Below are 115343 nucleotides of genomic sequence, written 5' to 3'. Positions count from 1 at the left end.
ACGACGCAGAGCAGCAGCAACTCGCGGCTCTTGCACGTGAGAGCTCGGCGCACGCCGTCGCGGCCGCCGTCGACCTTCGCGCGGCGGTCCTCGCAGTCTTCAGCGCTGTTGCCGCTCATGCCCCGCTGCCACCTGCGGCCCATCGCCTACGGGATGCCTACGCCCGAGCGATCAGCGCAGCCACGCTCGAGCCGGCGAGTGGCGGGCTGCAGTGGTCATGGGACCGTTCAGCCGACCTGATGGCACCTCTCCATCTGATCGCCGCTTCTGCTGCAGAACTCGCCACCAGCCCCCGACTCACGCGGGTCAAGCAGTGTGACGGCGAGAACTGCTGGGTTCTGTTCATCGACACCAGCAAGAACGCGTCCCGTCGTTGGTGCCAGATGCGGTACTGCGGCAACGTCGGCAAGAGCCATCGCCAGGCCGCCCGACGCCGCCAAGCCCGCGCAGCGGATCGACCTGCTGGGTCGGCACCCTAGCTGAGGTGATTCGCCTCACGGAGCGTCACAGCGATGGGGTCGGCCGGAGTCCTATGGCCGAACCCTTCGACAGAGGAGGCACCGTGCCTGACCACCTCGACGCGGCCATGCTGGCTGACCATCCGCAACCCCGACGGATCCTGCGTGAGGTCGCGCTGATGGCGGCGCTCTTCGGCATCTACAACCTCGGCCGGCTCATCTCCGCGCAGCACGCCGGAGCTGCGTTCCTCAACGCCGACGCCCTCATCCACTTCCAGGCCGGCCTGGGATTGCCGAGTGAAGCCGATGTCCAGTCGCTCGCCTTACGGATCCCCGATCTCATCTCGATCGCCAACCGGTACTACGCCGCCGTGCACTTCCCGCTGACCGCGCTGGTGCTGATCTGGCTACTGGTCAAACGCCCGGCGGAGTACACGAAAGCCCGCTGGTCGCTGGCGCTACTGACCGGATTCGCCTTGATCGGGCATCTGATGTTCCCGCTGGCGCCACCACGGATGCTGCCCGAACTCGGTTGGGTCGACACCGGCGTACTGCTCGGGCAGTCGGTCTACGGACCCGACGCGGAGAGCGGTCTGGCGAACCAGTTCGCGGCGATGCCGAGTCTGCACGTCGGCTGGGCCTTTATGGTCGCGGTCTACCTGATCCGAGCCACCCGGTCCCGCTGGCGCTGGTTGTGGATCGCTCATCCAGTGATCACGTTCGCCGTGGTCGTGGTGACAGCCAACCATTACTGGCTCGACGGCGTGATCGCACTGCTGCTGGCGGTGCCGCTGGTACTGGTCTTCGACAGCCGCCGGGTACGCCGTCAACGCCGCCCGCTGTCACCAGTCACCAAGTCGCCGGAACTCCAGAAGGCGCGGCGGTAGGCGGAGGGTGTGGTGCCGAGGACCTTGGTGAAGTGCTGACGCAGGCCGTTGCCCGTACTGAAGCCCGAGCGCTCCGCCACAGCGTCGACCGGCAGGCGGGTGGTCTCCAACAGCTCGCGCGCCCTGTCCAGGCGGCGCCGGGTGAGCCAGCCGATGGGGGTGAGGCCCGTCTCATGGCGGAAGCGGCGGGTGAAGGTCCTGGTGCTCATCCGGGCCTGCTCGGCCAGTTGCGGAATAGTGACCGGCTCATGCAGCCGCTCAAGCGCCCACTCCAGCACCGGGCTCAGGCCCCTGTCCTGGGCCGGTACAGGCAGGTCCGGCGACGCGTACTGCGCCTGGTCGCCCTCCCGCTGCGGTGCGACGACCATCCTGCGACCGACCTCCGCCGCCACGGCTGCGCCGAAGTCACGGCGGACTATGTGCAGGCACAGGTCGATGCCCGCCGCAGTACCGGCGCTGGTGAGGATGTCACCCTCGTCGATGAACAGCGCCCGAGGATTGACGTCGACCCTCGGGTAGCGCCGCTGCAGCTCACTCGCATGCATCCAATGTGTGGCAGCCGTGCGGCCTTCGAGCAGCCCGGCGGCGGCCAGGACGAAGGCGCCCGAGCACACTGCGGCCACCCGTGCTCCCCTCTCGTGCGCATCGACCAGGGCCTCCAGCAGCGCCTCAGGCGGGCGGTAGGAGCCGTCCGCGCAAGCGGGCACCACGACCAGATCGGCCGAGCACATCTCCTCCAGCCCGTACGGCGCGCGCAGCGACAGCCCGTTGAGGGACGTCTGCTCCTGGTCGGTGCTCTGGCAGAGTGCGAGGTCGTACCAGTCCGGGGTCAGGTCGCGGCGATCCCGGCCGAAGACCTCACAGGGGACGGCCAGCTCGAACAGTGGACACTCGTCCAGCACAGGAACGACCACGCGGATCCTCGCCATGCCGTGAAGTCTAGTGGCCCAAATCTTGTGGAACACGACTTTTTCGCCACTGGTAGCCAACAACGCGTCCGACGACAGTGGCGGCATGAATCGACAGGGACCGCTCGACGTGGGCGAAGAAGAAGGAGCCAGGCTGCTGACGGCCGCCGTGGACTTGGTGGTGCAGCACGCGAAGGAGGTGGCCGACGGGCCGGTGGCACCGCACGAGCCCGGCACCGCGTGGCTGCGTGAATGGCTTGCAGGTCAGGACTTCGAGGTGGCGAGAGCACCTGGTGAAGCGATGCCCGAGGTGATGGAGGCATTGGGCCGCTGGGGAGTGCACACGACGCATCCCCGCTACTTCGGCCTGTTCAACCCCACTCCCACCTGGTGGGGCGTAGCGGGCGAACTCATCGCTGCCGCAGTCAATCCGCAGCTGGCCGCCTACAGCCACGCGCCCGCCGCGGTCGAGATGGAACGGCACGTACTGCGCTTCATGGCCGGCCGCCTCGGCCTGCCCGCCACTACGGAGGGCGCCTTCACAGTTGGTGGCGCCGAGGCCAACCTGACGGCAGTCGTCGTTGCCCTGACCCGCGCGTTCGCCACCTACCCGGAGCAGGGACTGTCCGGCCTGCCCGGACGACCTGTGCTGTATGCCTCCGCCGAGAGTCACCTGGCCTGGCTCAAGATCGCGCACATGACAGGACTGGGCCGCGACGCCGTACGGCTGGTGCCCTCCGACAGTGCACACCGCATGGACCTGGCCAGGTTGCACGAGATGCACGCGGCAGACGTGGCGGCCGGCCTTCGCCCCTTCCTGCTGGTCGGTACGGCGGGTACTACGGCCGGAGGTGCGCTCGACCCTCTGCCCGAGCTGGCGGCGAGGGCGCGGGAGTGGGAACTGCATTTCCATGTAGACGCGGCGTGGGCAGGCGCGGTCGCCCTGTCCGACACGCTGCGACCGCTGCTGACAGGGATCGAGGCGGCCGACAGCGTCACGATCGACGCGCACAAATGGCTGTCGGCGCCGATGGGCGCGGGGATGTTCCTCACCCAGCATCCGGCCGCACTCTTGCAGAGCTTTCACGCAACGACCTCGTACATGCCCGCCGAGACCGAAGATGCGCCCGACCCCTACGCCACCAGCGTGCAGTGGTCACGGCGCTTCGCCGGCCTCAAGGTCTTCCTGGCATTGGCGATAGCGGGCAGGCCGGCCTACGCCGAACAGCTCGAGCGGGACGTCCACCTCGGCGAGCTGCTCGCGCGCCGTCTCTCCGAGGACGGCTGGTCGCGGATCAATGACACCCCTCTACCCGTCATTTGCGTGGCGGCTCCCGAGGCCGAGACGGGAGGCCATGAGAGCAGCGCCGGCTGGCACGCCGCCGTCGCCGATCACGTGGTCAGCAGCGGCGCAGCGTGGCTCAGCACGGTTCTGCTCGCAGGGCGTCCCGCCCTCCGCCTGTGCATCACCAGCCATCGAACCAGCCCCGCCGACATCGAGGCGGTGGTGACCGCACTCGCCGAAGCCCGCAAGATGACACCAATACCTACGGCGAAAGGGCATGGGCGATGAAGGTACTGCTGGCCGGGGCGACCGGCGCGATCGGGCTTCCGTTGCTGTCGGCGCTGGCCGCGTCGGGGCACGAGGTGGTTGCCGTCATCCGCGACCCTGCCAAGCGGCGGCTCGTCACCGATCGTGGGGCGACCGCCGTCATCGCCGACGTACTCGATCGCGATGCGCTGCTGCGCGCGGTCGACGGGCAGGCCGCCGACGTGGTCATGCACCAGGCCACGGCGCTGCGCAAGCCTTCGCGCAAGCTGGGCCCCGACGACCCGACCATCGCCTTGCGCGAACGGGGGACCGCGCATCTTCTCGATGCCGCGCGGGCCGTCGGCGCGCGCCGCTTCGTCACCCAGTCGCTGATCACCGGATACGGGTACCTCGACCACGGCGACCGGATCCTGACCGAGGACGACGAGTTCGGCGTGCACGCCGGTACCGTCGCCGATCTGGTCACCGACTCCAGCCTGGCGACCGAGAGGCAGGTGTTCGCCGCCGACGGCATCGAGGGCATCGCCTTGCGCTACGGCATGTTCTACGGCCCGAACGCGTTCAGCGATCTGTTCGCCGATGCGATGCGCAAGCGGGCGCCGATCCTGCCGCGCGGCAAGACCGGCACCACCTCCTTCATCCACGTGGACGACGCCGCGGCGGCCGCGGTCGCGGCGATGGAACACGGTCGCGGGGGAGAGGCGTACAACATCGTGGACGACCAGCCGATGAGCTGGCGTGACTTCATCACGACGGTCGCGCGCGTACACGGTACGCCGCGCCCGGTCGTGACGCCGAGATGGCTGATCAGACTGGCCGTCCCGTACCTGGGCTGCTTGCTGATCGACACCACGCTGCGGATCTCGCACGCCAAGGCCACCCGCAACCTGGGCTGGGCGCCGGTGCACGCGAGCGTGACCGACGGGTTGACGGCTCGCTGAGAACCGGCCGTTCGTAGTACCGCCGCTGATCGAGTGTGACGCTCGCCTCCCTCCGCGATGTCACATCCGGCGACGACCCGCAAGTCCTATGGGCAACGGGCGAGCGCACTCGGGCGCCGTCGGACGGACGTGAGGACGACTGAAGTGCTGGAGAGAATGGCGGGTCTGCTGTTGCGCCGCCGGCGCCGGGTGATTCTGCTAGCGGTCGCTGTGGCACTGCTCGGTGGTGCGATGAGCGGAACCCTGTTCGACCGGATGAAGGGTGGCGGTTTCGACAACCCGGACGCGGACTCCGGTGTCGCGGCCGCCACCTTGCGGGACCACTTCGGTCAAGGGCAGTCGAACCTGGTCCTGCTGGTCGAGGCTCCCGGGTCGGTGGACGACCCGGCGGTCGCGGCGGCCGGCAAGGCATTGACCGATCGACTGGCCAACGAGGATCAGGTCAAGGCGGTCACGTCGTACTGGACCTCGGGGCGGTCGGCGCAGCTGCGGAGTACCGAGGGGAACAAGGCGCTGGTCCTGGCCACCGTCACCGGTGACGACACTGCGGTCGACCGGCGGCTGGACACGCTGGTACCGGACTTCGAGGGAGAGCGCGACGGTCTCGAGGTACGGGTCGGCGGGTACGCCATGCTCAACCACGAGATGGTGGACCAGAGCGCGCACGACGCCACGATCGGCGAGGCGCTGGCCTTTCCGGTCGCGCTGGTGGCGCTGGTCCTGGTGTTCGGCAGTCTCGTCGCCGCGGCGCTGCCACTCGTCGTCGCGCTGATCACGCTGCTGACCACGCTCGGCGTGATGTGGGCGTTGACGACGGTGATCGACCTCTCGGTGCTCGCCGTCAACGTCGTCACGCTGCTCGGACTGGGGCTGGCGATCGACTACAGCCTGCTGATCGTCAACCGGTTCAGGGAAGAACTGCTGGCCGGCCATGAGGTCGCCGAAGCACTGCGAAACACCCTGCGGTCGGCCGGACGTACGGTGGCGTTCTCCGCGGTGACAGTGGCGATCGCGGTGTCGACGATGCTCTGGTTCCCGCTGCTCGCGCTTCGCTCGATGGCGTACGCCGGGATCGTGGTCGCGCTGCTCTCGGCCATCACCTCGCTCACCGTGTTGCCTGCGCTGCTGGCGATCTCGGGCCGGCGCGTTCTCGGTCGACGCGGGGCCGGTGCCGGTGGAAGTGCTAGGCAGGCCCGGCCGGTGGCGGCCGGATTCTGGCACCGGACCGCGGTACTGGTGATGCGTCGCCCGCTTCCCGTCGCCACCGTGATCACCGCCGTACTGCTGCTGCTCGGCACCCCGTTCCTCGACCTCAAGCTGAGCACTCCGGACGAGCGGTCGATGCCGGAGTCCGCGAGCTCGCGGCAGGTGGCCGACGTACTGCGAGAGAGCTTCGGTTCCGGCGAGCAGAACGCGCTGACCGTCGTGATGCCCGCCGCAACCGGCGACCTGAGCCGGTACGCCGCGGAGCTGTCGAAACAACCGAATGTCGACCGGGTCGACGGCCCCACCGGCAGCTACAGCTCCGGCACGCAGGTCGCTTCGGCCGGCCCGACCCACGCCGGATTCCGCGCGGACAACGCCGCGTACCTGTCCGTGGTGCCGTCGACCGACGACGAGCGGGCACTCGACGCGCTGGTCGAGGACACGCGAGCTGTGCCGGCTCCGGCGACGGCGTACGTCGGCGGAATCGCCGCCCTCGGTCATGACACGACAGCGACGCTGCGCGACCGGTTGCCGGTTGCCGCCGCAGTACTCGCGGTGGCCATCATTGTGCTGCTCTTCCTGCTCACTGGCAGCGTTTTCGTGCCGCTGCTGGCGGTGGTGCTCAGTGTGCTGAGCCTGTCTGCCACGTTCGGCGCGCTCGTCTGGATCTTCCAGCAGGGGCACCTGGTCGACCTGCTCGGCGGGTTCGTCGTGACCGGCTCGCTGGCGTCGACCGTGCCCGTCATGCTCTTCTGCGTGGCCTTCGGCCTGGCGATGGACTACCAGGTCTTCTTACTCGCACGGATCAAGGAGGAACGCGATCGCGGCAGTGACGGGATCACCGCAGTCGCCGTAGGCCTCGAGAAAGTGGGCCGGATCGTGACGGCCGCCGCCGTGCTCATCTCGCTGGTGTTCCTCGGCTTCCTCGTCTCCGACATCACCTTCATGAAGGCGTTCGGGGTCGGCCTGCCACTGGCGGTACTGGTCGACGCGACGTTGATCCGGGGCGCACTGCTGCCGGCAGCGATGCGACTCGGCGGCCGCGCCACCTGGTGGGCTCCGCGGCCGCTACGGCGTCTGCACGCGAGGTTCGGACTCCACGAAGGTGAGGCGGAGCCGGTGAGGGCGGCATGACGGACGAGCGGGCGGCCGTCTTCGCCGCGAACCACAACCTGCTGTTCGCGGCGGCGTACGACATCCTCGGTAGCGTCACGGACGCCGAGGACGTCGTACAGGAGGCGTGGTTGCGCTGGGAGAAAGTCGACCTCGCGGCGATCGACCACCCACGCGCGTACCTGATGCGCATCGTCGTGCACCGGGCGGTCGACGAGCTCCGCAAGGTGCGCAGGCTGCGGGAGGAGTACGTCGGCCCGTGGTTGCCGGAGCCGCTGTGGAGCGAAGACACCGCCGACACCCTGGAGGAACGCCGCGGCGGCGTCGCGCTCGGCCTGCTCGTCGTCCTGGAGACGCTGTCGCCCCTCGAACGGGCCGCCTTCGTCCTCAAGGAGGCCTTCGACTTCGAGTACGACGAGATCGCCGGGATTCTCGACCGGACGCCCGCCGCGGTACGCCAACTCGTCCACCGGGCGCGGGGGCACGTCCACGCGAGACGCCCCCGCTTCACTGCCGACCGTCGCGACGCCCTGGTGGCTGCGGAGCGGTTCGTGAACGCGGCCGTCGGAGGCAGCCTGACCGACCTGCTCGACGTACTGGCCCCCGACGTCACCCTGTGGAACGACGGAGGCGGCCGCGCCCGCGCCGCCCTGCGACCGATCCACGGCGCCACCAAAGTCGCCCGCCTACTGGCCGCGGTCGGCCCCCAGTACGCGGGCTGCGAGATCCGCTGGTCCCTCCCCGGCGGCACCCCAACAGCCCTGATCTTCACCGGTGATCAGGTGGTAGCGGTCCTCACCGTCGAAGCGGACTCCTCGGGCGGCCGAGTACGCGCCATCTACGGCATGGCGAACCCCGACAAGCTCACCCACCTGTCACAGCTCACCTGACGAATCACAACTTTTGTGGTGTAGACCGCATCGAGCTCATGAGGAAACTTCAGGAGAGAAGAGGACAACTCAGATGAGCTTGAAACGAGTCTCCGCGCTGATCGCGGCGGCCTTGGTTGCCGGTGCGGTCGCGACTCCGGCGAGTGCTGCCCCGACGGTCGCGGCCTGGGCGTCGGCCGACCCGTGCGCTATGTACGTCGGGGCGTTCGATGCGGCCGGAAACAGCGGTGGGGTGGAGGTGGTGGCGACCAAGCCGCCGACGGGGAAGCCGGGCTCCAAGGTCAAGGTTTTCCCGGTTAAGGAGAGCGCGGTCTGGTACGTCAGCGCGCTCACCGGCTCGTCCTGGTCGTACGGCAAGGTGATCAGCGGAACCGGCCTGTACGCCGCGCAGATCAGCTGGGACGGTGTCGAGCCGGAGCCGGAGGTCACGTCGCGACGGCTCGGTGGCGGCTGGGACCGGTTCACGCAGATCGAGGAGTCCCAAACCGGGTATCTCCAGCGGACCCGCTATTTCTACGGCCTGCGTGACGACGGCGTGCTGTTCCGCTGGAACCTCGACGGTTTCAAGGCGCTCGGCTCGTACCCGGGCTTCGGCGCGGTCAAGACGATGACGATGATCAGCGGGACGGGCACCTACGACACGCTCCTCGCCACGACCCGCGGCGGCGCGCTCTACACCATCCGGATTCCGACGACGTCACCGATGAAGCCCATCGTGAAGCAGGTCCGGGCCCAGGGCTGGGGGAGCTTCGACTCGCTGGTCGCCGTCAAGTGCGGCAGGCAGAGCACGCTGCTCACCGCCGTGGACCACGACACCGACGCCGCCTACCTGTACGCCGTAGGCCACGCCACCGGCCTCACAACCCCCATCCAGAACCTGGGCAAGATCCCCACCCCCTTCCCAGGCGTCACGCACCACGCTGTCGCCGGCGAGACCGACGACCTGTTCGGCGAATAGCCCCAAATAGCACGAGCCCCGGCAACCCTGGTGGTCGCTGGGGCTCGCTACCGGCGGGCAGGGCCGGTGCTGTCGCGGATTACGAGGGTGGTGCGGAGGAGTTGGGCCGAGTTGATCGGGGGTGCGCCTTCGGCGATGGCTCGGAGGAGGAGGTTGGTCGCTTGTTGAGCCATCTCCCGGCTGGGGATCGCCACGGCGGTCAGTGCCGGATGGGTCAGGGCGACAGGGGCGGTGTCGTCGAAGCCGATCACCGACACGTCGCCGAGCACCGAGCGGCCGGACTCTTTCACCGCCTCGAGCACCCCCAGCGCCAGCAAGTCACCCAGGTCGGAACGGTGCCGCAGAACCTCAGCGGCGTACGGACTGTCTCGACGGGCGGTAAGGCGCTGGACAACCCTGATCGCAGTACCGTGAACGGCACTCAGCTGATCACCTGGACCAACCACGGCGACCTCAACCAGAAGTGGACATTCGCTCAGCAGGCCGACGGCTCGTACACGCTCAAGAACAACTCGTCCGGCCTCTGCGCCGACGTCAGCGGCGGCGCGACCACCGCCGGTACGGCGATCATCCAGTGGACCTGCACCAACGGCCCCAACCAGCGCTGGACCGCCACCAAACTTGCCAACGGCACCTACACCCTCACTGCCGTCAGCAGCGGCCTGCTACTGACCACCGCCTCCACCACGGACGGCGCCAAGGCCACGCAGCAACCCAACACCGGCTCCGCCCTCCGGCAATGGTCGATCAGCTAGCCACTCACCGCCTTCTGCCAACGACGTGCAGCCATGGGTAGCGCCAGCCAAGCATGTGGTGATCCTGATGCAGGAGAACCGCCTTCTACCACCCCCGCAGCTCGCGGCTTGACCTGGAGTGCGCTCCAGCAACGAGGCTGGAGCCATGAACACTCCCACGATGGCCCTCGGGACGATGTACTTCGGTACCAGGGTGGACGAACGGACCGCTTTCTCGATCCTCGACCGGTACGCCGAACTGGGCGGGGCCTTCATCGACACCTCCAACAACTACAGCTTCTGGACCTCCGAGACGGGGTTCGGCGGCCAGAGCGAGGCGTTGCTGGGCCGCTGGCTGGCGTCCAACCCCGGGGTCCGCGTCCGCCTCAGTACCAAAGTAGGCGCCCAGCCCACACGGGTCGGCGGGTTCCCCGATCACCTCGAAGGACTGGGCGAGGACGTCGTACGGGCTGCTCTGGCGAAGAGTTTGGAGCGGCTCGGCGTGGACGGTGTGGACCTGTACTGGGCGCACGTCGAAGACCCAACCGTTCCGGTGGAGGACCTGGTCGAGACGTTCGGCGGCCTGGTCCGTGACGGCCTGACTGCTCGCTGGGGCGTGTCGAACCACCCGTCCTGGCTGCTCGAACGGATCCGGGCCACCGCCGAACACGCCGGCCTGCCGCAGCCAACCGCGTACCAGGAGCGCTACTCGTACCTTCAGCCCGCCGGCGGCATGGCCGTGGAGGGCCAGCCGATCCCATTGGGCATGCTGTCACCGGACGGCCTCGACTTCCTGCGACGCAACCCGTCCTTCGACGGCTGGGTCTACACCGCCACCCTCCAGGGCCGGTACGACCGCACCGACCGCCCACTCGAGACCGAGTACCGCCACCCCGGTACCGACCGACGGATAGCGGCCCTGACCCGTGTCGCCACCGCGCGCGGACTCCAACCGGGCCAGGTAGTGCTCGCATGGCTGGCCTCCGGAAGCCCGGCGCTGACCCCGATCGTCGGAGTCAGCAGCGTCGGACAACTCGAGCAGGCCGTGGAGGGCGCGTCCACCACCCTCACCGAGGATGAACTGACAGCACTGGATAGCGCATAGCCGATCTGCGGGGGCCGGACTGCAGCAACGGTCAGCGGACCGGTGTCAGGACGCAGGGGCCGAAGGTGCCGTCTTTCAGGAAGCCCATCTTGTTGCTGAAGGCCCTGGCGGGCTTCCCTGGCACCGTTGCGTTCGAGTCGGATTGCTCGATCACCAAGGTGGCGCCCTTGAAGTCGGCCGGCTTGAGCGTGTACGAGGTGCCGTGCGACCGCTGTCCGTCCCAGTTGTCGGTGCTGCTCCACTGGCCGTCGAACCCGACACCGTGCGGCGAGCGTTCGCAATGCATGCCGCGCGGGAAGTAGACGACCTCGGCTCGCAGCCCGGCCTGGGCGAGCCGGCGTTCGAGTCCGTCGGCATCCTCGGCCCGGTAGATGGTGACGGTGATCTTGCCGTTCCCGGCGTCGGTCACCGCGTACGCCGGTGAGGCGGTCTCTCCGCCACCTACCAGGGGTGCGGCGACCGCGACGCCGGCCACCAGGGCACCGCCCGCCGCGACGGCGACGGCCAGCCGCCGCGAACGCAGTACCGGGCTGGGGTGCCGGACGCCGCCGACTGAGCCGGCCTCGGCTGGGATGCCGACGATTCGCTGGAGGTCGGCCTCGGCGCGGGCGTCGAGCGAGAGTGCCGCGTTGGCGGCGGGATCGTTGGTGCGGAGTATGTCCATCCTCGAAGTACGCGTCATGAGCTGTGTCCTGTTCTCTGAACGGATCCGTCGACGGCCGGCGCCGGCGGGGTGGAAGATTCACGATCAGCACCAACGACGGACTTGAGCCGCCGCCGGGCCCGGTGCAGCCGAACTCCGGCCGCCGTGGTGGAGCATCCGAGCGCAACCGCCAACTCGTGGCCGGAGAGACCTTCCCAGGCATTGAGCAGCAGCACCTGCTGATCCTTGACACCAAGCCGACCAAGCGCCGTGACCACCTCGGCCAGCGCATGCGCCGCCTCCACCTGCTCCGCGGTGCCTCGCATGGCACTATCCGTGGCGGCCTCAGTGGCAAGCCGACGCAACGCCTGCAGTTCACGCTGATCACTGCGATACCGATGCCCGAGCCGATTAGCCGCAACCCGATACAGCCACGGCCTCACATGCTGCGCCGGAATCTCCTCGCGACGTCGCCACGCAATCTCGAACACCTCCGAAACCACGTCCCGAGCCGCCTCCACATCCGCCGACCGACGGACGACGTAGGCCAACACAGCCACGTAGTGCGCCCGGTACAGCTGCTCGAACTGCCCGCCTGGCGTTGTCTGCTTCACACCCTCATATCCCCGCACCAAAGATTCGCTTACACCCCGCCCCCAAGCAACTCACTGACACTTCCGCAGCCTGACAGATTCCGTGCGGCTGGTTCGCCAAGTTCGACCGTGAATGGGACTGGGTACCGGCGGGCCGACGAGCTTTGGAGGTAGTGATGCCTGGTAAGTCCGCGAACGTCAAGAACGAGAAGCAGTACGAAGCTCTCAAGGACAAGGGGATGTCCAAACAGCGTGCCGCGAAGATCGCCAATTCGTCGAAGTCGAGCGAGCGCGGCGGTCAGCAGAGCGGTAAGGGTGGCAGCAGCAAGCAGGGGGGCACGACCGCACAGAAAAAGGAGGCCGGCCGCAAGGGCGGCAAGGCAGCTGCCAAGAAGAGCTGACAGACTTCGGCGGTCAGTGCGGATCTCGATCGACATGCCGGGGGATGAGTGGCATCCCGACGGGTTTTTCTGTGCTAACCCCTTCCGTAGGAGGAGCAGAACCTGAGGTCTGCCCGTGATTGGCCGGCCTGGTCGGTGGGAACCGGCGCGGGTATGGCTACTGACAAGCAGCGGCGGCGGCGCGTAAGAACGTGCGTAAGGCTGTGAAGGCCGCCAAGTCGGAGAAGACGATTTCCGGGATGCCGAAGAAGACGCGGACCGCGCTGGGAAAGCAGGGTGCGGCGGTTGCCCAGCGCAAACGGACCGGCGGATCCGAGCCGAAGACACGGCAAGAGCTCTATCGCGAAGCGCAGAAGCGCGGCTTGCCCGGCCGTTCGAAGATGGGCCGCGACGAACTCGAGCGCGCTCTGCGCCACTAGCTGGTCACCGCGACGGGTCCCGGCCCCAGATCGGCGCTGGCAGTACGGTGCTCGTGTTGGTGTGTCCGAGGAGCAACGCACCGTAACCACATGGATACGGCTCGACGTCTGAGTGCAGAGCGTCGCCTGCACCGTCTCCGGTGCGCCGACAGCATGGTGGCGGGCCGGGGTCGGGTCGACACCCGCACTGCTGTCGGTCGGCGTGCCGCTAGGCAGGTGTCTGTCGCGGCTGCTGCTGCAGGAGGCGCTTCATGACCTCTGGTGATCAGGAAGTGGTCTTCTGGTGGATGGGGATTTGGACGTGGAGGGTGGTTTCGCCGGGGGTTGAGGTGATGGTGATGGAGCCGTTGTGGCGTTCGACGATGATGCGTTGGGCGATGTCCAGGCCGAGGCCGGTGCCTTTGCCGACGTCCTTGGTGGTGTAGAAGGGTTCGAAGGCCCGGGCGGCGACTTCTGGTGGCATTCCCTCGCCGGTGTCGGTGAGCTCGACGACGACCTTGTTGCCTTCGGCAAAGGTGTGGATGCGCAGAGTGCCGGAGCCTTTCATCGCGTCGACGGCGTTGTCGATGAGATTGGTCCAGACCTGGTTGAGCTCACCGGTGTACGCCTCGATCCGCGGGAGGTCGCCGTACTCGCGGACCACCGAGATCCCGTCGCGGAGCTTGTGGCCGAGCATCGTCAGGGTGTTCTCGAGTCCTTGGGTCACGTCGGTTGGCTGCAGGGACGCGCGGTCCATCTGGGAGTACGACCTGACGGCCGCGACCAGGTCCGAAATGCGCCGGGTCGACTCCTTTACCTCGGACAGCAACGTGGTCGCGGCGAACGTGCTCGCTACCCAGTCCAGGCCTGGTTCGAGGTTGTCTGCATCCAGTACTGCGGCCGCCCGCTCGCACCAGGCGACGTCGACCCCGGCCGCGGCCAGCGGCTGGGCGATCACCCAATCACGTTCCACCCCATGACGCCCGAGCCAGGTGGCCATGGCGTTCTCCTGATCCGCGATGTCCAGTGGGTCGAGCCCGGCCGCGGCCGGCTGGATCTCGCGGCGGAGTTTGTCGAGCGCGGTCAGCTGCGGGGCCGAGATCTCCCCTTGGGCCAGCCGGTTCAGGGAGGAGATCAGCGTCTGGCAGACAGCCTCGAGCGCGTCCGCGGCTCGCGTCGCGGCCGCAGCGGGATTGTTGATCTCGTGGGCGAGGCCCGCGGCAAGGGTTCCGAGCGTCACCAGGGACTGGCGTTGCCGCGCGGTCGCCTCGATGGATCGTGCGGTCCCGTAGACCCCGTTGATCAGGTGACCGCCCAAGGGGAACCAGGCGTCGGTGAGCGTACGCAGTACCGGCGCCGGCACCCGCAGTACGCGGCCCTCCTGCACTCCCCGCCCCGACGCGAGATAGACCCCTCGCTCGTCCCAGGCCCTGAACCCACCAGCCCAGCGGCCCGGCACGTCCATCCGGCCGACCACTGTGTCCTCCCTGCCGACGTGCCTCGACAGTTCGATCGCGCCCTCGACCAGCACCCACCAGTGGTCCGCGTGCTCACCCTCGGTGAACAGCTTGATCCCGGGCTCGATCCGTACTTCGTCGCCGCCCTCGAGCAATTCCCCCAACTGCGCGTCGCTCAGCCCGGCGAAAAGGCCGAGTCCGCGGAGATCGTCGACACGCATGGCTCATACCGTCGCCAGATAGCGGTGCACGAGATAGACCGACATAGCGCCCTCCCCGACCGCGGAGGCGACTCGCTTCATCGAGTCGAGTCGTACGTCGCCGGCCGCGAAGACGCCGGGCACACTCGACTCGAGCGCGAAGGGGGCCCGCGGCAACCGCCAGGCCTTGTCGTGGCTGAGCAGCTCTTGGCCTGTCACCACGAACCCCTTGGCGTCGCGCACGACATCCGGGCCGAGCCACTCGGTCCGTGGCGAGGCGCCGACGAAGACGAACAACCAGCTCGTCGGCAGCTCTTCGGAGTGGCCGGTGTCCCGGTCGGCGACGGTGATGGTCTCGAGGTGCCCGTCGCCACGGCAGGCCGCCACCTCACTACGGCGTCGCACCTGGACGTTGGGAGTGGACGCGATCTTGTCGATCAGGTACCGCGACATCGTGGCCTCGAGCGAGGGACCCCGGACGATCAGGACCACCTTCTTGGCGTAGCGCGCCAGGTTGAGCGCGGCCTGGCCCGCCGAGTTGGCTCCGCCGACGAGATAGACGTCGTCGCCCTCGCACTGTCTCGCGTCAGTGGCACTCACGCCGTAGTACACGCCGCAGCCGGTGAGCTCCTCGAGCCCGGGCGCTTCCAACCGGCGGTACGAAACCCCGGTGGCCACGATCACCGCGCGGGCCTCGATCTCGCCCCCGCCCTCGACCAGTACGGCATGCACCGGGCCTCTGGTTTCGAAGCCGACCACCGCGCGAGCAAGCACCATCTCCGCGCCGAACCGCGATACCTGGGCGACCGCCCGCTGGGCGAGATCCGAGCCGGTCAGTCCCTTGGGGAACCCGAGGTAGTTCTCGATCGCCGCGCTCTGCCCGGCCTGTCCACCCGGCGCCTCGCGCTCGACGATGACCGTGCTCAACCCTTCGGATGCCGCGTACACCGCAGCCGCCAGGCCCGCGGGACCACCCCCGACGATGCACACGTCGTACAGGGGCTGCTGCGCAGTGGTACGGAGGCCGAGTGCTCCCGCGAGATCGAGAGTCGACGGTGAGCGGAGGGTGTCGCCATCGGGGATCAGCACCAGCGGCAGGTCCGTCCTTCCCGCTTCGGCGAGTTGCGCCAGCCGTTGAGCCTCGGGATCGCGCTCGACGTCGTACCAGCGATAGGGCACGTAGTTGCGTGCGAGGAAAGTCTTGATCTCGTGGCTACGGTCGGACCACCGGTTGCCGACCACCCGTACGTCGGATGTGTGGTCGGGGTTGGCCTGCCGCCAGTCGTCGAGCAGGTCCTCGATGACCGGATACAGCCGCTCCTCGGGCGGGTCCCACGGCTTGAGCAGGTAGTAGTCGAGGCCGATGTCGTTGATCGCCTTGATCGCGACATCGGTGTCGGCGTACGCCGTGAGTAGCAGGTACTTCGCGCCGGGTGCATGGGCGCCGGCCTGCTCGAGCATCTCGATACCGGTCATCTCCGGCATGCGCTGGTCGGCGGCGATCAGCGCGACCGGCTGGTTCCGCAGCGCGAGTTTCGTCAGTACCGCAAGGGCTTGTGCGCCCGAGTTCGCGCGCACGACGAGGTAGTCGTCGCCGTAACGGTTTCGCAGATCGCGGGCGATCGCGGCGGACACCATGGGATCGTCGTCGACGGTCAGGATCGTCGGTTTGCTCATCTGGGCTTCCCCCCAAGGGTCAGGGTAGCCACGGCGATGACCTTCGAACAGTGCCACGCACTCCCGGCCCGGGCCGGCAGGCTGAACGGTGACCGGCTGCTTGCGAACGGCAACGGATGGTCGCTCCTGTTGCCGCAGGCGACGAAGTTGTAGCGCTTGTGGTGCCAAGACCCCGCGTCGAGAAGGAGCTTCCGGTGGCGCCAAGAGGCCCGGGCTAGTCGTGGGGGCTCAGGGCAACGAAAGGCCCGGCGAGGACTCGGCGCGCATCGGGCAACTCTGCGCGGACGGTCCTGCAACGCATCCAGACTTTGGTGATCGCTGATCCCGACCCGGGGTCACTATGACACTCCAGCCGGGCGGCGGGAGTGTCCGCTGGGTGGTCTGGCCCTTCCGGGTCGGCGAGGAGAGTGCCACGATGCGAGGGTTGGTATACCAGGAGGCGCGTGTCAGTCGATGAGCCTTGCTAGTTACTCGGCGGTGACGGTTACTGCGGTCGCTATGCTGCAGGAGCGCGATGACCTGCGTGGTATCGCTCGCGTTGAGTGGGCGGATCCTCACGGTGGGTTGGAAGACAGCTCGATCGAAGATCTCATCCGATGGCTCGACCAGGGTGCCGGCATCGCCTACGTCGGCGAGCCGGATGGGAGTCGTGGGCCGCGGATCCAGGTCGCCGGCGTGAGTCCGGACCGGTACATCCGGAGCAACCCGGACGACGAATCGGCCGACGCGCTGCTGACGTTGCCGCGGCTCGGTCCCATCGCACTCCCCGATCGAAGGTCCAGGTCCCGCCGGGCCGGTCGCCAACCAGGATGGCGCTGGAGCATCGGAAGGCGGCCCAGAGCGGCGATGTAGCTATACCGTCTTGGGTCAGCGCAGGAGATCCACTACTGCTACTCACCGGACGGAGTGTGGCAACGGCGCAGGGGCAGCGCTGCTACTTGTGGGGCTGCCGGGTTGGTTCGGCTCGGAGGAGGTGGGCGGTGAGGGCTGAGGTGATCGGTTGGCCAGATGAGTGCTCGACGTACAGGAACTGGCCGGCGGGATTGACCTCGAAGAACACGTAGCGGCCGTCGGGGGTGAGTCTCAGGTCGATGGCGCCGTACTCCAGGCCCAGCGTGTGCATGAGCCGGAAGATCGCCGCGGTCACGTCGTCGGGAAGAACGTGTGGTTTGTAGGCGATTCCCGGGTTGAAGCGAATGTCGACGGAGTAGCTCGCATCGTCCAGCGCCGCGGCTGCCGCGAAGAGTTGGTCGCCGATCACGGTGACCCGAAGGTCTGCGATCCCTTTGACCAACTCCTGAAAGAGGACCGGGGTGAGCTGAACGGCGTCGATCGCCGAGATGTCCTCGGGGAGTACCACCCGGGTTTCCCGCCAGGCGCCACGGGTTTGGCGAAACGGTTTCGAGACGACGTTTCCGGCATGGGTCTCCCAGAACGACGTGGCTGCTTCGGGATCGTTGGTGATCAACGTGTCCGGCAGGGTCAGTCCCGCTTCCCGCGCGGTCGCCAGTTGCCAGGGTTTGTGGGCGGCGGCAGTGTCGTTGACCGGATGATTGACCCACAGGCAGGTCGTTGCCTGCCAGATACCGGCCGCCGCCGTGCGGGTTTCACTCAACGCGAAGTGGCGTATCGCGGCGTCGGTGATCTCGGCAGAAATCCGGTACGACTGTGGGCGTCGCCACCAGATTGCGCTGACCTCTGCCAGGTCAAGGATCGCGCCGTCGGAAAAGCGCAGTTCGAAACGCGGGTCGCCGTTCCCGCCGGCGTCCCTGGGGTATCGAGCGGTCAAGGTGATGCGGGAAGGGAACAGCGACAGATCGAGGAGACGGCACCGCGCGCCCTGGTCGCTGAGCGCTTTCAGGACCACTTCGGCATGGCCGTCTCCCGGCGCCGAGCTGACGAGAATCATCGATCTGGTGAATCTTGCCCGCGGCGGCGCCGGTTCGGCAGCTCAGAACGGGAGCGTCTGGTCGACGGGGACATCGAAGAACGCATCCGTCGTCTCGCCGTCTCCCCACACATCCTTGATGAAGGCCGTCTCGACATCGAGGATCGCGGCGCTCATCTCGGCCCGCCGGAGTTGCGCCCGGATGGAAGCAGCCGACGCACGATGCGGGGTGGCCATCACAAACGGCACCCGTCCACCCTCGCCGGACCCCCGGCGGGCCGCGGCGTCGCGGACGGAGGCCGCGTTCAGCGTGATTCTGGTCTGTCCGCCGTCCAGCGGCTCGAATTCCACGACGGCGGCGACATCGAGCTCGAGTGTCCCGGATTCCGGGGAACTGAAGACGAACTTGCTGTCGTCCGCTGACCGTCGCACCTCGCCGGTCAGGATGATCTGTGCCGACCTGTCCGGTGCAAGCGGCGCGTCCTTCAGGTACTCGGCAAACGACCGGCCGGAACTGTCCGTACTCATCGCTCGATCATCTCCCCGTCAACGCGATGACATTCCCCTGAAACTCCAGAGTGCACCGGCACCCAGGGCTTGTCCACGGACGAGAAGACGGTGCCTTCGGCCAACTCGGCTCTCCACGTGCGCTTGCGAAGGCCGTGGTCGGTTGGGCGCCGCTGGTCGCAGTCACGGGATCAGCGGCGGACAGGTCGTCAAAGCCGATCCCGTACGTGCGGGCGGTGATCGCATAGTGCCAACCTCGATCATGCCTCTGGTCAGCACTGCTGGCACGGGCTAGTCGGGGCCGGTGAAGCGGGCGGCGATCTCGTCCTTGGCGAAGTCTGCGCCGTGCGAGCCGATTCGCAGTACCACCTCTGCACCGTCGGCAGTCAGCTCGAACGCCTGAGACCAGGCACCTGCCGCCAGCGGCCGCGGTTCGGTCGCACGCGCACCGAACACCGTGCGAACCAGTCGCCGTGCCAGCTCCGGTAACAAATCAGCAGCTTCAGCAGGCATCCCGAGGATGGTAAGGCTGAGTCAGGAAGAAGTCGAACCAGACCCCACCTGAGACCGCTGCGGCGAGTCCGGCTACCCGGATCCCCGTGCTGGCGGCTGCGACCACCACCAGCACGACGACGAGTACCTCGGTGGCGATGCTGAGCTCGTCGTGGAAGGCAGCCAGGAGCGCGCAGGTCGCCAGGGGTGTGGCGACTGCCGCCGTGATGACGGCCGTGCGGTGCCTCGCAACGCCTTCGGTCAGGTTCACCATTGCATTCAATCACCGGGAATCGGGCGTGGCTGTGAGAGTTGTGTGAGAAGTGCGCGAGTGGACGTGAGAGGTCTGCGAGAAGGCTGCTGACAGGTCAGCGGAGGGTGTCGAGTGGTCCCATGAGTTCTCTAGTCGAGGGGTGGGGCCGGTCATGAAGGATGTCGTGTACCTCGCCCTGTGTGTAGTCACGTTCGCGGTTGTCTGGTTCGCGCTGCGAGGGGTGGAGAAGCTGTGAGCGCCGAGAACATCGCCGGACTCGTGGTGGCCGCGGCGCTGGTGCTCTATCTCGTCGCCGCGCTGATCTTCCCCGAGAGGTTCTGATGTCCGACACCGCAGCCGGCCTGCTCCAGGTCGGCCTTCTCGTCGCGCTCCTGGCGGCCGTCTACCGGCCGCTGGGCGGGTACCTGGCCCACGTCTTCACCACGGACAAGGACTCCCGGATCGAGCGCGGCACCTACAAACTGCTGGGCGTCGACTCCAAGGCAGACCAGACCTGGTCGGTGTACGCGCGCTCGGTGCTCGCGTTCTCCTCTGTCGGCATCGTCTTCTTGTACCTGGTGCAGCGGCTGCAGAGTCATCTGCCGTTCTCCAACGGCCTGCCGAACGTGGAGCAGGGGCTGGCCTTCAACACCGCCGCCTCGTTCGTCGCGAACACCAACTGGCAGTCCTACTCGCCCGAGGTGACGATGGGCCACCTGGTCCAGTTCGCCGGCCTCGCGGTCCAGAACTTCGTCTCGGCGGCCGTCGGGATCACCGTCGCGATCGCGCTGATCCGCGGTTTCGCCCGGTCGAAGACGGACCGGCTCGGCAACTTCTGGGTCGATCTGATCCGGACCCTGCTCCGGATCTTGGTGCCGATAGCAATCATCGGCGGCCTGGCGCTGGTCGCGATGGGTGTCGTCCAGAACCTGTCCGGCGGTCATGAGGTCACCTCGGTCGTCGGCCAGACGCAGACGATCCCGGGTGGCGCGGTGGCGAGCCAGGAGGTCATCAAGGAGCTCGGTACCAACGGCGGCGGCTACTACAACGCCAACTCCGCCCATCCGTTCGAGAACCCCAACGGCCTCTCGAACCTGTTCGAGATCTTCATCCTGCTGCTCATCCCGGTCTGTCTCACCCGCACGTTCGGCCTGATGGTCAAGGACAAGCGGCAGGGCTACGCGATCCTCGGCGTGATGACGACCTTGTGGGCCGCGTTCACCTTCGCCGCCACGTTCTTCGAGAACCAGGGCGCCGGTACTGCGACCCAGGCAGCGGGGGCCGCGATGGAGGGCAAGGAGACCCGCTTCGGCGAGTGGGCGTCAGCCCTCTTCGCTTCCTCCACCACCGGTACTTCGACCGGAGCGGTCAACGCCGCGCACGACTCGTTCACCCCGTTGGGTGGCGGTACTGCGCTCTTCCACATGATGCTGGGCGAGGTCAGTCCCGGAGGCACGGGATCAGGTCTTTACGGGATGCTCGTGCTCGCAGTACTGGCTGTGTTCGTGGCTGGTCTGATGGTCGGCCGCACCCCGGAGTACCTGCGGAAGAAGATCACCGCACGGGAGATGAAGCTCGTCTCGCTGTACATCCTGGCGACGCCGACGCTCGTGCTGGTCGGGACCTCGCTGGCGATGGGTCTCGAGACGGCCCGGGCGTCGATCTTCAACACCGGCAGCCCGCACGGCTTCTCCGAAGTGCTGTACGCGTTCACCTCGGCCGGCAACAACAACGGCAGTGCCTTCGGTGGGCTGAGTGCCAACACGCCCTTCTACAACACGATTCTGGGCATCGTGATGCTGCTCGGCCGGTTCTTGCCCATGGTGCTGGTCCTGGCACTGGCCGGATCGTTTGCCCGGCAGCAACCTGTCCCCGTCAACGAAGGCACATTGCCCACTCACAAGGCCTTGTTCGTGGCGCTGCTCGTCGGCGTCGTCTTGATCGTCACCGGCCTGACTTACTTCCCCGCCCTCACTCTCGGACCCCTCGCGGAGGGACTGTGACCACTTTGACCAAGCCGCCCGTACCCCAGGCGGCGGTAACTCCCAAGAAGGCGGCCTCGGGGCTGTTCGATCCGAAGATGCTGTTGACCTCTCTGCCGGACGCTTTGCGCAAGCTCGATCCGCGGGTGATGGTGAAGAACCCGGTGATGTTCGTGGTCGAGGTCGGCGCGGTCGCGTCGACGATCCTCGCCGTCACCGACTCCAGCGTCTTCGTCTGGTGGATCGTGGTCTGGCTGTGGCTGACCGTGATCTTCGCGAACCTGGCCGAGGCGGTTGCCGAAGGCAGGGGCAAGGCCCAGGCCGCGACGCTGCGGCGGGCGAAGACCGAGACCACCGCTCGGAAGCTGTCCCCGGATCGGCTCAGCGAAGAGGAAGTGCCGGCTGCCTCGCTGCAACTCGGGGATCTGGTGGTCGTCGAGGCTGGGCAGATCATTCCCGGTGATGGTGACGTCGTCGAAGGTGTCGCCAGTGTGGACGAGTCGGCGATCACGGGCGAGTCGGCGCCGGTGATCCGGGAGTCCGGCGGTGACCGGAGTGCTGTGACCGGCGGTACGAAGGTGCTGTCGGACCGGATCGTCGTGAAGATCACCACCCGACCGGGGGAGAGCTTCATCGATCGGATGATCGCGCTGGTCGAGGGTGCTTCGCGGCAGAAGACGCCGAACGAGATCGCCCTGAACATCCTGCTCGCGAGCCTGACCATTGTCTTCCTGATGGCGACGGTGACCTTGCCGACTTTCGCGGCCTATGCCAAGGCGGACTTGAGCATTGTCGTTCTGGTCGCGTTGCTGGTCTGCCTGATCCCGACCACGATCGGTGCGTTGCTGTCGGCAATTGGTATCGCGGGCATGGACCGGCTGGTGCAGCGCAACGTCTTGGCGATGTCCGGCCGGGCGGTCGAGGCGGCCGGTGACGTGAACACGCTGCTGCTCGACAAGACCGGCACGATCACCTTGGGCAACCGGCAGGCGGCCGAGTTCATCCCTTTGGCCGGCGTGACCGAGACAGAGCTGGCCGATGCGGCCCAGTTGTCCAGTCTGGCCGACGAGACGCCCGAGGGCCGGTCGATCGTGGTGCTGGCGAAGTCGAAGTACGGGCTGCGGGAGCGGCACACCGGCGAGTTGCCGCAGGCAACGTTCGTGGAGTTCACCGCGCAGACGCGGATGAGCGGTGTCGACGTGGATGGCCGGCAGGTGCGCAAGGGCGCGGCCGGTGCGGTGAACAACTGGATCACCGCGCAGGGCGGTCGGAGCGATGTTGCGCTGGGCGAGGTCGTCGATGGCATCTCGGCTTCCGGTGGTACGCCGCTAGTGGTTGCTGACAGCAACGACGGGATGGCGCGGGCACTGGGTGTCATCCACCTGAAGGACGTGGTCAAGCCCGGCATGCGGGAACGGTTCGACCAGATGCGGGCCATGGGCATCCGGACCGTGATGATCACCGGCGACAACCAGCTCACCGCGAAGGCGATTGCCGAGGAGGCCGGGGTCGACGACTTCCTGGCCGAGGCGACGCCCGAGGACAAGATGGCGTTGATCAAGAAGGAGCAGGAGGGTGGCCGGCTGGTCGCGATGACCGGCGACGGGACCAACGACGCGCCGGCGCTCGCGCAGGCCGACGTCGGGGTCGCGATGAACAGTGGGACGTCGGCAGCGAAGGAGGCCGGCAACATGGTCGACCTCGACTCCAACCCGACCAAGCTGATCGAAATCGTTGAAATCGGCAAGCAGTTGCTGATCACCCGCGGATCGCTGACCACGTTCTCGATCGCGAACGACGTGGCCAAGTACTTCGCGATCCTGCCGGCCCTGTTCGCGACGGCGTACCCGGGCCTGGACAAGCTCAACATCATGCAGCTGCACTCACCGGAATCGGCGATCGTGTCGGCCATCGTGTTCAACGCGCTGGTGATCGTGGCGCTGGTACCGCTGGCGCTGCGCGGAGTGCAGTACAAGCCGTCCTCGGCGTCGGCGATGCTGCGGCGCAACCTGCTGATCTACGGCGTCGGCGGGCTGATCACGCCGTTCGTCGGGATCAAACTCCTCGATCTGCTGATCTCCCTCATCCCCGGAATCCGCTGACCGCCATGACGACCAGAAAGGCTCACAACAATGGCTAGCAATCTCCCCGGCTCCGTTCGGCAGTTCGGGGTGGCGATCCGGGCCATGGCGGTGCTGACCATCGCGCTGGGAATCGTCTACCCGCTGGCGATGACCGGTACGGCGCAGGCGCTGTTCCACGACAACGCGAACGGCTCCATCGTCCAGGTCAACGGCAAGGACGTCGGATCCGACCTGATCGGCCAGGCCTACACGAGGCAGGCGGTCAAGGACGGCAAGCCCGAGGTCGACGCCGACGGCGAACCGGTGATGGTGGCCGACCCGCTGTGGTTCCAGAGCAGGCCGTCCGCGGTCGGCTACGACGCCATGGGCAGCGCGGCATCGCAGTACGGGCCGAACAACGCCGACCTGCTGGCGCTGATCGAGGAACGCCGGAAGACGGTGGCCGCGCTCGAAGGTGTCGACCCGTCCCAGGTGCCGGCGGATGCCATCACGGCCAGCGGCAGCGGACTCGACCCACACATCAGCCCGGCGTACGCCGCGCTGCAGGTCAACCGGGTCGCCCGGGAGCGCGGCCTCGATGTGGCGAAGGTGCGACAGTTGGTCAAGGAGAACACCCAGGGCCGGACGCTGGGGTTCCTCGGTGAACCGCACGTCAACGTGGTGAAGCTCAACAGCGCGCTGGCCGCGCTGAACTGAGCCTGACAGAAACGATCGAGAGCATGAGCAGGAGTGGTCGCGGGCATCTGCGGATCTACCTCGGTGCGGCACCGGGGGTCGGCAAGACGTACAAGATGCTCGGTGAAGGGCAACGAAGAGTTGTCCGTGGTACGGATGTCGTGGTCGGGTTTGTGGAGACGCATGGCCGGGCCCACACCGACGCCATGCTCGACGGTCTCGAGGTGATGCCACGGCGCATCCTCGACCATCGCGGTGCGAGTTTCACCGAGATGGACCTGGATGGGCTGCTGGCGCGCCGTCCCGAGGTTGCCTTGGTCGACGAGTTGGCGCACACGAACGTCCCGGGCAGCCGCAACGAGAAGCGCTGGCAGGACATCGACGAGCTGCTCAGCGCCGGGATCGACGTCATCTCCACGGTGAACATCCAGCACCTGGAGTCGATCAACGACGTCGTCGAGAAGATCACCGGCGTACCGCAGCGCGAGACCGTGCCGGATCGGGTGGTCCGGGCGGCGGACCAGATCGAACTGGTGGACATGACGCCGGAGGCGCTGCGTCGCAGGATGGCCCACGGCAACGTCTACGCGGCGGACAAGATCGATGCTGCCCTAGGCAACTACTTCCGGGTCGGCAACCTGTCGGCTCTGCGTGAGCTCGCGTTGCTTTGGCTTGCCGACCGGGTCGATGCGGGTCTGCAGCAGTACCGCGCGGAGCATGAGATCGACTCGACTTGGGAGGCGCGAGAGCGGGTCGTCGTGGCGCTCACCGGCGGACCGGAAGGCGAGACTCTGATCCGTCGCGCCGCCCGGATCGCGGCTCGCTCGTCCGGCGGGGACCTGCTCGCCGTCCACATCACTCGCTCGGACGGACTCACCGGGGCGAACCCAACCGCTCTGGCCCAACAGCGCAGGCTCGTGGAGAGTCTCGGTGGCAGCTATCACCAGGTTGTCGGTGACGACGTCCCGGACGCGCTCCTGTCCTTCGCCCGCGCGGAGAACGCCACCCAGCTCGTGCTCGGCGGCAGCAGAAGGTCCCGACTTCTCGCGTTGCTCACCGGGCCCGGGATCGGCGCGACCACCATCCGGGACTCAGGCGACATCGACGTCCACATCGTCACTCACTCGGAGATCGGCCGCGGTCGGCTGCCGCGGCGGCAGGGGAGTCTGTCGCGCCGGCGGCTGATGTACGGCTTCGCGCTCGCTGTGCTGCTTCCGCCTTTGCTGGCTGTGATTCTGGACCTGGGTGGCGACACGCTCAACCTGACCAGCAACGTGCTCGCGTTCCTCTTCGCCGTCGTGGTGGTCGCCCTCGTCGGCGGGATGTGGCCGGCGCTGCTGACGGCGGTCGCCGGCACCGTGGTGCTGAACTATTTCTTCACCCCGCCGGTCCGGACCTTCACCATCGCCGAGCCGAACAACGCACTCGCGCTGGCGATCTTCATCCTGGTGGCAACCCTGGTGAGCTCGGTGGTCGACCGGGCGGCCCGGCGTACCAGGCAGGCGGCCCGGTCGACGGCGGAGTCGGAGACCCTGGCCACGCTGGCAGGCACTGTACTGCGAGGCGAGACCGCCCTGCCCGCGTTGCTGGAGCGAGTGCGGGAGGCGTTCGGGATGACGGGCGCGTGCCTGATGGAGCGGGTCGACGACGAGATGACCGAGCTCTGGCGACCGCTCGCTGGAGCCGGTACGCCGACCTGCCGGCGACCGGAGGACGGTGACGCGGAGATCCCGGCCCGTGACGATCTCGTGCTGGTGCTGCAGGGGCGACAGCTCGCCGCGGATGAGCGACGGCTGGTCGGCGCCTTCGCGGCCCACGCCGCGGCGCTGGTCGACCGTGCCCGGTTGAGTGAGGCCGCGGCGGAGGCCAAGCCGTTGGCCGAGGCCGACAAACTCCGTACTGCGTTGCTCCGAGCCGTCGGACACGACTTGCGCTCACCCCTGGCATCGGCCAAGGCGTCGGTGACCAGCCTGCGCAGTACGGATGTCGAGTGGACCGACGAGGAACGGGATGAACTCCTGGAGACTGCGGACGAGTCGCTGGACCGGCTCACTCGGCTGGTGGAGAACCTGCTCGACCTGAGTCGCCTGCAGGCCGGGGTACTGGCGGTCTTCACACGCCCGTTGGCGCTCGACGAGATCATGCCGGGTGCCCTGGCCGAGCTGGGGGATGCGGCCGGTGAGGTCACGGTGGACATTCCACCGACGTTGCCGCTGGTACAGGCCGATCCGGCGTTGCTCGACCGGGTGCTGGTGAATCTGCTCGCCAACGCTCTGCGGTACTCGCCGCCCGGACAGCCACCGCTCGTGACGGCGAGCGCCTTGGGAGACTTCGTGGAGATCAGAGTCGTGGATCGGGGACCGGGCATCCCGCAGCCCGATCGCGATCGGGTGTTCGCGCCGTTCCAGCGGCTGGGGGACACGGACAACACGACGGGAGTTGGACTCGGGCTGGCGTTGGCGCGCGGGCTGACCGAGGCGATGCGGGGGACGGTACAGCCGGAGGACACACCGGGCGGAGGCCTCACGATGGTCGTCTCGATCCCGAAAGCGTCGGGCCGGACCGATGACGATCCTGTGCCTGGTAGCCGGGAGCGGACCTCACGGACGGAGGAAGGCGCGTGACCCGGGTTCTGGTGGTCGATGACGAGCCACAGATCGTTCGTGCCCTGGAGATCAATCTGAAGGCGCGGGGGTACGAGGTGCACACGGCGGATCGGGGCTCGGCCGCGTTGTCGACAGCCGGTCAGTACCCGCCGGATCTGGTCATCCTCGATCTCGGCCTGCCCGACTTCGACGGTGTCGACGTGATCCGTGGACTCCGCGGCTGGACCATGGCGCCGATCCTGGTGCTGTCCGGACGCACCGACAGCACCGACAAGGTCGACGCGCTCGACGCGGGCGCGGACGACTACATGACCAAGCCGTTCGGCATCGACGAGCTGCTGGCCCGGCTCCGCGCAGTACTGCGGCGCAGCAACGCGGTCCCCGACGAGCCGGTCTTCTCGATCGGAGGCCTCCAGATCGACCTGGCCGCCAAGAAGGTGCGCGAGGCTGCCGGCGGTGACGTCCACCTGACCCCGACCGAGTGGCACCTACTCGAGGTCTTCGCCCGGCACCCGGGAAAGCTCCTGTCCCAGAACCAGTTGCTGACCGAAGTCTGGGGACTGGGATACGAGACGGCCAGCGGCAACCTTCGCTTCTACATGGCACAACTCCGCCGCAAGCTCGAAGCCGACCCCGCCCGCCCCCAACACCTCCTGACCGAACCAGGCATGGGCTACCGCTTCGAACCATGAGCCACCTGGGTACGGGAGGATGAGCGGATGAAAGAGGACGAGGAGTATGTGATGGACCCGGCGCATCTTGCTGAGGTCGAGGCGGCGGAGCGCATCAAGCAAGAGGCCGCGGATGCCGCCGCCGATCCCGCGACCCAGGGGGAATGGATCCGGCAGTCCAACCTGATCTACAGCGGGCTGGCGGCGGCCGGCCTGGTCATGGTGCAGCCGTTCCTTACCGAGAGCTCTCTCGATCTGTCGGCGACGATCTGCGTCGTCGCGTTCGCTGTCTCGATCCCGTTGCTCGCCGCGCTTCTGGTGCTGAATCGGCAGGAGGAGTTTCGTCGCCGGCCGAGCAGGTCACTAGCCGTCTCGGCGGCCAAGGCGATCGCGGAAGGTTCGGCGTTCACCGGCATCGCGGCAGGCTTCTGGCACATCTCGCCCATCGCGGGTATCACATTCCTGGTCGCGGGATGCGTCGCGGTCGGAGTGCACTCGTCCGGCTACGTCCACCTTGAGTACGACTCGAAGTTCCGCTCGCGATTCCGTCCCCGCAAGCCACACTGAGGTTCGGGGCCCTCACCACGCACCTGTCAGCGTCGGCGATGATAGGCAGGTGATGCATCTGCGGCTCATCGTGCCTTGCGACCGTACCGACCTGATCGTGAAGGCGCTGGTCGGTGACGACAGGGCCACCAACATCGTCGTACTGCCTGGGGCTGCCAAGCGGCCTGCCGGGGACGTCGTGCATTGCGATGTCACTCGGGAGGCAACCTCCGACATCCTCGCCCAGCTGAAAGCGGACGGGATCTACGAGGACGGAGCCGTTGCGCTCTCCGCGGTCGATGCGTCGCCATCACGCAACGCCTGGGAGACCGAACAAGCCGCGCCGGGGGCACCAGACGACGCCGTGGTGTGGGACGCGGTCGTGGACCAGGGGTACTCCGAGGCGCGGGGCTCATGGGCGTTCTACGCATTCTTGACCTTGGCAACGGTGATCGCGGCGGTCGCCGTCATCACCGACTCCGCGATTCTGGTCGTGGGTGCGATGGTGGTGGGGCCGGAGTTCGGAGTAGTCGCGGCGCTCGCTCTTGGCATCGCCTTGCGTAAGGGCGGTTTGACCTGGCGGGCGCTGACGCTGCTTGCCAAGGGCTTCCTGCTGGCGATCGCCCTCACCGTGGTGGCCGCCCTGGTGGCCAGGGCAGTGGGCTGGATCGATGCGAGTGACGTGACTGCGGCTCGTCCGCTGACCGGCTTCATCTGGCGCCCTGACAAGTGGTCTGCAGTGGTGGCCGTGCTGGCCGGATGTGCCGGAGTACTGTCGCAGACCGCGGGTCGCTCCAACGCGCTGGTGGGTGTCTTCATCTCGGTCACCACCGTTCCGGCCGCGGGTGACCTGGCGCTTTCGCTGGCGGTGTGGGCGCCGCAGCAGATCGGCGGCTCAGCCGCCCAGCTCGGTATCAACCTCGCGGGCATGACCTGCGCGGGCGTCGCAACCTTGGTCCTGCAACGAGTCCTGTGGGCCTGGCTGACCAAACGCAGAACCCCTACCGCTGCGGCAGGGCTGGCTGCGGATCCACGAGGATGACCTGCGCGAGTTGCTCGCGCAGGTCGGAGTCCACGTGATTCAGTTCGATCCACTACTGGTCGGCCCGGACGTTGGCGCGCCTGCCGGAGTACTGCATCACGTTGTTCGACCGTCAGCCGACGTGGATGCCGGGGCGCTGGGCCGGGTCTGGTTCGTGTTGCCGGATGATCTCGCGGACGACGGGGGCGGTGTCGCCGCGGCCGAGGATGAGGTAGCGCAGGAGGTGGGTCAGTGGGTTGCCTTCGGACCATTCGAAGTGGCAGTGGGGCCGTATGCCGGTGGTGTCGCGGAGGGTGAGCAGGATTGCGGCGATGGCGTTGGGGGCGGCGGGGCTTTGGGCTCGGAGGATGCGGTGGCTGTCGATGTCGATGCCTTCGACGCGGAGTACGTCGCTGAAGGTGGAGGGGTCGACGACGTCGATTTCGAGGAACATCACGTCGGCGTGGCCGGGGACGGGGTCCATGGCGCGGACCTCGGCTTCCTTGGCGGTGTATTCGGCGGCGTCGCCGGCTTGGCGGCGGTTGGCGATCAGGTTGAGGGCGCCGTCGTTGCGGATGGAGTCGGTGATGAATTGGCGGGCGGTGTCGTCGAACTCGATCCGGTCGGCGCGCAGTTCGGTGGTGCGGGAGATCCGGGAGATCAGTGAGACGGTGATGATGCCGGCGATGAACAGGCCGGAGATGGCGATGCCGTCGGGTTTCTCGCGGATGTTCTCGGCCAGGGCGTAGAGCAGGATCAGGGTGAGCACGGTGAACGCGATGGTTGCCTTGCGCTGCCGGCGGTGTCCGGCGGAGATGGCGACGGCGACGGCTCCGGAGACCATCATGGCGAGGATTCCGGTTGCGTAGGCGCCGGCCTGGGCGTCGACGTCGGCGCCGAAGGCGATGGTGATCGCGATGCTGATGGCGGTGTAGACGAGCACGACCGGGCGTACTGCGCGGCCCCATTCCGGCGCCATGCCGTAGGTGGGGAGGTAGCGCGGGACGATGTTGATCAGTCCGGCCATGGCCGAGGCGCCGGCGAACCACAGGATCAGGATGCTGCTGATGTCGTAGGCGGTGCCGAAGAGTTCGCCGAGGTGTTCGTGGGCGAGGTAGGCCATCGCGCGGCCGTTCGCTTCGCCGCCTGGTTTGAACTCGTCGGCCGGGATGAGCACGGTGGTGATGAAGCTGGTGGCGAGCAGGTAGACGCTCATGATGAGGGCGGCGGCGGTGAGTAGCTTCTTGGTGTTGCGGATCCGGTTGGCCAGGCGTTGCTTCGCGTCCTCGCCGTCGGAGGCGACCAGCGGCATCATGCTGACGCCGGTCTCGAACCCGGACATCCCCAGAACGAGGAGGGGGAACGCGACGATGGCCGGGCCGACGATGCCGCCGAACCCGCCGCCGCCCTCGGTGAGCGCGTCGATCCACTGGGAGAAGGCGCCGGCGCCCGTTGCGACGTCGTACAGGCCGACACCGACGACGGCCGCGTTGAGTGCCAGGAAGATCGCCACCAACGGGATGGCGACGCCGACGGCTTCGCTGAAGCCGAGCAGGAAGACGCCGCCGAGGATCAGCAGCAGTACGACCGTGACTGCGACCTCTTGCCCGTGCAGGAAGTCCGGGGTGTAGGGGTTTTCGAGCAGGTGGACGGTCGCATCGGCCGAGGACAGCGTGATGGTGATGATCCAGGACGTCGCCACGAAGCCCAGCAGGACCAGGACGAAGATCTTGCCGCGCCAGAACGGCAGCAGGTTCTCGAGCATGGCGATCGAGCCCTGACCGTGCGGGCTCTCCTTGGCCACCCGCCGGTACATCGGCAACATGCCGAGCAGCGTCAGGGCAACAATGAGCAAGGTGGCCAGTGGGGACAGCGCGCCGGCGGCGAGGGCTGCGATCCCGGGCAGGTAGGACAGCGTGGAGAAGTAGTCGACCCCGGTCAGGCACATCACCTTCCACCAGGCCTGCGGCGGCGCGTGTCCCTCGCTCGCCTCGGGTCCGACCGGCTGCACCTGGTGCTGCAGAAGCCAGCCCGTCAGCCCACGGCCACCGGCCGATTCCTCCTGCGGCCCCTTGACGGTGGCAGGCACGACGTACTCGTCTGGAGAGATCACGCGTGCCAGAATGCATCCGCCTCAGGGTCTTCGTCGAATCGGTGTTAGAACCCTGTGAGAAAGTCTCAAACCCCTGTAAACCGGGGATAAAATCTGTCGGTGCCCACAGGACTGTTGCTCTGGATCGTGGCCGTGGCCGCCACCATCGCGGGCTTGATCTCAGTCCTGCGTTTCCGCATCGTTCTCGGCGCTCTCCTCATCGCGACCGGCATGGCGCTAGGTCTGGTCAGTGCCCGGTACCTGAACTGAGCGAGACCTCTCAGCGGTCGAGTTGGAGCTTCTGCCAGGAGAGCATCGCCAGTACTGCGCTGCCGGCCGCGATCGGAATCACCAAGGCGAGTCGGGCGGCGGTGACGTCGGTGCCACCGCTGATCGCCCAGAGGGCTGGGATCGAGAACGGTAGCCATCGGCCTGCTCCGGCTACTACGGCGATCTGGGACAGGACGAGGAGGCCGACGGCGACGGCGATGCCGGCCAGGATCGATCTGCCGATGGTGGCGGCCCAGGCGACGGGGAGGGCGATGATACCGGTGAGGACGAGGAGGACGAACTGGCGGCCCAGCGCTGGTACTGCCGCCGCGGGGATCGGGCCGAGTCCGAACGCCAGGCCGAACACGAGCAGGGCAGTAAGCAACGCGATACTGCAGATCGTCAACCAGGTAAGGTAGATCAGCAGTTTGGCAGCGGCGATGGTCGGACGGGAGATCGGGATGGCGAACAGTCCGGTGATGGTGCCGTCGGCGAACTCGCGGCCGAAGATCCAGCTCAGCACCACTCCGCAGCCGAGCAGACCGCCGGCTGAGGTCACCTGCGCGGCGACGGTCAGGTAGCCGGCCCAGCCACCCGGGTCGATCAGTGGGCCGAGCTTCGCGGCGATCTGTGGATCGGCGGTGTTGGTTGCCAGCAGCATCGATGAGCAGATCAGGCTGATGCCGAGCACCAGGATGACCGTGGTCGCTCGCGCCACCGTTGCCCGGCTGAGCTTGACCAGTTCCGTCACCAGCGCGGGCGTCAAGACCTGGCCTCGTGGTCAGCGTGGACCAAGGCGAAGAAGGAGCGCTCGATGTCCACGCCGTGAGGGTCGAGGGTGCCGATGATCCGGCCGGCGTTCAGGACCGGGATGTGATCGGCGATCCGCGCGACCTCGTCGAGATGGTGGCTGCTGACCAGGACGCCGGCTCCGGCCGCTGCCCGCCGCGCGATTGCCTCGCGCAACAGGATCACGCCCGACGGATCGAGGGAGTTGGTCGGCTCGTCGAGGACGATCAGCTCCGAGTCGTGTTGCAGCGCCGATGCGAGGCCGAGTCGTTGCCGGTTGCCCAGGGAGAGTTTCCCGGCCCTTCGGTCGGCGTACTGGGTGAGCCGGAGCTCGGTGATGATCGACTCGACCATTCCGCCGATCCGGGCCGCGGGGATGCGATGCAGCCTTGCGTTGAGGGTGAGGTTCTGCCGGCAGGTGAGTTCTCGATAGGCCAGCGGGTACTCGACCAGGTGGCCGACCTTCGCCCAGTTGGCGCGGTTCAGTGGCTGTCCGGCGATCGTGACGGTGCCGGCGGAAGGTTTCAGCATTCCCAGCAGGAGGCGCATCAAGGTGGATTTGCCGGCGCCGTTCAGTCCGACCAGCGCGTGGATCTCGCCAGGGGCGATTCGCAGATCAGCGCCCCGTACGCCGGTGCCGTCGTCGAAGGTACGGGCCAAGCCGGAGGCCTCGAGTGCGTATTCAGCCATGGCGATTCACCAGGACGTCCAGGGCGGTGTTGATCGCCTGCCCCAGTTCCTCGTCCTCGGCCAGGCTCCACTCGAGCAAGGCGGTATTGAGTGCGGCCATCACTGCGCTGGCCGCGATGGCGGCTTCGCGTTGTGCTGTTCCGCCGTCGACGAGCGCCTCGGTGATCACTGCCTCGGTCGCGGCCGTGCCGCTGGTCATGGCTGCCCGCAGCGAGGGGGTCTGGGCGACAATCCGGAGCCGGCTTCGTACTTCGATGCTCGCCGGTGTGGGAAGCTGCTGCCACGCGGAGCGGATGCCCTGGGCGGCGCGGCTGATCGGATCCAGACTCGAGGACTGGTCGCGGATCGCCGTACCGATCACCGGATCGTAGGGATCGCCGATGAGCAGGCTGGCCTTGGTCGGGAAGTGCCGGAAGAAGGTCATCTCCGTGACTCCGGCCCGGGCGGCGATCTGGCCGGCGCTGGTGCCGTCATAGCCCTGCTCGACGAACAACTCCAAAGCCACCGCGAGCAGCCGCTCGCGGGTCCGTTCGGTTTTCGACGCCACAGCAAAATGTTAGCCACCAACATTCTGCTTGGCAAGCGTGCGGCATCCGCGGACTTGCGCTCGCATTGAACAGGCGTTTAATCTTTGAACATGCGTTCAACGTCCGAGCGAATCCGGGATGCCGCCGTCGCGCGGTTCGGTCGAGACGGATTTTCTGCCGGGCTGCGCACGATCGCCGCGGACGCGGGGGTGACCGCTGGGCTGGTGGTCCATCACTTCGGTTCCAAGGAAGGACTGCGGCAGGCCTGCGACGACTACGTGCTGGGCGTCATCCGATCTGAGAAGATGCGCGCCACCACGTCCGGGAACGCGACCGGGATGCTCGCGCAGCTGGCTGAGATCGAGCAGTACGGGCCGCTGGCGCTGTACGCCGTACGGAGCATGCAGGCCGGCGGCGAACTTGCGACCAGTTTCGTCGAGCACATGGTCCACGACGCCGAGGAGTATCTGGCCGCCGGAGTGGAGGCGGGCACGATCCGCCCGAGCCGCGACCCGGCCGGCCGGGCGCGGTACCTGACGTTCCAGGGCATGGGTTCGCTGATGCTGTGGATCTCGCTGCATCCGGAGATGGTGTCGGTCGACGACTTCCGTTCGGCGTTGCGGGAGATCTCCGACCAGATCACCTTGCCGGCGCTGGAACTGTTCACCGAAGGGCTGTTCGTCGACCGCACGATGCTGGACAGCTATCTGATGTACGTCCCTGATCCGCCCGGCGGCCCGGCCGTTCCGTAGCGGAGACGCGCTCACCTGTCAGCAGGGGAGTGCCCTGATCAGACGACATCACGCCGGGCCCTCAGGTTGCCCGGAATCAGCAGAATGAGGATCAGCGATGAGCGCTGCCCTGGAAATCCAGCAACTCCACAAGTCCTTCGGTCAGGTGAAGGCTCTCGACGGGCTTGACCTGTCCGTGCAGACCGGTCAGGTGACCGGCTTCCTCGGCCCCAACGGTGCCGGGAAATCGACCGCCATCCGGGTCCTGCTCGGCTTGTTGCGGCCCGACTCGGGCTCGGTCGAGGTACTCGGTAAGCACCCCTGGAACGACGCCGTCGAGCTCCACCGCCGGCTGGCCTACGTGCCGGGCGACGTCAGTCTGTGGCCCAACCTGACCGGCGGCGAGGCGATCGATCTGCTCTGCCGCCTCCGGGGCGGTGCGGACAAGACGCGCAAGGCCGAACTGCTGGGCCGGTTCGAGCTGGATCCGACCAAGAAGGGCCGGACCTACAGCAAGGGCAACCGGCAGAAGGTGGCCCTGGTCGCGGCGCTGGCCGCCGACGTCGAGTTGCTCGTTCTCGACGAGCCGACGTCCGGTCTCGACCCGCTGATGGAGACGGTCTTCCAGGACTGCATCGCCGAGGCCAAAGCGGCCGGGCGATCCGTGCTGCTGTCCAGCCACATCCTGGCCGAGGTCGAGAAACTCTGCGACAGCGTGACGATCATCCGGTCCGGACGGGCCGTCCAGTCGGGGACGCTCACCGAACTGCGCCACTTGACCCGAACCACCATCACTGCCTCGATCGACGGCTCGCCCGACCGGCTCGCCCAGTTGCCAGGCGTCCACGACTTCGTGGCCGACCAGGGAATCGTCACGTTCGATGTCGACCACCACCAGATGGCCGCCGTCGTCCAGGCCCTCGGCGCCCTCGGGGTACGCACCCTGAACAGCGCGCCGCCCTCGCTCGAGCAGCTGTTCCTGCGTCAGTACGGCGACGACCTGGTCGCGCAGGAGGTGTCGGCATGAGCCGGGAAAGCCTCACCGCGACACGCGAGTTGGTCCGGTTCGCGCTTCGCAGGGACCGGCTCAAGCTGCCGATCTGGGTCGGCGGGATCGGGCTCGGCATGCTGTACGCCGTGTCCGCGCTCCCGGCGGCGTACAAGACTCCGGAGGAGCGGCAGGTGCGGGCCGAGCTGATGGACTCGCCCGCCGCGACGATGATGTCCGGCCCTGGCTACGGTCTCGACAACTACACGCTCGGCGCCATGATCACCAACGAAATGGTGCTGTGGCTCGCCGTCCCGGCCGCCATGATGAGCATCTTCCTGGTCACCCGTCACACCCGCGCCGAGGAAGAGACAGGTCGTGCCGAGCTGATCCGGTCGGCTGTGGTCGGCCGGTACGCCGCACCGCTGGCCGCCCTCATCGTCGCGGTCATCGCGAACGTCGGTGTCGCGATCCTGACCGCGTTGGCGATGATGTCGGGGGATCTCGCGGTTGCGGACTCGTTCGCGGTCGGTGCCGGTCTGGGAATGACCGGGCTCGCCTTCGCCGGAGTCGCGACCGTGACAGCCCAGCTCACCGAGCACGCCCGGTCAGCATCAAGCCTGGCAATGGCAGTCGTCGGTACTGCGTTCCTCCTGCGCGCGATCGGTGACGCCGCCGAACCCGGTGGCAGCCCGGTGTCGTGGTTCTCGCCGCTGGCGTGGACCCAGCAGATGCGCCCGTTCGTGGACGTGCGCTGGTGGCCGCTGCTCCTGTCAGGTCTGGTGCTGCTGGCAACCATCGCCGCGGCGTATGCGCTGTCGGGCCGACGCGACGTCGCTGCGGGACTGCTCCCTGCGAGGCTTGGCCGGGCGGGGGCGTCGGCATCGCTGTCGACGCCGTTCGGGCTGGCTTTCCGCCAGCAGCGTGCTTCGGTCATCGGGTGGGGGACAGGGCTGTTCATCTTCGCCGTCGCCAGTGGGTCGCTGAGCGACTCGGTCAGCGAAGCGGTCGCCGAAAATCCCCAAATGGGCGAGGTCTTCGCCGCCAACGGACAAGACCCCACCGACGGCTTCTACGCCACGATGGCGTTGTTCTTCGCCCTTCTGATCGCAGCATTCGCGGTGACTTCGGTACTGCGGCTGCGGTCCGAGGAGCGCAACGGTCACACCGAAGCCGTCCTCGCAACGGCCGTCAGCCGCGGCCGGTGGATCTCGGCCTGGCTGATCTTCACCGTCCTCGCGTCGGCCTTCTTGCTCGCGGTGAGTGGCCTCGGCGTCGGACTCGGCGCAGTCGGCGGTGCCGCCGGCGCCGCCGTCATCGGCGAGGTGACCGTCGCCACGATCGCCTTCCTGCCCGCCGTACTCGTCATCATCGGCGTCGCGGCAGCGCTCTTCGGAATCCGCCCAGGATGGTCCGTCTGGAGCTGGCTCCTGGTCGGCTACGCCTTCTTCTTCGGCATGTTCGGCGCACTCCTCGACCTGCCGGACCTCATCGCCGACATCTCCCCGTTCAACCACCTCACCGTCATGCCCCTGGCAAACCTGGAAGCAGTCCCACTGGCCGCACTGGCCATCATCGCCGCAGCCCTACTCACCATCGGTCGGGCCCTGTTCCAGCACCGAGATCTCGACGTCGGTTGACTTCGGCCGCCGCCCGGAGGTCAGGAACTGTGGCGGCGGGTCGGACGTTTGGGGGGTCGTGACATCTGTGGAGCAGACCGAGGCCGGGCGGCAGTCGCGTGAGCGGCATCAGAATCGGGGTACGGGCTTGTTCCGTGCGTTCTGGCGTTGGCATTTCTACGCCAGCTTCCTGGTGATTCCGGTGGTGGTGCTGCTGGCGACGACCGGGCTGATCTACCTCTTCCGGTTTCAGATTGAGCCTGCGTTGCATGCCGACGTGATGAAGGTGGAGCAGCCGGCTGGGCTGCGGGCTCAGCCGTACGCGGCGCAGGTCGACGCGGTGGCGCAGTCGTTTCGGGAGGCGACGATTGTCTCGATGACTGAGCCGTCCGGGCCGGATCGGTCGACGGTGTTCTCGGTCGACACGGCGGCTGGGCCGCGGGATGTGTTCGTTGATCCGTACGAAGCCGTGGTGCTCGGATCGCTGAATCCTGACACCACCTTGTCCGGTGCCGCGATCCTGTTGCACGGCGAACTGATGATGGGCCGGGTGGGCGACTTCGTGATCGAGGTCGCCGCGTGCTGGGCGATCGTGATGGCACTGACCGGCTACTACCTGTTCTTCAAGGGACGGGTCGCGAGGGCACGGCGACGGGCGGCCGGCGCCGCGGGCGCAGTACTGAGGTCGCGGCACGGCCGTACCGGCGCGATCCTGGGTGTCGGGCTGTTGTTCCTGATCGTGTCCGGGCTGCCCTGGACCGGGTTCTGGGGCGAGAAGACCCAACAGATTGCCACCAGCCAGGGAAGTTCGCTGTGGAGCGAGGACCATGGTGCCCTGTCGGACCCGACGTCGACCCTGGACGAATCCCTGCCACACAGCCACAACGTCCCGTGGGGTCTGGGGGAGAACCAGGTGCCCAGGTCCGATCCGTCCGGCAAGGGCCGGTCGGTGGCCACCGTCGACACCGCGATCGAGGTCGGGCAACGCAACGGTCTGCGCCACCCGATGACGATCGCCCTTCCCGACGGCGACGCGGGCGTCTACTCCGCCATCGGCTACGCCTTCCAGGACCCGGGCAAGGAACGCACGGTGCACGTCGACCGGTACGGCGGCCGCGTGGTGTCGACCTACGGCTATGGCGACTACCCGAAGCTGGCCAAGGTCGTTGCCCAAGGCATCGCCCTGCACGAAGGACGGCGCCTTGGCCTGGTCAACTTCTGGGCGACCGCCGTGTTCTGCGCCGGCGTTGTCTTCATGGCCGTCAGTGGGCCGTTGATGTGGTGGCGCCGCCGTCCGAGCGGTCCCGCGGTCGGCGCTCCCCGCGGCCGGCTCCCGCTGCGCGCCACCCCCGTACTGGCTGTGCTGGTCGTCGCGCTCGCCGTGTTCCTGCCACTGTTCGGAATCACCCTGGCGGCCGTCCTGCTGCTCGACCTACTCGTACTGCGACGCGTACCCAGGCTGCGCGCGTGGTTCAACGTCACGCCCTAGGTGAGGGTTCGCCAGTAGGACCAGAACTGCTCGCCGATCAGTGTGAGCAGTGCGACGGTCCAGATCGTCAGGGGCACGGCGTGCAAGCGGGTGCCCAGGGCAACGACCCGCCTCGAGCTACCGGTGGTGGGCAGGTGGCCGCGGTTGAGGTTGTGGAGGGTGACGTACCAGAAGATGGGGATGGTCACTGCCCAGACCGCCATGCAGTAGGGGCACAGCGCCTGGATCCGGTACAGGCTTTGGAAGATCAGCCAGTGCACGAACACGACCCCGAACGTCACGCCCGCCTGGAGGCCGAGCCAGAACCAGCGGTGGAAGGTGGCGCCGGCCAGGAGGGCGGCGCCGATTGTGGTGACGATGGCGAACCCGGCGATGCCGAGCAGGGGGTTGGGGAATCCGAAGGCTTCGGCTTGGGGTTTGGTCATCACTGACCCGCACGACAGGATCGGGTTGATGCTGCACGACGGGATGTAGGCCGGGTCGCGCAGCAGGGCGATCTTTTCGACGGTCAGCACGCCGGCGGCGATCAGGCCGATGGCGCCGCCGACCAGCAGCAGCCAGGGCAGCAGCTTGGGAAACGGGGTGCGGGCGGCGCCGGCCGGTACCGGCGCCGTCGTGACGTGGCGGCTACTTGAGGGCGGCATCGATGCTCGCGGTGAGGTCCTGGGCCGATTCGGGCTGGAGCTTCTGGCCGTTGAGGAAGAACGTCGGCGTGCCGGTGACGCCGAGGGCTTCACCGTCGGCGATGTCGCGCTTGATCCGCTCCAGCGTGGCCGGGTCGTTGTAGGCTTTCTCCCAGGCGACCAGATCGAGTCCGAGGTCCTTGGCGAAGCCGCGGAACCGGTCGTCGGCGGGGACTCGCTGCTCGCCCCACTCACCTTGGGTCTCGTACATCTTCTGGTACATCTGCTCGAACTTGCCTTGTTGCGAAGCGGCCTCGACCGCGCGGGCGGCGCGTTCGGCGTTGAAGTGGCCCGGCAGTGGGAAGTACCGGACCACGAACGTCACCTTGCCGGCGTACTCCTTGCGCAGTTGTTCGACGGCCGGGAACGCCGCACGGCAGGACTCGCACTCGAAGTCGAGAAACTCGACGAAGGTTGCCTTGCCGTCGGGCGCGGTGCCGAGTTTGTGGCTGTCGGGCCGCACCAGGCGTTCGTGCCGGTCCACGTCCGGGGTTGTTCCGGAGGTGGTGGGCGCGGTGGAGTCGGAGTTGTTGGTGGCGTTGATGGCGAGCAAGGCGCCGGCCACCACGACGAACGCGGCGGCGATGCCGATCGATATCCGTGCGTTGGTGTTCATTCTGGTCCTCGATTCAGGTACTGGAGGTGGTCTATTCGGAGAACAGGAGCAGGAGGCCGCCGGTGGTGTAGGCGACCATGACGATCAGGAGTGGGAGCTGCCCTGCGAGAGCCTTGGCGCGTGGGAACAGTGCGACGGCGCGGTCGTGGGCGGACACGACGCCGAGCAGGTGGCCGACGACCACGGCGCCGACCTGGACGGTCGCGATGACGCCGGTCTGGTTGACGATGTCGTCGTTGACACCCAGCAGGCCGGTGCCGAAGACATTGGCGCCGTTGCTGAGCGGGTCGCTGAGCAGGATGAGGGTTCGCTGGCCTTCCAGCCACAGCAGGGTGAAGTAGTGCGCGATCACATAGCCGAGCACGATCGGTACGACCGAATGGGCGAACAGCCCGGGCAGCGCAGTACGGGAGCTGTCGGAGATCCGCCCCGCCAGTACCGTCGCTGCGGCGTACGTGACGAGCACGAACAGCACGAAGCCGAGCAGGGCCAGCGTGCCTAGCAGAGCCATGGAGTACCCGGAGTTCTGCGCCCAACCGATCCAGAAGGTGGAGCCCGAGAACCCGTCGTACGCGGTCGAGCCGAGCAATGCTGCGACCAGCGCTACCAGCCCTGGCCGCGGGGTGAGGCTGTCGACGTTCTCCAGCGGACGACGGGCCACGATCGCGCCGTCGCTGCGGCGCCGGCCCCACGGCGACAGCTTGGACATGAGGGTCGCGTAGGCCTCGAACGGGTCCGCGGCAGCGAACCACGACTGCCCGAACAGGACCGCGCCGAGGCCCATGATCACCAGGTAGAGCGTCAGCCATGACTGCAGGACCAGGATCGTGGCCCGGTCGGGGGCAACCAGCTCAAGCCAGGCGAACGCGACGATCCCAATGGCGGCCGGCCACACCCCGATTCGCGGTGACAACTCGAGCACGCCCTTGTCCGGGTCGTGGCGCAGAGCCCGGCAGGCGAGTAGATGCAGCGTGCGGAGCGGGTTGAGGGTTCGCCAGACCGGGCCGAGGACCAGGGACAGCGGCACTAGCCCGACCCAGACGACGATGTAGACAAACCCGAAGATCGGATTGGTCAGCCGGTCGACGCCGAACAGCAACGCGACCGCGGCGTACCCGAAAGCAGCGAGCCCGGCCGCTCGCACGGCCCATCGGAACCACGCCGCGTCGACCGTGGCGGTCACTGCGGCCGGCAGCGCGCGGCCGGCTGACGCGCGGTGGTACTTCGGGCTGCGCCAGGCCAGCGCGAGGATGACGAACGACAGCGCGATCGCGACCGCGGCGCCGGTGACGGCCAGTTCGTAGGGGACCGGCAGATCCTGGCGGCCGCCGATGCCGTGCATCGGAACCAGGACGGCGATCGTGGTGTGGGTACTCACGACACCTGCAGACGGAAGACGAGCCAGCAGGCCGCAGCGGTGGGTTGCGGACGGGAAGTACGCATGACGATCCTTGCGTGGGTTGAGACGCGAAGAGAGGACGGACAGACACGGACGTGCCCGTCGCGGGAGGTACGCCGGTGCGGGGTGGCCTCGCCTCAGCGAGCAGCCGCTGTGGTTCGGCGTACGGCAGCGAAGAGCTGCGAAAGAGCTGATCGCCCGAGGCGCGGGCAGCAGACAGTGCCCGCTGACCCCGAGGGGTTAGCGGCCTAGGTGCGCGAGACGCGCAGCTGAGTCAGCGACGGGGTCGCCGGCCAGGGTGGATCAGGCGGGCCGAATCCCCACCCGTTGTGCGAGGGGTCCCGAGGGCGCACCACAACGGTGCGGCACGCGCGGGCCACCAGCCCGAGCAAGAGCAACGACAAAGACAGCCCCATCAGCGAGACCACAGCCAGATGCGCATGACTGTCAGCCGACGGGTAGGTCCACGGTACGTCGACCAGACGGACCTGCAACGGGTCGCCCACTTCGACCGCCGGCATCAGCGAGATCGAAGACGCACTGACGGCGTCGTGGCCCGGTTGGTCCGCAGCGCTGTGAAAGGCGCACACAGCTACCAGCGCCGCGACCAGCATCAGGCCACGCGCCACCAGTCGCCGCAACGATCGGGAACCGTCCATGTCGCGGCCCAGCGTAGCTACCGTCACCGAACTCGTCACATCAGACCGGCGCCTGCGAGCCTTCCTTTCAGTACTTCGACACCAGGGAGGCCGCCAGCCGGCCCGCGTGGTCCCGGACCACCCGAGCCAGCTCGTCGGCGGCCGGAGTCGAGGTCATGACTGCACAGGACGGATCTCCACCACCGGGCAGCCCGGCCAGTCCCTGGTCATGCGCAGGGCCTCGTCGAGGTCGGCGACGTCGATCTCGGTGTAGCCGCTGATTACTTCTTTGCCTTCGATGAACGGCCCGTCGGTGGTGACCGGTGTCGGGCCGTCGAGGCGCACGGTGGTTGCGGTGTGCGGTTCCTGGAGCTTGTGACCGCCCCGGATCTTGTCCGCGTGGTCGTCGAACCACTGATAGACCCGCTGATAGGCCCGCTCGCGCTCATCGGCACTCATCGCCGCGAACTCCTTGGCGAACTGCTCGGTCTCGACGAACATCAGCACGTACTTCATGAACGCGACCTCCTGAATGTCAGTGTGTCGGATCGGCAGTGGACAGGGCGGCGTACAGGTCGATGCCGTTGCCGGAAGGGTCGGCGACGCTGGCGTAGCGCATACCCCAGGGCGCGTCGAAGGGCTCTTGCAACGCGGTGATCCCGGCAGCGGTCAGTTCGGCGTACTTGGCGTCGACTTCGGCCGGGCTGCCGAACTCGAAGGCGAGGAACGTCCGGCCGGTGGCCGGCGGTGTCCAGTGCGCGGTGGTCTTGGTGCGCAGGTCGTCGGTGTCCAGCATCAGGTGCAGCCCGTTGGGCAGGTCGCAGCCGGCGTGGTCGTCGGGCATGTGCTGGTCACGGACGAACTCGAGGCCGAGCAGCCGGTAGAAGTCGATCGCGGCGCCCAGGTCGTTGACGGCGATGTCCAGTGCGTTGACGGTGGGTTGCATGGTGTGTCTCCCGTTCGAATGGCAGGTTCACCAGGAAGACGATCGGCGCGGCGCCGGATACGACAACCGCGGGACCAGATCGGGTTCCGGTCGAATGGTTGTCACTGGGCGGCAGCCAAATTGGTCAGTTCGGCTGCGGCGGTTTCGATGTCGCCAGGAGTGGTCCAGCGGCCGAGCGAGATCCGGACGGCTGAGAGCGCGCGTTTGCGGTCGAGGCCCATGGCGGTGAGCACAGGGGAGGGGGTGTGGGTTCCGCTGTGGCAGGCCGAGCCGGTGGAGGCAGCGAGACCGGTGACGGCAGCGAGGAGTTCGTGGCCCAGGATCTTGTCGATGCTGACGTTCAGGGTGTTGGGCAGCCGGGCGCCCTCGGCGCCGTTGAGGTGGACCTGGCCGGGCAGGGCGTTTCGCAGGCGCTGGTGGAGAAGGTCGCGCAGGTCAGCGAGCTGGGCGCCGCGGCCACTGGCGAGTTCGTCGATCGCGAGCTGCGCCGCGGTGCCGAGCGCGACGGCGAGTGCGACGTTCTCGGTGCCGGAGCGCAGGCCGCGTTCCTGGCCGCCGCCGTAGACGACCGGTTCCAGCTGTACGCCGTCGCGTATGTACAGCGCGGCGACGCCCTTGGGTGCGTACATCTTGTGGCCGACAACGGTGAGCAGGTCGACGCCGAGCTCGCCGACCGATAGCGGGATCTTCCCGGCGGCCTGGGCCGCGTCGGTGTGGAACAGCGCACCGGCGCGGTGAGCCAGCTCGGCGAGCTCGCCGACCGGCTGCAGGGTTCCGGTTTCGTTGTTGGCCGCGGCGATCGAGACGAGGACGGTCTGCTCGTCCAGTACTGCGGCCAGTGTCGCCGGATCGACGATGCCTTCGGAGTCGACCGGGAGGACGGTGACCCGTACGCCGTGCAGCCGGTGCAGCGCGCGGCAGGTCTCGAGGACTGCGGGGTGTTCGGTGGCCTGGGTGATCACGTGATTTCGAGGCTTCCGGGCGGCGAGGACCGCGCCGCGCAGCGCCAGGAGGTTCGCCTCGGATCCTGAGCCGGTGAACACAATTTCGTCCGGCCGGGCGCCGATGAGGCCGGCGACTTGGGTCCGGGCGGTTGCCAGGGCGGCTTTCGCATCGATGCCGTAGGAGTAGCTGCTGGAGGGGTTGCCGAAGTAGGTGGTCAGGTGGGGCAGCATCGCGTCGGCCACGCGCGGGTCCACCGGGGTGGTGGCGTTGTAGTCCAGGTAGATCGGTCCGCCGGTCAGGCCGGGATGGGTCACCGGTTCCTCCTTGGGTGGGTCTCGTACATGCGGGCGGCCACGACCAGGCCGGATAGTGCGGTGAGGGCAGCGACGGTCCAGACGGCAGTCGGGATGCCCCACAGGTCGGCGACGACGCCGGCGAGCAGGGCGCCGGCGGCGAAGCCTCCGTCGCGCCACAGCCGGTAGACACCGACCGCGCGGGCGCGCCAGGCGGGGTGTGCGACGTCGCCGATGGTGGCGAGCAGCGTCGGGTAGACCATCGCGGTGCCGAGACCGAGCAGCGTCACGGCGACGATCCATTGGCCGAACGTGTCGCCGGCGGCCACCAAGGCCAGGGCGACGGCTTGCAGCAGCATGCCGGTCGCGATCAGCCATTTGCGTCCCCATCGGTCGGACAGGGCGCCGGTGGCGAGTTGTGCGAATCCCCAGACCGCCGGGTAGAGCGCGCCGAGCAGGCCGATGCGTGCGATGGACAGGCCGTGGGCGGCGAACAGGATCGGGAACAAGCCCCAGGCCATGCCGTCGTTGAGGTTGTTGACCAGCCCGGCTTGCGAGGCCGAGGACAGGGCGGGTTCGCTGAAGCTGGTGCGTTTGAAGACCTGGCCGGTCGACGCCGCGGCGGCGTGGCCTGCTTCGTGGTGAGCGTGGCCCCGCGTTTCTCGCACGGCCAGCGTGGACAATCCGAGGCCGAGGGCGGCGAACGCGGCGCCGAGCAGGAACGGTGCCGGGCGCAGGCCATAGGCGTCGGCCAGGTAGCCGGTGGCCATGGCGGTGGCGGCGACGGCGAGGTAGCCGGCGGCTTCGTTCAGCCCCATCGCCAGGCCACGTCTGGCGGGTCCGACCAGGTCGATCTTCATGATGACGGTGGTTGACCAGGTCAGGCCTTGGTTGATGCCGAGCAGGACGTTGGCGGCGATCACCCAGCCCCAGTTCGGTGCCCAGATCAGCATCAGGGGAACGGGCAGCCCGATCAGCCAACCGGCGACCAGGACCGGTTTGCGGCCGTAGCGGTCCGACCAGGTACCGGCGAAGAAGTTCGTCGCGGCCTTCACGGCACCGAACGCGAGGATGAAGGTCAAGGCGCCGGTGTACTTGGTGAGGCCGAAGGTCTGGTCGGCCAGGAGCGGCAGCACGATGCGTTCCTGGCCGAGCATGCCGCCGACCAGCGCGTTGACCGCGACGAGCAGGACGAACTGGGCGAGGTTGGCGCGCAACCCCAGCTGCGGGCTTTTCGCCGAGGTCGTCACACCAATGCCCGGCCGGTGGCGGCGGCGAGCTGGTCCGGTCCGCCGTCGAGGACCCGTACGGCGCGGTGTCCCGCGCGCTGCAGCAGGCTGGCGCCGGTCATCGCCCGCTCACCGTGCCCGCACATGACCACCATCGGCCCGGTGTCGATGGCCTCGGCGCGGTCGCGCAGTGCTCCGAGTTCGAGGTGCTGCGCGCCTGGGACGTGTCCGGAGTGGTACTCGCTGGCCTGACGTACGTCGAGCACCCGCTCACCGGCGGCCTGCTCGGGCGCCAGCAACGGTGTCGTCTCCGTCTGCCTGTTCCAGCCGGCCATGCCGCCGGCCAATTCGCCTTGCGGGAGATTGAAGCCGATCTTCGCGGCCTGCCAGGCCAAGTCGTCCAGGTCCTGATCGGGGTTGCGCACCACCACGTATTCCGCGTCCGGCTCGAGCAGCCATCCCAGCCAGGACGTGAACTGTGCGCGCAGGGCAATCGAAATCGCGCCCGGGACGTGCCCGGTGGCGAAGTCGTGGATCGGCCGCACGTCGACCACCACGGCGCCGGCATCGACGGCGGCGGTGAACCGGTCGGCGGACAGTGCAGGCACGCTCAATGGCGGTTCGAGCAGCGCGGGACCGCGCCGGTTGGCTTCTGGCAGTCGCAGGAAGTACGGCGGGAAGCTGCCCAATCCGGCGAGCAGCTGCTCGACGAACGCGTCCTCGTCCGGTGCCTGCAGCAGAAGGTTCGTCTGCATTTCTCGCCCGATTGTGGTGACTCGCTCACCGCTTCCCGGCGCTGAACAAAACGATCCTGTGCCGTGGGTCGGCCAGACGGTCGTTGCCTCAGGCAACGCGAACAGCCGGCGCAGCGACCGGTACTGCAACCGGGACAGCTGCTCGGTCTGGTCGGCGCCGGCCAAGTCGGTGCGGGCGGCGCCGCCGACGATCAGCGACCCGCCGGTGAACACCCCGAGCCGCTCGGTGCCATCGAGAAGCTCGAACGACAGATGCTCACCGGTGTGGCCCGGAGTCGCCAAGGCGCGCAACGTCAGGCCACCGAGATCGACCTCGTCCCCGTCGGACAGCCGGTCATGAGTGAACTCCCGCCCACCCGCGGCCGAAGCGAGCAGACGCGATCCGTCGACCGCAGCGAGCTGCACCGCACCGGACAGGAAGTCGGCATGCAGATGCGTGTCGGCAGCGAACGCCACCGTCAGGCCGCGCCGCTCGGCGTGCGTCCGCAGCGCCCGCAGATCTAGGCACGGGTCAACCGCCAGCGCCCGCCCGTCACCCAGGTCGACCAGATATGAGGAGTTGCCCAGGCCTTCGTCGACCACCGGGACGATCATCTTGCTCGGCTCACCGTTCACTCCTACACTATTCCATGAATCTTTGGAGGAATGTCAATGGGTGATCCAGCGGCCAAGGCAGCACTGTTCGAACAGTTCGCACAGGTCGGCAAGGCGCTCGGTAGCGCCAAGCGGCTTGAACTCCTGGACCTGCTGGCTCAGGGGGAGCGATCGGTCGAAGTGCTTGCGGGACGGGCCGGGCTGGGGCTGACGACCGCGTCCAATCACCTGCAGCTGCTGCGGCAGGCCGGGCTGGTGGCAGCGCGCAAGGAAGGCACAAAGGTCTACTACAGCCTTGCCGGACGCGATGTCGCTGCGCTGTGGGCGCACTTGCGCGACGTCGCTTCGACGCATGTTGCCGAGGTCGATCGGGCTCGCCGCGCCTATCTCGGCGACGACGAGATCGCCGAGGTGACCCGGGACGAGCTGTTGCGCCGGCTGGAGGCCGGTGACGTCACCGTCGTCGACGTCCGCCCCGGCGAGGAGTACGCCGCGGGACACATCCCCGGCGCCGTGTCGATCCCGGTCGACGAACTGGCCGACCGGCTGGCCGAGCTGCCGACCGGTACGGCGATCGTCGCCTACTGCCGCGGTTCCTACTGCGTGATGGCCCACGAAGCCGTGCGGATGCTGACCGGCGAAGGGCTGTCCGCGGCCCGTCTGAGTGACGGCATGCTCGAGTGGCGCCTGGCCGACCTTCCGGTCGCGAGTTGACCATCAAGGCTGCCGGCGAGGAGAAGAGATGGGGATCGAGCAGACATTGAGCCAGGTCCGGGCAGGTTTGGCCCGGATCCCCGAGGCCGTCCATGCGGACATCCGCTGAATCGTGGTCTGCGAAGGCGGTTATTCGTCGTGCCTGGCCGCTGACTCCCTGCCAACACAAGGCGACGAGAACACCGCCAGCTAACTCGTCAGGTGAGATCGACCCGGACGGTGCGCCACAGCCCGGCCGCCGCCACGACCAGACCGTAGGCGACCAGCACCGCGCCGCCTTGCCAGGGCGCCAGGAAGTCCTGATCGGTCAGTGTGATCTGGGTCAGCGCGCTGGCGGACGGGCCCGGCAGGTACACCGCCCAGTCCTGCAAGGCGGAGATCCGGGTGACGATCGGTTCGGCGACGAACAGATAGACCAGCAGCCCCACCACGGCGGCGACCTGGTCGCGCAGCAGAGCGCCCAGGCCCACGCCGAGGACGGCGAAAGCGGTGACTGCGGCGATGACGCCGGCCACGGTGGCGGGTATCCCGTTGCCGGTCAATGTCGGATCGATGCCGAGAGCAGTGAGCCAGGGCCAGGCGATCGCGGTCACCACAGCGACACACGCGATCCCGTAGGCGCCGCCGGTCAGTGCGTAGGTGATGAGCTTGGCGGCGACCACCTGTGATCGGTGGGGCGTGGTGAGGAAGGTGGTCGTCGCGGTGCGATGCCGGTACTCGCCGGTCATGCCGATCGCCGCCAGGACCGCGACCAGAGTCTGCGCCCCTCCGGCCGCAGTACCGAACAGCAGGCGCTGGCCGGCCGCGCTGGCCAGCGGCGGCGCTAGAGTGTCGGGGTCGTCGTTGAAGGCGATGTTCAAGCTCGCGAACAGTGCCGTCAGCGCCATGGTTGCCAGCAGCAACCAGAGCCACAGCCGGGTGGACAGCAGCTTGGCGAACTCGCCACGAATCAGCCGGACCATCAGACACCTACCTCCGAAGCGTTGCCAGTGAGCTGTCCGTGGCTGTCCGCGCCGGAGGTCAGGGTGAAGAAGAGCCGTTCCAGATCGCCGGGCTGTTCGGACAGCCACCGCAGTTCGACGCCGGCAGCGAACGCGGCATGCCCCACCGTCGCGGCGTCCAGTCCACTGACCAGCAGCCGCTCGGCTCCGTCGGCGGTGACATTGACGCCGTCGTATGGAGCCAATGCAGCACGCAGGTCTTCTGGCTGGCCGGTGCGGACCTCGACTGCAGTGCCCTGCGAACCGGCCAGCTCCGTCACGGGTCCCTGGAAGCGCAGGCGACCCTTGTCGATGATCACGACGTGATCGACCAGTTGCTGCATCTCGGTCAGGACGTGGCTGGACACCAGCACCGTTTTGCCATCGCTGGCGAATTCGCGCAGCAGTCGCCGCATCCACACAATCCCTTCAGGGTCCAAGCCGTTGGCGGGCTCGTCGAGCACCAGAACTTGCGGGTCGCCGAGCATCGCCACCGCCAGTGCCAGCCGCTGCCGCATCCCCAGCGAGTAACCGCCGATGCGCCGCGCACCGGCAGCGGTCAGCCCTACCAGTTCGAGTACTTCGTCGGCTCGGTCCGGCGCGAAGCCGTTGACCGCGCAGTACACGTGCAGATGTCCGCGGCCCGTCCGTGCCGGATGGAACCCTGATGCGTCGAGCGCGGCTCCGACCATCGTCGTGGGCGCGGCGAGATCGGGATAGGCAGTGCCGGCGATCGTCGCGCTGCCCCGATCGGGGCGAATCAAGCCCAGCAGCATCCGCAGCGTCGTGGTTTTGCCGGCGCCGTTCGGGCCCAGGAAGCCGGTCACCGCACCCGGCTCGACACGGAACGTCAGGTCGTCGACGGCCCGGACCTGGCCGAACGATTTCGACAATCCTCGAACCTCGATCGCCCCCAGGTGCGACATCTGTCTGCTCATAGCGACTACGATGAGCTGTTAACAGGAAAGTGTCAACACTGCTGTAAACAGTTGAGGAGTGAGCCGGTGACCAAAGCGTCTGAGGGCAAGTTGCTGAAGAGGCCCGAACGGCGGCGCGCCTTGATCCAGGCCGCGGCGCGTGCCTTCGCCCGCGGCGGTTACGCGGCCACCAATCTCGACGACGTCGCCACCGAAGCAGGTGTCAGCCGGGTCCTCATCTACCGGCATTTCGAGTCCAAAACTCAGCTGTACCAGGCAGTCCTGGCCGATGTCAGCGATCAACTCCGAACTGCGACGGGTCATCCCGACCATGCGACTTCGAACAGCCTCCAAGGATTGGTCGCAGCGGCCCAGGACAACCCCGACGGATTCCGGCTGTTCTTCCGGCAGTCCGGACAGGAACCGGAGTTTCGCAGGCACGCCGACGAACTGCGCGCCGCGATGAAAGCCACTGCCCACCCGTACCTCGAGCAAGTCATCCACGACCCGGCGCGACTGCAGTGGGCCGCCGACCTGATCCCCACGATCGCCGTCGAAGCCGTCATCGCCTGGCTCGACGCAGGCTGCCCGTCACCCGAAACCGCGCCCGACACCATCAGCAGCATCATCGCCAGTGCCGTCACCGCGATTGCTTCATCGCCGGCGGGAGGCGATCAGCCGCGATAAGGCTGCGCCGCGACGTCAGGTGACCGGCGGTCCCTGAACAAACCCAGTCAAACCAGCCAGGCGCCGCCGATCTCGGCGATAGCGGCCAGCCCGAACAGTGCGATGGATTTGGCGATCGTCATGGATCAGAACGTATCCACCGGTAGGTGGTCGCTCTCGCTCGCCCGTGCCGACGGCGCGGGCATACCGAGGTCGACCGGTCCGCTGTCCGCAGCACAGCTGGTGCGGCGGCGCTTGCGCAGCACCCAGACCACGCCGATCAGCGCCAGGACCGCCACAAGGGCCAGGCCCGGGACCCACACGGCGCCGGCGAACGAGGCGATCGACAATCCACCGAGGACGGCCAGCACCGGTCCCGCGCAGCACACCGCGCAGGCACCGACCGCCATCGCTCCGGCGCCGAGCACTCGCCACGGTCGACGGGTCTTGCCTGCTGGAGTCGGGTCAGCAACAGCCACGGTTGTCCTCGGATTCTTCGACCAGCTGCAGATGCTTGCCAGTGGGCGTGGTGCTGGCGAGGTCTGCGAACGGCAGGGGACAGGTTGGGCTGTGGGCGCAGTCGATCAGGTCGTCGCATCCGGCGTCGAGCGCGGTCCGCAGCGACGCGGCGATAACGGTCAGGTCGGCGATCTTGGCCTCGACATCGACCAACTTGTCCCGGACGCGGGCTTGGAGGCCTTCGTCTGGTTTCTTGCCGTGGCGGTGGCGGCCGGCCTCGAGCAGGTCGGATATCTCCTCCAGGGTGAAGCCGAGTCGCTGCGCGGCCTTGATCACCCGCAAGACCGTCACCGCCTCCGGTGGGTAGAGGCGGTGACCGCCAGGGCTGCGGTCGGGTTCGGACAGCAGGCCACGGCGTTCGTAGTACCGCAGCGTCTGCAGGTTCACACCGGCCGCGTCAGCGACCTGCCCCGACCGCAAACCTCCCTCGGTGGTGGTGCCCATGTCAGCCGGCTACCGGTGCGCTCAGTCCGGCAGCGGCGGCGGCGGCGGCGCGGGCGGCGAACGCGTCCAGCACCGCGACGTGCGCGGCCGGGACCGTCACCGTCATGGTCACCGCTTCGCCAGCGGGGGCGAAGTCGAACCCGAAGAACGAGCAGCAGCTGCTCTCCCGGCCGGCCAGGTCCCGCGCCTGGGCCTCGGCGTCGGCGGCAACGGTCAGCCGCAGCGTGGTCCGATCGACACGCTGCGCGCCCCGGACGGAGGCGGTGAACAGGTCGTCGAACTCGGCAACCCGGATCGGTTGCTCGGCTGTCGGTAGCGTGCAGGATTCCGGAACCCAGTCCAGGCCGGCAGGGGAAGCGTTGGCGTCTGAGGTGCACATAGTCAGACGGTAAACCTGTACCCCAGTACCGGATGCAACCCCGATCTTGGCAAAGGCTGCTGCGTGGGTGCAACGGTATCGATGAGATGGTCCGGCAACGGATCCGCGGCTCGCGTGGTGTGGTGCCAGCCGCTTGCCCGAGGCCAGCACTGTCCAGTGAGCAAGCTGGCGCCCGAGCTGCTCGGGCCGGTCGGGTTGGAGCTGGCCCGGGCCGAGGAAGCGCTGCCCGGGCGGGGCGCAATGCCCGGCGGGTCGCGGTATGAGTTGAAGTGGGACGGCTATCTTCACTGAACCAGTCAATGCGGCAGTTCGGTCTCGGCATGAGGGTGGTGAGCCGGCGTGCGCAGGTCGTGGCTTGGTGCGGTTCAGTGACGGTCGTGGGTGCTTCTGCGGGTTTCGTGGCCTTCGGCGACGGTCATCAGGGTGGCGAGCAGGGCCATGGCGGCCGCGGGAACGCCCAGCAGGGTGATGACAAACCACTCCTGAGACACACCGCCGAGGATGCCTCCTGCCGCGACGCCGAGATAGATCGCTGAGGAGTTGAGCCCGAACAGCAATGGTGCTGAGGCGGGCGCGATCGTCACCAGTCGGTGTTGCTGCACCACCGAGGCCATCCCGTCGGTCGCTCCCCAGATGACAGCCCAGACGATCACGATCACCAGATGGCCGACCGTGAGTGGGCTGACCGCGAGCAGCACAGTACCGCCGCCGAGTGCGGCTACCGCGACTCCCAGCCCGGAGCGCTTGTCCGCCCAGAATCCGGCAAGGAAGTTGCCGGCCAGGACGCCGAAGCCCCAGGCGAAGAGGATCAGGGTGAGCGCCTGGGCGAAGGAGTCGGAGGTGGCATCGGCGGTGATCGCGCCGATGTACGTGTAGACGGTGTAGTGCCCGGCCATGACCAACGCCGTCGTCACCAAGATCGTGAGTACCTTGACCTGGCGCAGCGGCGCGAGACGGGCGGTCAGGCTGACGGCTGGGAGCGAAACCCTCGGTAGCGACACCGAGACTCCGATGGAGGCGAGGACCCCCAGTCCAGCAACGGCCCACAGTGTGAATCGCCAATCGACGCTGCCGATCAAGTTGCCCAACGGCATGCCCAGCGCGGTCGACAGTGTCAGACCCCCGATGACCAGGGCCATCGCGCGGCCGCGTCGTTCCTCAGGCGCGATCGCGACAGCCGCACTTGATGCCGTGGCGGTGATCGTTGCCGCACCCAGGGCGGTGAGAACCCGAGCCGACATCATGGTCGGATAGTTCGGGCTCAGCGCGGTCGCGACGTTCCCGGCAACGAACACGGCCAGCGCGAGTTGGAGTGCGCTGCGGCGATCCAGTGAGCTCAGCAGCCAACTCAGAACCGGCGCCCCGATCGCAAGCGTCAACGCGAACACGGTCACCAGTTGGCCGGCCGCGGCGAGACCCACGTCGAGGTCCGCGGCGATGGCTGGTAGGAGTCCCGCGATCACGAACGCGTCGGTTCCGACCGCGAACGTCGCCACCGCCAGCGGCAGCAGCGGTTTGACCAGGCCTGACGACCTGGCGCTCAGCCGAGTGGCGGTCTCACTCAAGCCTGTTCTCCCGGCTCCTGGGAAAGGCTGAACTCCACGCCCTGATCGTCGACACAGTGGGCGAACGCGCCGGACGGAATAGTCACGGGGTCCTCAGCGGTGCCACCCAGTTCCCGCACCTTCGCTATCGCTGCGCGGAGGTCTTCGACGGCGAAGAAGATCCGTGGGTGCCGCGACGGCTCCTCGTGGGGTGCACCGCCCATGGGCGTGGGTCCGTCGATCATCGAGTAGCCCGGGAAGTTGCCCTCGCGGAACTTCCAGCCGAACAGCGAGCCCCAGAACCGCTGGGTCGCTTCGATATCGCTGCTGGGCACCTCGAAGTACGTGATGTTGCCGGCCATGACCGTTGCCTCCTATGTCAGTGTGCTGACATGAACCTTATGTCAAAATGCTGACATGCAACAAGAGGCAGTCGGTGAACTCGGGCTCTCGGTGGGGTACGTCCTCAAGCAACTGCATGCCTCACTTCGCAGCGCGATGGACGAGGCACTGCGCCCTCTGGACCTGACCGTCCCCCAGTACGCCTGCCTCGAACTGCTCGGGCAAGACCCGGGGCTTTCCAACTCCGAACTGGCCCGCCGCGCCTTCGTGACCCGACAGTCAATGAACCTGGTGCTCCGCCGGCTACAAGAGCGTGGGCTGCTCACCCGGCCCGACCAGGCACCCCACGGACGCGCGCTCCCGAGCAAACTCACCCCGGACGGACAGAGGGTCTTGCGCCGGGCCAGCATCGCGGTCCGCGCGGTCGAGAAGCAGCTGTTCGCACCCTTGTCCCCGCAACAGCAGCTTCGGCTACGCCAGGACCTCGCAGCGTGCGTCGCCTCCGCCGGCACGCACTAGATGTCGCGCCCTGGACTACCCCACTCCAACTCCACGACACGGCCCGGCTCCGCGACGGCCATCCGCACACTCTCTCCGCACCACCCGCCGGAGCGCCAACCGGCGCTGAAGAGTTCAGTCAACCAGCCGCGCCGTCGCGGTGTGCCGCGGCGGTTAGGTCCGGTTGTGGTCTCGTAACGGCAACGACTTCACCGTGAAGCTCCCCGAGGTCCAGGCCGCACTCGCCGCGCAGGTCGATGCCGACTGCGTGCTCGACGGCGAACTGGTCGTGTGGACCGGTGACCGGCTCGATTTCGACGCGCTGCAACAGCGGATGGCTAACACCGCTGCGACCGTGCGGCGCCGCCTCGCACCCGCTCCGCCAGCGTCGTTCGTCGCCTTCGACGTTGGGGGTCGACAGTGTCGACGTGCGCCCGATGCGCTGGACCGCCCGCCGCACCCGGCTGGAGTCTCTCGCGGCCGGTTGGTCGCCCCTGCAACTGTCCCCTGACAGAGCTGGATCACCGCGACACACCGGGTCGTGGTGCGCTGACGCACGCCGCTCCCTCAACGGGATCAGCCGATAACAGGAAGTGACCGCGCGGAACGCTGGCTGGCCTTGCCTGGCGTCTTCTGCTGCTCCGCGTCTTCTGGATGGGGTCTGCATCTTGTCGCGGTGCCGGGAGCGGACGAGAGTGAGAGGTTGCGACCACCTGGCCGGTGCTCGGGGCAGCCAGGCGCGCCGCGCAGAACGATCCCGTCTATCTGAGGAGCGTCATGCGCAGGATCAACGTCGCCGCGACGGTCGCCGCGGCAGTCGGAGCACTACTGGTGCCGGTGCCGGCGCAGGCCGCGCCGATCACACCCGGCGGGTCGACGGAAGTCACCGTTGGCAGTAATGACCAGCTGTTCTCGCAGAACAAGCAGAACGAGCCGGGTCTGGCGGTTAACCCGGTCAATCCCGCGATACTCGCGGCGGGAGCCAATGACAACATCGACATGGAGGCGTGTAACGCCGGCGATGACCGCACGTGTCCGTTCACTCCGGGCGTGGGGGTGTCCGGCGTTCAGTTCTCGACCGACTCCGGCCGCACGTGGACGCAACCGACGTACACCGGCTTCTCGGCGCGCGTCACACCGTCCTGCCTCGGCGCACCGGACGTCGCGCCGGGCCAACCCCCGGCCGGCGACACCGGCTGCGTGCCCGATCCCAACGGCCCGATCGGCACGCTGCCCCACTATGACGTCAACGGCATGGTTTCCAACGGCGACCCGGAACTGGTCTTCGGCCCCGTTCCCGACGCTTCGGGGAACTTCTCCTGGGCCAACGGGCAGCGGCTGTACTACGCGAACATCGCCACTCCTTTCCCGGGCAATCCCGGCTTTCCCGGCGCTGCAGCCATCGCGGTGTCCCGCACCGATGACGTGGCGGGCGCCATCGCCGGTGACAACGACGCCTGGATGGACCCGGTGGTTGTGACCAGGCAGAACCAGGCCCTGTTCAGCGACAAGGAGCAGATCTGGGCCGACAACGCCGAGACCAGCCCTCACTTCGGCAACGCCTACGTCTGCAACGTCGGATTCCGTGGGGCCGCCGGAGCCGAACCGGTGCTGTTCGCTCGGTCCACCGACGGCGGCGACACGTGGACCACGCGCCAGCTGACCGCGGCGACCAACAACAACCAGACCGGTGGCCGGCAGGGCTGTGCCATCCGGACCGACAGCCAAGGCGTGGTTTACGTGGTGTGGGTCGGCACCGACATCCGCACGCGCCAGGGCGTGTTCTTCCAGGCCCGGTCGTTCAACGGGGGCCGGAACTTCGAGCGTCCCAGGGTCGTGGTTTCGGGGCTCGGCGGAATCGGGCAGTTCGACCCGGCGCAGGGCCGGTTCACCATTGACGGCATCGCGGGCGCCCGGACCAACACCTTCCCGTCGTTCGACATCGCCAACGGTGCTCCGACCGGTGCGGACGCGACCGACCAGATCCTGCTCACCTGGTCCGACGACAGTCAGGGAACCAACCTCGAGAAGGCTTTCCTGGTGAACTCGACCAACGGGGGCGAGACCTACACGGGCAAGGTGGCAGTGAGCGAGGGTAGCGACCGAGCCAACTTCCCGGCGGTGGCGATCTCGCCCGACGGCACCGACGCGTGGCTGGTCTACAACGCCTGGCTCGACCCGTGGCGCAGCGACACAACCTCCGCGCGCCGGGTGCTGGGAGTTGTCCGGCACGCCGACATCGCAGGCACGGCTCACACCGTCCTCGCGTTCACGACACTGTTGCGCGGCGCAGTAGGAGACGGGCGCGCATCCAGCGCCAACAGCCTGACCTCGGAGTTCCTCGGCGACTACAACTACGCCGTCGCCACGCGGGACTACGGTTCCGCGGTCTGGAACGACATGCGCGACGGAGCCGTCTGCCCGGCCATCAACACCTACCGGCAGGCGTTCGTCGAGGACGTCCTGGCCGGCACCACCGAACCCATTGTGGGAGACAGCAAGAAGAACCCGAACGCGGCAGCCGAACTGCCGTCCACACACTCCACGGAACTGCGCCCGGGACCCAACAACGACTGCCCGGCGACCTTCGGCAACTCCGACATCTTCGGCGGAACCTTCAGCGACGACTCCTGAGCCCGTTCGAGCCGCAGCCACAACAACCCGACGGCCGCCCAGATGGGCGGTCGTCGGCAGTATCCCTGCGCTCCAGGTGACCTCGGACGGCCCGGCTGACGAGCGCGCGCTGGCGCAACTGTCGCCGTACAGGACGAGCCCTGTGGCAGAGGAGCGGGGTGCGCTCTCATGCCGCGAACCGCAAGCCCCGAGGCCCCATTCAGAAGTCTGCTTTCCGTCGACCCCGGCAGCTCCACGGCTCGACATGGGTGTCGCGCACCGACTGATCAACACCCTCAGCACGACAATGCGCCACACAATCCGACCCTCAAAGAGGTGAAACACCGCGACACCGTCGAGGCGGTCGTCGGCGCCGTCACTGGGTCTCTGCAGCACCCCGAGATCCTCGTTTGCGGCCGGTACCGCGGCAGGGAGCTCGAGGTGATCGGCCGGACGGTCAAGCTCAAGGTCCAGCCGAAAGTGGTCGTCGAAGTCACCGCCGACACCGCCTTGCAGGCCGGCGTTGCAGTCGGGATCGAGGCGGGCTTCGACTTCGTACCAGTCGGGGCCGGAGCCGACCAGGGCTGCTGCCAGCAGGTCGTCGCGGTCGAGAGGGTAATTGGTGGCGCGGATCACGGCGGCGGTGATGGACAAGAGCCCCTGTCGCTGGCGCCGGGGTCTGGCGGGCAGTTCGCGATGAGAGTCCTCCCGCGGCGGCGCTGACGAGCTCCATCAGGCACCCGCGCGTGTGGCGGCCGCGGTCGCGCAAGGTCACCGCGACGTGTTCACCACCCGGCATGGGTGCTGGTGCGTTTGGGTGGTCATGGTCAGAGCGCCTGGGTGATGGCGGCGCCGATGAAGGCGCCTCCGAGGCCGGCGACGATGGAGGCGGCGAGGTTGGCTGCGGCGAAGAACTTCGCGTTGTGCTCGAGCAGCCGCAGGGTCTCGTAGGAGAACGTGGAGTAGGTGGTGAGTGCGCCGCAGAACCCGGTACCGATCAGGTACTGCAGTTGATGCGGCACGTCGCCGGCGGTGGTGCCTCCGGCGACGGCGCCGAGGATCAGGCAGCCGACGATGTTGACGGTGAAGGTTCCCCAGGGGAACACGGTGTCGTGGCGGGCCTGGACGGCGCGGTCGGTGAGGTATCGCAGCGGGGCGCCGATGGCGGCGCCGGCGACGACGAACAGCAGCGTCATCGGTTCTCCCGCGCCTCGGCCTGGGCGGTTTCGACCGAGGTGGTGTGATCGAGGTCGCGGCCGACGCAGCGGATGGCCTCGCAGTTGTCGAGTACGGCGAGTCCTTCGGCGAACCTCCGGGTGACGAGCCTGCGGGTGGTGTGCGCGGTGAGCCAGACCGCGACGAGTGCCGCGACGGGGGTCGCGGCCAGGTAGCTCAGCGCGATGCCGGGGTGGCCGCCGGTCAGGAGGTGCTGGATGTCGACGGTGTAGGTGGAGAACGTGGTGTAGCCGCCGAGCACACCGGTGCCGAGGAACGGCCGCAGCAGTCGCTGCCGCTGCCACACATCCGTGACCAGCACCATGAGTACGCCGATCAGGGCACAGCCGGTGACATTGATCGTGAACGTCGCCCACGGGAACCCGCTCGACGGCGTGGGCCAGGCCTGGCCGATGAGGTAGCGGGCGGCCGCGCCGATCATGCCGCCCAGGGCGACAGCGCCGACCACGGCCAGATCACTGCCCGATCGCGTCCGACGTGCGGCGCGTAGGTCGACGTCGGGGTCGACGGGTTCGAGCGAGGATGGATCGATTCGTTGCACTGGCCGGAGCCTCCTACCTGAACGCGGCTTCCGGGCGGCGGACAGCCGCGCGGAAAGGACAGGTAGGGACTGTTGGCCACCGCGAACGGCGACAGTTCGGGTCCGGCGAGCCCCACCGCCGGTCACACTGCCATCAGTCTAGCCACCCGTTTGGCGCCCCTGTTCCGCACCGCGGACAAGCGGTCATGAGACCACCGCCCGGCAGGCCCGCCACTTGGCGAGGCTATTAGGGTGATCTAATCTGCCAGTGTGATTGCTCATACGAAGTCGGCCGATTGCTGTGAGATTGCGCAGACGGAGGCGGTCGAGGACTGCCTGCGGACGATCTTCAAACTGGCCGGGCGGAACTCGGTGGTGACCACCTCGGTGCTCGCCGAGCAGTTGCGGGTGACGCCGCCGACGGTCTCGGTGATGCTGAAGCGGCTGGAGGCGAGCGGTCTGGTGACGCGCTCGTCGAACCGGCACGTCCGCCTGACCGCGCATGGGGAGCGGCACGCCACGGAGGTGACCCGTCGGCACCGGCTGGTCGAAACGTTCCTGGTGGAGGTTCTCGGGCTGGACTGGGACGAGGTCCACGAGGAGGCCGACGTGCTCGAGCACGCGCTCAGCGACCGGCTCGAGGCGCGGATCGACGCCTTGCTCGGACACCCGACGCATGACCCGCACGGTGATCCGATCCCGTCTCGGACGGGTGAGCACAGCGAGACGTGGGCGACCCCGCTGGCCGATGCGGCAGTCGGCCGCCGGTTCCGCGTCGATCGTGTCGCCGACGACGACAGCGAAGTACTCCGCTATCTCGCCGATCGGGGCATCCGGCCGGGCGCGGTGCTGGAGGTGGTGCGCCGTGAGCCCTTCGGCGGCCCGCTCTGGGTGCGGGTCGGGAAGCAGCGCCACGCGCTCGGACCGCTGCTTACCGAGACTGTGCACGGGGAGCGCATCTGATGGCCTCCACATCTCGCCGTCGGGTTCTGCTGGGTGGCGCGGGCGTTGCGCTCGGCGCCGTACCTGCCCGTCTATTGACCGGGGGAGAAGATCCCACCCCGCCGGCCGACCACCACGGCCACTCCTCATCAGCCCACGGCGCCGGCGTGAACGGCCCGGCGTTCCGCGGCAACAGGGTCGATCATGTCGGGAACGGGTTCAATCCGAGCAAGGTGCTGCGCGACTTCGACTACGGCAAGGTGTCGCGCCTGCCGAACGGGCGGGTCCTGCGGGAGTGGGAGATCTTCGCGTCCGACCGCGAGATCGAGGTCGCGCCCGGTGTGCGGTTCCCGGCCTGGACGTTCAACGGGCGGGTCCCGGGACCGACGTTGCGTTGCCAGGCCGGCGACCGGTTGCGGGTGCGGTTCGTGAACGCCTCCGCTCATCCGCACACGATGCACTTCCACGGCATCCACCCCGCCGAGATGGACGGTGTGCCCGGCATCGGCCGCGGTGTCATCGAGCCCGGTGCCGACTTCGTCTACGAGTTCGACGCGGAGCCGTTCGGCCTGCACCTGTATCACTGCCACGTCGGACCACTGGCCGAGCACATCGCGCGCGGTCTGTACGGGACGTTCATCATCGACCCACCGCAGCCCCGGCCGCCGGCCGACGAGCTGGTGATGGTGATGCACGGCTACAACACCACGTTCGATGCCGAGGGCAACCAGCTGTACGCCGTCAACGGAATCCCGTTCCACTACATGCACGAGCCGATTCGGGTGAAGCGCGGTGAGCTGGTCCGGATCTACCTGGTCAACGTCTTGGAGTACGACCCGATCAACAGCTTCCACCTGCACGGGAACTTCTTCGACTACTACCCGACCGGCACCCGGCTAGAACCGAGCGAGTACACCGACACCGTGGTCCAGGCCCAAGGGCAGCGCGGCATCTGCGAACTGCGGTTCCCGCATCCGGGCAAGTACATGTTCCACGCCCACAAGAGCGAGTTCGCCGACCTCGGCTGGATGGGGTTCTTCGAGGTGACGCCATGACCAGGCCCAGCTCACGGCAACGCCTGCCGCTCTGGCTCCTCGCCACCGCGACCATCGCAGCCGTCGCCGCGGTTCTCGCCGTCGTACTGCTCGTCGGCGGCCGTAGCCTGCCCGACCGCGCCGGGCCGCCGGTCGAACAACTGACAGTCGAACGGACCGTGCTGTCTCCCGGCGCCATCGAACTCAACCTACGGAACACCGGACCGGATCCGGTGCAGGTCGCCCAGGTCACGGTGAACGACGTCTTCGTCTCGTTCGCCGGCGCCGTCCAGCCGCTCGGCAGGCTGGGCGCGGACACCGTCCGGCTGGACTTCCCCTGGCAGGACGGTCAGCCCTACCGGGTGGCGATCCTGACCTCCACCGGCGCGGTGATCGAGCATGAGATCCCGGCCGCGGTCGCGACACCGGAGACCGGAGGCAGCCTGCTGGGCTTGATGGCTCTGCTCGGAACCTACGTCGGCATCATCCCGGTCGTCCTGGGCATGGCGCTCCTGCCGGTACTGCGTCGTGCGGGTCCGACCGCGGTCCGGACGCTGCTGGCACTGACGGTCGGGCTGCTCGCCTTCCTTGCCGTCGATGCCACCCTCGAGGGCCTGGAACTGGCTGAGCCCGCCGGCGCGTTCGGCGGTCCAGTACTGGTCTTCCTCGGCGCCGGGCTGGCATTTCTCGCCCTGTCGGCCGTGGATCGATTCCTCCGCCATCGGGCAGCGCAGCAGACCGATCCCGCGGTACCGGGTCACCGGCTGGCGCTGATGATCGCCATCGGAATCGGGTTGCACAACCTCGGCGAAGGGCTCGCGATCGGCTCGGCGTACGCGGTCGGCGAGCTGGCCCTGGGAACCTCGCTCGTGGTGGGGTTCGCCCTGCACAACACGACCGAAGGCCTGGCGATTGTCACACCCCTCACGCGGCATCGCCCCGCCCCGGGCCGGCTGCTCTACCTCGGCCTGCTGGCCGGCGCACCCGCGATCATCGGGGCGGTAGCCGGCGCGACCGTCACCAACGCCGCGCTCTCGTCGCTCCTCCTCGGCCTCGGAGTCGGAGCCATCATCCAGGTCGTCACGCAGCTCGCACCCAGCCTGCGCACCCACACCGGCCGGATCCTCGACCCGGCCACCGCCGGCGGTCTGTCCGCAGGCCTCCTCATCATGTACCTCACCGGCCTGTTCGTCGCGGCCTGACCCTTCCCCGTCAGCCGCCACGGCGGCCGCAGGCGGCTGACTTCACAACAAGACCTTCAGCCGATAACATCGCTGTATGGCGATGAAGACACCGGTTGACGTTCAGTTGCAGGCGAGGCCCGCGGTGGTCGACGAGACAGCCGCGCTGTCGGTCGCGGCCTGTTTGTTCAATGGGTTCAGCGACGCCTCCCGGCTGGCCATCGTGCGGCACCTGGCGCTGGGGGAGCACCGCGTGGTCGACCTGACCGAACACCTCGGCCTGGCACAGTCCACGGTCTCCAAACACCTGGCCTGCCTGCGTGATTGCGGCCTGGTGGAGTCGCGTCCAGTTGGGCGTGCGTCGATGTTCAGCCTGACTCATCCCGAGGCGACGCTGGATCTGTTGTCGGCGGCCGAGCGGCTGCTCGGTCTGACGGGTGACGCGGTCGCGCTCTGCCCGAACTACGGCCAGACCAGCCAGCAGACGGAGGTGACGGCATGAGTAACCACGACCACGCCACCACCCCGCCTGGGCCTGGTTCCCGGCTGGAGCTGTCACTGGAGCCGGTACAGCCCGGCCCGACAAGCAGTACCTGGACTGCCGACCCGGAGCTTCGCCGCAAGCTCGGCCGTCGCGCGCAACTGCTGGCCGGTGCCTCGGTCACCTACAACCTGATCGAAGCCGTCATCGCCATCACCGCCGGACTTGTCGCCGGGTCGGTCGCGCTGGTCGGGTTCGGCCTGGACTCGGTCGTCGAGGTCTCCAGCGGCCTGATCATCTTGTGGCAGTTCCGTCACCGGCTGCCCGAGACCCGCGAGAAGCAGGCCCTGCGGCTGCTCGCGTTCTCCTTCTTCGCGCTGGCGGCGTACGTCGGGTTCGAGTCGGTCCGGACCCTGATCACCGGCGCCGACCCCGAAACCTCACCGGTCGGCATCGGCCTGGCGATCGCCTCGCTGATCATCATGCCGTTCCTGTCCTGGGCCCAGCGCCGTACCGGCAAAGCCCTCGGCTCCAACGCCGTCGTCGCCGACTCCACCCAGACCCTGCTCTGCACCTACCTGTCCGCCGTACTGCTGATCGGCCTCGTGCTCAACGCCACGCTCGGCTGGGGCTGGGCCGACCCGATCGCGGGCCTCATCATCGCCGGTGTCGCGGTCCGCGAAGGACTCGAAGCCTGGCGCGGCGAAGGCTGCTGCTCACCCATCGCAGCCGGCGCCACTGCCGAAGGCTCCGCCAGTTGCGGGTGCAGCGACGGCGCCTGCACCGACGGCTGCTGCGACTAAGGCGAGCCGTCGTCATGGCTGTTCTCGCGTTGATCCTGTTTGGCATCTACTTCGGTATCGCGTTCGTGATCCGCACGGTGCTGCAACTCCGCCGCACCGGTGACTCAGGTTTCCGCGGCCTGTCTGGCCGGCCCGGCAGCACACGCTGGTGGGCCGGGATCCTGTTCGCCCTCGCGCTGCTAGCTGGACTGCTGGGCCCCGTCGCTGCTCTGGCAGGTCTCGACCCCATTGACCCGCTCGAGCACACAGCGATCGCCACCGTTGGAGGGGCGGCCGCGGTCGCCGGGATTATCGCCACCGTCATCACGCAGTACGCCATGGGCGCCAGTTGGCGCGTCGGCGTCGACGCCACAGAAACCACCACGCTGATCATCACCGGCCCCTTCGGCCTGGTCCGCAACCCCGTCTTCACCGCGATGGCCATCACTGGCATCGGACTGGCCCTGCTGACTCCGAACCTCATCGCTCTGGCCGGCATCGTGGTCTTGCTGATCGCCCTCCAGTTACAGGTCCGGGTCGTCGAAGAGCCCTACCTGCTCGCCACCCACGGCGCCACCTACCGCGACTACGCTGCTGCCACTGGCCGCTTCCTGCCCGGCATCGGACGACTCACGCCGGTGAGTCCACGTACCGCGCGGTCCAGCTGACGCTCGTTGCCAAACGCGCCCCGAAGACTTCACCCGTCGCGAAGCACCTGAAGAAGCAAGCTCCGATCCCGACGACCTCGGCCAAGACGAGGGCGGCGGAGGGTGCGAAGAACCTTCCGCCGGTCAAGATTGAGGGCAGCAAGTACACCACCACCGACGTGAACGTCTGGTCCGCGGCAGGCGGCGCCGGCAGCCTGCTGACTGTCCTGGAGAAAGGCAGCAAGGTCGCCGTCACGGGCAAAGTGGATGGGCTCTGGGCTCAGATCGTCCGCGATGGCGTGGTCCGTTGGGTGAAGGCGCAGTACCTGTCCGCGACAAAGCCGGTCGCAGGCGGCGTCTCGCAGGAAGCCTGCAAGTCGGGCTCCTCGGTCGAGAACGGCCTCACCGCCGATGCCGTCCGGGTCCATCGGGCGGTCTGCAACAAGTTCCCCAACATCACCTCCTACGGTGGTCTGCGCTCGGGTGACTCCGGCAGCGAGCACTCCAGTGGCCGGGGGCTGGATGTAATGGTCAGCGGTTCCGAAGGCCAAGAAGTCGCCGACTGGCTACGCGCCAACTATAAGAAGCTCGGCATCAAAGAACTGATCTACAGGCAGAACATCTGGACGGTCCAGCGCCGTAGTGAAGGCTGGCGCTCGATGGGAGACCGCGGCGGCGCCACCGCCAACCACGAGGACCACGTCCACGTCTCCGTATACGGCAACTCCGGCACCGCCTGACCAGCTCGCCTGGTTTGACTTGTCGGTTAGTTAGTCGAGGAGTCCAGGGGAGGAACTGGAGGGGTACGTCGATCAGCTGGGGGATATGGCCCGGGCTCTTGATCGAGCGGAACCAGAGGAGAGAAGCCAGCTGTACGGAGCGCTGAGGCTCTCGCTGGTCTATCACCACGTCGACCAGTTAGTCGAGGTCGACCCGTTAAGTCGCGTGTCCGAGGAGCAACACGCACCTTAACCACACGCCTCGATCTCGATGAGGAGCCTCAGGTCGAACCCCATAATCCTCATCTGCAGCCGACGGTGATCCATCACCTGTCACAGATGCGCAGTAGCGCTTGCCGGTACGGGACCTGGTGTTCGCGAGCTACCGGCGGTGCTCATGGTTGGTCGTCTTCTGGAACTGACCGGGAGCCGCGATGGGGTATCTCGTTGCACAGCTTGCTTCGGGTGCTGACTATTCGGCGGCGAAACGTAGTGCTCGTTCCGCACTCCCGAGCAGATCGGCGTACGTCAGCACTTTAAGCCGACTGAGGTGGGCGTTGTAGGAGCGGATGGTCTGGTCGATCTGCTGGCGGGTCGCACCCGAGCGCGACTCGCGTTCGGGGTGGCCGACGACGACCACACCGGTGGCGCGACGGAAGTCGAAGTCGATGCCGAACTCGCTCTTGTACTGGACGCTAATGGCTGGGCCAAGCTCGTCGAGAGCACGCAGGTAGTTCAGACATTGGCTAACGGCCTGATGGATCTCGTCGGTCACAATGAAGTGGTTCCGGTGCCGCGTCACGAGGTCGACTTCGGGCCCTTTCAGCTCGATGACCTCCAGGCGTCCATCCGCACACAGCAATGGGATGTCGTGCTGGTCGAACGGGACCAGAGTCCGTCGCTCGGCGACACCGACGTATTGGCCGCCGAACAGCCAGTAGCGCGAGCCGATAGACCGGTGCATCTTGGTCTCGGTGGCATCGGGGGCCAGGGCGAGTTGCTGAAGTTCGGCAACGATGCGGCGCCGCTCCTTGACGACAGCACCTTCTGCGGCTGACAGGCCCTGCGCCGTAGAGGTCAACCCTGACAGAACACCCTCGACATCACCATGGGCAAACGCCCGACCTAGGTTGATCGCGGTGAGTGACTGATTGGGGCTCGTCGCCCGACGGGTAGTTTCGAAGCCCTCGATCCGACGCATGAAGGCCTCGAAGGACTGCTCGGCGACAGGTTCGTAGACCCGATTCTTGGCGGTGTCGACAGCCAGGAAACAGACCGCATCGAGCAGACCGTCCGCCAGCATGTTCGAGAATGCGTCCGCGATGTACCGCACCGGTTTACCTGGCGGGTCACCTTCTGAGTATGCCTCTCCTTTGGTTCCTAGCATGTAGACCACGGCGAGGCAGGGTCTGTACGGCGCGCGGTGCGGGCCATCGAATGCCCTCGCAAGGTTGGCCGCGCCGGCGACAACGTCGTCCACTCGCGCCATGCTCCTGACGGATCGGAGATTGAACTTGAGTTCGATCATTACGAAGGGGATGCCGTCGTCATTGAGTAAGACGACATCTGAGAAGGCGCGTGTCGGTGTGTAGCCACCCACAATCCGACCGTCGTGGTCGGTCAAAATCGACTCAGGTGGGATTCCTGAGCCAGCGAGGTCCTCGCCGAAGACTTCCGGAACCTGGTCCAAGAAGCCGAAGTACTGCTGAGGGGTACGACGTCCCTGCTGCTCCAACTGCAAGTAGGCAAGGACTGCATTAGACAGACGGTTTGCCTGTCGTGGCATGACTGCTCCTGACTGGTATCTGCGGGCGGCACAAGCCACATGCTTACACGCCCGAGCATCACAGGGGGTGACATGTCGGTTGGGCGCTTACATACTGTTACCTGTCGCTGCGAGTATTCGGCCATGCACAGGGGTGGGCGTGGAGGGTGGGGGTGGCTGGTGCCTGAGTTGCCGTCGGTTCCGTGGGGAGCGTTACGACCGCACGTGAGCGTCGTCGTGCTCGAGTGCGCGACTGATGATCCTGCGTTGGCTATGCGGAGGTTGGAGGAGTTCCTCGCACGGCCCGGCAAGCGGATGCCTGGGAGAGAGGTCGAGATCGTCGCCGCGACCGCGGGTGACGAGGTGGCCGGTGTTGCGGCAGTGCCCGACCTTGGCGTTGACCAGATTGCTGGGTTCGTCCGGAGGCACAGCCATCCACCGGCCTGGTTGGACATCCACGGTGGCTATACCGACATCGTCCATGACCTGACAGTCGTCATTCGGCGGGATCGGGTGGTCGCCATACGAACAGAGGATGACATCGACCGCCGGCTGCAGAACTGGCTGGACGACGAACCGACGGTACCGTTCCGGCGGATTCCGCAGGATGTCTTGGAGAGCGCATTGTTGCAGGGGGAAGCGAAAGGCCTCTGGCTCCAGAGCACGAACCAGCGCACCAGTCAGCGCGCGGAAACCAAGAACCTCGGCGGGCAACGGCTTCAGGACGCCCTGAACCCCATCGAGGACTCGAACTATGCGATGGGGTCGGCCAAGGCCGATCTCGACGAGGATCCGAACAGGCAGGTTCTGCACGGGACCGTGGGTACGACTCCGCGGACGTCGTCGGTGTGGTTCAAGGCAGCAGCGGACTTGAGTACGTTCGCTACAGCTGTGAAAGAGCTGCTGATCTTGTTAGAGGAGACGCGGGCCACGGCGTCTGCCGACACATTTCCAGTCTTCAAGCGTGCCGTGACCGACCTATCTGGTGTAGGGGGTGCGTACGATCTCTCGATCGCCGATCCGGACCTTTTGACGTCGCCATTTGATCATTCTGGCAAAGTGAAGGCGGCACGCCTACTGCAGGATGCCTCCTTGACTGTGCGAGGCAAAGACGGTTCGGCTGGGTTCTTTCTCGATGTCGGATTCGGCACCGTCAGTGGCTCGCTGGAGGTGACCGTGCGGGCTGACGGCTCCAACTGCGTGCTCAACGTCGGTCTGGCCGGCGAGCCGAGCGATCCGCCGCCCGTCCAGGAGATACGTGACGCGCTGGAGTACACGGAGCTGCTGAAGGTCTACTACCGGACCGGCCACGTTCTCGGGAATGGGCAGATGTGGACGGACCGCGTCCCCAGGGCGCGTTTCTCGAACTGGACCTTTGCGGACTTCGGCGACTGCCGCATCACTCAGGAGAAGCCGATGGTCGAGAACCCGCAGAAGGCGGGCGGGCCGTCGTTCCAGGAGATTCATGCCGTCATCGGTAAAGAAGGGGACCGATCGATCTTCGGCTGGGAGCGCGCCTCCTACAGTGCCGGCTGGCTCATATGTGATGATGGCCCCGGAGAGATCGCCGACTTCCTGCACATCAGTCCGGGGGGCGTCCTGAGTCTGATTCATGTGAAGGGCGCGGACAGCGAATCACCGAAAAGAGGTGTCGCGGCGTCCGCGTACGAGGTCGTGACCGGGCAAGCAACGAAGAATCTCGTCTTCGCCGACCTCAGTCTGCTTAGGCGGCGGATCGAGAATCCTGCCGTCTCGAAGCCCGCCTGCTGGACTGACGGTAACCGTGTTGGCGATCGCACTGACTTCCTCGAGGCGATGGACCTCAGAGACGCCTCTGACGAGTTGCGGATCGTGATCGTCCAGCCGCATGTCAACGAGCCGACGTACCAGCGCCTGGACGCCGACAGGCTCATTGCGCATCCGGGCGACGATCTGCTTCGGCTGTTCCGCCTTGAGGCGCTGCTCGTGGCCTCCCGTGCGGCGGCCATCGGGATGAGCGCCGACCTGGAGGTCATCGGCAGCATTGCCTAGGCACGACTGGAACGAAGGCCCACTACGGTCAACACCGTCGGCCCCGGGGAGCGGCCGGGAAGATACGGTGTGGAATCTATCGCGGAGGCATTCGGGCTCGGGGGCCGGTTGAACCCTGACGCTAGCCAACGCCGCCCTGGATGAAAGACAGAATTAGGAATTGTCTTGTCAGTACTCGCTGTGACTAAAAGTGCGTTCAGGGCTTGGCAAGCGGGCCTCTGCGGAGCATAGTGGCTACTGACAGTAGAGGCGCCGCTGCAACAGCGGTTCTCTTGGGGGGACAGAACTCGGGAGCACTGGCTTTCCTCGGGTAGGAACGCATCTAGCGTCGAGGCCGATCATCACGTCGGCAACTTCGACGCGCCCGCGACCAGTACAGACAGGTTGCCGCGGTGCGCTGCCATTTCGCCGAGCTCTGATACACGCACGGCCGAGCCGTGTGGTGGGGGAGAGCATGACATCGAATGCAAAGGTCAAGGTGCGCGTTGTTGTACCGGACCAAACCTTTCGCGGTATCGCTGGCGACCTGTTCACAACTGGCGCGGGTTGCTGCCTGGGCGCCAAGACCTTCGTCTACGGCCGCAACGGAACTGGCAAATCCACCTTCGCGGAGTTGCTTCGACAGGCCGCCCGCGGTGATGTTGCGCTTACGGCCGAGTACTTCGAGGACAACGGCTGGCGCAAAGGAGCCATGTCTGCTGCCGTCGGCGGCTGCGCCCATGTCTTCAACAGGTACTACATCGAGGATCACCTGGAGTTCTTTCTCGACGGCTACGGCCCCTCTGCCGGAATTCTCAAGCTGGGTGCCGCGAACGTCGCTGCGGAGTCGTCTCGTCGTGAACTCGAGCAGGAGGTTGAACGGCAGCGGGTAAGGCTCGCTGCGGTGATGGCGGCAGGCAAGGAGTCCGCCGGCCGTGTCGACAAGCTCAAGGGGGACGCCAAGCGTCGAGTGCTCGACGTTCTTGGCCCGGCCTTGCCACACCGGTACACGACTCAGATTTACACCGTCGCCAAGGCACACAAGGCGCTGATCGAGCCGGCAGCGGTGGTTCTCGCTGACACCCAGGTCACCGCGGATGTCGAGTTCCTATCGGCCGATGAGTTCGAGACGCTGACGGTCCCACCGGATCCGACCGACGCGGGCAGCGCCTTGGCGGCCCATGTAGCCGAGGTTGCCGGACGAGAGCTGGCCAGTCGGATCAGCCCAGCGCTGGAAGCCGATCGCGCGCTGGCCGACTGGGTGCAAGCCGGCCTCGCGTTGCACCCGGCCGGGGGTGATCCATGCCGGTTCTGTACAGACGGTGTGCTGTCGGCAGAGACTCGTGAAGCCTACGCCGCACATTTCGACCAGTCTCTAAGCGCACTTCGGACAGATCTGAAGCAGACCGCGGAGGACCTTGCCCGAACGACTCACGCTCTCTCGGCCTGGCGCGAGAGCCTTCCTTCCCCGGATGATGTTCTTCCTGGCCGGCGGTCTGACTACCAAAGTGCGCTCGATGAGCTCAAGGTTCCTATCGACGACTGGAACTCGTTTCTTGACGCACTAGCGGTGGTGGTCGGCGAAAGGGCGGCCGACCCCTACCGCCCGATTCTCGAACCGTTGCCTACGGCACCTGCCCCGATAGATCTCAACGAGTTGACCGGATCGGTGGCCGGCCACAACACAGATGTTGGGAGTCAGGCCGGCCTGCGGGCGCAGACAGAGGCCGGTCTGATCGCGCACCTGATCGAGCCATACCGAGCTGAGTACGCGAACGTACAGCGCGCGGTGCCCGCCGCCAGACGTGCTGGAGACCGCCTTGAGAACCGCATCAAGCAACTGCAGCTGGAGAGTGAGAGATTGCGGAGTCAGCAACATGATGTGGGCGAGATGGCGGAGCTGATCAACGACGACCTCGCGGACGCCTTCGGGCATGTGCATCTATCGCTGCGAGTGACTGCGGATGGAACGAGCTACGAAGTACTGCGGAACAACGGTCCGGCACTGCATCTGAGCGAAGGAGAGCGCCACTCTCTTGCGCTCTTGTACTTCTTGCGGAGCCTCGAGGCGGACGGCGTGAGTCCGCAGAACGACCTTGTCGTGATCGACGACCCGGTCACCGGTCTCGACAAGGATGCTCTTTTCGCCGCGTACGCCTTGGTGGACCAGCGGACCAAGGAGTTTGGGCAGGTCGTGGTGCTGACCCATGACTACGAGCTGTTCCGGATGTTCTTGATGCGGTACAAGAAGCTTCTGGCGGCTTCGCGGGGTGCGATCGGCAAGAACGACAAGGACGAGATCAAGTTCCCCCGGATCCAGTTTCTAGAGATGCGAGCCTGCGACCGCGCCGCGGGTGAGCGGCGGGTGAATCTTCGCGGAATGCCGGAGAAGCTGCTGAATCAGCCGACGGACTATCACTACATCTTCTATCGCATCGCTGAGGCAGTGACTGATAGCAACACCTCTGATCTGATCCTGCTCGGTAACGCCGCCCGTCGGCTGCTTGAAGGGTTCGTCGCGTTCAGATCGCCGACGGGCGGTGACTTCCAGGGCAAAATCGAGAGCACTGCCAACCAGGCGAAAGTTCCCGAGGAGCTCACTCAGCGCATCGTCCGCTTCGCGCATGGATCGTCGCATCGGGAGGAACCGAACCCTTCGGTGTCCTTTTCGGCGAACGTCCCCGACGAACTGGGGCAGGTCCTGCGTTTTATCTGGACCTGCGACGAGGAGCATTTCAAGGGCATGTGTACGGCTGTCGGTGTCGACATCAAACCTCTCGTCGCGAACTGGAAGCGGCAAGGGCACCCGGAGTCCAAGGCAGCTCCGCCTGCAGCATCTCCTGAGCCGGAGGCCGCTGTCGGTCTGCCGACGACGTCGACGGGTGGGGAAGGTGCCTCAGGCAGCACGTTGCCCTACTAGGTGGTCCTTCAGCTCCAGCGGCGGGGCCGGGTGACGTAGCGGACGGGGATTTCGGAGGAGTGGAGCGGTGCCGGCGAACAGCAACCGGGCCGTGACAACTACTGGCTGAGGTGCGGCGTTCGCCGACCTCAACGCCGATGCTGAGGCGGAATACATCAGCGCCTATTCTGTCCAGTGTCTCGAGCAGGCTGTTGGCGCAGTGACCGACGAGGGCGGTGGCAGGGTCGGCGCCGAGCGCGATCGCGTCGGAGGCTTCAAACTGATTGCGTTCGACCTGTTCGGCGCCGACATGGTCGCCGCCCTCGGTGAGCTTCTGCAGGATCTCCTTGTACGGGCCGCCCGGTCGGACTGGATCTGCTCGTACTTGCGATGCGCGAGCGTGTTGCGTTACGCGCTCATGTCCGCCCTCTCAAGAGGAGGTGACCTGTGGCGTAGCTGCTGCCTGGGTGCCGGTAGCGCTCAGTCGAAACAGTGAGAGATCGTATCCAGATCCAGTCACGCTGCTGGTGAGGGAGCTTCCGTCGTGCATCTTGAAGCTGAGTTCGGTCAAGGCGATACCGGACAAGAAGGCGCCCTCGATCGGGTAGCCGTTGCCGAGGCGCTTGATTTGCGCTGAGATCTGCCTTGCTAGGTACTGGGCCAGGCTCGACTGCTCGCCTGTGCCCAATCCGCCGACTTTGAGGTTGAGCCTGGCGGCGAGGTCCTCGTTGAGCTCGTGGATCTTGATGGCTAGTTGATAGGTGGTTATCCACGCCCGCCCATAGTGATGCCCAGCCTCGTTCACTATCGGGACTGTTGTCAGTGCATCGCGGACTTTGGTATCGAGGTCGAAGTCATTCCAAGCGCTCATGCGAGGAAGGCTCGCTGCCGGATGATCGGACGTCAATGTCTCAGGCCTGATCGATCGCGGTGGCGTTCTCGGTGAAAGGGGCGCGCGGTGGTCGCCCGTCTGGAGGTGTGCGGCATCGGCACTGCGAGCGTGGGAACATCGGGCTGGGCTAGCGCTGCTAGTTCGGACTGGTCGCCGGTAGAGCTGTTCATCACCCGAGAAGAGAACTCGCGAGCGGGACATCTCAACTCGTAGGGTTCTGTCGTCCCAGCCGAGGTCAACCTTACTGAGAATTACAGGGGCTAACGGCGCTTACCCAAGCCGGGCGCGCCGCCGCTGACGATTCGAATCCGCGGGAGGACCATCTTGCGCTCGCTTGATCTGTTTGGCGCGCGCTTCTTCGTGCGGGTCTTAGGCTTTCGGTTCACACGGATGCCGGGTTTTCCATGCGGCGTCAGCGTGCTCGACGGCTGTTTCATCAGTTCCCGCGCCGCGGCATCCGGCGACTCGCAACCAGTCAGCCAGATCATCGCAGCGCCCAGCCCGTCACGAAGGGCGGTGAGCGATCGTTCGTCGTGGGGGATGTCGAGTTGCTTTGCCGTGATGCCGGCCATGCGTTCGAACGAGAATGAGGCAACCAGCCCGTTCTCGTCCTCTTCGGTACGGAGCCACACCGGCACAGTTCTGGTGCGAGTGGTTCCGTTCTCGAGGTCTCTTAGGGCCTTCACCACCGGCAGCCACAAACGGATGAGGCCTACAGAGGATACTGGGGCCTCGGCAGTCGCGGCGGGGACGCCGTCAGTCGGACTCAGGCGTGCGTTCGCTTGCCAGGTTTCATGTTTGTCCGTCTCGAGCCAGATCCACACCGGCAGGGCGGGCCAGGCGTCCTCGCCGTCGTCTGAACAATCGAGATCCGCGGCGTCAACCGGCGGATCGTGATCGTCATTGGTGTGCTCGCTGATCTCCGGCTCGGTGCCGATGGAATGGTCATGCTGTCTGGACTCAAGGGCCGGGACAGCGGCCTCCACTAGTCGCTCTCCGGTAAGCTGCAGGAGAGCCCGAGCCACGGCCTTTCGGACCGCCGACCGGCCTCTCACCGAAGTAGGCAGGGCCAGTTGTCGTGGGGTCACATCGTCTGTTCGGTCCAAAGCCGCCCACGCGAATGGCTTGCGGGCGGTTTGCTCTGTCCATACCCAGGCCGGCACCCATCCGGGCTCTTCTCCGGGCTGGAGAACGTCTGCGCCAATTCCCACCAGAGCAGCAGTAGCGCAGGACTGGAGGGCAACGGCAAGTCGATTGCATCTGCGCCCCGGGCATACGAAAGCTGCAAGAACGGGACTGTAGCTCCGTCTGGCCCGCCGCACTCCTCCAGCCACATCCAGCCCGGGACGGTTGGCCAGTCTGCTTCGTCCAACTTCCCGCTCACCATTTCGGGAGTCTAGGCGCGCTTGGCGAGACTTTGGAAGTGTGGGCGGCGCAGGATCGCCCGTCAACTGCTGCCGATTAGCCGTTGGCGGAGACCTGTTGCGCGGAGGGCTCTGCGGCTCAGGGCCAGGCGTACGGCGGTCTCGGTGCCGACTACGCGTACGCGCTCCTGAGCGCGGGTGATCGCTGTGTAGAAAAGTTCGCGGGTCAGGAGGCGGGATTCTTCGCCTGGCATTAGGACGGTGACTTCAGCGGCTTGGCTGCCTTGGGCTTTGTGGATGGTCATGGCGTGCAGGGTTTCGATGTTGCCGAGCCGGCTGGGGGCGAAGTCGAGGCGGCCGCGGGAGCTGTTGATGCAGACTCGGAGGGAGCCGTCAGGGCGGCGGATGGTTACGCCGACGTCTCCGTTGTAGATGCCTAGGGCGTAATCGTTGGCGGTCACCAGGACCGGTCGGCCGACGTACCAGGTGTCCCACAGCGGGTCTTCGGTTTCTTCGGTGATCCAGCGCTCGACGGTCCGGTTCCACTGGCTGACGCCCCATGGGCCTTCACGGTGGGCGCAGAGAAGGCGGTGGCGGTCGAGCGCGGCCAAGGCGGTGTCGGTGTCACCCGCCTCGGCGGCTTCCCGGATTGCCAACACATCGGGCAGTAGCGTGGATCGGGGGCTTTCACGGGGATCGGCGTCCTCGACGAAATGCACCTGGTCTCCGCCGTCCCGCAGTACGTCGAGAACCACCTCCGGCTGGTCGTCGCGGACCGCCAACGCCAGCTTCCCGATCTCACCTCCGAAGCGATGGGAAGTACGCAGTTCGGCTGCTTCGATGTGGCCGCCGGCGACCAGTCCCGCGACAAGGTCGGCGAGTACCGCCCCTGCTTCGATCGAGGCCAGTTGGTCAGGGTCGCCGACCAGGATCAGCCGCGTCTCGGGCCGGACCGCCTCAAGGAGGCGCGCCATCATCGTCAGCGAGACCATCGAGGTCTCGTCGACGACGACGATGTCATGTGGCAGTCGGTTGTCCCGGTCATGGCGGAACCGGGTCGACGAATCGGGGCGACCGCCGAGCAGCATGTGCAGGGTTACGGCGTGGAATTCGCCGAGCCGGTCCCTGTCGTCCGGATCGAGGCGCTCCTTCATCTCGCGCCGTACTGCTTCCTCGAGGCGACCGGCCGCCTTGCCGGTCGGCGCTGTCAATGCGATCCACGGGCGGCGATCTCCGGCGAGTTGCGCCTGCTCCGCGAGCAGGGCCAGCAGACCGGCGACGGTGGTGGTCTTGCCGGTACCAGGGCCACCCGTCAGAACCGTCGTCCATTGCCGGGCGGCCGTTTCAGCCGCGGTCCGCTGCTCGATGTACGCCGTACCCGGGAAGAGCCGGTCAAGCCCCGCGAGCAAAGCGCCTTCGTCGGCGATCGCAGGCGAGGGACGGCCCGCGCGTCGGCGAAGGTCCTCCTCGACTTGCCCCTCCTCTCGCCAGTAGCGATCGAAGTACAGGCGAGTGTCCTCCAGATGGAGGGCGTGCGGGGCCTCGAGCAGGGGACTGGCCCTGAGCGCCACCAGCCATTCCTCCGGGTCGGGCCAGGTCAGTTCGGCGCCGTCTTCCCCGACCTCGTCGCGGACCTCGGTCAGGTCGAGGCAGATGGATCCCGCACGCACGGCCCGCGCCGTCAGCGCACAGGCGAGCGCCACCAATTGGTTGCCTTCAGCAAGAAGAGTGGTGAGTCGAGCGGCCACGTGGACGTCGGCGGCGAGGATTACGCCGGCCCGGTTGAAGTGGCGTAGGATCCCGGTCGCGCCCAGGGCAAGGGTCGAGTCGAACTCGTCTACGGTGGTGGTCATGGCGCGCTCCCGTCGAGCAGTTCGGACAACGCCAGCACGAGTGCCGTCGGCATGGGCCAGCTGAACACCCCTGCCGGGTGCCCGTCCACGAGAGGTGTCTTCGGTCCACACATCCCGCGGAGGTAGAGGTAGATCACTCCGCCGAGATGTACCTCGGGGTCGTAGCCCGGCAGCCGCCAACGGAGGTATCGGTGCAGCACCACCGCGTAGAGCATCGCCTGCAACGGATAGTCGGAGTGCAGCATCGCTGCGCCCAGCTCAGCCGGGCCGTACTCCGCGGACGTATCGGGCTGTTCCGGGTCGCCAAGCCGGTTGGTTTTGTAATCGACCACCACGAAGCGGTGGCTCTCGCCGTGCGGAATACGCAGCACGACGTCGATCGAACCGGAGAGGTAGCCCCGCAAGCTCTGCTGGCCGAGCAGGGGCTGTTCGAGCCGGTCGGCATAAGCGAGGAGCGGATCGTCTGCCGGCAGGTGAGTGCGCAAAAGTGGCGCTACGTGGGCCAGCCGAACGTCGGTCGCCGACGCCTGGTCACCTCCGGCCAGCGGGATCTCGAAGTCGAGTTCGCGGAGCCGGTCGACGTGGCCCAGTTCGCCGAGGGTCAGCCCGGGAGCGAGCGGCCCGAGTGGCGTTCTGTGCAACGGCAACAACGCGGTGGCCAATGCATCGGCTGTCACGTCGACCCGCCAGAATCGCAACTGCTCGCGGACTCGTCCGACCAATTCGGCGTGCAGGTCTGGCGCCAGTGGATCGGCGTCTTCGAGAACCGCGTGGACCAACGACCCGAATGTGGCTCCGGCCGGCAGCCCATCCATCGGCGACGGGAGCGCATCGGCGAGCGCGGCCTCAGCCACCATCGGTGCCGGATCGACGGACTCGTCCTCGAGTTGGCTCTCTTCGTGTTCGCTGGAGACACCGCCTACCTGCTGATCCGCCGCACGGATCAATCCGGAGTACGACGTGCGGCGCCAGGTGAGGTCGACCTCGCGGGTGAAGCTGCAGACCGACAACCCACCGGGCAGCTCCTCGTGAACAGGCTCGATCTGCTCGGCGATGACCGAGTCCTCGACCACCGGACCTCCGGCCTGCTGCCAACGCCTGAGCCAGATCAGTACCTCGTCGTCGGACGAGGGCCTGTCCAGGGTGTCGGGCACGACTGCCTCACCTTGCTTGCGGCCCCGCAGCAGGCGCGAGATCCCGCCGTTGATCTCGTCCCAGGACGGCGCCCACCAAGCCACGACCTGGGACTGAGCCCGGGTCAGTGCGACGTAGGTGAGACGGATGTCGTCGCCGGCCTCCTCGGCCCGCCAGAGTTGCTGGTTGGCCCGATGGCCACGATGCCTCTTGCCACCGAGGTCGAGGCACCGTTCGCCGTCTGGTGGAAGACCAGTAGTTCGGCGTCCTTCACAACGTGACGTGTGAAACCGAACGGCAGGTAGACGACGGGGTACTGCAGGCCCTTGCTGACCCACACCGTCATGATCTGTACGGCTGCGGCGTCGCTGTCGAGTCGGCGGGTTCGCTCGGTGGTGCGTCCACTGCCGCTGCACTCCTCGCGCAACCAGTCGAGCAGGGCGGGCAGTCCGAAACCTTCGCGGTGCGCGGTCTCGTGGAGCAGCTCAGCCAGGTGCGCGAGGTCGGTCATGTCGCGCTCGCCGCCGCGCCAGGCGAGTACACGCTCGGTCATGCCGTTGACCTGCGCCGCCTCGAAAACAGCCGCTACGCCGTTGGTTCGCAGCCGGTCCGCCCAAGCTCGTAGCGTCTGGCCGGTGCGGTCAGTGAGTTCCTCGCCGCCGGCCTGCAGGCTCGCCGCCGTCTCCCCGAAAAACATCGTGGTCGCCGCGGCCCTGACGAGACCGGAGCGATGCGGCTGCTCGAACGCCTCGAGCAGGCACAGCCAGTCCTTGGCCGCCTCCGACGCGAAGATGTCGAGGTCGCCGGAATAGACGGCAGGAATGCCGACCCGGGCCAGTTCCTCCCGGCAGACCCGCGCGTCCTTGTGCGTTTCGACGATCACCGCGACGTCACCGGCGCGGAGCGGTTGGCCGTCGTACGTTGGGCCGGCAGCCAGCAGCCCGCCGATATCGGCGGCCAGATCGCGAGCGATGTACTCCCGCAGGTCGTCCATCGGAATGCTCTTGCGCTTGGCCGAACCGAACAGCTCCCTGCGCGCGACGCGGAGCCGGAACGGCGCGTCGGACGGCGCTCCGGCGAGCCGGCTGCCTTGATGGTGAGCGGCGACCGGGTGAACAACGATGCCAGGGTCGCCGAGTTGGGCGCCGCCCAGGACAACCTGGAGACAGTCGACCAGCGGCTGGTCACTACGCCAGTTGGTGTCGAGGGTGCGGCGTTGCCCGGCGGTCGCCGCGGCCGTTAGGTACGTCGCGATGTCCCCGCCGCGGAACGCATAGATGGCTTGTTTGGGGTCGCCGATCAGGACCAGGGTGCTGTGGCCGTTGAACGCGGCGTCGATGACCTTCCATTGCACCGGATCGGTGTCCTGGAACTCGTCGACCATGACCACCGACCACCGGCGCTGCATCTGTCGTCGGGCCGGTGCGTCAGGATCCTCGAGCGCGGTGGCGAGGCGGGTGAGCAAATCGTCGTAGCCGAGAATGCCCAGGCGGCGTTTGCGGCGTTCCATCTCGGCCAGTACGGCGCGCGCGAACTCGACCCGGGCTCCCTCTGCCGACGCTTCGGCGTATACGTCCGGAACCAGTCGGGTGTGAGGATTGCTGACCGCTTTCAGCGCGATCTCGAGTGCGGTGCCGCGGGTGATGGGCGGCTGGTGCGGGGAACTCCCAAAGAGATTGAGGTAGAGGTCGTCAACCACCTCGGTGACGAGCTCCCTCAAGTCGTCGACCAGAGTGACGCCGGCATCGGTGTCGCCGGCGACACCGAGCGAGCGCAGTACGAGCTGGCAGAACTGGTGCGTGGTGGCGATGGTAGCCGCGTCGAAGTTGGCCAGCGCGTCGCGAAGACGTGAGCGCCGCAAGGCGATTTCCTCGGTGCTGCAGTTGACCAGGTGGCCGAGTAGGCCCGGGTCGTCCCGCAAGTCGGTGGGATCAGCCAGGGCGAGTTCGGCGTCCAGCAGTTGAGTGCGGACGCGTTCGCGGAGTTCCTGGCTGGCCGCGCGGCCGAAGGTGATCAGCAGCATCTGATCGAGCCTCGCTCGCCCCTCCGCCACGAAGCGGGTGACGAGCCCGGCCAACGCATAGGTCTTGCCAGTGCCGGCACTCGCCTCCAGGACGATGGTTCCGGTCGGCAGTTCTCCAAGCAGATCGAAGGGGTTCTATCACGTCGCCGCCTGCTCGAAGCGGAGCATCGGTTCCCAGAGGCGGGCGGCATAGGCGCCGAGCCGGGTCGGTTCGCCTGGGCGTTCCTCATCGGGACGCGTCGGGTCCAGCAACACTTCGAGCCGGGTGTACGGACCCCAGACCCGAACGTGCGCGGGGTCGGCGTTCTCACCGTCGTACGCGCTCGGGCGCCAGCGTCGGCCGGCAGCCATCGCCGGGTCGTCGCCGGTGCGGCGTGCCTCGTGCCATGCGAGCGAGGTCTTGAGCGGAAGTGGAAGCGGCTCCCGGCGACCGGCGTCGTAGACGGCGGCCAGGTCGGCAAGCAAAGCACGGGCTTCCGGCCCGACCGGGCCGAGGAGCCGCCTCGCCGGGCCGTTCCGTCCCCGCCCTATGGCCAGAGCTGTCCAGTTGTGATCCTCGTCGTGGGCGGACAGGGCGAGCAGTTGGATCCATGATGACACCAACTGTCTTGCGTCGAGCCTGGAGAATCCGACCGACACCAAGCGGTGGCCGTGGACGCTCGGCACGGTGCCGGTGAGCCGTCGGCCGCCGCCGAGATCGACGTCCAGGTCGAAGGCTCTCGGGCTCGTCAGTCGGTGCTGATGGGCAGCGATCGCCAACTGCTTGGCTTCGTCGCGGAGATCGGTTGCGGTCCGCCAGCCGAGCCGCCCGGGTGGCAGTGTTCCTCGTCGCCACTCTGCTTGCAGGGCGTCGTTCGGATTGACCCCTGCGAGCATGTCGCGGAGCAGTCGGTCGCCGACCGACCACTTCTGGAGGTTGTCGATCTCCACCGGCATCTCGTCCGAGACGCCGTCGACCTCCCATGGCAGGGTCAGGTCGAGTGCCCGGAAGTAGCCCTTCACGGGATGACGGAAGAACCTCAGGAGGTCGGCCAACGCGATGTCCTCGTCGCTCGCCACTGCCAGTTGCCCGGCCAGAAACTCCGGCCGTGGTGGCCGGGTTCCCGCGGCGGCCCGAGCCGCGACCAGCGCGGTCGGGTCGAACGTGAAAGGTCCTGGAGTGCCGAGCCGGCCGGGTTCGAGGTTCTTCCGGTCGAAGGGCTGTAGCGGGTGCTTGACCAGGACGGATTCCCGGACGCTCGATTCGGTGGTGCGGTCAAGGACGTCGAGGAGTTCGCCCAGGGGCACTGCGGGCGGCCGCCGTTGTCCGGAGTACTCGTTGGCGCCGGTGTAGGTGATCACCAAGGACTCGGTGGCGGCGAGAATCGCGTCCAGCAGAAGCTGGCGGTCCTCGCTGCGGATGTCGCGCTCGCCTGTGATCGGGGTCCTTGCCAGTACGTCGTCCCCGTCGGTCAGGCCGAACCGCGGGAAGACGCCGTCATCGAGTCCCAGTAGACAGACCACGCGGTGGGGGACCGACCGCATCGGCACCATCGTGCAAACGGTCAGCGTGCCGGTCCGGAAGCTGGCGCGGCTCGGCCGGCCGGCCAGATGACTGGACAAGAGGGCCCGGATATCGGGGAGCCTCAGTGATGTCTGCGCCAGTTGGCCGGCGTCGGCGGCTACCTCGGCGAACTCGCGGTGGACCTGGCTGATCTGCCAGTTGTCGTCAGGGACTACCCGGGTCAGCTGATCGATGCCTGCGCGCACTGCGTCGAGCCAGTCCGCGAGCGGACGCGTGCCCTCGAGTCGTTTGGTTGCCGCCTGCAACCGATCGACGTACTCCGCGAACCGGCCCGCCAGCTCGATCCGGGTACTGCCGACGTCGTCGAGTGGCAAGGTAGTGTTGATCCACGCGTGTGCGTCGGCTGACATCGTCACACCGGCGAGGATTCGGTCGAGGCCGAAGCGCCAGGTGTTCTGCGGATAGTCGGCCAGGCCGTACGGTTCGCGATGGTCCTGGTCGAAGGCCCATCGGATGCCCGACTCCCGGACCCAGGCCGTGATGGTGTCCAGGTCGTCATCGGTGAACCGGAAACGACGACGTACCGGCTCGGTCTGGGCGAGGTCGAGCAGCTGACTGGCGGTCGCTCTGCTGCCAGCGATCCCGAGTAGCTGGGATGCGACCCCGAGCAGGGGATTGGTCTGGGTGAGCGAGCGGTCGGCCAGCTGTACTCGCAACCGATGCGCCGGGTGGCCGTTATTCCGGAGGTCTCCGAGGCCGAATCGAGCGCTGATCAGCGGCGCGTACGTTTCGATGTCGGGGCACATGACGAGGATGTCGCGGGGTTCCAGCGTGTGGTCCGCTTGCAGCATGCCAAGTAGGACCTCGCGCAGTACGTCGACCTGGCGAGCGGTGCCGTGGCAAGCGTGGACCTGAACGCTGCGGTCGCCGGTGGCTAGGCGGCGGCCGTCGGGCGTGAGGGTGTTGCTGCGCAGGTCGTCCTGCAGCCAACCGAGAAGCGTGTCGGGTCCTGTTGGAGATGAAATGTGGCCATCGGTGGTGGGCGCGATAGCGAGGGTCAACTGCAGTTCACGACTGTCGCGCCCGAGTGTCGCCAGGAGCGGGTGCTCGGCCTCTTGGTGGCTGGTGTCGGACGCGCGGTCGCCTGCGGCAGGACGAGCTGTTTTCAGGCGTTCCCAAAGGGCGTTGCTGGGGTGGGGGAGCCAGAGGTGTACGTCGCGGTGCCCGGCCAGCGCGGAGAGCAACTCGACCTCGGTGACCGGGAGCCGGGTGTGCCCGAACAGCGAGAGTCGAGCGGGCAGGTCGAGAGACTCTGGCCGATCGCGAAGCTGGGCGAGCGTGTCGCAGTGGCGGGTGTTCGGCGTTGGTGCGCCTATGCGATCGACCAGTCGTCGCCAGAGCTCCGGCTGCCAGGCCAGATCATCGTCGATCGCCTCGCCGCGGCCGTCGGTGTCGCGACCTTCGCTCCAGTCGGCGAGGAGGGCTGGCCGCTGTACGGCGTACGACGCGAAGAGCCGCGCCAGCCGCGCGGCAACGGCGTACCGGCGGCCCCGACGCAACTCGGCCTCGGCGCCCGTGTCGAAATGGCCGAGGTGCCGGGCAACAGGCTCACACCAGGCATCGTCGACAGAGTCGTCGAGGACGGCCAGCAATGGCCAAGCCATAGCGTCAGCGGCCCAGGGATCGTCATCGCCGAGCCCCAAGACCGTAGAGACCAGCGAGCGTGGCGTGGTGAACCGCACTCCGGCACACACCCCGTCACCACGCCCCGGCGCGGCACCCAATCGATGCGCAAGACGCTGAGAGAGCCAGCGTTCAACACCCTTGGCAGGCACTACGACGAGCTCTTCGGCGAATGGGTCGCCAAGGGGCGAGGCGAGCAGGTCTCCCAGCCCGTCTGCGAGCACGTCTGTTCGCTCGGCACGGTGCAGACACAGACTCACCAAGGCAGCATGTCACGTCTGGCTGACACCCCAACGGGCACTCGCCGTTGGCCGTCATCGCGTGCATCCGCCGGGCTTTGTTTGGCTGCGGTAGAGAAGCTGCCTGTGCCGCTGGTTGTTCTTCTCTGGATAGACGCCACAGGCAACTTGGCCAAGGCCAAGACGTCACCGACGGCACCGCCACGTGGGACCCCTTCGGTGCCAGCGTCACGATGCCCACCGGCGCCATGGCAACCAACCCACTGCGCTTCCACAACCAGTACCAAGACACCAAGACAAACGCCTCCGCGACTACGACGTAGCCCAGGGCCGCTTCACCGGCCCGGACCCGGTCGTGGCGTCACCTCGCGATGGCTTCATGCAGAACTACTCCTACGGCTACAACAACCCCCTCACGTACACCGACCCCTCCGGCGCGTGCTGGGTCTGCGGTGGCATCGGTGCTGTTGTTGGAGGAATTACAGGGGAATCTCCGGTGGCATCAGCGCCTGCCAGGACAGCGGCGGTGACTGGGGCGACACCCTCAAGGGCGCAGCCCAAGGTGGCCTCCAAGGCGGCATGGCCGGGCTGGGCGCCGGACTGGCTGCCCCAGGCGGCATCTGGGGGATGGCCGCCGGTGCGGTGCAGGCAACGCCGCCGGCGGCTATCTGAACTCCCTCATCTGGGGCGAGGACTACAGCTGGTCCGACGCAGGCAAAGAATTCGCCTGGGCGCCGGCACCACCCTCGCCCTCGGCGGCCTCGGAAGGGGCGGCAGCCAAGTACTGAAGAACACCGGCGCCGCCAGATGGTTCAAGAACAACGTCACGCGGCCACACCGGCAGCGAGTGCGCAGGCCAGAGGACCACGAGATTGACGCGCTGGTCGAATTCTTCGTCGGCGACTCGATTACCCAACGCAGGACGGACGCAGCGAATCTCTACGCCTGGGTCCCACGTCACTCAGGTCATCGGCTTTCGGTCGCCCGGCGATGGGCTTGGCTGCCTTCTCGAAAGAAGACGTACCCGCCGTGGTGCAGGATGTCCCCGTCGAACCTGCCGTCTGCGGTGAATCCCGTGTCGTCGACGTAATCAATCTGGCTGCCCGACACCCGGTAGGAGCCTGTGTAGGCGCTCTCCCGGTCGCCGCGGGCCTCGTCATAGCGGCCGTCGGCGAGCAGCTCCTGGCGGACGTAGCCGTCGGCCGTGACCCACATCCCCACGTGCGATGACTGGGTACTCGGGGCATGCGCGCCCGCAGCAGCACGGTCGCCGGTGTCGGGCTGCCCGAAGCAGCCGGTGAGCAGGACGGTCAGATACGCGACGCCGACCAAGGTGCGTACACGCTGTCGCGTCCGCCCAGCCGTTTGCGTCAAGTCCGCCGGTCCGCCGATGTTGCGTCGGTTGTCCATGACTCGACGGTATGAACAACGGACTTGCCCTTGCCAGGCCGCGTTGCACCCCCCTTCGTATCGCGGGCCTGCCCGGTCGCCGGCTGCGCTGTGCACCTGCCGGAGGTTTTGCGGCTCCATCCCAATACCGGCGGGACCGGCATCCGACCCCTGGCACGGACTGAGCGTCGCGCGATGCCGGCCTCGCCTCAGCAAGCAGGAGTCTCGGATCCCGACGCCGAGGCGCCTGCACCGACCAGCGGGCGGGCGCACAGCCAACCGAGCGGACGCCCGCCCGCTGCTCCACCTCGATGACTAGGAGCCCGTGGATATCCAGGAGTTCCCGCTCGGTCGGCTGACCGTCGATCCGGAGATCGAGAACCATGCGCGGACGCTCGTGCCAGGACGAAGGAGGAGTTCGGACATCCGCCGACTGTCTGTCTTCGCGAGGGCCGGTTAGCCGAGGACTAAACGAGATCTTCGGTCCTCGGAATCTTGATGAGACTGCAATTCTTGTATGTGCTCAGGGCAAGGAAGATCCTGGCGCCGCGTTGGGGCAGAGGTTTCCAGCCGGATTTGGCGGACGCGACCAAGGGTGCCTGGCCCGGGCGGCGACGTTGAGAATGCTGCCTATGGCCGAGATCCTGGTTGTTGGGTTCGAGGACAGTCACCACAGGCGGCGCGCGCCTTGGGCACCCGCGCGACGGAGGAGCGGTAGTCGCAGAAGGGTGGGCGGGAGCGGCCCGGAGCGGAGAGCGACGTAGGAGCGAGCGGCGTAGGAGCGAGCGGCGTAGGGCCGCGTGGGGGTAGAAAGCACGAAACGCGAGCTGCTGGGGCTCCAGCTGCTCGCGTTGGTGTGTCCGAGGAGCAACACGCACCTTAACCACACGCATAACCCTCGACGTACGAGTGTGATGGGGCCGTCTCGGGCTATGCCCGGCATCCGTGCTGAAAGTGCCTCCACCCTCATCCCTCACGAAGGAACATGCCCGAATGTACCGACCGATTGGCGGCGAGCTGCTTGGCAACCTGCCGAAGGAGCTCGTCCGGGCGGTCGACCACGGCGGCAGCACCTGCTGCGATGACCTCCTCGCGCACACGCTGTGCGTTCAGTGTGTAGACGATGATGGGGAGCGTGTGGTCGGTTTGTTTTGCCTGGCGAATGAAGTCGACGCCGGCCCCGGCATCACCGTGACGGCCGAGGTCGGTAATGGCGAGTGCGTAGGGCAACTGTGAAAGATACCTGAGACCCGCCTCGGTGGAGGTCGCCTGCGTGACAAAGCGGCCGAGACTCTCAAGCGCGACGGTCTCGAAAAGGTTGTTGTCCGGGTGGTCGTCAACCCAGAGGATCCTCGCGAATCCTGACGAACTGTTGTCGTCCGGAACTGTTACCTGCTCGGCGGGCTCGCCTCGCTGCTCGACGGCCTTGCGGAGCGCTTCGGTTGCCTTCGCACGGTCGGCCTTCTCTGCTTCGAGCTTGACACTTGCTGTGAAGAGCTGGGCAACGGAGATCGTTGCTTCACCACGCCCACCGAGCTTTTGGACGCGGAAGAGAAGGGTCACGATGCCGAACACAACGACTAGGCCGATGATCAGGGTGACCAGATTCGTGTCCATCTCTGTCACCACTCTCCGTCGATTCTGGCACGAGCTGGATCCACCAAGGCCAGTCCGGCTCGCAGCGGTGCCACGGCGATGGGACCAAACTCTGGCAACTCCTGAAGTTCCTGGATGATCTCGTAAAGCGTCTCGGTACCCAGCCTGCGAGCAGTAAGAGCTGCGATACCGGTCAGGTCCATGTCGCCGACATCTACTGGCGCTGCCGCGCCTTCCCAGAGGTACTGATTGCTCTGAGCAAGTGCCATTGTTTCGGCGTAGCGTCCGCACATGGCTGTGAAATGGAGCCGAATCTGGCCATGGGCATCGTCGCCCGCCATGACGAGATGCAGGGCGATGTCCCACAGGCGACGTATTGGGGTTCCCATCGCGCCGACGGCGACGGTGCCATCGCGGTGCGGCGACGACTCGAGGATCGCCGTGAGGTCGCGGCGGAACTCGCCCCCGATCAGCGGGCTGCCGCCGCTGGCCAAGAGCAGGTAGGCCTGCTGCTGCGGGTACTGGAGAAAGGGCGAAGCGTCGCCGATCCGATTGCCCTCCACGGTCTGACGAACATTCTTGATTGCTTGTGCGAAGGCGTCGAACGGCGGGTCGTCGATCCAGTTTCCGGCGACGACCAAAAGGTACATGCCGTACGGGAGGCCCATGCTGTGGAAGAGGTAGCCGGACCGCGCCAGTAACTGTCCGGCATGGGCTGGATCGAGATACAGCATCCACTGCGCCGCTTCGCGGAATGCACTCGCAGCGTCCGCAGCCAGCGTGAAGGCAGGGTCCTTCGCCAGCGGAGGTCCGGCATCTATCGCTGTCGAATCGGGCTCGATCAAGGGAAGCGCCTCGAGTTCTGCCACGGTGGTCTCGGCGTACAGCTCCAGGAAGCCGGCCGCAGAAGCGACCTGCTTGTCGTCAAGGCCCATCTCCTGCAACACCCTGGCCGCCATCTAGATCAACTCCCGGACATTCGTGAGCCGCTCCGGGGGTGTGAAGCGAGGATTGGTGTGTGTCCACGCGTGAGTGAGCTTCCTGACGTGCGGTAGCACCTCCCATTTCTCGCATGACTGGATGTGATTATCGGGCACCACGACCTTGGCCGCGATCTCACCCTCGGTCTGAAATGCCGAGTAGCGACGATAGGTGTTGAGGTCACGGACCTCCTCAGCAATGCCTTCGATTTCAACGGCCTGTCTCGGTGCCACGACAACCCAGCAGGTGTACAGATATGCCATCGTCTGCCGGCCAAACTCCGTGCCGAACCACAGTGCAGTTCTTCTGGCGCGACGGACATGGTTGGTCATTGCGATGACGTCGCGCTCGACCGTGCCCGCCGACAGGGATATGAAGGGGGAATTCTGTGAGAACGGCTGGCCGGTGGCCGGGTCGATGGTCTGGAAATGATTCACGTGCAAATCAAGATTCTGCACGGACAGTTTCGCCCGGACCGCTGCAGGACTGATGGTACCGACGGTTCGCCACCAATTACAGGCCAGTCCTTGCTGGCTGTCGATGATCCGTTTGGCCTCGGTGTCGCTGCTCAACGCCAGGCCCTTGATGCACCATTGAACGATCATTCTCCCCCCAATACTCAATTGAAACGCTTGAACTCGATCTCAAGTTCTACCCCCTTGTCGCAGTAGACCGCCGCATGGAGTAGGTGTCAATCGCCGTTTAGATCACGATCTCGACGTGGTGCGGGTTTGGGTGCTGACTCCCTTAGGGGAGGGCCGACATGGACTGGCGGGTGTCACGCTGACCTCGTTGCTCGCGGGGCTCCGTGAGTTGCGTGCGGCGCTGGCCGCCGGCGCGATCTGGTTGCTGGCCGGTTGGTTCGCGGTGGAGCCTTCGTGCCCGCCTCAAGTGGGGCGACGGGGATCGCGGCGTCTGCGTATCGGTTGGGTGAGCTCCTCGAGGTTGTCAGACTCGGTGCGGGTTGGCGTTATCGGCCTACCCGGCCGGCGCACTGTCGGAACGAGAGGTCGGTATTGAAGACGGCCCACTCTGGAAACCGTGAGTCAGTGAGTCGCCGATCGCAACCAGCCCGGTGCGGCGCTGTGCCTTCGCGTGCGATGCCAACACCGACCCGTGGTTCGGCTACGGGCTTGAGAGCATGCTCATTCGCCCGTTCCTTCACCTCACGAGGAGCCTCCTGGTCAATCGCGATCCATCCTTGACTAGGCATCGTGTCCTCGTGGGCCGGACCTCGTGGAGCGGTGGCATCCGCTCTGACCGTCAGCGGTTCCGCCTTCCGGTGGACATACGTAGATGTGCGTAGTCCGGACGAGACCTGCGTGGCCTCGTTACCGAAGCACGAGATCGATGTACCCCGCCGTCGGATGGGATAGGACGCCGAGGGCGGATGCGACGCGTACGGCGGTCAGTCGGTCGTGGACGCCGAGTTTGGGATAGATGTGCTCGAGATGCTTATGAACGGTTCGCTGGGACATCGTGAGGCGATGAGCGATTCCCAAGGCCGTGTGGCCCTCGGCCAGCAGCCGGAGTACCGCGAACTCGCGACCGGTGAGCCCAACCTCCTTCGCCGTCCGCGCCGCTGATCGCCCCGCACTCGCCAGGGCTTGGCTCTGGCGATGCAGCGCCACCAGCGCGGGCTGTAGTCGGCGCGCGACCTCGAGGTCGTCGTCAGAGAAGTCCTTCTGGCCACGTGCCAGGACGAAAGCGAGATGCTCGGTCGGGCCGAGGACATACGGCAGAGATAGTTGCTGGTCTCCTTCGAGTGGTCGAAGAATGCTGAGTGCGATACGCCGGTCCTGCGGTGAGACAAGTGATCGTGGCACGCGGCCCGTTGTCTGTGCCTTCGGGTCCTGGACCACCTCGTACCAGCGCACCAGCGGATGCCGCCTCACGAATGCCGGCGTTGACCACTCGGCACGCTGATCGCTGCTGACGTGAGCGAACACCTCGGGCCGGTCGATCTCGAAGCCGGCTTGGCTGATCGGGGTGCGCCACTGCCAGGTTACGGCGGCAATGTCGAACGTCGACCGCAACTCCGCCATCACCGCGACAGTAGGCATCGTGGTGAGCGGTTCGCGCAACAGATCACTGATTACCCCAAGCCAGTGCGCCACGCGAAAATCGTTGGTGATCACAACCGTCCCCCCATCCCAGGTTCCTGAAAGCCGATCTGGCTACCACGTATTGATCGATGGGTCGTGGGCGACGTTTGTTGCCAACCACCAGACCTACGCAGTTGTGCGTATGTACCGCGTGCCCGGCCGGAACTCAGACTCGAAACATCGGCGTGACGGATCCGCGTCCGCCGGCGGTCCGGCGAGGGGCGCCGACTGGTGGGGAGATTTGAAAAGAGGCGAAATCAGGTGACTAGCATTTCGGACAAGCCTGTCGGCTCGGGCGACCTGGCGGCATTCGGGAAGGCGAACAATCCCGCCGCCGCAATCAACTACAGCGTGCCGGTCCCGGGCTCGTACACCATCCGCCGCATGCAGCCAGTCGAGTTCCCGGCCGACTGGTTCACGCAAGCGGCCAAAATCGCCGGTACGTCGTTGGAGGAACAAGGGGTGGTCACCGGTCCCGAGGATGCACCACGACTCGATCCTGATCGACTGCGAGGGTGGTACGAGCGGCTGACCCCGCTGAGCATCCGCCCCCAGCAAGGTCCGTGGGGTCAACTGCCGGCCCGGCCGCCGGCACCGACAACCGAGACCCCGCTGGCGCAGGTCAGGAGTCTGCCTCACGGAGTCCAACGGTCGGAGCTTCTCGACAAACTGGCCGAGGTCAGCGTCCGCCAGCAGGAGAACTCGCGGCAGCCGGTGGCCTTGACCGTACCGATGCCGGGCCTTGGGCGCAGTGTGCGTCTCGTACCGATCCTGCCGACCAGCTACACCGGCTCAAGCCCTACGATCGCACTGGTCGAGGTATTCCGGGTGTCGTCGTTCCTCGGCGACTACGGCCTGGGCCGAACCATCCAGACCTACAGCCTGCTGCCAGGAGAACGGACGACCATCACGGTCGAGACCTGGCGGAGTGCCGATGAGTCACGCGAAGACTCGACCTCGGTCTTCGATTCGTCGGACCGGAACGCGCAGTCCCGCTTCACCGACGAGGTCGAGAGCCAGGCGGGCAATAGCGCGGAGAACTCCGGAACCTGGGCGTCGTCCTTGTCCGCGAACGTCGGCGGCGGCTTCAGCTTCTTCGGGCTCTTCGGCGCGAGCGCCGGCGCACAGACCTACGACGCCGCGACCTCGCAGTACTCCCGTCAGCAGTTCTCGCAGTCGATCTCGCGAGCGTCCTCGGAGCACGCGTCCCAGGTGAACAACTCGCGTCAGCAGTCGGTTCACACAGCAACGAGCACCACGACGTCGACCGCGTCCTCGGAGGGCACGGCGCGCGAGATCGTGAACACAAACCTTCGGCGCGTGCTCAATTTCGTCTTCCGCGAGCTGAATCAGACGTACGAGACTGTCACGAGTCTGACGGAAGTCCGGTTGGCGTTCTACAACGGCCGTCAGGGATCGGCGCAGCTCGTGCCCCTGAGCGAGTTGCGCTCGTTCCTCGAGTCTACGATCGTGGCGCAGCATCGCGATGAGGTCGCGCGGACGCTGCTGACGGCCATTGCCGAGTGCACCGATCACCGCGGTTCGCCGCAGCCGATGCTGCAGTTCGGCGAGCGGCTAGGTGGCGTGTTCGACTGGAAGAACGCCGCACTCGACGAGGCCGGGCACCTCAAGGATCTGAACAGCCCGCTGGACGCCAAGCTCGCCTGGCGGCTCATCCCGGATCCGGTTGGTCAGGACGACACGCCGGGGCCGACGGTTCCCGGTGTGGTGACCGCTCGCGACAAAATCGTCCTGCGCACCGACAACGTTGTGATCGAGGCGTTGCTCGGACAAGCCGACGCGTTGGACCCGTACGCGACCGCAGTGCAAGCGCTCGACCTCCAGGCCCGCGAGGCGGCAGTCGAGAACCAGAAGGCGCAGAACCTGCGCCTGACGAAGGCTCTGGAGCTCGTGGCCGCTCAAAGCAATGGCGAGCAGGTCAAAGCATGGGACACCGTGCTCGGCGACAAGCCCGATATCTCCGTCGTCCCGGTCGCCTCCGTGTCGAACGGTCATCCGGCATGAACGCGCGATCGTCACGTCTAAGCGCGCTCGGTGGCGGTGACACCCGATGAGCACCGATGTCGCAGGCTACTCGGGAGTGACGGTCAGTGGAGCCGGGTTCACCGGCTCCACACCGGTCGCCGCGACCTCGGCGACGCGCACAGCCGCCGGGTACACCGGCGTCACGGCCGACGGGGCCGGCTTCACCGCCGTCGTACCAGCGTCCGCAGCTGACGCCCCCTACGCGGGTCTGACTGCTTCCAGCGCCGGAGGGTACGCCGCTGACGTCGACTCACGTGGCCTCGTCGACGCTCGGCAGCAGGTGGTGACTCCGGTGTCGCCGTACGACGGATCCCTGCGGGCGGCTGCACTCGAGGCGGCCCCTCAGGCAGCGTCGACCGGCTACGACGAGACGATCAATTCCTCTGAGGTGGTGTTCGAGGAAGGTCACACGTTCGTCGCGCCGAGGCAGGCTCCTGAGGGGCGGCTCGATCACTCCTACGTCATGGAGTGGCGACTTGGTCCGGCGACCTCGTCCGCCACGCCGGCCACCGCGACGGCGATCATGACGAATCGCCCCAACAACATCTTCCCGTTCGGTGTCTTGAGTGCCGACGGTGGACCGGATGTCATCCGGCCGGGTGCCCGGCTGAACCTCCGCGGCGACACACTCTGGCCATTCGACGACGACCACGTCGTGGTGACGGAAGGCTCGGAGACATCGTTCGAGTTCACGGCCGAACCCGACCACTTCCGTGGCGGCGGTTCGCAAGTTCGGTTCCGCGTCGAGCAGCGCGACGACCAGCTGTACCTCGTCCAGGAAGCGGACGAGGAAGGAACCGTGCTCGCACCGCTGTACGACTTCGGTGCGAGGCGAGCATGGTCCGTCCAGGCGGAGAACCTGCGCCGGGCGCTCTACGGGGGCGGCACACCGAGCGGATTCCCGTGGCCCAAGGCATTGCAGCCACGCGCTCGGACAGAGCCCGGCGGTCCCTGAGGGCCTAGCGGCCCAAGGCGGCCAAGCATCGCTGCACTATCGAGAGAGGGTCGAGGATGACAGCACGTAGGAAGTTTCCGGTCTTGGACACCGAGGATCTCAAGAGGGTTTTCCCTGACCTCGAGGTGGGCGACATCCTCGAGATCCACTCCGACGACCTGGACGAGGTCGACATCGGCCAGTACGTGGTGATCCAGCGAAGCGCGGACGAGGACCGTGATCTGGCACTCCTCACGTCCGATGAGCTGCCGGAGGTCCGCGGCTCTAGCCACATCGGCGCGCATGTCTCCGGTATCGGGGACGCCGCAGTGACCCTGGAGGTTGTGCATGTTTCAGACAAGGACGATCCCCCGGAAGGGTGATCGTGGCCGACGGCGCGCTCCTGTCGTCGCGTTAGCTGGTGGTGCTACGTCGGCGGGCGCGGTAATGAAGCTGGTGCAGGACCAACTGGCCGAGGAGCGTAGTACCAAGTCGTCGTTGGAGGCGCGCGCCATCGGAGTGATCACCTCATCAGGTGCCTTGGTGACGTTGCTGTTCGCGTTGTCGGCGTTGGTGACGAAGTCACCTACCTATGAGCTGCCCGAAGTGGCGCGGATTGCGCTCGCGGCCACCCTCATCGCCTTCGGCATCGCCACGGTGCTGGCGATCACCGCGGCCCGCCCGGAGAACTATCAGGAGGTCACGGTCAAGTCCCTTGAGGCCGTCGCGACCGCAGAGGCGATGACTGCGCTTGCACGAGAGGGCGAACCAGAGATCGCGAAGGTTCTCGTGAAGATCATCGCCAGGGCGCGTAAGGAGAACGGTGTTAAGGCGCGCTTCCTCCAGTTTGCGGTCACGTTTGAGGTGACAGCGGCCATACTGCTCACGTTCGCGGTCGGCACCGTTCTCTTGGTTGGCTGAGGGTGTGGACGGCGCTTGCTAGTCGGCGTCATCGGCGGCATCGGCCGGATTGGAGGAAGTGGCGGCCGGGCTCGAGTTCGGTGTGGTCGACGGTGTCCGGGACGGGGACGTCGATGTAGAGCAGTGGCGGCGCTGATCCGTCTGTACGAGTTCTACACCGTGCCGGGTCTGTTGCAGACGCCTGACTACGCACGTACAAGGATCCTGCTGTCTCACGACGTACCTACGAGGAGATCGATCGGGCCGTGGCAGCGCGGATGAACCACCGCCAACTCAAACTGTTGTCGTCGGCAACTTGTTTGGTGGGCAAGAGAAGAGGTGATACGAGTTGTCGTGTCATCTCTATTGAACAAGTGTTCCAGTGTCCGAGGCCGAACACGCACCTTAACCACACGCCTAGACCTTGACCTCGATCCGCTGGGCCGAACCCCGTGACGCCGATTTGCAGCCCAGAATGGTGATTGATTGTCGCTGATGCGCCTAGGTTCGGCCCGGTCTACTACCCGTCGGCAGTAAGTATCTACATCAAAGAGGCCTTGACAAGAACATTGACCAGGTCGGCAACGTTGCTGATCAGAATCGTGTTGTACCGCTGGTCGACCTTGCTTTGCCGCATCATGTGGACCCACTGCTTCTCAGTGACGACGACGTCGCAGTAGACGGCTGCGACAGGCAGGGCGACGATATCAATGAAGTCGTTCGGCTCCCACTCTTGCTGAGTCTGTCGATGCTTTGCTGACCGCATCACATTAGTGACATACCGGGTGGGCAAGTCGTCGACAAAAGACAGCAGTTGACCGACCGTGATGTCCTGCATGAACTCCTCATAGACCACTCCAATGCGGTCGAGCGCCTCCACAATGGCAGGTCGGATGTCACCGAAGTCGGTACCGCGAACCACTTCGTCGATGGCGTCGCCAGTAAGGCCGTGTTTCGCGATCTCCGCGGCGAGATGGTTCTCGAAGTCGACAAACCGCTGGCTATGGTCGGAGTCCGCATGATCGAACCCGTGAGCCCGGAACGTTTCGGGGCCGGCTCGGAGTAGTTCTTCCTCGATGACCTCGGCGACCGCGTTCTTTAGCTGGGCGCGCAGGCCGCGGGGTAGACCAGCGCCACTATCCGGAAGCGCCGCTAGGTCGAGCTCTGGCCACTTCATCCGACTCTGAGTGATGTGCTGCATTCCGACGCCGAACACCGCTTGGCGACGGGGATGCTCCGGCCGCCCTAATCTGCGTTGAAGCGCGAGGTCCAGTTCCTGATCGAGGATGCCGAAGGGGACGGTCATCGTATGCTGTCGCGAGAGCTCGAGCATCACGTCGGCCACATCGTTGCGGGACCGGTCATCCCCGCGCTTCCCGGTCTCCCAGTACCGGTACATGTCCAATGGGAAGGAGACGGTGCCCGCTGCGACCCCAGCGCGCGCCATTGCGAGCGCGTCTGCGAAGGGAGCGCCGAGCCGGTGGCCGGTCGCTGCCCGGGCAAGGTCAACCCACTTGTTCTGATCGAGGTAGATGCGCAGCACACGCCCATCGTCGCTGAGTTCGAAGGTCACGACCACCTATTTGCGACGGGCCTGAGGACCCCAACGCGTGAGGGGCTCGGACTGGTGTCAGGATGCCGCCAGAAGACTTCAGGAGCGCGCACGGCCGACGATAATCCCCACAGGATATCGACTGCCCAGCCACCGTCAGCGGACTCAACCCGGACGCTCGCAGAGACCCCTTCCGACGGTTGTCAGCACGTCCCTGAAGGGTGGACCTAAAGCTTCCAACGGCGGGTACTTACTGCCGGCCGCGAAGGCTCGCGCGATTAGTGTTCGAGCGCGCGCAGAAGGCAGCTTCTGAGCGAGCGTGGCCAGCGAAGCGGCAACGTGCTCCGGTGTGCAAAGCTTGGGAAGAAGCGCCTCGGCGCGGTCCAGTTCTCCTGCGGCTGCCAACGCCTGGCAAACATCAGCAAGCGTACCTGACTGGACGTAGCTGTCGGAGACTTCTCCGCTGAGTTCTTCGGCCTCGTCGATCAAAGCGAGTGCCTGAGCGATGGCACCCGTCGCCGCCATCGCAGTGGCCAGGTCGCAGATCGCCTTGATGGCAAGCTCCCTTCTCTCGTCGGCTACGGTCGGGTTTCCAGCGGCCTGTTGTCTACCTTCTGCGATGAGTCGTCCCGCGGCGACCAGGTCATTCGCAAGGACCGCTTCGGTCGCGATACCGCACAGAGCCGTAACTCTCTGATCTGGGTCGTTAATAGCTTTCGCAACCGCTTCTGCTCGGGGCAGATCCGTGGCGGCCAACTCTTGCGCGACCGCGGCCAATGCCTCTGCTCGTTCCTCATCGGCGGCTAGCGCAAGGACGATGCTCACAAGTTCCTCGGCCAGTCGTTTCGCCCCGGCTCTATCTCCGATCCCCGCACGGCAGCGAATTAGCCCGCCGAGCATATCGACCAGAACTTTTGGTTTGTCGAAGCTGCGGGCAATCGCCTCAGCCTCGTCGGCCAGACTGGCGGCCTGGTCGACGAGACCTGTCTTGGCCAGCGCCAAGACTGCCGCCGGCCACGTGTGGCCCGCGGGCGGGCCTTTGAGCACTAATCTGGCGGCTGCCTCCGCCTGGCCCGCCGCGCGTCCAGCACCGTCCAGATCGCCAATCGAAGCCAGGCTCTCCGATACGGCGACGAGTGCGTAGGTCGCGGAGGTTGGTTCATCGATTGTTTGGGCTATCGTATTCGCTAGGTCACACTCGTCGATTGCGATGAGCGCTGTTGTAGCGACCACCGCCCAGGTAGGGTCATTTGCCGGAGTGCTGGATCGGGCGACCTCCTCTGCCTCAGATGCCAAGGCCAGCGCAGTCTCCAAGTCGCCCGCGGCGCGAACCGCCCGCGCTACTTGGGTCAGCCCTTCAGCCTTTAGCTCCAGTTGATTGATAGATCGAGCGGCCGACTCGCCCCGACGCAGTTCACCGATTTTGATCATTGCCTCTACCGCAGCGTGGACAGACCATCCTCGCTGGTGGGTATCATCGATACCGGCGGCTACTGACACGGATTCGTCGAGTAGCCTTGCCGATTCTGCCCGTCTACCGGCGCGGTCGAGCGTCTCCGCCACCGCCCGTAGGGCCCTTGCCTGATGAATTGGATCAGAGATTGACCGCGCCATCGTGGTTGCTTGCTGGACGTTGCCAGCAGTAAGTAGTGCCTCAGTGGCTGAGATCATCTGTTCATACCGCTTGGCGTCATCAAGGATAGTGGCGGGTATCCGCGCAGCCTCCTCCGCAAGCGTGGCTGCTGTTGCCGAGCGACCTGCGTGGATCATCACCTTGATGACGACGTCCAGGAGCGGAATGGGATCCGGAACAGAGAACGTCCTCGCGATCGCCTGGGCACGACTGGCCATCTCATTCACAGCCGCGTGCTGACCGCCAGCGGAGGTAACGGCCGCGAGGCGTCGCAGAGGCCATAGCCGGTCGAACGGCTTCACCGCCGTACACGCGATTTCGAGGGCCCGGCCCACACGGTCAACTGCCTTCGCGATGTCGCCCACCACGAAGTCTGCCTCTATCAGGTCGGCCATCGCGTAAGCCCGATAGTCCGGCGAGGGGATTGTGGCGATGATCCGCTCGGCCTCAGCAAATCGTCCCAGGGCGACCAGGGCTTCGCTGAGAGATCCGAGTGCGTCAGACCTGGCGTCGAGATCGCTGAGTCGGTGTGAGGCCGCCTCAGCCTGAGCGAAATCTCCGATCTCGATCCAGGCTTCCGCCACGGCCTGTGTCGCCTGATCTCGCTGGAACAGAATGAGACTCCGATGCTGTGACGCAGCGGTGGCCTCTTGGGCCAGGGCGACCGCCCATTCGGAGTTCCCGCTCTCTGCCACCGCTACCGCCAAACACGCCAGAGATTCGGCCCGATTATCGAGACCGGGAAGCGCCTGTGCCAAAGCCTCGGCTCGACGAGCGAAACCCAGCTCAAACCATAGCGCAGGTAGTTCGACAGGGATGTTCTCATTGCGGCTTCTCAGCGCATCCCGACGCCGAGCGAGTTGTGACATCGTCACAAGGTCGGCTTCGTCATTCGGGAGCAGAAGATCAAAAGCAACCTCAATCTCCGTGAAGGCAGCGCCATCGCCGCCGCTGAGATCGAGCATCCGATCGTGGCGGGCCGCGTCCAGCGCAAGAGAGACGACCCGGTCGGTCTCGCTGGATGAACGTAAGAGCTGAAGGTATCCGCGCAGGAGGTATTCGGGTGTGTGAGGTGGCCAGCCGGCCTGGCGGTAAGCGTCGGCCCAAAGGTGCAGTTTGGATCGGTACGCTGCGAGCCGTTGCTCTCCTAACCGCTCGATTGCAGTCATCTGAAGTTCCTCGTGACCGAGAACATAGACCTCAGGTCCGGTTCCCGGCTGCCATCGGCTCTGCCGAAGACCGAAGGTGCGACCGGCAACGGTGCCCAGATACTCGATGACCTCCCACCGAGGCCGTTGAGTCAACTCAGCCAGGTCATGGGCGCTCAGGCCGCCACCGGCCGCCGTCACCAATCCAAGAAGGTGCTGGTCCGCGGGAGAACCCTGCAATAGAACGCTTAGTTCTCGGAGCATGTCACGTTTGATCACGGTCGCTTGGGGCGCCGTCCCGAGCGGCCGGATGATCGCGGGATTCCGTAGCGGATGAGTAGCATCTACATCGGTCGGAATCGGCGGGTTAGGGCGTCCGGCAACGATGATCCGCAAGTTCGGTGGTGGTTTGGCGGGTAGGAGCGCCGCAATGCTGTAAGCATCCGGCCCGGACGTGACGCCGCGGTCCTCGTCCAGACCATCGACGAGTAGGGCTAAACGCTGCCCGACAGCTTGGCAATGCTGGGCGGCTCGATCAAGTAGATCTAAGAAGCACAAGTCGCGTGTGGCGTCAGTTAGGTGCGAAGGCATCGGCTCTTGGAGTACCTCGGCCAACTGCTCGATCACCACGTCGGTGAAAGCAACACGATCGCTCTGTCCAGCCCATCGTGCGGTGATGAAGAACGACACGAGTCGGACGTTCTCTGGTGGATTGAGAGCGAAGCTGGACATCAGCGCCGACTTGCCGGCCCATGCAGGCGCTCGCCACCAAATGTAGCTCGGGCCACTTGAGGCTCTGCAGTAGTCAGCCAGTTCGGAAAGTTCCTGCTCTCGGTCGATGAGCTGAGCCGGAGCGATTCTGGCGATCTGTTGGGGATAGCTAGAGCGAGCAGTGGGACGGCCTTCGATTGAGACTTGACCGATGATGCCCGTGCTGGCAACTCCGCCGTGTTGGGCTATAGCGTCCCCGCTCTGCCGGACAGACAATTTGTCGGGCTTAAGCCAACTCACGTCGAATGTCCCGTTGGTGACATCGCTGCCATCAAGGCTGGTCCACTCCGGTGTTCGCCTGGCCGCCGTCGGTGGCATGGGCATCTCCACTGCCTGTGACAGCTGATGGCGAGCTTCCAGCGCCTGAGATACCAGTGTTTGCTGTGCTTCCTCGACCCCGCGCGAGGGCCTTACCAGATCTGCTCACGGCCGACCGTTGCCGGTTGGCAGGCAGCGCAGCCCAGATGCCGATACCAACTGCTGCCACGGCGGCAAGCGAGGCGGCGATCGTTGCAATCCGGTTGGCATCGTCCCAACGGGCGACAGCGAAGTAGACCCCGAGTCCAGCAAGCAGCAGGCAGGTCAGTATCAGTACGGCGCGCCGAGCAGTCATCCGCCCAATATCTCGTATTGGCCGCAAAGGCGATAGGGCCCACGCGTCAGATCGCTGAGTTGCCTAGCGGTACACAGTTGGCAGTCGCTTCGGCCATAGAGCGGGGGGCCGCGTTGTCTAGGCGGTGGCTACGGTTCCGCATAAGGCGTGGGAGGTGATCCAAACGAGGGGGTCGGTGGGGACGGGGGTGGCGGTTCGTCGACCTGGGCGAGGAGGGGCATCGGCTGTCTCTGTGGTGGGGCTGTAGATCCGGAGGAGGGGGTGGCGATGGTGCGGTCGACCTTGATGCGGCCGGTTCGATGAGTTCGATTCTGTTCTTGGGCCAGTTGAGGGTCTTGGCTACTTCTTCCCGGCGGTGGCGTGTTGCGCTGCCCATCGCCGTCACATCCGGAGCCATCTCGCGATCGCCTCGGTCTCACGAGCAGCGGTCGTTGCGCTGGGTGCGCAGAGCGGGAATGTAGGCAACTGTTTCGACATGGTCCTCGAAATCGGTGGTCTTCTTGCGAGGTGCGCCAACGATGAGCCGGAATCCCGGGGCGTTCAGTGCGGACAGCGCCCGGCTCTGTGTAGTCACCGTCGGATTTCACAAAACCCTCGTCGAGAAGAATTTGACGCGTACGTTGGCGGCGCCTTGTTGTCGCTATGCAGCCACTTCGCATCGATCCACTTGTTGCATGGTGTTCCGGTGTGCGCTCGCCCGCAAGCTCCGGCCGCTGCTCCAGCGCTTCCGCTACGGGTCCAGAAACCACACGGCCAACACCCACTCGTCGGCAGGTGTGAAGTGTTCCGCGGACAGGGGCAGGACCCATAGTCGGCTGCGGGCGGCGAGCAGTTTGCAGGTCGGGTTTCTCTCCGAGGGCATGCGCGATCGCCTCGAGACTCATCCCAGCCGCTCGGTGTTGTGCTGGCCCTCACCACAATTCCTCCCTGTGAGGCTCTATCGGCTGTAGGCAGGCGAACGTTCTCGGTACGACGAAATCGGCGGCTGAGAAGCGCGAGCGTGGAGGATTAGCAGCCGGCCGCAACGAGGAGAACGAAGTGAAGACCGCGGTCTACGGAGCCAGTGGAATGATCCGCAGCCGGGTCGCTAAAGAGGCGGTCCAGCGTGGCTGCGAGGTCATCGGGCTGACCCGGTCCGGTGGAGACGTGCGCGACGGCGTCAGTCGCGGCGGGGGAGTGTGAACGACTTGTCGTTCGCGAAGGAGGTGGGGCAGATCGCCGAAGTCGTGATTTCGCCGATCGGTCCCAAGTCGTACGGGCTGCAAGCACCAAGACTACCTCGACGCGCTGAAGAACCTGGTCGGGACCGTCAGCGGCAGGCGGCTTCTGGTCCCTGTCGGCGCGGGCATCCTCTGGAGGTTGACGGCAAACGGCTCGTCGACTCACCGTACTTCCCTGAGGTCTACCAGCCGGAGGGGCTGACCATCTCCAAGACGCTGGACTTTCTGAAGGACCTCGACGACGAGTTCGATTGAACGCAGCTCTCGCCGGCTCCGCTGATCAAGCTGGGCGAGCGCATGTAAATTCAAGCTCGGTCTGGACTCGCCGGTCGGCGACTCCATCTCGACCGAGGACTACGCGATCGCGTTGCTCGACGAGATCGAGACCCCGAGCACCGGCGCCGCCGGTTCACCGCCGCCAACTGAACCCAACGGCCCGCCTGGTGGCCGACCGCGAGCTCCGTGGCTCGGGCCACCAGCAGGCGGACTGCGGATCGATCGTCACAATCTGTGGCCGAGGTCTTGGCAACGGAGCGTAATCGCGGCATAGTCCGTGGCGGGGGAGGGTCCGATCCGCCGGCTTCAGATCCGGGCGATCGATTCTCGACATCGATTCGATCGTGGGGGGACCATGGTCTGCTTCAGCATGCGGGTTTCGACGTCTCAGGTGGTTCCTGACCCGGGGCGGCGACGGGGATGACAATCGAGGAGGAGCTGTCGAAGTGGCTGATCACGCGGCCGGCGTGGCAGCAGGATGTCGTCGGCCGGATGTGCCGGAACGAGACAATCGACGACGCCGACATTACAAAGATCGTCGACGATCTCATCGCCGGGACACCGGCGGTGGTGACGCCGGTCGCGGTGACCGACATCCCGGGAAACCCTGTTGCGGCGGCCGGTGTGCGTCTGCTTCGGGTCCGGGACCTGCGCGGTGTGAACGACCTCGCCGAAGGTGAGACTCTGACGTTCGCAGAAATCGGCTTGACCGTCGTGTTCGGATTCAACGGAAGCGGCAAGTCCGGCTACGCGCGCTTGTTGCGACGTGGAGTCAGCGCGCGAGTCGCCGTCGATGTGTTGGGCAACGTCTTCGGCGCCGGAACTCAACCTCCGCAGGGTGCCCGCATCGACTACGCCGAGTTGACCGGTGGGCAGGGGAGTTGGGCGTGGAACTCCCCGCCCAGTGCGGCATTGGGCCAGGTGCGCTTCTATGACCGGGAATGCGGTCAGGCCTATGTGACGGTTGCGTCCGAGATCAGCTATCGGCCGTCTGCGTTGGTTCTTCTCGAGTGGCTTGTCGCAGCCTGTGACAGGGTTGCTGCGGAGCTCGACTCGAGGTTGACGGCAAACGCGGCAGAACGACCGACCTTGCCGTTGTTGCCGGCGGGCACGAGCGCGGCCACCTTCCTGGGGTCGCTCAACGCGCAGACGACCGATGAACAGATCGTTGCTGCTACCAGCCTGCCCGCGGATTTCAGCGAACAGGCTGCGAGGCTCGTGAGCGAGTTCGCCCGACTTCAAGCCAGCGATCCGGCTGGGGAGAAGCAGCGTCTTGCTGCTATCGCCGGAGCATACGCAACGGTGTCCGCCAGGTGTCGGGAACTGAGTGGGCTGCTCGGAGCAGCTGGGCTCGATGCGGCTATCAGCGCCACGGAGACGGCAAGGAATTTGCGAGAGGCCGCAGACATTGCGTCTTCGCGAAGCTTCGAGTCCGAGCCTTTGGCCGGTGTCGGGTCGCAGACATGGCGGGAACTGTGGCTGGCGGCGCGGCAGTATTCCGAGGTCGAGGCGTATTCAGATCGGCCGTTTCCGGTGGCGGTCGAGGACGAGCACTGCGTCCTCTGTCAGCAGACGCTCGAGGTAGATGGGGCCGAACGGCTGCGGAGATTCGACCAGTTCATGGTCGATACCACAGAGCAGCAGGCTGCCGTCGCTGAGCGGGAGGTTGCTGCACTGAGGAGCAGGTTGGAGCCCGCGGCCGAAATGCCTGCTGTGGTTCGGATCGCGCTGCAGCAAATCGACCCAGCCGACAGTGCGTTGGCCGCCAGGGCCACTCAGTGGTTGGAGAACACCGCCGGGCAGGCTCGACGCCTGCTGGTGTGGATGGACAATCCCGAGACAGGCTTGTTCGAAGCGATTCCGACTGCGCCCGCAGCCGAGATGGACAACGCAGCCGCCGCTGCCAAAGAGCAGGCGACCTTGATCGACCAAGCTTCGTACACGGTTGCAGTGGAACGGAGTCGTGCGCTGGTAACCGAGGTACGGTCCACCAGGGCGCTGGTGGACTCGGTCGCGGAGATCCGGGTGGAGGTGGGCAGGCTGAAGGCGCGAAATCAGCTGCAGGCGCTTCGGAATGGCATCGAGACGGCCGCAATCACCCGCGAGGCCACCCTGCTCACGAAGGCGTATGTCACGCAGGTCGTGTCGGACCAGTTCGCCAAGGAGGCCGATCGCCTCGATCTGCGAAGAGTGACCTTTGCTCCCTCGGGCGGTCGGAAGGGAATGCTGATCCACAAGCCCGGGTTCGTCGGAGCTACCACGCCCGCCCCGGTGCAGAAAGTGCTCAGCGAGGGCGAGCTGACCGCGTTGGGTCTCGCGGGCTTCCTGACCGAGGTCGCGTTCGAGCCCACCAGGTCCGCGGTCGTCTTCGACGATCCCGTGACGTCGCTCGACCACCGGATCCGTGAGTCGGTCGCCGCAAGGCTGGTGGAGTTGGCGGCGGGCCGGCAGGTGATCGTCTTCACGCACGACATCTTCTTCGTGATCGACCTGAAGAGGATCGCTGAGGCTGAGAGCGTGCCAACCTTCGACCAGACGATCGCGCGTCGCGGCGAGCAGCCTGGATTCTGTTCGGACACGCACCCGTGGACGGCGCAGGACGTGAAGACGAGGGTGTCTACCCTGGAGACGAAGCTCGTCGCCCTCAAGAAGGAGCGCTCGACCCTGACAGATCCTGAGTACGAGGCGCGGGCGGCCGAGTTCGCCGGCGAGCTCTCCGAGACCTGGGAGCGAACCGTACACGTCGATGTCGTCTCGAGAGTGGTCGACACGGGGTCAGGCGAGTTGAGGCCGAAACTGTTCCGTCTCCTGGCGAGGGTGACTGCAGAAGACAACAAGGAGTTTCAGGACTGCTATGGACAGGCGTCGAAGTGGGCGCGTCGCCACGATAACAACCCAGGGTTCATCTACGTCCCGCCGATGACGGATGCGCTCGAGAAGGCGCTGAAGCAGCTCAAGGACTGGCGTAGCCGGATGAACGGATACGCGAACAAGCCATAGACATCGAGCGGATGCATATCGGTCCGTCTACCTTCCTCGCAAGCCGTTACACGCGGACTCGTCGGCGAGCCGCCAGCCCCGCCACGGTCGCCTCGCTGCCATGTCACGACGCCGACATCGTGAAGGACATCCATCGGATTATTGAGGCTGGAGATCCGTTCTGGTGCCGGACGCGTATGTCGCCGGCCACAGGGGTATGTGGGGCAAGAACAGCTGCCTGTCTTGCGGACAGGCAGCTCGACGGAATGGGGGACGGCTGTGGGATCAAAGGTCGGTCAACTGGTAGTCCAGATGGACGCTCTTGCAGAAGATACATGGCGAAAAGTTGCCTACGGCCCGGGTCGTAACGTGCGATTCCGTGAGGACGCGATCACGAGCCACAACCTGTTCGAGCTTGACCAGCGTCACTCGTGGCTGCGGGTCTGGGCTTTCACTCCGAAGCAGGAGTCCGCCAATGGTGCCGACTGGGAGTGGTGGATGGGTAACGATGCGCAGGGGTGGATCTGCTTGCGTGTCCAGGCCAAGCGGCTCAGTGAAGATCGTAAGTACTTGGAGCTGGAGCACCGGGTTGGCGAGAGTGAGGATCTACAGATCCAGCTGCTGCTGGATTCCTGCATTCGTGATGCTCGTCGATGGCAAGTACCAGTTGTTCCCCTGTACTGCTTCTACAACGGATGGGTGGATCACCCACACCTCACGCCGAACCAACGAGATGCCGACTGGCCGACAGGTGTGAGGTGTCTGGCATGCCCGGAACGGAGCGCGCCGCATAGTTGTATTCACACATCACTTCGGATACATGGGTGCACAGTGACGTCGGCATACACGGTCCGCCGGATCATGCTCAACGACAAGAGGCCCTACCGCCTCGAGCACTATCTCCGCGTCTCACTCCCTTGGTCTCATCTGTTCAAGGCATCCGACCAGCTGATCGCCGAAGATCAGGAAGTCGCGGCGATCGCGGCCAAGACTGAGGCAACCTTCAAGCAGCAGCATGTAGCTGAAGGTGTGTTGAAGCAGACTCGGTGGCTCTGGCTAGAGTCGCTGCAGTGGGCAACGATTGAGCCCACCGATGACGCGCAGCCCTGGGAGATCCTCAATGAGGTGGCGATGGCCGCACCCGGCCGGAGACCGGCGCCCTATGTCAGCCGGCTGCTGGGTGTTGGTGTTGATCAGGGGTCGTTCCCTGACGCCGAGGGGCCAGACGTGCGATCGCTCGCCGTCCTCGAAGTCCCGCGGCCACCTGAGCGCGACGAGCGAGGGCTATGGGATGAAGTTCGTCAGCGTTGGTAGATTGAACAGGACGCGGCGCACGATGCTCGGCCTCGAGCCACGGCAGGCCTAGCGCCAGCGGCAAGCGACTCTGGACTCGGCTGCGTTCGACCGCCGATGGCGACGAGGTGCGAGACCTTCGATGGCCCGTGCCGAACCTCTGGACTGATTGGGAACTGCGAGCGCTGTACGAGCTGGACAGCGCAAACATCGAGAACCGGTCAGCAACAGACGATGAGGCAAGACGACTGTCTGGCTCCTGGCCGGCGATGGATCTTGGGCGCGGGCTGAGGAAGCGAGCGGGAGGGTTCACCAGAGCGGCGCGCTTCGCCTGTGGGATGACTTGGAGCGGGTCCGTGCTAGATGGGAAGAGGCTGGACGCTTCCCGCTCCATGAGCTGGCTGTGGAGTTCACCCCGGAACGACCACCGTCACCAGTTGACTGCAGCGGCCTACCAAGCCGCCGGATATGCAACACAGTTGACCAAACAGACCCGTGACGGTGGGCGTGATGTTGAAACGACCATCGTGAGGGATGGCATGGTCCAGCGAGTCCTCATCGAATGCGAGCAATGGACCGGAACCGTCGGCGTGGAGCAGGTTCGAGGGTTGGCGGGGGTCGTGGGGGATGACCGCGCGACCTCGGGCATCCTAGTCACGACCGGCGCGTTCAGTCCCGAGGCCGCAGCATTCGCTGGGCGAACCCCCAACTGCATCTGGTCGACGGGGACGCGTTCATCACCCTGCTCGGAGAGACGCTCGGGCCAGGATGGAGTCAACGCATCGAGCGGTACCTGACCATCGAATGATCGAGGCTGACAGTCGCCGTGATCCGCACGGCCTCAAGCCAGCCACCAGCGGATCGAAGGGAGCAAGCAGCCCCTCTAGGCGTCAAGGTAAGGCTTCAAAAGAACTGTGGCCACGACGTTCGTCTATCTCTGATGCGATCTCACGCCGCAATTGATCTCAAAGCGATCGGTCAGAAGGATGAAGACTGACTAGGCAGCCAGGCCGTCGTCGCGGCTTCAGTAGCAGTGTGCCTGGTCCGGCTGCTGGCCGGACTCGCTCCTGACTGCGAGCCTATGGCAGGCTTGAAATGTTGCTCTGGGCAAGCCCTTGCTCCGTCATAGCTCCGTGAGACGTTGATAGGTCCTGGTCGCCGTTGATTATCAGCGAAGGACGAAACCACAGCTCAGAGGTCAGATACGTGCTTCCCGATCGCGATGGCTGCCAGGCTGAAGAAGATCTACAGCTTCCTCACCGGTACGGCGTTCCTCCACATTCACTGGAAGATGAACGCGACGCTCGCCCCGAGCAACGAGCGGCGGCCCGCGCAGTCTTCTCCCACCAGAACTGCCCTAACACCCCAGGCCCAGCCGCAACGGCCCATCCGCCTGTCCTCGCACGACCCCGACGCGGCCTATCGAGGTACCGTCGACCTTTGCCGTAGCGGCGGCCAGCCCCGACTCGCTGAGGCTGGCCAACTGTCGCGGGACCGTGGAATTATGGGCCGAACGGACTGCCGGGGGAAGTTGGGGTGCTGATGGATACCTGGTTCGGCCGGATGGCTGATATTCCGGGGATTCAGTTTCAGGGCAGTCCGGGGGTTGATAGATCTCGCCTGCCTGAGGCAAACGTGAGGCCGACCACGGAGTACGGCTATCTCCACTGGCCAACGTCGGACGGGACGACATCTGTTTCTCCCGCACAGCGACGGTGGACCGGGGACACGCGTACGGTGGCTCTCGATGATCTAGTGCGGTGGGTGTGGGAGGGCCTTGAGTTGCCTGGGCAGCCGCTCGACTACCACTTCCTCCTCCAGGGAGCGGTCGACCGGTTGTGGGCTGCCCGGGCGTCCTATCCGGTCGGCTTGCAGCACGTCGAGATCTTCGCCACCGCGGATCTGGCGCTCCTCGAGGCCGTCCCCCAGATCGCTCTGAGGGACCGAGCCCGCCCGGCCGAAGGCTTCCTGCGCATTAGTTCGTTGACCGTTCTGCTGACACTGTTGGAGCAGGAGGGCGCTGTGCGTGAAGCGCTCGCATTGAGCCGGAGGGCGCAACGGATCGGCGGCGAGGCCTTTGTACGTGATGATCTGGAGGCCAAGGTTGCTGCGCTCGAGGGAGAAGACCGGTGAGCGGCACCCGGCTCGTCCAGGCGATCTCTGGAGCGTCCTTCCTCGAGGACGCGTTCGTCCGATGGGTCCTGACGCCGGCTGTCACCGAGGGGATCCTTCCGCACATCGTCGGTCAGCAGCCGGTTGCGATCGACGATCGCAATTATGTGCTGGACTTTGTGATCGCCGGGTCAGGCCGACCGATCGTGGTCGAGCTCGACGGCTTCGAGTTTCACAGTAGCCGCAAAGCATTCGTGCACGACCGCAGCAGGCAGAACGACCTGGTGGCCCTTGCCTATATCGTGCTGCGATTCTCCTACGATGCGATCCGGGATGACACGGCTCGCTGCGTCTCACAGTTGCAGTCGGTTCTGGCAGCAGACCCCCTGCTCGCGGTGCATCTGATCGCGGACCCGATCGTGCCGGTCCCCGACGACATGGACGCCAACCCGCTCTGGCTGGCCACACCGCCGCCCGCGCCGGCTCCGTCGAACCTGTCATATTTCGATGAGGTCAGGCAGCGCTTTGCGATGACCCCGCTTCGCGGTTGCCAGCGGGAGGCGCTGACCGCATTGACCAACTACTACCGGCGAGGCGGCGCGAACGCGGCATGCGTAATGTCGGTCGGCGCAGGCAAGACAGCTCTGGGTGTGGCGGCGGCGCTGGCCTTCAGCAGACGCAGGGCGTTGATCGTGACCCCTGGGCGGGTGATACGAGGTACCTTTGCCACCGCACTGGATGAATCGTCGGCCGCGAATGTGATCTACACGCTGAGAGACGGTCCGCTCATCCCCGGGTGCCGGCCTCCGACGACGACGGTTCTGGATCGCCAGGACGGACCGATCCGCGACGTGAGCCGCGAGACGCTGCTATCGTCCGAGATCATCGTCACGAACTTCCACTCGCTCAGCGGCACGCGGGACGGCGAAGGACTGCTGGGTGTCCTCGGGCCGGACGACATCGACTTCATCGTCGTTGACGAAGCCCACATCGCCGCAGCGACGTCGTACCAGAGACTGTTCGACTACTTCCCGAATGCGCGTCGGCTTCTGATGTCGGCCTGTTTCAGCCGGGCCGACGGCAAGAGCATCACGGCAGATGTGGTCTACCGCTACCGGCTGATCGACTCGATCGCCGACGGTCACGCCAAGCATCTTCGGGCCCATCGATTCAGTCCTGAGGTCGAGCAGACCGAGTACGAGATCACCTGGCCCGACGGCACCCGCGAGGAGATCGTCGGCAGGCAGGCGCTTCTCGAGATCATGGACGACGAGCGCAAACTCGCTCGGATCACGGCGACCTCCGAGCAGCCCATTCACCGGATCATGCAGATCGTCAGCGAATCTCTGGACTCCCAGAAGGTTGCGCTCGCCCCGGTGCGGCCGCGAGTCCTGTTCGCCGCGCTCGGGCAGAACCATGCCGAGCAGATCGCACGGATCGCGAACGCTCACGGCATCGCTGCACGAACGTTGCACCACTCGATGAGCGACACCGAGATCGCCGCCACAAGGAGTCGCTACGAAGCGGAGTCCGGGACGCTGCAGGCCGTCGTACAGCTCAAGATGCTCGGTCAAGGGTATGACCTGCCTGCCATCAGTGTGGTTGTCCCGATGCGGCCGTACGGCAGCTTCGGGGAGTTCTACCAGTTCATTGGGCGCGGCATCAGGATGATTCATGACCCTGACCTGGCCGCTCGCGAGCAGGAACAACATCTGGACGTCGTCTACCACGGCGAACTCGGCCTGGACACCCATCTGGAAAGTCTCCGTATCGAGAACGACATGGACCCGAACCCGGAGACCGACGACGCCTTCGGTGACGCGCCGGTGCCAGATCGTGCAGCGGCCGACGTGGGCCCGACTGCGGAGATCGCTCAGGCAGTCGTCCTCGAAGAACAGGGGGAGTTCCGGCAGCAGTTCCTCCATACCCCTGACCAGGTCGAAGCCCGCAGAGAAGAACGAGAGTTGCACGCCCTCGCCCAGCGGTACGCCGCCTATGCGGCTACCACGGCCACTCCCCGATCATTCGAAGACTTCGTTGCGGTGATCCGGAGCATGCATGGGTGAGTCCGCCTTCGCCGCCGTCGACCAGTTGGCAGCCGTCCTCCTCGAAAGAGCGTTGAACGGCACCAAGATCATCGACATCGCTCGTGAGCATGCGGACCCGAACCGGAGAAACCACGTGGCGATCGTGGCGGTCGGGCCCGAAGAACGGGCCTTCATCGACAAAAGTTTCGGCCTGGCGGAGCAGCAATCCCGCGGTGCGTGGTTCCTGCCGGAGCAGGCCTCCCTGAAGTGCAGGTCCATCAATATCGCTGCCCATCTCCGGCACAATCCCTGGCACGCCCTGACCGTCGCCTCCGAGGACCGCGCCAGCATGCCGCTGGCCGCCGGCCCAGACGCACTAGCAACCCTCGCACTACTCATCCCGCTCTTCGACACGATTTTCGCGCCAGTCTTCCTCCGTGCGGCAGGCTCTCCGGACCCGGCCGCGGCTCTGCAAGCTACCTGGGCCGACCTCGACCTCCTCGGCATCAGGACGGCCCCGGCCTTCGCTGTCTTTCAGTACGGCGGAGGGTGGAGCCGTCTCGACCGCGGCGGTCAGGTACAAGCCCGTCTCGCGTTCCTCGACGCACTCGCCGCGCTGGACCTGGTTGGAATTGCCTCACGGTTCCGGGCCCAACGGGTCCAAGCGCTGGCGGCCAGAACCATGCAGAAGGCGCGTCACTCCACGCCACTCGCCCGCCAAGCCATGACGAAGCCTCTCCAACTGACGCTGGCTGCCTATTTCGGTGGCGACTGGATGGCGTTCCTCGACCATCTCGGGCTGCCTCCGAACCCCAACGAGGAGGTCATGACCGCTCTCCCCACTCCGAAGCTGTTCGTAGGGGGTGCCGCAAAGGCGACGGCGGCAGCGGCCGAGCACGGACTCGACGTGAGCGACGCGCACGCCATGCTCGCGGCATTCCTGGGGCAGACCGACTCTGTCTCTCCCGTAGACCGCAGAGTCGAGGTTCTCCGGCGGTGGTGGGTGGAATTCGACAGCGCGCACGCAAGGCAGACACCACAGATGGACGCACTGTGGGGCCTTGTCGAGGACACCGACTACGCGATCGGATATCAGCAAGGCCCATCGTCCGAGCTCTATCGGCGCCTGCTGTCTCCGGGCCTCCTCGAAGACATCGCGCAGCACTGGGAAGGCGCCATACTCCCGCGATGGCCGAACACGATCGTCACCGAGCCCTATCCACACAAGATCATGGCCGAGGCGTTTGGACCGGCCGTCTCACTCTGGCACGGGATCGCTCTCACCGCCTGGTACATCTGCGAGGGTCCGTCCTCGCGGACGTCCCTTGAGGGCCTCCGCAGTTATCACCAACGAGATCTTGCTGCGCTCGCAGAGGCAGGCGTCCCGGTCCATCCAAGCCTCTTCGACGAACTCGTCGCCGCCGAACAACACCTGGGCAAGCCCCAGAGCCTCGAGACGTACACCCACGAGCTGCAGCTGGCGAACGGAACGCTTGGATTCCGAATGAGCGGTGGAGGAGAACGCCGCGACGGCTTCGAGATCCTCCGCGACATCATCACCCGGCACCGCAGAGGCTGGGCTGAGCGCTACCTGGCCGAATATCTGCAGCAACGCTGGACCACCGAACTCTCCCAGGTCTTCCAAGAGGTTCATCGGACCATCGCCGTCAAGGGGAAGCCGCCGACCTTCAAGCAGTTCGCGCGCTTGGCTGCGACAGCCGCCACGCACTGGTTCGGCGGGGATCTCACTGCGCTCTCAACCGCCATCGGCGAGAAAGCGCCTCCGCCCCTGCCGCGCGTCTGCCTTTTCTCGATGCCGACCCGCGAACTCATTGAGACGGTCTACGCCGCGCTGGGCGGCGAGCCGTACGAGGAGAACCTCAGGATCACCGATTTCCCAAAGGCTGACGGCTATCGGCAAAGATCTCGTCTTGCGACCGCCAGCGTGAGATACCTGCAACTCATGGAGGCTCTTGGCAGACCGCCCGAGCCGACCGAATTCGGAGCCAACCGCTTCGAGTGGGAATGGGCAGGAGACCTGGACCGAGGATGGCCCACCTACAAGAAAATGGTCGAAGGCACGCTGAACGGACGCAGCCGGTGAAGCTGGAGAGCCGATCTGCAGTCGCGTTCCGGGGCGTTGTGCTGCCTGCGACGCCGCGTTGGCCGCAACACGTCTCGGTTTGGAGCCATCCGAGCTGAGGGCTCGCCATCTCGACGGCGCGTTCTGCGCCGCGCTCACCCACGACTCCTACCTGTACGAGCATCAGGCCGATGCCCCACACGTCACCCCCGGCGTTCTGCGAGCGTTACCGATCACGGCAGGCGATGGATGACACGTAAGGTCGCGGTTTCGGCGTACCGGCGACGTCACTTCGAGAAGGTCGGGCCGCTGAGCGATGTCGTCGCCTACGCCCGCACCTCGGATCGCGTCGTGGGCGAGGACGCTCGACTGGCTGCCGCAGGCGGGTCTCCTCGGTCGGTCACTTGAGGTCGCGCAGCTCTCCGGCCGCATCGTAGAGCGGATCCTGCTCCAGCTGATCGGGCTCCTGTGTCTGATGGGCGAGGATGAGAAAATACGCCGGTTCGTCGCACCCTTCCTGGACGGTGATCATCGACATCACGGTGCAAGTACTCAGAAGGCGCGGAAACGAGGTGTCTGTGCGGGGCGAGCTGCGGGTGGCCGCCTTAAGGATCCAACAGATCGTTGCCGCGCATGAGGTTCTGCTCAGGATCATGGATCAGGTGCCGCCTCACCGCGTTCTGTCTGGGCGTTTGTAGCGGATACGCTGGATAGCCGAAGCTGAGCGTGATCGCTGTCAGCGTCTGCACGACATGTGAGATGCGAGAGCTTCCTATTCGGCTGAGACCATCAGTGCGGGTGACTACGTCCGCATACGTGGTCAGTGGCGCCAGGTGATTCGCACCAATCGGAGGCCGGTGAGTGTACGCACCGAGACTCGGATCGATCGGGCGCCCTACAGCCGTATCACCGGCCTCAGAGCACTGGCCGAGATCGAAAGTAGCTACGAACCGCCGACTCCATGATCCGAACCTCGAGACTTACTGTGTGCCCCGAATGCGAGCGGCGCGAATGGTCAGCTCGGCGGCGCCGATGATCGCGATCGAACACCTGGTGTGCTGGGCGCTAGAAGTCAGCGCTGCGCGATGAGGTAGGCGTTGGGGTCTGCCCCCGGTTCGGTTGACTCCTGATCTGTGAGGACTTCGGTCCTTGCTGGAAGGATGTCTGTCATGCCGAAAGCGTTGCCTGAGGAGTTCCGTCGCGATGTGGTCGCTCTGGCCCGGAAAGGTGAGGCGCCGGTCAGCCAGATCGCGAAGGACTTCGGGATCTCACCGTCGTGCCTGCGGCGCTGGCTGAAGCTGGCCGATATCGAAGACGGGAACCGGTCCGGAGCGTCCCAGAACGAGTCCGACGAACTGCGGGAGGCCAGGAAGCGGGTCCGGCAGCTGGAACAGGAGAACGAGATCCTGCGCCGAGCCGCGGCCTACTTCGCCCGCGACATCAACCCAAAATGATGTACCCGCTGGTCCTCGATCTGGCCGTCGACGGTATCCCCGTCACGGTGACCTGCCGGGTGCTCGGCTTCTCCAAGCAAGCCTTCTATAAGTGGCGCAAGAATCCTGTCACACAAAGAGATTTCGACAACGCCTTTCTGATCAACGCGGCCCGCGACATCCACGCCGACGACCCTGCGTTCGGGTACCGGTTCATCGCCGACGAACTCACCGACCAAGGCCACAAGGTAAGCGAGAACCGGGTCGCGAGGTTATGCAGCCAGGAACGGATCTGGTCGATCCACGCCAAGAAACGCGGACTGAACCGCAAGGCCGGCCCGCCGGTCCACGACGACCACGTGAAGAAGGTATTCACCGCGCCCTCACCGAACCTGGTCTGGCTGACCGACATCACCGAACACGCCACCGCCGAGGGCAAGCTGTATCTGTGCGCGGTCAAGGACGTCTACTCCAACCGGATCGTCGGCTACTCCATCGGCTCGCGCATGAAAGCGTCCCTGGCCGTTACGGCCCTGCGCAACGCGATCGCTCTGCGCACACCTGCAGCCGGGCTCATCGTCCACAGCGACCGCGGCAGCCAGTTTCGGTCCACGAAATACGTCCGGGTCCTCAAAGCCCACTCACTGCGCGGGTCGATGGGCAGAGTCGGAGCCTGCGGCGACAACGCCGCGATGGAATCCTTCTTCGCCCTCCTCCAGAAGAACGTCCTCGACCGGCAACGCTGGACCAGCCGCCAAGAACTCAGACTCGCGATCGTGTCCTGGATCGAAACCAGCTACCACCGCAGGCGCCGGCAACGCCGCCTCAACAAGCTCACACCTATCGAGTTTGAGATGATTCAACCTGCCGCACACGCGGCCTGAACCACCCAACCCCGCGAGTCAACTAAACCCGGGGCAGTCCCGATCTGAATACTGGTGGTGTGTCGTGTTCGACTGTCGCCAGAGCTCATGCTGGTTCAACGGTTGGCGTGGGGCATGTTTGCGGTCGTCAGGGCTGGCTGGTGGTTGTTGTGGTGCTGGAGCTCCGGCTGGCGGCGTAGGTCTTGTGGTGGTGCCGGCTTCGGCGGCGATCCTTGTTGCGCGTTGGTTGTTGTAGTTGAGCATTGTTGCCACGACGGGTGCTGGTGCCTGGAGCAACAGTTCACGGATTGCTCTGGTTCTGGCGTTGAGGTTCGGGATGCCGAGTTTTTGCAGGCGAAGCCGGATGCTGGTCGGGTGGATGGGTTGGCCTGCGCGTCGGCCGGGAAACAGCAGTTGGCTGTCGGGGTTGGTGGCGGTAGCGAGGTTGGGGCGGCCGCTCAAGTAGGTGGTGATGATGTCGGCGAAGGGTTCGGGGACCGGGATGGGTGGGTCGCCGAGGCGGATCAGGAGTTGGTCGCCGTCGTGGGTGATGTCGGCCAGGGTGAGGCGGACGATCCGGGTGAGTGGCTGGGCGTAGAGCAGGATGAGCAGCGCGATCACCCGGTCGATCGCGGCGATGGTGTGGTCGGTGTGGATCCGCCGGATGAGGTCCGTGCGTTGGCGGTTGCTGATCGGCGGGGAGTGGCCGCTGACGGTGGCGGGCAGCGTGAGGCGTGGGATGTGGTGGTGGTCGATGGCCCAGCGCAGGAAGGCCCTGGCGCCCTGTCCGGCGCTGCGCGGCGCGGTGGCGAACCAGCGGTTCAGGTCTGCCTGGGTGCACTGCTGCGGGGAGCGTCCGTAAGCGGATAGATCGGCGAGAAAGGCCGCGGCTTGGCGGAGGTGGGATCGGGCGTTTTGATTGCGGCAGTGCCCGATCGGACCTGTTTGTGCAGCTGCCCTGAGGCGTCGGAGCAGGTGCCAGGTGCCGAACCGGTGCAGCAGTTTGCGGTGCTCGGGATTGTCGATGTCGTCGAGCCATGTCGGTAGCCATTGCTCGAATAGGAACAGGAAACGGTCGATCGGCGGCAGGGTTCCGCAGGCGACGAGGAGGTCGCGGATGTAGGCGACCGAGCGCCAGGGCGTGAGCTGGCTGAGCCCGTCGTGGGTGAGCGGAACATTGCCGTGGGCAAGGGCTTGAAGGATCGGTGGGACGTGGGGTCTGGATAGCCAGAGGATCCCGGAGCGTGGTCTGGCCATTGCGCAGATTGACTCGAACAGTGGTGTGAGTTCGGGCCGGATGGTGCCGGTGCCGTTGTCGAGGATGGTGGTGAGCCGGTCGGTGAGGACGCAGCGGCCGCAGATGCCGACGTAGTGGCGCCAGCCTTCTTGTCCGCACCGGGTGCAGGTGTAGTCACCGAGCCCGCCGGCGCAGTCGGTGCACAACCCTTCGCCGGTCGCGCTGAGGCCGGGCAGCATCCGGTCGACGCCGCAGCCGGTGCAGTGGCCGTAGGTTTCGCAAGCCCGCGCGAAGCATCCCGAGCAGATCGGTCCCTCCGGCCAGTGCTTGTTGGCCACGACCACCCGGCCTGCGCCAGAGGCATCACCCGGCTGGGATGAGCCGCTGGTTCGCAGCGGCCGGTGACAGCGAGCGCAGGTCTTCTGAGCCTGATCCTGCGGCTGTTTCGGGGTCACTACAGATCGGTGATGCGGGCGCGTTTGGGTCGTAGCCCGGCAGCAGCTGCCCTCGTTGGGGCGTCGCCGCCGGCTGTTTTGCGGACGCCGATGTTGACTGCGTCGGTGGTGATCAGTTCGCTGGGTTCGATGGCGAAGATGTCGCAGAGTGCCGCGAGCACGGCCATTGACAGGCGTTCGGGTGTGCCGGTGACGAGCCGGTGGACCTGCGAGGCAGACAAGTCGATGCCGCGTTCTCGTAGCAGCGGCACGAGTTCGGTGGTGGCGTAGATCTGGTGTTCGGCCATCACTTCCCGCAGCCGCCACTGATAGCTGACTACGCGTTTCTGGCCTTTCATCGGGTGCCTCCTGCTGGCGGGTTGAGGGCCTCGGACACGATGTTGTCCAGGGCTTTGCGGAGTGTGCGGGTGCGGTAGTCGGAGGACACGCAGGTGTAGATCGAGGTGGTCGAGGCGTGGTCGTGGCCGACCTGTTCTTGCACGAACCGTGGGTCCCAGCCGTCCTCGATCAGGTGCGTCACATAGGAGCGGCGCAGCGAGTGGAAGTCCAGGCCAGGTTCCATTCCGAGTGCGTCGCGGTAGGCCGCGAGCCGCTTGTTCAGTTGCTGCACCCCGACGCGCGGGCCGCGTTCTGACGGCCAGGCGGCTGGGTTGTTCGGTGTGCCGAAGCAGGGCTTGATCTCGGTGAACCATTGCTCGAGAACCTCGCTGGTCCACGCCCAGACGGCCAGGACGGAGCGTCGTTTGGGTGGGGATCCGCGTTGTGCTTTGCCGTGCCGGACGTAGCAGACGCCGTACTCGCCGAACTCGGGCCCGTCGGGGTTGCGGCCGAAGTCGGCGGCATCGAGCATCCGGGTTTCGTTGCGGCGTGTCCCGTAGCCGTAGGCGATCTTGAAGATCGTCGCGTCGGGAAACGCCGACAGCCAGCCCTTGCGACCGAGCGCGCGTTTGCGTGCGACCTCGTCATCGGCGTGGTCAAACAGCGCCTGCAGTTCGGCCCGGGTGAACGCCCGCCGCGCCGCCCCAGCCTCGCAATCAGCCACATGCGCGGCCGCGTTGACATCGTGAATGACCTGGATCGGGTGCGTCCCGAACCGCACTTCGCACTCACCGGCCCAGCCATAGGCCGGGTCGATCAGGTAGGCGCAGAAGCCGCGGATCGCGACCTGGTAGCTACGTATGGTCGACCGCGACACGTGCCGCACCGCGCGCAGATCACTGAACCAGTCATCGGCCAGATGCGACGACCACGCCCACGGGAAAGCATCCGCGTGACGGGCGAAGGCCCGCAGGTGATGCTCGCGATTCTGCACCGTCGGGAACGCCAAATTCCTGGCCAACTGCTGATTCGCAAAGCCCAGGAGCATCGCCTCGAACACCTGCTCCTCGGGGTGAAGCAGCGACACTCCATCAACCAGAACCAGGCCGGCCGCGCCCGGAACCTGACCGCGATCCTGCACCGAAACCACTCTCCACTCACCCGCATCAGATGCGGGATCATCGCATCAGATGCGAGCCGCTGGGAAGAGCGCAGGTCAGCCAACTATCCAGATACCCGAACGGCAAACTCTCGGCTAACGTCACTTCCGGATCGCGACAACCGGCCTCCCGCTGACCAGCGGTGGAGCGCAAAACCCGGCACATCCCACACCGTCGCCAGATCGCATCCAGCCGTTTCGGCGCTAGAAACGCCTTGAATGCAAGAAGTGTGACGGTGTTGGTCGGGTGGTTTGAGCGGCTGAGGCGGAGTTCAGTCGACCGCGAGCGTCAGACCAGGTACGACGCTGGCGCTGCTTGTGCGACGGCGGCGATGCGAGTCTCGATCTGTTCGGGGGGCAATGTTCGTGCCTCGCCGCCGGGGCAGAGGGTTGCTTGGAGGTGGAGGATGTCGTCCAGGGCGCGGACGAGGCCGGCCAAGGCTCGATCGTCGTCGCCGAGTCGTTTGTAGGAGGCTTGCGCGATCCAGCTCAGAACCTCTGCCGGCGTCGTGCAGGTACCGAGTTCGATCCAATATTCCGAGTCGGGGTGCTCGAGCGTTGCGGCAGACGAGTCGAGTCGCCAGCCACCCCAGTCACCGAACTTCGATCCGGGCAGCGCCGCGTCGTCGGTTGGCGATGCGAGTAGAGCCTGGTCGTCGTCTCGGTCGCCGGTGACGAAGTAACCGGCGGCGGTCATGAGCACGGCGAAGCGGGCCGGGTCGTCGAGGGTCGCTCTTGTGTCTTCGCTCGTAGTCGCGATCGAGAACCTGTCGTCGTTCGGATTCACGTGGAAGTCGCGGAGGCCGGCGGCGTGGAGTGTTGCGCGGATGCTGTCGGCTTGCTGGTCGCGCTCGGTGTTGAGTGGGCGGCCGTCGAATCTAGAGAAGCCGAATGCAGGGCGGTTGCTGTCGGGTTGGGTCACCGGCCAACGGTATCGAGTTTGAACGCTGTCGAACGTCGTAGTACGGAATCTGTGGATTGCGCCGCTAAGCGTGGCAAAGGTTGAGCGCTGATGGGTTGCGATGGCAACGAACGCGGTTTGCCGGCGACTTCGTGGTGATCGTGTTGGCCCGGAGGGCTTCGAGAGCCTGTGTGGCCAGCCGTTGATGGGATATGGAAGGCGAGCGGAGGTCGAGGCAGGCGGCCGTTGAGGCACCGGTACAGGTACGTGTTCCGGGCCGGCCGCCGGTGGTTTGTCCACAGGCGGCTCGCGTGCTCTGCCGCATTGTTGTACGACTGGCGAAGGCTAAGCGTGCGACGGAGGAGGCGTCTTGAGCGGCGATGTGGATGGTTCCTGGGCAACCCTGGATGAGTTGTTGGGGTTGGAAGCGCTGGCGGATGAGGCCACCTCCGGCAGCGGCGGCGTCGGGCGGCTGGCGTTCTATGGGCGGTGCTCGACCGAGGACAACCAGGATCCGCGGACTTCTCTGGCGTGGCAGCTCGGGGAGGCGCAGCGGTTCGTTGAGCCGCTGGGTGGGGTGGTGGTCGCGGAGTACTTCGACATCGGGCAGTCGCGGTCGTTGCCTTGGGAGCGGCGCGAGAAGGCGGGGGAACTCC

General features: G+C 66.3%; 109 protein-coding genes and 1 pseudogene (2 of these 110 only partly in view). 58 read left to right on the top strand and 52 right to left on the bottom strand.

The window, feature by feature from the left end:
- Both ACQPYM_RS23380 and ACQPYM_RS23375 read left to right on the top strand, forming a co-directional pair.
- A protein-coding gene (locus ACQPYM_RS23380) for a CGNR zinc finger domain-containing protein (RefSeq protein WP_433003504.1) crosses the window boundary here: on the top strand, positions 1-479 show its 3' portion. Its footprint begins 178 nt before the window's first position; 479 of the gene's 657 nt are visible here — the last part of the coding sequence; its start codon lies off the left edge, out of view; it ends in the stop codon at positions 477-479.
- Between the two features lie 83 nt (positions 480-562).
- On the top strand, positions 563-1345 hold the full coding sequence (locus tag ACQPYM_RS23375; RefSeq protein ID WP_433003501.1) for a phosphatase PAP2 family protein: 783 nt from the start codon (positions 563-565) through the stop codon (positions 1343-1345).
- Here the strand turns inward: ACQPYM_RS23375 and ACQPYM_RS23370 are convergent.
- Positions 1285-2274: a GlxA family transcriptional regulator gene (locus ACQPYM_RS23370; protein WP_433003498.1), complete on the bottom strand. Its 990-nt coding sequence runs from the start codon at positions 2272-2274 to the stop codon at positions 1285-1287. The two genes, ACQPYM_RS23375 and ACQPYM_RS23370, sit on opposite strands and share 61 nt — an antisense overlap.
- An 85-nt stretch (positions 2275-2359) precedes the next feature.
- On the opposite strand from ACQPYM_RS23370, the gene ACQPYM_RS23365 reads away from it, so the two are divergent.
- The 5 genes from ACQPYM_RS23365 to ACQPYM_RS23345 all read left to right on the top strand — a co-directional run bounded on the left by ACQPYM_RS23365 (position 2360) and on the right by ACQPYM_RS23345 (position 8913).
- Entirely contained in the window at positions 2360-3826 is a 1467-nt protein-coding gene (locus tag ACQPYM_RS23365; protein WP_433003495.1) for a pyridoxal phosphate-dependent decarboxylase family protein, read from the top strand.
- Complete coding sequence (locus ACQPYM_RS23360; RefSeq protein WP_433003492.1) at positions 3823-4746, top strand: NAD-dependent epimerase/dehydratase family protein; 924 nt, start codon at positions 3823-3825, stop codon at positions 4744-4746. Before ACQPYM_RS23365 ends, ACQPYM_RS23360 begins: the two co-directional genes overlap by 4 nt.
- Positions 4747-4890: 144 nt before the next feature.
- Positions 4891-7086: an MMPL family transporter gene (locus tag ACQPYM_RS23355; RefSeq protein WP_433003489.1), complete on the top strand. Its 2196-nt coding sequence runs from the start codon at positions 4891-4893 to the stop codon at positions 7084-7086.
- Positions 7083-7955, top strand: coding sequence for an RNA polymerase sigma factor SigJ (gene sigJ / locus ACQPYM_RS23350; protein ID WP_433003486.1), 873 nt, complete (start codon positions 7083-7085; stop codon positions 7953-7955). Before ACQPYM_RS23355 ends, sigJ begins: the two co-directional genes overlap by 4 nt.
- Positions 7956-8028: 73 nt before the next feature.
- Positions 8029-8913 (top strand): hypothetical protein, encoded by an 885-nt coding sequence (locus ACQPYM_RS23345; protein ID WP_433003483.1) that lies wholly within the window; start codon positions 8029-8031, stop codon positions 8911-8913.
- A 47-nt stretch (positions 8914-8960) separates the two neighbouring features.
- Here ACQPYM_RS23345 and ACQPYM_RS23340 read toward each other — a convergent pair whose 3' ends face one another.
- Positions 8961-9203: a substrate-binding domain-containing protein gene (locus ACQPYM_RS23340; protein WP_433003480.1), complete on the bottom strand. Its 243-nt coding sequence runs from the start codon at positions 9201-9203 to the stop codon at positions 8961-8963.
- A gap of 45 nt (positions 9204-9248) precedes the next feature.
- On the opposite strand from ACQPYM_RS23340, the gene ACQPYM_RS23335 reads away from it, so the two are divergent.
- Both ACQPYM_RS23335 and ACQPYM_RS23330 read left to right on the top strand, forming a co-directional pair.
- Positions 9249-9668 (top strand): RICIN domain-containing protein, encoded by a 420-nt coding sequence (locus ACQPYM_RS23335; RefSeq protein ID WP_433003477.1) that lies wholly within the window; start codon positions 9249-9251, stop codon positions 9666-9668.
- 145 nt (positions 9669-9813) lie between these two features.
- Complete coding sequence (locus ACQPYM_RS23330) at positions 9814-10752, top strand: aldo/keto reductase (protein ID WP_433003474.1); 939 nt, start codon at positions 9814-9816, stop codon at positions 10750-10752.
- Positions 10753-10783: 31 nt separating this feature from the next.
- Here the strand turns inward: ACQPYM_RS23330 and ACQPYM_RS23325 are convergent, their stop codons facing one another.
- Complete coding sequence (locus tag ACQPYM_RS23325) at positions 10784-11434, bottom strand: hypothetical protein (protein ID WP_433003472.1); 651 nt, start codon at positions 11432-11434, stop codon at positions 10784-10786.
- Positions 11431-11949: an RNA polymerase sigma factor gene (locus ACQPYM_RS23320; protein WP_433003469.1), complete on the bottom strand. Its 519-nt coding sequence runs from the start codon at positions 11947-11949 to the stop codon at positions 11431-11433. The genes ACQPYM_RS23325 and ACQPYM_RS23320 overlap by 4 nt, the downstream gene beginning before the upstream one ends.
- A gap of 215 nt (positions 11950-12164) precedes the next feature.
- Here ACQPYM_RS23320 and ACQPYM_RS23315 point away from each other — a divergent pair, with 215 nt between their 5' ends.
- Both ACQPYM_RS23315 and ACQPYM_RS23310 read left to right on the top strand, forming a co-directional pair.
- Entirely contained in the window at positions 12165-12389 is a 225-nt protein-coding gene (locus tag ACQPYM_RS23315) for a DUF7218 family protein (protein WP_433003466.1), read from the top strand.
- A 191-nt stretch (positions 12390-12580) separates the two neighbouring features.
- A complete protein-coding gene (locus ACQPYM_RS23310) occupies positions 12581-12808 on the top strand; it encodes a hypothetical protein (RefSeq protein ID WP_433003463.1) in 228 nt (75 codons plus the stop codon).
- 265 nt (positions 12809-13073) lie between these two features.
- Here ACQPYM_RS23310 and ACQPYM_RS23305 read toward each other — a convergent pair whose 3' ends face one another.
- Positions 13074-14465, bottom strand: coding sequence for a sensor histidine kinase (locus tag ACQPYM_RS23305; protein WP_433003460.1), 1392 nt, complete (start codon positions 14463-14465; stop codon positions 13074-13076).
- Between the two features lie 3 nt (positions 14466-14468).
- On the bottom strand, positions 14469-16121 hold the full coding sequence (locus ACQPYM_RS23300) for an FAD-dependent oxidoreductase (RefSeq protein WP_433003457.1): 1653 nt from the start codon (positions 16119-16121) through the stop codon (positions 14469-14471).
- A 453-nt stretch (positions 16122-16574) separates the two neighbouring features.
- On the opposite strand from ACQPYM_RS23300, the gene ACQPYM_RS23295 reads away from it, so the two are divergent.
- Positions 16575-16973 (top strand): DUF3892 domain-containing protein, encoded by a 399-nt coding sequence (locus ACQPYM_RS23295; protein ID WP_433003454.1) that lies wholly within the window; start codon positions 16575-16577, stop codon positions 16971-16973.
- An 82-nt stretch (positions 16974-17055) separates the two neighbouring features.
- Here ACQPYM_RS23295 and ACQPYM_RS23290 read toward each other — a convergent pair whose 3' ends face one another.
- The 4 genes from ACQPYM_RS23290 to ACQPYM_RS23275 form a co-directional block, all read right to left on the bottom strand.
- Positions 17056-18030 carry an MvdC/MvdD family ATP grasp protein gene (locus ACQPYM_RS23290; protein WP_433003451.1) on the bottom strand — a complete coding sequence of 325 codons (975 nt, stop codon included), beginning with the start codon at positions 18028-18030 and terminating at the stop codon, positions 17056-17058.
- Between the two features lie 42 nt (positions 18031-18072).
- Positions 18073-18537: a hypothetical protein gene (locus tag ACQPYM_RS23285; protein WP_433003448.1), complete on the bottom strand. Its 465-nt coding sequence runs from the start codon at positions 18535-18537 to the stop codon at positions 18073-18075.
- Positions 18538-18807: 270 nt separating this feature from the next.
- A complete protein-coding gene (locus ACQPYM_RS23280) occupies positions 18808-19029 on the bottom strand; it encodes a hypothetical protein (protein WP_433003445.1) in 222 nt (73 codons plus the stop codon).
- Positions 19019-19279 (bottom strand): DUF4118 domain-containing protein, encoded by a 261-nt coding sequence (locus tag ACQPYM_RS23275; protein ID WP_433003442.1) that lies wholly within the window; start codon positions 19277-19279, stop codon positions 19019-19021. The genes ACQPYM_RS23280 and ACQPYM_RS23275 overlap by 11 nt, the downstream gene beginning before the upstream one ends.
- 234 nt (positions 19280-19513) lie before the next feature.
- Here ACQPYM_RS23275 and kdpF point away from each other — a divergent pair, with 234 nt between their 5' ends.
- From kdpF to ACQPYM_RS23235, 8 genes are all read left to right on the top strand, one after another.
- Positions 19514-19603, top strand: coding sequence for a K(+)-transporting ATPase subunit F (gene kdpF / locus ACQPYM_RS23270; protein ID WP_130442715.1), 90 nt, complete (start codon positions 19514-19516; stop codon positions 19601-19603).
- Positions 19603-21264, top strand: a complete 1662-nt coding sequence (kdpA, locus tag ACQPYM_RS23265; protein WP_433003439.1) for a potassium-transporting ATPase subunit KdpA — start codon at positions 19603-19605, stop codon at positions 21262-21264. The genes kdpF and kdpA overlap by 1 nt, the downstream gene beginning before the upstream one ends.
- 77 nt (positions 21265-21341) lie before the next feature.
- A complete protein-coding gene (kdpB, locus tag ACQPYM_RS23260) occupies positions 21342-23345 on the top strand; it encodes a potassium-transporting ATPase subunit KdpB (RefSeq protein WP_433023367.1) in 2004 nt (667 codons plus the stop codon).
- A 30-nt stretch (positions 23346-23375) separates the two neighbouring features.
- Entirely contained in the window at positions 23376-24023 is a 648-nt protein-coding gene (kdpC, locus tag ACQPYM_RS23255; RefSeq protein WP_433003436.1) for a K(+)-transporting ATPase subunit C, read from the top strand.
- Positions 24024-24076: 53 nt separating this feature from the next.
- A complete protein-coding gene (locus tag ACQPYM_RS23250) occupies positions 24077-26626 on the top strand; it encodes a DUF4118 domain-containing protein (RefSeq protein WP_433023365.1) in 2550 nt (849 codons plus the stop codon).
- The gene (locus ACQPYM_RS23245; RefSeq protein ID WP_433003434.1) at positions 26623-27300 is read left to right on the top strand and encodes a response regulator; all 678 of its coding nucleotides are present in this window, start codon (positions 26623-26625) and stop codon (positions 27298-27300) included. The genes ACQPYM_RS23250 and ACQPYM_RS23245 overlap by 4 nt, the downstream gene beginning before the upstream one ends.
- Positions 27301-27327: 27 nt before the next feature.
- A complete protein-coding gene (locus tag ACQPYM_RS23240) occupies positions 27328-27846 on the top strand; it encodes a hypothetical protein (RefSeq protein WP_433003431.1) in 519 nt (172 codons plus the stop codon).
- Positions 27847-27898: 52 nt separating this feature from the next.
- Positions 27899-28867 (top strand): DUF389 domain-containing protein, encoded by a 969-nt coding sequence (locus tag ACQPYM_RS23235; RefSeq protein WP_433023363.1) that lies wholly within the window; start codon positions 27899-27901, stop codon positions 28865-28867.
- Positions 28868-28979: 112 nt separating this feature from the next.
- Here ACQPYM_RS23235 and ACQPYM_RS23230 read toward each other — a convergent pair whose 3' ends face one another.
- Positions 28980-30959 (bottom strand): amino acid transporter, encoded by a 1980-nt coding sequence (locus ACQPYM_RS23230; RefSeq protein WP_433003428.1) that lies wholly within the window; start codon positions 30957-30959, stop codon positions 28980-28982.
- A 99-nt stretch (positions 30960-31058) separates the two neighbouring features.
- Between ACQPYM_RS23230 and ACQPYM_RS23225 the strand changes: the two genes are divergently transcribed.
- The gene (locus ACQPYM_RS23225) at positions 31059-31208 is read left to right on the top strand and encodes a hypothetical protein (RefSeq protein WP_433003425.1); all 150 of its coding nucleotides are present in this window, start codon (positions 31059-31061) and stop codon (positions 31206-31208) included.
- Between the two features lie 10 nt (positions 31209-31218).
- Here the strand turns inward: ACQPYM_RS23225 and ACQPYM_RS23220 are convergent, their stop codons facing one another.
- From ACQPYM_RS23220 to ACQPYM_RS23210, 3 genes are read right to left on the bottom strand one after another with little or no spacing between them, the layout of a single operon-like run.
- Positions 31219-31959, bottom strand: a complete 741-nt coding sequence (locus ACQPYM_RS23220; protein WP_433003422.1) for an ABC transporter permease — start codon at positions 31957-31959, stop codon at positions 31219-31221.
- An 11-nt stretch (positions 31960-31970) separates the two neighbouring features.
- On the bottom strand, positions 31971-32687 hold the full coding sequence (locus ACQPYM_RS23215; RefSeq protein ID WP_433003420.1) for an ABC transporter ATP-binding protein: 717 nt from the start codon (positions 32685-32687) through the stop codon (positions 31971-31973).
- A complete protein-coding gene (locus tag ACQPYM_RS23210; protein WP_433003417.1) occupies positions 32680-33234 on the bottom strand; it encodes a TetR/AcrR family transcriptional regulator in 555 nt (184 codons plus the stop codon). Before ACQPYM_RS23210 ends, ACQPYM_RS23215 begins: the two co-directional genes overlap by 8 nt.
- Positions 33235-33324: 90 nt before the next feature.
- Between ACQPYM_RS23210 and ACQPYM_RS23205 the strand changes: the two genes are divergently transcribed.
- From ACQPYM_RS23205 to ACQPYM_RS23190, 4 genes are all read left to right on the top strand, one after another.
- The gene (locus tag ACQPYM_RS23205) at positions 33325-33966 is read left to right on the top strand and encodes a TetR family transcriptional regulator (protein WP_433003414.1); all 642 of its coding nucleotides are present in this window, start codon (positions 33325-33327) and stop codon (positions 33964-33966) included.
- 97 nt (positions 33967-34063) lie between these two features.
- A complete protein-coding gene (locus tag ACQPYM_RS23200) occupies positions 34064-34972 on the top strand; it encodes an ATP-binding cassette domain-containing protein (protein WP_433003411.1) in 909 nt (302 codons plus the stop codon).
- Positions 34969-36573 carry an ABC transporter permease gene (locus ACQPYM_RS23195; RefSeq protein WP_433003408.1) on the top strand — a complete coding sequence of 535 codons (1605 nt, stop codon included), beginning with the start codon at positions 34969-34971 and terminating at the stop codon, positions 36571-36573. The genes ACQPYM_RS23200 and ACQPYM_RS23195 overlap by 4 nt, the downstream gene beginning before the upstream one ends.
- A 58-nt stretch (positions 36574-36631) precedes the next feature.
- Complete coding sequence (locus tag ACQPYM_RS23190) at positions 36632-38041, top strand: PepSY-associated TM helix domain-containing protein (protein ID WP_433003405.1); 1410 nt, start codon at positions 36632-36634, stop codon at positions 38039-38041.
- On the opposite strand, the gene ACQPYM_RS23185 is transcribed toward ACQPYM_RS23190, so the two are convergent.
- From ACQPYM_RS23185 to ACQPYM_RS23145, 9 genes are all read right to left on the bottom strand, one after another.
- A complete protein-coding gene (locus ACQPYM_RS23185) occupies positions 38038-38685 on the bottom strand; it encodes a vitamin K epoxide reductase family protein (protein ID WP_433003402.1) in 648 nt (215 codons plus the stop codon). The two genes, ACQPYM_RS23190 and ACQPYM_RS23185, sit on opposite strands and share 4 nt — an antisense overlap.
- Positions 38669-39340: a DsbA family protein gene (locus ACQPYM_RS23180; RefSeq protein WP_433003399.1), complete on the bottom strand. Its 672-nt coding sequence runs from the start codon at positions 39338-39340 to the stop codon at positions 38669-38671. Before ACQPYM_RS23180 ends, ACQPYM_RS23185 begins: the two co-directional genes overlap by 17 nt.
- A 31-nt stretch (positions 39341-39371) precedes the next feature.
- On the bottom strand, positions 39372-40718 hold the full coding sequence (locus tag ACQPYM_RS23175; RefSeq protein WP_433003396.1) for a hypothetical protein: 1347 nt from the start codon (positions 40716-40718) through the stop codon (positions 39372-39374).
- A gap of 269 nt (positions 40719-40987) precedes the next feature.
- Positions 40988-41398: a hypothetical protein gene (locus ACQPYM_RS23170; protein ID WP_433003394.1), complete on the bottom strand. Its 411-nt coding sequence runs from the start codon at positions 41396-41398 to the stop codon at positions 40988-40990.
- Positions 41399-41551: 153 nt separating this feature from the next.
- Positions 41552-41893: a YciI family protein gene (locus ACQPYM_RS23165; RefSeq protein WP_433003391.1), complete on the bottom strand. Its 342-nt coding sequence runs from the start codon at positions 41891-41893 to the stop codon at positions 41552-41554.
- 19 nt (positions 41894-41912) lie between these two features.
- Complete coding sequence (locus ACQPYM_RS23160) at positions 41913-42323, bottom strand: VOC family protein (RefSeq protein ID WP_433003388.1); 411 nt, start codon at positions 42321-42323, stop codon at positions 41913-41915.
- A 101-nt stretch (positions 42324-42424) separates the two neighbouring features.
- Complete coding sequence (locus tag ACQPYM_RS23155; protein ID WP_433003385.1) at positions 42425-43582, bottom strand: cysteine desulfurase family protein; 1158 nt, start codon at positions 43580-43582, stop codon at positions 42425-42427.
- Entirely contained in the window at positions 43579-44811 is a 1233-nt protein-coding gene (locus ACQPYM_RS23150; RefSeq protein ID WP_433003382.1) for an MFS transporter, read from the bottom strand. The genes ACQPYM_RS23155 and ACQPYM_RS23150 overlap by 4 nt, the downstream gene beginning before the upstream one ends.
- Positions 44808-46160 (bottom strand): MBL fold metallo-hydrolase, encoded by a 1353-nt coding sequence (locus ACQPYM_RS23145; protein WP_433003379.1) that lies wholly within the window; start codon positions 46158-46160, stop codon positions 44808-44810. Before ACQPYM_RS23145 ends, ACQPYM_RS23150 begins: the two co-directional genes overlap by 4 nt.
- Positions 46161-46196: 36 nt before the next feature.
- On the opposite strand from ACQPYM_RS23145, the gene ACQPYM_RS23140 reads away from it, so the two are divergent.
- A complete protein-coding gene (locus ACQPYM_RS23140) occupies positions 46197-46853 on the top strand; it encodes an ArsR/SmtB family transcription factor (RefSeq protein ID WP_433003376.1) in 657 nt (218 codons plus the stop codon).
- A gap of 197 nt (positions 46854-47050) precedes the next feature.
- On the opposite strand, the gene ACQPYM_RS23135 is transcribed toward ACQPYM_RS23140, so the two are convergent.
- Together ACQPYM_RS23135 and ACQPYM_RS23130 are read right to left on the bottom strand one after the other, a co-directional pair.
- Positions 47051-47815, bottom strand: coding sequence for a hypothetical protein (locus ACQPYM_RS23135; RefSeq protein WP_433003373.1), 765 nt, complete (start codon positions 47813-47815; stop codon positions 47051-47053).
- A complete protein-coding gene (locus tag ACQPYM_RS23130) occupies positions 47815-48771 on the bottom strand; it encodes an ABC transporter ATP-binding protein (protein ID WP_433003370.1) in 957 nt (318 codons plus the stop codon). The genes ACQPYM_RS23135 and ACQPYM_RS23130 overlap by 1 nt, the downstream gene beginning before the upstream one ends.
- Positions 48772-48837: 66 nt before the next feature.
- On the opposite strand from ACQPYM_RS23130, the gene ACQPYM_RS23125 reads away from it, so the two are divergent.
- A complete protein-coding gene (locus ACQPYM_RS23125; protein WP_433003367.1) occupies positions 48838-49437 on the top strand; it encodes a TetR/AcrR family transcriptional regulator in 600 nt (199 codons plus the stop codon).
- A 125-nt stretch (positions 49438-49562) separates the two neighbouring features.
- Here ACQPYM_RS23125 and ACQPYM_RS23120 read toward each other — a convergent pair whose 3' ends face one another.
- From ACQPYM_RS23120 to ACQPYM_RS23110, 3 genes are read right to left on the bottom strand one after another with little or no spacing between them, the layout of a single operon-like run.
- A complete protein-coding gene (locus ACQPYM_RS23120) occupies positions 49563-49895 on the bottom strand; it encodes a hypothetical protein (protein WP_433003364.1) in 333 nt (110 codons plus the stop codon).
- Positions 49882-50379, bottom strand: a complete 498-nt coding sequence (locus tag ACQPYM_RS23115) for a MerR family transcriptional regulator (protein ID WP_433003361.1) — start codon at positions 50377-50379, stop codon at positions 49882-49884. The genes ACQPYM_RS23120 and ACQPYM_RS23115 overlap by 14 nt, the downstream gene beginning before the upstream one ends.
- 1 nt (position 50380) lies before the next feature.
- Positions 50381-50758: a hypothetical protein gene (locus tag ACQPYM_RS23110; protein ID WP_433003358.1), complete on the bottom strand. Its 378-nt coding sequence runs from the start codon at positions 50756-50758 to the stop codon at positions 50381-50383.
- Positions 50759-50914: 156 nt separating this feature from the next.
- Here ACQPYM_RS23110 and ACQPYM_RS23105 point away from each other — a divergent pair, with 156 nt between their 5' ends.
- A complete protein-coding gene (locus ACQPYM_RS23105; protein ID WP_433003355.1) occupies positions 50915-51049 on the top strand; it encodes a hypothetical protein in 135 nt (44 codons plus the stop codon).
- A 74-nt stretch (positions 51050-51123) separates the two neighbouring features.
- Here the strand turns inward: ACQPYM_RS23105 and ACQPYM_RS23100 are convergent, their stop codons facing one another.
- Positions 51124-52323: an MFS transporter gene (locus ACQPYM_RS23100; RefSeq protein WP_433003352.1), complete on the bottom strand. Its 1200-nt coding sequence runs from the start codon at positions 52321-52323 to the stop codon at positions 51124-51126.
- Entirely contained in the window at positions 52320-52664 is a 345-nt protein-coding gene (locus ACQPYM_RS23095; protein WP_433003349.1) for a VOC family protein, read from the bottom strand. The genes ACQPYM_RS23100 and ACQPYM_RS23095 overlap by 4 nt, the downstream gene beginning before the upstream one ends.
- A 55-nt stretch (positions 52665-52719) precedes the next feature.
- Here ACQPYM_RS23095 and ACQPYM_RS23090 point away from each other — a divergent pair, with 55 nt between their 5' ends.
- From ACQPYM_RS23090 to ACQPYM_RS23075, 4 genes are all read left to right on the top strand, one after another.
- On the top strand, positions 52720-53163 hold the full coding sequence (locus tag ACQPYM_RS23090; RefSeq protein ID WP_433003346.1) for a MarR family winged helix-turn-helix transcriptional regulator: 444 nt from the start codon (positions 52720-52722) through the stop codon (positions 53161-53163).
- A gap of 163 nt (positions 53164-53326) precedes the next feature.
- Positions 53327-53653, top strand: a complete 327-nt coding sequence (locus tag ACQPYM_RS23085; RefSeq protein WP_433003343.1) for a hypothetical protein — start codon at positions 53327-53329, stop codon at positions 53651-53653.
- Positions 53654-53919: 266 nt separating this feature from the next.
- On the top strand, positions 53920-55776 hold the full coding sequence (locus tag ACQPYM_RS23080) for a sialidase family protein (RefSeq protein ID WP_433003340.1): 1857 nt from the start codon (positions 53920-53922) through the stop codon (positions 55774-55776).
- A gap of 315 nt (positions 55777-56091) precedes the next feature.
- On the top strand, positions 56092-56478 hold the full coding sequence (locus ACQPYM_RS23075; RefSeq protein ID WP_433003337.1) for a hypothetical protein: 387 nt from the start codon (positions 56092-56094) through the stop codon (positions 56476-56478).
- Between the two features lie 104 nt (positions 56479-56582).
- On the opposite strand, the gene crcB (ACQPYM_RS23070) is transcribed toward ACQPYM_RS23075, so the two are convergent.
- A complete protein-coding gene (gene crcB / locus ACQPYM_RS23070; protein ID WP_433003334.1) occupies positions 56583-56951 on the bottom strand; it encodes a fluoride efflux transporter CrcB in 369 nt (122 codons plus the stop codon).
- The gene (gene crcB / locus ACQPYM_RS23065) at positions 56948-57532 is read right to left on the bottom strand and encodes a fluoride efflux transporter CrcB (protein ID WP_433003331.1); all 585 of its coding nucleotides are present in this window, start codon (positions 57530-57532) and stop codon (positions 56948-56950) included. Before crcB (ACQPYM_RS23065) ends, crcB (ACQPYM_RS23070) begins: the two co-directional genes overlap by 4 nt.
- Before the next feature lie 249 nt (positions 57533-57781).
- On the opposite strand from crcB (ACQPYM_RS23065), the gene ACQPYM_RS23060 reads away from it, so the two are divergent.
- The 7 genes from ACQPYM_RS23060 (at position 57782) to ACQPYM_RS23030 (ending at position 63318) form a co-directional block, all read left to right on the top strand.
- The gene (locus ACQPYM_RS23060) at positions 57782-58474 is read left to right on the top strand and encodes a metal-dependent transcriptional regulator (RefSeq protein ID WP_433003328.1); all 693 of its coding nucleotides are present in this window, start codon (positions 57782-57784) and stop codon (positions 58472-58474) included.
- Positions 58474-59508, top strand: coding sequence for a multicopper oxidase domain-containing protein (locus tag ACQPYM_RS23055; RefSeq protein WP_433003325.1), 1035 nt, complete (start codon positions 58474-58476; stop codon positions 59506-59508). The genes ACQPYM_RS23060 and ACQPYM_RS23055 overlap by 1 nt, the downstream gene beginning before the upstream one ends.
- Positions 59505-60689 carry a ZIP family metal transporter gene (locus ACQPYM_RS23050; protein ID WP_433003322.1) on the top strand — a complete coding sequence of 395 codons (1185 nt, stop codon included), beginning with the start codon at positions 59505-59507 and terminating at the stop codon, positions 60687-60689. The genes ACQPYM_RS23055 and ACQPYM_RS23050 overlap by 4 nt, the downstream gene beginning before the upstream one ends.
- A gap of 82 nt (positions 60690-60771) precedes the next feature.
- A complete protein-coding gene (locus tag ACQPYM_RS23045; protein ID WP_433023361.1) occupies positions 60772-61170 on the top strand; it encodes an ArsR/SmtB family transcription factor in 399 nt (132 codons plus the stop codon).
- The gene (locus ACQPYM_RS23040; protein WP_433003319.1) at positions 61167-61952 is read left to right on the top strand and encodes a cation diffusion facilitator family transporter; all 786 of its coding nucleotides are present in this window, start codon (positions 61167-61169) and stop codon (positions 61950-61952) included. The genes ACQPYM_RS23045 and ACQPYM_RS23040 overlap by 4 nt, the downstream gene beginning before the upstream one ends.
- A gap of 14 nt (positions 61953-61966) precedes the next feature.
- Complete coding sequence (locus ACQPYM_RS23035) at positions 61967-62599, top strand: methyltransferase family protein (protein ID WP_433003316.1); 633 nt, start codon at positions 61967-61969, stop codon at positions 62597-62599.
- A 158-nt stretch (positions 62600-62757) separates the two neighbouring features.
- On the top strand, positions 62758-63318 hold the full coding sequence (locus ACQPYM_RS23030; protein WP_433003313.1) for an SH3 domain-containing protein: 561 nt from the start codon (positions 62758-62760) through the stop codon (positions 63316-63318).
- A gap of 451 nt (positions 63319-63769) precedes the next feature.
- Here ACQPYM_RS23030 and ACQPYM_RS23025 read toward each other — a convergent pair whose 3' ends face one another.
- A complete protein-coding gene (locus tag ACQPYM_RS23025; protein WP_433003310.1) occupies positions 63770-65083 on the bottom strand; it encodes a Shedu anti-phage system protein SduA domain-containing protein in 1314 nt (437 codons plus the stop codon).
- Positions 65084-65287: 204 nt separating this feature from the next.
- Between ACQPYM_RS23025 and ACQPYM_RS23020 the strand changes: the two genes are divergently transcribed.
- Together ACQPYM_RS23020 and ACQPYM_RS23015 are read left to right on the top strand one after the other, a co-directional pair.
- On the top strand, positions 65288-67093 hold the full coding sequence (locus ACQPYM_RS23020; protein WP_433003307.1) for a hypothetical protein: 1806 nt from the start codon (positions 65288-65290) through the stop codon (positions 67091-67093).
- A 454-nt stretch (positions 67094-67547) separates the two neighbouring features.
- Positions 67548-69992, top strand: a complete 2445-nt coding sequence (locus ACQPYM_RS23015) for an AAA family ATPase (RefSeq protein WP_433003304.1) — start codon at positions 67548-67550, stop codon at positions 69990-69992.
- A 409-nt stretch (positions 69993-70401) separates the two neighbouring features.
- Here the strand turns inward: ACQPYM_RS23015 and ACQPYM_RS23010 are convergent, their stop codons facing one another.
- The 6 genes from ACQPYM_RS23010 to recC all read right to left on the bottom strand — a co-directional run bounded on the left by ACQPYM_RS23010 (position 70402) and on the right by recC (position 80684).
- Positions 70402-70842: a hypothetical protein gene (locus ACQPYM_RS23010; RefSeq protein WP_433003301.1), complete on the bottom strand. Its 441-nt coding sequence runs from the start codon at positions 70840-70842 to the stop codon at positions 70402-70404.
- Between the two features lie 281 nt (positions 70843-71123).
- Positions 71124-71849 carry a hypothetical protein gene (locus tag ACQPYM_RS23005; RefSeq protein ID WP_433003298.1) on the bottom strand — a complete coding sequence of 242 codons (726 nt, stop codon included), beginning with the start codon at positions 71847-71849 and terminating at the stop codon, positions 71124-71126.
- A gap of 461 nt (positions 71850-72310) precedes the next feature.
- Positions 72311-74080, bottom strand: a complete 1770-nt coding sequence (recD, locus tag ACQPYM_RS23000; RefSeq protein ID WP_433003295.1) for an exodeoxyribonuclease V subunit alpha — start codon at positions 74078-74080, stop codon at positions 72311-72313.
- Positions 74077-75318, bottom strand: a complete 1242-nt coding sequence (locus ACQPYM_RS22995; protein ID WP_433003292.1) for a PD-(D/E)XK nuclease family protein — start codon at positions 75316-75318, stop codon at positions 74077-74079. Before ACQPYM_RS22995 ends, recD begins: the two co-directional genes overlap by 4 nt.
- A 20-nt stretch (positions 75319-75338) precedes the next feature.
- Entirely contained in the window at positions 75339-77291 is a 1953-nt protein-coding gene (locus ACQPYM_RS22990; RefSeq protein WP_433003289.1) for a UvrD-helicase domain-containing protein, read from the bottom strand.
- Positions 77292-77375: 84 nt separating this feature from the next.
- Complete coding sequence (recC, locus tag ACQPYM_RS22985; protein ID WP_433003286.1) at positions 77376-80684, bottom strand: exodeoxyribonuclease V subunit gamma; 3309 nt, start codon at positions 80682-80684, stop codon at positions 77376-77378.
- A 184-nt stretch (positions 80685-80868) separates the two neighbouring features.
- Between recC and ACQPYM_RS22980 the strand changes: the two are divergent.
- Positions 80869-81039 (top strand): annotated as a pseudogene (locus ACQPYM_RS22980) (hypothetical protein); the annotation flags it as partial.
- Positions 81040-81629: 590 nt separating this feature from the next.
- On the opposite strand, the gene ACQPYM_RS22975 reads toward ACQPYM_RS22980, so the two are convergent.
- The 5 genes from ACQPYM_RS22975 to ACQPYM_RS22955 all read right to left on the bottom strand — a co-directional run bounded on the left by ACQPYM_RS22975 (position 81630) and on the right by ACQPYM_RS22955 (position 86674).
- Positions 81630-82073, bottom strand: a complete 444-nt coding sequence (locus tag ACQPYM_RS22975; protein WP_433003283.1) for an Atu4866 domain-containing protein — start codon at positions 82071-82073, stop codon at positions 81630-81632.
- 945 nt (positions 82074-83018) lie between these two features.
- Entirely contained in the window at positions 83019-83669 is a 651-nt protein-coding gene (locus tag ACQPYM_RS22970; RefSeq protein ID WP_433003280.1) for a response regulator, read from the bottom strand.
- A 5-nt stretch (positions 83670-83674) separates the two neighbouring features.
- On the bottom strand, positions 83675-84607 hold the full coding sequence (locus ACQPYM_RS22965; RefSeq protein WP_433003277.1) for a hypothetical protein: 933 nt from the start codon (positions 84605-84607) through the stop codon (positions 83675-83677).
- Positions 84608-85234, bottom strand: a complete 627-nt coding sequence (locus ACQPYM_RS22960) for a hypothetical protein (RefSeq protein WP_433003274.1) — start codon at positions 85232-85234, stop codon at positions 84608-84610. It abuts the gene before it with no gap.
- Between the two features lie 726 nt (positions 85235-85960).
- Complete coding sequence (locus ACQPYM_RS22955; protein WP_433003271.1) at positions 85961-86674, bottom strand: response regulator transcription factor; 714 nt, start codon at positions 86672-86674, stop codon at positions 85961-85963.
- A gap of 321 nt (positions 86675-86995) precedes the next feature.
- On the opposite strand from ACQPYM_RS22955, the gene ACQPYM_RS22950 reads away from it, so the two are divergent.
- The 5 genes from ACQPYM_RS22950 (at position 86996) to ACQPYM_RS22930 (ending at position 90896) form a co-directional block, all read left to right on the top strand.
- The gene (locus ACQPYM_RS22950) at positions 86996-88759 is read left to right on the top strand and encodes a hypothetical protein (protein ID WP_433003268.1); all 1764 of its coding nucleotides are present in this window, start codon (positions 86996-86998) and stop codon (positions 88757-88759) included.
- A gap of 46 nt (positions 88760-88805) precedes the next feature.
- Positions 88806-89735 carry a hypothetical protein gene (locus ACQPYM_RS22945; RefSeq protein WP_433003265.1) on the top strand — a complete coding sequence of 310 codons (930 nt, stop codon included), beginning with the start codon at positions 88806-88808 and terminating at the stop codon, positions 89733-89735.
- A gap of 56 nt (positions 89736-89791) precedes the next feature.
- A complete protein-coding gene (locus ACQPYM_RS22940; RefSeq protein WP_433003262.1) occupies positions 89792-90097 on the top strand; it encodes a hypothetical protein in 306 nt (101 codons plus the stop codon).
- 64 nt (positions 90098-90161) lie between these two features.
- The gene (locus ACQPYM_RS22935; protein ID WP_433003259.1) at positions 90162-90635 is read left to right on the top strand and encodes a hypothetical protein; all 474 of its coding nucleotides are present in this window, start codon (positions 90162-90164) and stop codon (positions 90633-90635) included.
- 123 nt (positions 90636-90758) lie between these two features.
- Positions 90759-90896 (top strand): Scr1 family TA system antitoxin-like transcriptional regulator, encoded by a 138-nt coding sequence (locus ACQPYM_RS22930; protein ID WP_433003256.1) that lies wholly within the window; start codon positions 90759-90761, stop codon positions 90894-90896.
- 259 nt (positions 90897-91155) lie between these two features.
- Here ACQPYM_RS22930 and ACQPYM_RS22925 read toward each other — a convergent pair whose 3' ends face one another.
- The 3 genes from ACQPYM_RS22925 to ACQPYM_RS22915 all read right to left on the bottom strand — a co-directional run bounded on the left by ACQPYM_RS22925 (position 91156) and on the right by ACQPYM_RS22915 (position 96905).
- On the bottom strand, positions 91156-92187 hold the full coding sequence (locus ACQPYM_RS22925) for a hypothetical protein (RefSeq protein ID WP_433003254.1): 1032 nt from the start codon (positions 92185-92187) through the stop codon (positions 91156-91158).
- 144 nt (positions 92188-92331) lie between these two features.
- A complete protein-coding gene (locus ACQPYM_RS22920) occupies positions 92332-95637 on the bottom strand; it encodes a hypothetical protein (RefSeq protein WP_433003251.1) in 3306 nt (1101 codons plus the stop codon).
- 1109 nt (positions 95638-96746) lie between these two features.
- Positions 96747-96905, bottom strand: a complete 159-nt coding sequence (locus ACQPYM_RS22915; protein ID WP_433003248.1) for a hypothetical protein — start codon at positions 96903-96905, stop codon at positions 96747-96749.
- 464 nt (positions 96906-97369) lie between these two features.
- Here ACQPYM_RS22915 and ACQPYM_RS22910 point away from each other — a divergent pair, with 464 nt between their 5' ends.
- From ACQPYM_RS22910 to ACQPYM_RS22870, 9 genes are all read left to right on the top strand, one after another.
- A complete protein-coding gene (locus ACQPYM_RS22910) occupies positions 97370-97513 on the top strand; it encodes a hypothetical protein (protein ID WP_433003246.1) in 144 nt (47 codons plus the stop codon).
- A 23-nt stretch (positions 97514-97536) separates the two neighbouring features.
- Entirely contained in the window at positions 97537-97806 is a 270-nt protein-coding gene (locus ACQPYM_RS22905; protein WP_433003243.1) for a hypothetical protein, read from the top strand.
- 441 nt (positions 97807-98247) lie between these two features.
- The gene (locus ACQPYM_RS22900) at positions 98248-100827 is read left to right on the top strand and encodes an AAA family ATPase (RefSeq protein WP_433003240.1); all 2580 of its coding nucleotides are present in this window, start codon (positions 98248-98250) and stop codon (positions 100825-100827) included.
- Positions 100828-101118: 291 nt separating this feature from the next.
- Positions 101119-102120, top strand: coding sequence for a DUF6615 family protein (locus ACQPYM_RS22895; protein ID WP_433003234.1), 1002 nt, complete (start codon positions 101119-101121; stop codon positions 102118-102120).
- Between the two features lie 248 nt (positions 102121-102368).
- A complete protein-coding gene (locus ACQPYM_RS22890; RefSeq protein WP_433023359.1) occupies positions 102369-102896 on the top strand; it encodes a restriction endonuclease in 528 nt (175 codons plus the stop codon).
- A 739-nt stretch (positions 102897-103635) separates the two neighbouring features.
- Positions 103636-104232, top strand: coding sequence for a hypothetical protein (locus ACQPYM_RS22885; RefSeq protein WP_433003232.1), 597 nt, complete (start codon positions 103636-103638; stop codon positions 104230-104232).
- A 185-nt stretch (positions 104233-104417) separates the two neighbouring features.
- Positions 104418-106277 (top strand): DEAD/DEAH box helicase family protein, encoded by a 1860-nt coding sequence (locus tag ACQPYM_RS22880; protein ID WP_433003229.1) that lies wholly within the window; start codon positions 104418-104420, stop codon positions 106275-106277.
- 25 nt (positions 106278-106302) lie between these two features.
- Positions 106303-108342 (top strand): hypothetical protein, encoded by a 2040-nt coding sequence (locus ACQPYM_RS22875; protein ID WP_433003227.1) that lies wholly within the window; start codon positions 106303-106305, stop codon positions 108340-108342.
- Positions 108343-108570: 228 nt separating this feature from the next.
- The gene (locus tag ACQPYM_RS22870; protein ID WP_433003224.1) at positions 108571-108729 is read left to right on the top strand and encodes a hypothetical protein; all 159 of its coding nucleotides are present in this window, start codon (positions 108571-108573) and stop codon (positions 108727-108729) included.
- On the opposite strand, the gene ACQPYM_RS22865 is transcribed toward ACQPYM_RS22870, so the two are convergent.
- Positions 108722-108853 (bottom strand): hypothetical protein, encoded by a 132-nt coding sequence (locus ACQPYM_RS22865; RefSeq protein ID WP_433003222.1) that lies wholly within the window; start codon positions 108851-108853, stop codon positions 108722-108724. The genes ACQPYM_RS22870 and ACQPYM_RS22865 overlap by 8 nt on opposite strands.
- A gap of 637 nt (positions 108854-109490) precedes the next feature.
- Between ACQPYM_RS22865 and ACQPYM_RS22860 the strand changes: the two genes are divergently transcribed.
- A protein-coding gene (locus ACQPYM_RS22860; protein ID WP_433003220.1) for an IS3 family transposase occupies positions 109491-110638 on the top strand; the annotation gives its coding sequence in 2 pieces (ribosomal slippage) (positions 109491-109761 and positions 109761-110638; 1149 coding nt in all).
- Positions 110639-110656: 18 nt separating this feature from the next.
- On the opposite strand, the gene ACQPYM_RS22855 is transcribed toward ACQPYM_RS22860, so the two are convergent.
- The 4 genes from ACQPYM_RS22855 to ACQPYM_RS22840 form a co-directional block, all read right to left on the bottom strand.
- On the bottom strand, positions 110657-112198 hold the full coding sequence (locus tag ACQPYM_RS22855) for a hypothetical protein (protein ID WP_433003219.1): 1542 nt from the start codon (positions 112196-112198) through the stop codon (positions 110657-110659).
- Between the two features lie 110 nt (positions 112199-112308).
- Positions 112309-112647, bottom strand: coding sequence for a helix-turn-helix domain-containing protein (locus ACQPYM_RS22850; RefSeq protein WP_433003216.1), 339 nt, complete (start codon positions 112645-112647; stop codon positions 112309-112311).
- On the bottom strand, positions 112644-113768 hold the full coding sequence (locus tag ACQPYM_RS22845; RefSeq protein ID WP_433003214.1) for a tyrosine-type recombinase/integrase: 1125 nt from the start codon (positions 113766-113768) through the stop codon (positions 112644-112646). The genes ACQPYM_RS22850 and ACQPYM_RS22845 overlap by 4 nt, the downstream gene beginning before the upstream one ends.
- A 307-nt stretch (positions 113769-114075) precedes the next feature.
- On the bottom strand, positions 114076-114708 hold the full coding sequence (locus tag ACQPYM_RS22840) for a hypothetical protein (protein ID WP_433003212.1): 633 nt from the start codon (positions 114706-114708) through the stop codon (positions 114076-114078).
- A 349-nt stretch (positions 114709-115057) separates the two neighbouring features.
- Between ACQPYM_RS22840 and ACQPYM_RS22835 the strand changes: the two genes are divergently transcribed.
- Positions 115058-115343, top strand: partial view of a recombinase family protein gene (locus ACQPYM_RS22835; protein ID WP_433003209.1) — the 5' portion only. Its footprint extends 1484 nt past the window's final position; the window shows 286 of its 1770 coding nt (coding positions 1-286); its start codon is at positions 115058-115060; its stop codon lies off the right edge, out of view.

The organism is Kribbella sp. CA-294648, assembly GCF_050943845.1.
Lineage (GTDB): Bacteria > Actinomycetota > Actinomycetes > Propionibacteriales > Kribbellaceae > Kribbella.
The sequence above is the reverse complement of the archived record's forward strand: the minus strand, read 5'-3'. Positions and strand labels throughout refer to the sequence as shown.

Coding starts and splice junctions, on each gene's coding strand:
- ACQPYM_RS23200 (WP_433003411.1), top strand. CDS start 34,064: ATGAGCGCTGCCCTGGAAATCCAGCAACTCCACAAGTCCTTCGGTCAG.
- ACQPYM_RS23345 (WP_433003483.1), top strand. CDS start 8,029: ATGAGCTTGAAACGAGTCTCCGCGCTGATCGCGGCGGCCTTGGTTGCC.
- ACQPYM_RS23045 (WP_433023361.1), top strand. CDS start 60,772: ATGAAGACACCGGTTGACGTTCAGTTGCAGGCGAGGCCCGCGGTGGTC.
- ACQPYM_RS22900 (WP_433003240.1), top strand. CDS start 98,248: ATGACAATCGAGGAGGAGCTGTCGAAGTGGCTGATCACGCGGCCGGCG.
- ACQPYM_RS22970 (WP_433003280.1), bottom strand. CDS start 83,669: ATGGACACGAATCTGGTCACCCTGATCATCGGCCTAGTCGTTGTGTTC.
- ACQPYM_RS22850 (WP_433003216.1), bottom strand. CDS start 112,647: ATGAAAGGCCAGAAACGCGTAGTCAGCTATCAGTGGCGGCTGCGGGAA.
- ACQPYM_RS23165 (WP_433003391.1), bottom strand. CDS start 41,893: ATGAAGTACGTGCTGATGTTCGTCGAGACCGAGCAGTTCGCCAAGGAG.
- ACQPYM_RS22935 (WP_433003259.1), top strand. CDS start 90,162: ATGAAGCTGGTGCAGGACCAACTGGCCGAGGAGCGTAGTACCAAGTCG.
- ACQPYM_RS23160 (WP_433003388.1), bottom strand. CDS start 42,323: ATGCAACCCACCGTCAACGCACTGGACATCGCCGTCAACGACCTGGGC.
- ACQPYM_RS23290 (WP_433003451.1), bottom strand. CDS start 18,030: ATGATTCTCGTCAGCTCGGCGCCGGGAGACGGCCATGCCGAAGTGGTC.
- ACQPYM_RS23315 (WP_433003466.1), top strand. CDS start 12,165: ATGCCTGGTAAGTCCGCGAACGTCAAGAACGAGAAGCAGTACGAAGCT.
- ACQPYM_RS23170 (WP_433003394.1), bottom strand. CDS start 41,398: ATGGACGGTTCCCGATCGTTGCGGCGACTGGTGGCGCGTGGCCTGATG.
- kdpA (WP_433003439.1), top strand. CDS start 19,603: ATGTCCGACACCGCAGCCGGCCTGCTCCAGGTCGGCCTTCTCGTCGCG.
- ACQPYM_RS23325 (WP_433003472.1), bottom strand. CDS start 11,434: ATGACGCGTACTTCGAGGATGGACATACTCCGCACCAACGATCCCGCC.
- ACQPYM_RS23295 (WP_433003454.1), top strand. CDS start 16,575: ATGAGCCTTGCTAGTTACTCGGCGGTGACGGTTACTGCGGTCGCTATG.
- ACQPYM_RS22975 (WP_433003283.1), bottom strand. CDS start 82,073: ATGGACAACCGACGCAACATCGGCGGACCGGCGGACTTGACGCAAACG.
- ACQPYM_RS23035 (WP_433003316.1), top strand. CDS start 61,967: ATGGCTGTTCTCGCGTTGATCCTGTTTGGCATCTACTTCGGTATCGCG.
- ACQPYM_RS23010 (WP_433003301.1), bottom strand. CDS start 70,842: ATGAGCGCTTGGAATGACTTCGACCTCGATACCAAAGTCCGCGATGCA.
- ACQPYM_RS23300 (WP_433003457.1), bottom strand. CDS start 16,121: ATGAGCAAACCGACGATCCTGACCGTCGACGACGATCCCATGGTGTCC.
- ACQPYM_RS23180 (WP_433003399.1), bottom strand. CDS start 39,340: ATGAACACCAACGCACGGATATCGATCGGCATCGCCGCCGCGTTCGTC.
- kdpB (WP_433023367.1), top strand. CDS start 21,342: ATGCTGTTGACCTCTCTGCCGGACGCTTTGCGCAAGCTCGATCCGCGG.
- ACQPYM_RS23115 (WP_433003361.1), bottom strand. CDS start 50,379: ATGGGCACCACCACCGAGGGAGGTTTGCGGTCGGGGCAGGTCGCTGAC.
- sigJ (WP_433003486.1), top strand. CDS start 7,083: ATGACGGACGAGCGGGCGGCCGTCTTCGCCGCGAACCACAACCTGCTG.
- kdpC (WP_433003436.1), top strand. CDS start 23,376: ATGGCTAGCAATCTCCCCGGCTCCGTTCGGCAGTTCGGGGTGGCGATC.
- ACQPYM_RS23205 (WP_433003414.1), top strand. CDS start 33,325: ATGCGTTCAACGTCCGAGCGAATCCGGGATGCCGCCGTCGCGCGGTTC.
- ACQPYM_RS22955 (WP_433003271.1), bottom strand. CDS start 86,674: ATGGCGGAGTTGCGGTCGACGTTCGACATTGCCGCCGTAACCTGGCAG.
- ACQPYM_RS22945 (WP_433003265.1), top strand. CDS start 88,806: ATGAGCACCGATGTCGCAGGCTACTCGGGAGTGACGGTCAGTGGAGCC.
- ACQPYM_RS23330 (WP_433003474.1), top strand. CDS start 9,814: ATGAACACTCCCACGATGGCCCTCGGGACGATGTACTTCGGTACCAGG.
- ACQPYM_RS23095 (WP_433003349.1), bottom strand. CDS start 52,664: ATGGCCGGCAACATCACGTACTTCGAGGTGCCCAGCAGCGATATCGAA.
- ACQPYM_RS23215 (WP_433003420.1), bottom strand. CDS start 32,687: ATGGCTGAATACGCACTCGAGGCCTCCGGCTTGGCCCGTACCTTCGAC.
- ACQPYM_RS23050 (WP_433003322.1), top strand. CDS start 59,505: ATGACCAGGCCCAGCTCACGGCAACGCCTGCCGCTCTGGCTCCTCGCC.
- ACQPYM_RS23195 (WP_433003408.1), top strand. CDS start 34,969: ATGAGCCGGGAAAGCCTCACCGCGACACGCGAGTTGGTCCGGTTCGCG.
- ACQPYM_RS23130 (WP_433003370.1), bottom strand. CDS start 48,771: ATGAGCAGACAGATGTCGCACCTGGGGGCGATCGAGGTTCGAGGATTG.
- ACQPYM_RS23365 (WP_433003495.1), top strand. CDS start 2,360: ATGAATCGACAGGGACCGCTCGACGTGGGCGAAGAAGAAGGAGCCAGG.
- ACQPYM_RS23305 (WP_433003460.1), bottom strand. CDS start 14,465: ATGCGTGTCGACGATCTCCGCGGACTCGGCCTTTTCGCCGGGCTGAGC.
- ACQPYM_RS23360 (WP_433003492.1), top strand. CDS start 3,823: ATGAAGGTACTGCTGGCCGGGGCGACCGGCGCGATCGGGCTTCCGTTG.
- ACQPYM_RS23240 (WP_433003431.1), top strand. CDS start 27,328: ATGAAAGAGGACGAGGAGTATGTGATGGACCCGGCGCATCTTGCTGAG.
- crcB (WP_433003334.1), bottom strand. CDS start 56,951: ATGACGCTGCTGTTCGTCGTCGCCGGCGCCGCCATCGGCGCCCCGCTG.
- ACQPYM_RS23185 (WP_433003402.1), bottom strand. CDS start 38,685: ATGCCGCCCTCAAGTAGCCGCCACGTCACGACGGCGCCGGTACCGGCC.
- ACQPYM_RS23015 (WP_433003304.1), top strand. CDS start 67,548: ATGACATCGAATGCAAAGGTCAAGGTGCGCGTTGTTGTACCGGACCAA.
- ACQPYM_RS23055 (WP_433003325.1), top strand. CDS start 58,474: ATGGCCTCCACATCTCGCCGTCGGGTTCTGCTGGGTGGCGCGGGCGTT.
- ACQPYM_RS23040 (WP_433003319.1), top strand. CDS start 61,167: ATGAGTAACCACGACCACGCCACCACCCCGCCTGGGCCTGGTTCCCGG.
- ACQPYM_RS23370 (WP_433003498.1), bottom strand. CDS start 2,274: ATGGCGAGGATCCGCGTGGTCGTTCCTGTGCTGGACGAGTGTCCACTG.
- ACQPYM_RS22895 (WP_433003234.1), top strand. CDS start 101,119: ATGGACGCTCTTGCAGAAGATACATGGCGAAAAGTTGCCTACGGCCCG.
- ACQPYM_RS23140 (WP_433003376.1), top strand. CDS start 46,197: ATGGGTGATCCAGCGGCCAAGGCAGCACTGTTCGAACAGTTCGCACAG.
- ACQPYM_RS23080 (WP_433003340.1), top strand. CDS start 53,920: ATGCGCAGGATCAACGTCGCCGCGACGGTCGCCGCGGCAGTCGGAGCA.
- ACQPYM_RS22960 (WP_433003274.1), bottom strand. CDS start 85,234: ATGATCGTTCAATGGTGCATCAAGGGCCTGGCGTTGAGCAGCGACACC.
- ACQPYM_RS23110 (WP_433003358.1), bottom strand. CDS start 50,758: ATGTGCACCTCAGACGCCAACGCTTCCCCTGCCGGCCTGGACTGGGTT.
- ACQPYM_RS22865 (WP_433003222.1), bottom strand. CDS start 108,853: ATGATCACCGTCCAGGAAGGGTGCGACGAACCGGCGTATTTTCTCATC.
- ACQPYM_RS23280 (WP_433003445.1), bottom strand. CDS start 19,029: ATGCCTGCTGAAGCTGCTGATTTGTTACCGGAGCTGGCACGGCGACTG.
- ACQPYM_RS22940 (WP_433003262.1), top strand. CDS start 89,792: ATGACAGCACGTAGGAAGTTTCCGGTCTTGGACACCGAGGATCTCAAG.
- ACQPYM_RS23090 (WP_433003346.1), top strand. CDS start 52,720: ATGCAACAAGAGGCAGTCGGTGAACTCGGGCTCTCGGTGGGGTACGTC.
- ACQPYM_RS22890 (WP_433023359.1), top strand. CDS start 102,369: ATGGATCTTGGGCGCGGGCTGAGGAAGCGAGCGGGAGGGTTCACCAGA.
- ACQPYM_RS23235 (WP_433023363.1), top strand. CDS start 27,899: ATGCATCTGCGGCTCATCGTGCCTTGCGACCGTACCGACCTGATCGTG.
- ACQPYM_RS23285 (WP_433003448.1), bottom strand. CDS start 18,537: ATGAGTACGGACAGTTCCGGCCGGTCGTTTGCCGAGTACCTGAAGGAC.
- ACQPYM_RS22965 (WP_433003277.1), bottom strand. CDS start 84,607: ATGGCGGCCAGGGTGTTGCAGGAGATGGGCCTTGACGACAAGCAGGTC.
- ACQPYM_RS23135 (WP_433003373.1), bottom strand. CDS start 47,815: ATGGTCCGGCTGATTCGTGGCGAGTTCGCCAAGCTGCTGTCCACCCGG.
- ACQPYM_RS23025 (WP_433003310.1), bottom strand. CDS start 65,083: ATGCCACGACAGGCAAACCGTCTGTCTAATGCAGTCCTTGCCTACTTG.
- ACQPYM_RS22870 (WP_433003224.1), top strand. CDS start 108,571: ATGACACGTAAGGTCGCGGTTTCGGCGTACCGGCGACGTCACTTCGAG.
- recD (WP_433003295.1), bottom strand. CDS start 74,080: ATGACCACCACCGTAGACGAGTTCGACTCGACCCTTGCCCTGGGCGCG.